This window comes from Streptomyces sp. B21-105 (assembly GCF_036898465.1).
Classification (GTDB): Bacteria; Actinomycetota; Actinomycetes; order Streptomycetales; family Streptomycetaceae; genus Streptomyces.
Genome location: NZ_JARUMJ010000001.1, coordinates 6,531,278 through 6,645,428 on the forward strand (window position 1 = coordinate 6,531,278; position 114,151 = coordinate 6,645,428).

The 114,151-nt window shown below is 71.3% G+C and carries 104 protein-coding genes and 5 pseudogenes (2 of these 109 cut by a window edge); 74 read left to right on the forward strand and 35 right to left on the reverse strand.

The window, feature by feature from the left end; genetic code table 11:
• Both rnc and mutM read left to right on the forward strand, forming a co-directional pair.
• A protein-coding gene (gene rnc, locus QA802_RS29565) for a ribonuclease III (RefSeq protein ID WP_416070940.1) crosses the window boundary here: on the forward strand, window positions 1–705 show its 3' portion. 117 nt of this gene lie to the left of the window's left edge; the window shows 705 of its 822 coding nt (coding positions 118–822); its start codon lies off the left edge, out of view; it ends in the stop codon at window positions 703–705.
• Window positions 706–785: 80 nt separating this feature from the next.
• Window positions 786–1,646: a bifunctional DNA-formamidopyrimidine glycosylase/DNA-(apurinic or apyrimidinic site) lyase gene (gene mutM, locus QA802_RS29570; RefSeq protein WP_334528806.1), complete on the forward strand. Its 861-nt coding sequence runs from the start codon at window positions 786–788 to the stop codon at window positions 1,644–1,646.
• On the opposite strand, the gene QA802_RS29575 is transcribed toward mutM, so the two are convergent.
• The gene (locus tag QA802_RS29575; protein WP_319170254.1) at window positions 1,619–2,020 is read right to left on the reverse strand and encodes a winged helix-turn-helix transcriptional regulator; all 402 of its coding nucleotides are present in this window, start codon (window positions 2,018–2,020) and stop codon (window positions 1,619–1,621) included. The genes mutM and QA802_RS29575 overlap by 28 nt on opposite strands.
• A 106-nt stretch (window positions 2,021–2,126) precedes the next feature.
• On the opposite strand from QA802_RS29575, the gene QA802_RS29580 reads away from it, so the two are divergent.
• Complete coding sequence (locus QA802_RS29580) at window positions 2,127–2,714, forward strand: flavodoxin family protein (RefSeq protein ID WP_334528809.1); 588 nt, start codon at window positions 2,127–2,129, stop codon at window positions 2,712–2,714.
• A gap of 27 nt (window positions 2,715–2,741) precedes the next feature.
• Here the strand turns inward: QA802_RS29580 and QA802_RS29585 are convergent, their stop codons facing one another.
• Window positions 2,742–3,923, reverse strand: a complete 1,182-nt coding sequence (locus tag QA802_RS29585; protein ID WP_334528812.1) for a CAP domain-containing protein — start codon at window positions 3,921–3,923, stop codon at window positions 2,742–2,744.
• Window positions 3,924–4,122: 199 nt separating this feature from the next.
• Here QA802_RS29585 and QA802_RS29590 point away from each other — a divergent pair, with 199 nt between their 5' ends.
• The 4 genes from QA802_RS29590 (at window position 4,123) to QA802_RS29605 (ending at window position 10,858) form a co-directional block, all read left to right on the forward strand.
• Window positions 4,123–4,404 (forward strand): acylphosphatase, encoded by a 282-nt coding sequence (locus QA802_RS29590; RefSeq protein ID WP_319170251.1) that lies wholly within the window; start codon window positions 4,123–4,125, stop codon window positions 4,402–4,404.
• A gap of 379 nt (window positions 4,405–4,783) precedes the next feature.
• Complete coding sequence (locus QA802_RS29595) at window positions 4,784–4,987, forward strand: hypothetical protein (RefSeq protein ID WP_109002141.1); 204 nt, start codon at window positions 4,784–4,786, stop codon at window positions 4,985–4,987.
• A 276-nt stretch (window positions 4,988–5,263) separates the two neighbouring features.
• On the forward strand, window positions 5,264–9,208 hold the full coding sequence (locus QA802_RS29600; protein WP_334528817.1) for an SMC hinge domain-related protein: 3,945 nt from the start codon (window positions 5,264–5,266) through the stop codon (window positions 9,206–9,208).
• A 231-nt stretch (window positions 9,209–9,439) separates the two neighbouring features.
• Window positions 9,440–10,858 (forward strand): sugar porter family MFS transporter, encoded by a 1,419-nt coding sequence (locus QA802_RS29605; protein WP_334528820.1) that lies wholly within the window; start codon window positions 9,440–9,442, stop codon window positions 10,856–10,858.
• A 105-nt stretch (window positions 10,859–10,963) separates the two neighbouring features.
• On the opposite strand, the gene QA802_RS29610 is transcribed toward QA802_RS29605, so the two are convergent.
• A complete protein-coding gene (locus QA802_RS29610) occupies window positions 10,964–11,935 on the reverse strand; it encodes an LLM class flavin-dependent oxidoreductase (protein ID WP_334528823.1) in 972 nt (323 codons plus the stop codon).
• 337 nt (window positions 11,936–12,272) lie between these two features.
• Here QA802_RS29610 and ftsY point away from each other — a divergent pair, with 337 nt between their 5' ends.
• Window positions 12,273–13,487: a signal recognition particle-docking protein FtsY gene (gene ftsY / locus QA802_RS29615; protein WP_319170289.1), complete on the forward strand. Its 1,215-nt coding sequence runs from the start codon at window positions 12,273–12,275 to the stop codon at window positions 13,485–13,487.
• A 229-nt stretch (window positions 13,488–13,716) separates the two neighbouring features.
• On the opposite strand, the gene QA802_RS29620 is transcribed toward ftsY, so the two are convergent.
• Window positions 13,717–14,406 (reverse strand): bifunctional DNA primase/polymerase, encoded by a 690-nt coding sequence (locus tag QA802_RS29620; RefSeq protein WP_334528826.1) that lies wholly within the window; start codon window positions 14,404–14,406, stop codon window positions 13,717–13,719.
• Between the two features lie 447 nt (window positions 14,407–14,853).
• On the opposite strand from QA802_RS29620, the gene nsdA reads away from it, so the two are divergent.
• The 6 genes from nsdA to ftsH all read left to right on the forward strand — a co-directional run bounded on the left by nsdA (window position 14,854) and on the right by ftsH (window position 24,596).
• Window positions 14,854–16,338 carry a transcriptional repressor NsdA gene (nsdA, locus tag QA802_RS29625; protein ID WP_334528829.1) on the forward strand — a complete coding sequence of 495 codons (1,485 nt, stop codon included), beginning with the start codon at window positions 14,854–14,856 and terminating at the stop codon, window positions 16,336–16,338.
• A gap of 360 nt (window positions 16,339–16,698) precedes the next feature.
• A complete protein-coding gene (locus QA802_RS29630) occupies window positions 16,699–18,039 on the forward strand; it encodes an ammonium transporter (RefSeq protein WP_334528832.1) in 1,341 nt (446 codons plus the stop codon).
• Window positions 18,036–18,374: a P-II family nitrogen regulator gene (locus tag QA802_RS29635; RefSeq protein WP_003997576.1), complete on the forward strand. Its 339-nt coding sequence runs from the start codon at window positions 18,036–18,038 to the stop codon at window positions 18,372–18,374. The genes QA802_RS29630 and QA802_RS29635 overlap by 4 nt, the downstream gene beginning before the upstream one ends.
• Before the next feature lie 26 nt (window positions 18,375–18,400).
• A complete protein-coding gene (locus tag QA802_RS29640; protein WP_334528834.1) occupies window positions 18,401–20,857 on the forward strand; it encodes a [protein-PII] uridylyltransferase in 2,457 nt (818 codons plus the stop codon).
• A gap of 135 nt (window positions 20,858–20,992) precedes the next feature.
• Window positions 20,993–22,543, forward strand: a complete 1,551-nt coding sequence (gene ffh / locus QA802_RS29645; RefSeq protein ID WP_334528837.1) for a signal recognition particle protein — start codon at window positions 20,993–20,995, stop codon at window positions 22,541–22,543.
• A 115-nt stretch (window positions 22,544–22,658) separates the two neighbouring features.
• Window positions 22,659–24,596 (forward strand): ATP-dependent zinc metalloprotease FtsH, encoded by a 1,938-nt coding sequence (ftsH, locus tag QA802_RS29650; RefSeq protein WP_334528840.1) that lies wholly within the window; start codon window positions 22,659–22,661, stop codon window positions 24,594–24,596.
• Between the two features lie 44 nt (window positions 24,597–24,640).
• Here the strand turns inward: ftsH and QA802_RS29655 are convergent, their stop codons facing one another.
• On the reverse strand, window positions 24,641–25,516 hold the full coding sequence (locus QA802_RS29655) for an SAM-dependent methyltransferase (protein ID WP_334528843.1): 876 nt from the start codon (window positions 25,514–25,516) through the stop codon (window positions 24,641–24,643).
• Window positions 25,517–25,717: 201 nt separating this feature from the next.
• Between QA802_RS29655 and proS the strand changes: the two are divergent.
• The 25 genes and pseudogenes from proS (at window position 25,718) to QA802_RS29780 (ending at window position 46,661) form a co-directional block, all read left to right on the forward strand.
• Window positions 25,718–27,137, forward strand: a pseudogene (gene proS, locus QA802_RS29660) (proline--tRNA ligase).
• A 261-nt stretch (window positions 27,138–27,398) separates the two neighbouring features.
• On the forward strand, window positions 27,399–27,995 hold the full coding sequence (locus tag QA802_RS29665) for a hypothetical protein (RefSeq protein WP_057580519.1): 597 nt from the start codon (window positions 27,399–27,401) through the stop codon (window positions 27,993–27,995).
• A 407-nt stretch (window positions 27,996–28,402) separates the two neighbouring features.
• The gene (gene rpsP / locus QA802_RS29670; RefSeq protein ID WP_057580520.1) at window positions 28,403–28,825 is read left to right on the forward strand and encodes a 30S ribosomal protein S16; all 423 of its coding nucleotides are present in this window, start codon (window positions 28,403–28,405) and stop codon (window positions 28,823–28,825) included.
• A gap of 5 nt (window positions 28,826–28,830) precedes the next feature.
• Window positions 28,831–29,070, forward strand: a complete 240-nt coding sequence (locus QA802_RS29675) for an RNA-binding protein (protein WP_003973401.1) — start codon at window positions 28,831–28,833, stop codon at window positions 29,068–29,070.
• Between the two features lie 130 nt (window positions 29,071–29,200).
• Complete coding sequence (rimM, locus tag QA802_RS29680; protein ID WP_334528846.1) at window positions 29,201–29,755, forward strand: ribosome maturation factor RimM; 555 nt, start codon at window positions 29,201–29,203, stop codon at window positions 29,753–29,755.
• Window positions 29,755–30,588, forward strand: a complete 834-nt coding sequence (trmD, locus tag QA802_RS29685; RefSeq protein ID WP_334528848.1) for a tRNA (guanosine(37)-N1)-methyltransferase TrmD — start codon at window positions 29,755–29,757, stop codon at window positions 30,586–30,588. The genes rimM and trmD overlap by 1 nt, the downstream gene beginning before the upstream one ends.
• A gap of 137 nt (window positions 30,589–30,725) precedes the next feature.
• Entirely contained in the window at window positions 30,726–31,076 is a 351-nt protein-coding gene (gene rplS, locus QA802_RS29690; RefSeq protein WP_020128707.1) for a 50S ribosomal protein L19, read from the forward strand.
• A 45-nt stretch (window positions 31,077–31,121) separates the two neighbouring features.
• Complete coding sequence (gene lepB / locus QA802_RS29695) at window positions 31,122–31,853, forward strand: signal peptidase I (RefSeq protein ID WP_334528851.1); 732 nt, start codon at window positions 31,122–31,124, stop codon at window positions 31,851–31,853.
• Entirely contained in the window at window positions 31,846–32,943 is a 1,098-nt protein-coding gene (gene lepB, locus QA802_RS29700; protein WP_334528854.1) for a signal peptidase I, read from the forward strand. The genes lepB (QA802_RS29695) and lepB (QA802_RS29700) overlap by 8 nt, the downstream gene beginning before the upstream one ends.
• Window positions 32,831–33,811: a signal peptidase I gene (gene lepB, locus QA802_RS29705; protein ID WP_334528857.1), complete on the forward strand. Its 981-nt coding sequence runs from the start codon at window positions 32,831–32,833 to the stop codon at window positions 33,809–33,811. Before lepB (QA802_RS29700) ends, lepB (QA802_RS29705) begins: the two co-directional genes overlap by 113 nt.
• Window positions 33,812–33,976: 165 nt before the next feature.
• Window positions 33,977–34,753 (forward strand): signal peptidase I, encoded by a 777-nt coding sequence (gene lepB, locus QA802_RS29710; protein ID WP_334528860.1) that lies wholly within the window; start codon window positions 33,977–33,979, stop codon window positions 34,751–34,753.
• Between the two features lie 34 nt (window positions 34,754–34,787).
• Window positions 34,788–34,985, forward strand: a pseudogene (locus tag QA802_RS29715) (DNA mismatch repair protein MutT); the annotation flags it as partial.
• Window positions 34,986–35,128: 143 nt separating this feature from the next.
• A complete protein-coding gene (locus tag QA802_RS29720) occupies window positions 35,129–36,316 on the forward strand; it encodes a tyrosine-type recombinase/integrase (RefSeq protein ID WP_334518195.1) in 1,188 nt (395 codons plus the stop codon).
• Window positions 36,313–36,648 (forward strand): helix-turn-helix domain-containing protein, encoded by a 336-nt coding sequence (locus QA802_RS29725; RefSeq protein WP_334518197.1) that lies wholly within the window; start codon window positions 36,313–36,315, stop codon window positions 36,646–36,648. Before QA802_RS29720 ends, QA802_RS29725 begins: the two co-directional genes overlap by 4 nt.
• A 205-nt stretch (window positions 36,649–36,853) precedes the next feature.
• Entirely contained in the window at window positions 36,854–38,944 is a 2,091-nt protein-coding gene (locus QA802_RS29730; protein WP_334518199.1) for a site-specific integrase, read from the forward strand.
• Window positions 38,945–39,232: 288 nt separating this feature from the next.
• Window positions 39,233–39,721 carry a hypothetical protein gene (locus tag QA802_RS29735; protein WP_319666234.1) on the forward strand — a complete coding sequence of 163 codons (489 nt, stop codon included), beginning with the start codon at window positions 39,233–39,235 and terminating at the stop codon, window positions 39,719–39,721.
• Window positions 39,722–39,747: 26 nt separating this feature from the next.
• A complete protein-coding gene (locus tag QA802_RS29740) occupies window positions 39,748–40,167 on the forward strand; it encodes a hypothetical protein (RefSeq protein ID WP_331733233.1) in 420 nt (139 codons plus the stop codon).
• A gap of 31 nt (window positions 40,168–40,198) precedes the next feature.
• Window positions 40,199–40,462, forward strand: a complete 264-nt coding sequence (locus QA802_RS29745) for a hypothetical protein (RefSeq protein WP_331733230.1) — start codon at window positions 40,199–40,201, stop codon at window positions 40,460–40,462.
• Window positions 40,463–40,721: 259 nt separating this feature from the next.
• Window positions 40,722–41,213: an NUDIX domain-containing protein gene (locus QA802_RS29750; RefSeq protein ID WP_443042300.1), complete on the forward strand. Its 492-nt coding sequence runs from the start codon at window positions 40,722–40,724 to the stop codon at window positions 41,211–41,213.
• A gap of 55 nt (window positions 41,214–41,268) precedes the next feature.
• On the forward strand, window positions 41,269–41,577 hold the full coding sequence (locus tag QA802_RS29755; RefSeq protein ID WP_005311352.1) for a DUF2469 domain-containing protein: 309 nt from the start codon (window positions 41,269–41,271) through the stop codon (window positions 41,575–41,577).
• Between the two features lie 143 nt (window positions 41,578–41,720).
• A complete protein-coding gene (locus tag QA802_RS29760; protein WP_334528863.1) occupies window positions 41,721–42,122 on the forward strand; it encodes a YraN family protein in 402 nt (133 codons plus the stop codon).
• A gap of 1 nt (window position 42,123) precedes the next feature.
• Complete coding sequence (locus QA802_RS29765) at window positions 42,124–43,740, forward strand: YifB family Mg chelatase-like AAA ATPase (protein WP_334528865.1); 1,617 nt, start codon at window positions 42,124–42,126, stop codon at window positions 43,738–43,740.
• Complete coding sequence (dprA, locus tag QA802_RS29770) at window positions 43,737–44,894, forward strand: DNA-processing protein DprA (RefSeq protein WP_334528868.1); 1,158 nt, start codon at window positions 43,737–43,739, stop codon at window positions 44,892–44,894. Before QA802_RS29765 ends, dprA begins: the two co-directional genes overlap by 4 nt.
• A gap of 273 nt (window positions 44,895–45,167) precedes the next feature.
• A complete protein-coding gene (gene whiG / locus QA802_RS29775) occupies window positions 45,168–46,010 on the forward strand; it encodes an RNA polymerase sigma factor WhiG (protein ID WP_306949076.1) in 843 nt (280 codons plus the stop codon).
• Window positions 46,011–46,103: 93 nt separating this feature from the next.
• The gene (locus tag QA802_RS29780) at window positions 46,104–46,661 is read left to right on the forward strand and encodes a TetR/AcrR family transcriptional regulator (protein ID WP_334534978.1); all 558 of its coding nucleotides are present in this window, start codon (window positions 46,104–46,106) and stop codon (window positions 46,659–46,661) included.
• A 182-nt stretch (window positions 46,662–46,843) separates the two neighbouring features.
• On the opposite strand, the gene QA802_RS29785 is transcribed toward QA802_RS29780, so the two are convergent.
• Entirely contained in the window at window positions 46,844–47,506 is a 663-nt protein-coding gene (locus QA802_RS29785) for a murein hydrolase activator EnvC family protein (RefSeq protein WP_443042301.1), read from the reverse strand.
• Window positions 47,507–47,998: 492 nt separating this feature from the next.
• Between QA802_RS29785 and rpsB the strand changes: the two genes are divergently transcribed.
• From rpsB to QA802_RS29810, 5 genes are all read left to right on the forward strand, one after another.
• On the forward strand, window positions 47,999–48,958 hold the full coding sequence (rpsB, locus tag QA802_RS29790; RefSeq protein WP_334528875.1) for a 30S ribosomal protein S2: 960 nt from the start codon (window positions 47,999–48,001) through the stop codon (window positions 48,956–48,958).
• A gap of 155 nt (window positions 48,959–49,113) precedes the next feature.
• Complete coding sequence (gene tsf / locus QA802_RS29795) at window positions 49,114–49,950, forward strand: translation elongation factor Ts (RefSeq protein WP_319170226.1); 837 nt, start codon at window positions 49,114–49,116, stop codon at window positions 49,948–49,950.
• A gap of 189 nt (window positions 49,951–50,139) precedes the next feature.
• The gene (gene pyrH / locus QA802_RS29800; protein ID WP_057580534.1) at window positions 50,140–50,898 is read left to right on the forward strand and encodes a UMP kinase; all 759 of its coding nucleotides are present in this window, start codon (window positions 50,140–50,142) and stop codon (window positions 50,896–50,898) included.
• A gap of 173 nt (window positions 50,899–51,071) precedes the next feature.
• Complete coding sequence (gene frr / locus QA802_RS29805; protein ID WP_107448712.1) at window positions 51,072–51,629, forward strand: ribosome recycling factor; 558 nt, start codon at window positions 51,072–51,074, stop codon at window positions 51,627–51,629.
• On the forward strand, window positions 51,629–52,846 hold the full coding sequence (locus tag QA802_RS29810) for a phosphatidate cytidylyltransferase (protein ID WP_334528881.1): 1,218 nt from the start codon (window positions 51,629–51,631) through the stop codon (window positions 52,844–52,846). Before frr ends, QA802_RS29810 begins: the two co-directional genes overlap by 1 nt.
• Before the next feature lie 98 nt (window positions 52,847–52,944).
• Here QA802_RS29810 and QA802_RS29815 read toward each other — a convergent pair whose 3' ends face one another.
• The 13 genes from QA802_RS29815 to QA802_RS29875 all read right to left on the reverse strand — a co-directional run bounded on the left by QA802_RS29815 (window position 52,945) and on the right by QA802_RS29875 (window position 60,986).
• Window positions 52,945–53,688, reverse strand: coding sequence for a hypothetical protein (locus QA802_RS29815; protein WP_334528884.1), 744 nt, complete (start codon window positions 53,686–53,688; stop codon window positions 52,945–52,947).
• Between the two features lie 233 nt (window positions 53,689–53,921).
• A complete protein-coding gene (locus QA802_RS29820) occupies window positions 53,922–55,160 on the reverse strand; it encodes a tyrosine-type recombinase/integrase (RefSeq protein WP_334528887.1) in 1,239 nt (412 codons plus the stop codon).
• A complete protein-coding gene (locus QA802_RS29825) occupies window positions 55,160–55,357 on the reverse strand; it encodes a helix-turn-helix transcriptional regulator (protein ID WP_334528890.1) in 198 nt (65 codons plus the stop codon). The genes QA802_RS29820 and QA802_RS29825 overlap by 1 nt, the downstream gene beginning before the upstream one ends.
• Window positions 55,354–56,733: a replication initiator protein RepSA gene (gene repSA, locus QA802_RS29830; RefSeq protein WP_334528893.1), complete on the reverse strand. Its 1,380-nt coding sequence runs from the start codon at window positions 56,731–56,733 to the stop codon at window positions 55,354–55,356. The genes QA802_RS29825 and repSA overlap by 4 nt, the downstream gene beginning before the upstream one ends.
• Entirely contained in the window at window positions 56,726–56,911 is a 186-nt protein-coding gene (locus QA802_RS29835) for a hypothetical protein (protein ID WP_334528896.1), read from the reverse strand. The genes repSA and QA802_RS29835 overlap by 8 nt, the downstream gene beginning before the upstream one ends.
• Window positions 56,912–56,996: 85 nt before the next feature.
• Window positions 56,997–57,548: a GGDEF domain-containing protein gene (locus tag QA802_RS29840; RefSeq protein WP_334528899.1), complete on the reverse strand. Its 552-nt coding sequence runs from the start codon at window positions 57,546–57,548 to the stop codon at window positions 56,997–56,999.
• Between the two features lie 93 nt (window positions 57,549–57,641).
• Entirely contained in the window at window positions 57,642–57,962 is a 321-nt protein-coding gene (locus QA802_RS29845; RefSeq protein WP_334528902.1) for a SpdD-like protein, read from the reverse strand.
• An 11-nt stretch (window positions 57,963–57,973) separates the two neighbouring features.
• Window positions 57,974–58,132: a hypothetical protein gene (locus QA802_RS29850; RefSeq protein WP_266717816.1), complete on the reverse strand. Its 159-nt coding sequence runs from the start codon at window positions 58,130–58,132 to the stop codon at window positions 57,974–57,976.
• 11 nt (window positions 58,133–58,143) lie between these two features.
• A complete protein-coding gene (locus QA802_RS29855) occupies window positions 58,144–58,335 on the reverse strand; it encodes a mobile element transfer protein (RefSeq protein ID WP_031169598.1) in 192 nt (63 codons plus the stop codon).
• 21 nt (window positions 58,336–58,356) lie between these two features.
• A complete protein-coding gene (locus QA802_RS29860; protein ID WP_334528909.1) occupies window positions 58,357–59,028 on the reverse strand; it encodes a DUF2637 domain-containing protein in 672 nt (223 codons plus the stop codon).
• Window positions 59,028–59,192 carry a hypothetical protein gene (locus QA802_RS29865; protein ID WP_334528912.1) on the reverse strand — a complete coding sequence of 55 codons (165 nt, stop codon included), beginning with the start codon at window positions 59,190–59,192 and terminating at the stop codon, window positions 59,028–59,030. Before QA802_RS29865 ends, QA802_RS29860 begins: the two co-directional genes overlap by 1 nt.
• 82 nt (window positions 59,193–59,274) lie before the next feature.
• Window positions 59,275–60,627, reverse strand: coding sequence for an FtsK/SpoIIIE domain-containing protein (locus QA802_RS29870; RefSeq protein ID WP_334528915.1), 1,353 nt, complete (start codon window positions 60,625–60,627; stop codon window positions 59,275–59,277).
• A gap of 2 nt (window positions 60,628–60,629) precedes the next feature.
• Window positions 60,630–60,986 carry an SCO3933 family regulatory protein gene (locus QA802_RS29875; RefSeq protein ID WP_200735154.1) on the reverse strand — a complete coding sequence of 119 codons (357 nt, stop codon included), beginning with the start codon at window positions 60,984–60,986 and terminating at the stop codon, window positions 60,630–60,632.
• Window positions 60,987–61,142: 156 nt separating this feature from the next.
• Here QA802_RS29875 and QA802_RS29880 point away from each other — a divergent pair, with 156 nt between their 5' ends.
• Together QA802_RS29880 and QA802_RS29885 are read left to right on the forward strand one after the other, a co-directional pair.
• Window positions 61,143–61,874 carry an XRE family transcriptional regulator gene (locus QA802_RS29880; RefSeq protein ID WP_334528925.1) on the forward strand — a complete coding sequence of 244 codons (732 nt, stop codon included), beginning with the start codon at window positions 61,143–61,145 and terminating at the stop codon, window positions 61,872–61,874.
• 34 nt (window positions 61,875–61,908) lie between these two features.
• Window positions 61,909–62,379, forward strand: a complete 471-nt coding sequence (locus tag QA802_RS29885; RefSeq protein ID WP_334528928.1) for an NUDIX hydrolase — start codon at window positions 61,909–61,911, stop codon at window positions 62,377–62,379.
• Here QA802_RS29885 and QA802_RS29890 read toward each other — a convergent pair.
• The 3 genes from QA802_RS29890 to QA802_RS29900 form a co-directional block, all read right to left on the reverse strand.
• Window positions 62,367–62,927, reverse strand: a complete 561-nt coding sequence (locus tag QA802_RS29890) for an HD domain-containing protein (protein ID WP_334528930.1) — start codon at window positions 62,925–62,927, stop codon at window positions 62,367–62,369. The genes QA802_RS29885 and QA802_RS29890 overlap by 13 nt on opposite strands.
• 486 nt (window positions 62,928–63,413) lie before the next feature.
• The gene (locus tag QA802_RS29895; protein WP_319195466.1) at window positions 63,414–63,803 is read right to left on the reverse strand and encodes a hypothetical protein; all 390 of its coding nucleotides are present in this window, start codon (window positions 63,801–63,803) and stop codon (window positions 63,414–63,416) included.
• 264 nt (window positions 63,804–64,067) lie between these two features.
• Window positions 64,068–65,021 carry a DUF6414 family protein gene (locus QA802_RS29900; protein ID WP_334528944.1) on the reverse strand — a complete coding sequence of 318 codons (954 nt, stop codon included), beginning with the start codon at window positions 65,019–65,021 and terminating at the stop codon, window positions 64,068–64,070.
• Window positions 65,022–65,403: 382 nt separating this feature from the next.
• On the opposite strand from QA802_RS29900, the gene rlmN reads away from it, so the two are divergent.
• The 5 genes from rlmN (at window position 65,404) to QA802_RS29925 (ending at window position 71,403) form a co-directional block, all read left to right on the forward strand.
• Window positions 65,404–66,510 (forward strand): dual-specificity RNA methyltransferase RlmN, encoded by a 1,107-nt coding sequence (gene rlmN / locus QA802_RS29905; protein WP_334528947.1) that lies wholly within the window; start codon window positions 65,404–65,406, stop codon window positions 66,508–66,510.
• A gap of 224 nt (window positions 66,511–66,734) precedes the next feature.
• Window positions 66,735–67,814: a thiamine ABC transporter substrate-binding protein gene (locus QA802_RS29910; protein WP_334528950.1), complete on the forward strand. Its 1,080-nt coding sequence runs from the start codon at window positions 66,735–66,737 to the stop codon at window positions 67,812–67,814.
• Window positions 67,815–67,960: 146 nt separating this feature from the next.
• Window positions 67,961–69,562, forward strand: coding sequence for an ABC transporter permease (locus tag QA802_RS29915; RefSeq protein WP_334534982.1), 1,602 nt, complete (start codon window positions 67,961–67,963; stop codon window positions 69,560–69,562).
• Window positions 69,562–70,581 carry an ABC transporter ATP-binding protein gene (locus QA802_RS29920; protein WP_334528953.1) on the forward strand — a complete coding sequence of 340 codons (1,020 nt, stop codon included), beginning with the start codon at window positions 69,562–69,564 and terminating at the stop codon, window positions 70,579–70,581. Before QA802_RS29915 ends, QA802_RS29920 begins: the two co-directional genes overlap by 1 nt.
• A 24-nt stretch (window positions 70,582–70,605) precedes the next feature.
• A complete protein-coding gene (locus QA802_RS29925; RefSeq protein WP_334528956.1) occupies window positions 70,606–71,403 on the forward strand; it encodes a maleylpyruvate isomerase family mycothiol-dependent enzyme in 798 nt (265 codons plus the stop codon).
• 132 nt (window positions 71,404–71,535) lie between these two features.
• On the opposite strand, the gene QA802_RS29930 is transcribed toward QA802_RS29925, so the two are convergent.
• The 7 genes and pseudogenes from QA802_RS29930 to QA802_RS29955 form a co-directional block, all read right to left on the reverse strand.
• The gene (locus tag QA802_RS29930) at window positions 71,536–72,264 is read right to left on the reverse strand and encodes an LAETG motif-containing sortase-dependent surface protein (protein WP_334528959.1); all 729 of its coding nucleotides are present in this window, start codon (window positions 72,262–72,264) and stop codon (window positions 71,536–71,538) included.
• A gap of 278 nt (window positions 72,265–72,542) precedes the next feature.
• Window positions 72,543–72,962: a VOC family protein gene (locus QA802_RS29935; RefSeq protein WP_334528962.1), complete on the reverse strand. Its 420-nt coding sequence runs from the start codon at window positions 72,960–72,962 to the stop codon at window positions 72,543–72,545.
• A gap of 108 nt (window positions 72,963–73,070) precedes the next feature.
• Window positions 73,071–73,694, reverse strand: a pseudogene (locus QA802_RS41685) (hypothetical protein); the annotation flags it as partial.
• A 315-nt stretch (window positions 73,695–74,009) separates the two neighbouring features.
• Window positions 74,010–74,915: pseudogene (locus QA802_RS41690) on the reverse strand (hypothetical protein); the annotation flags it as partial.
• Window positions 74,897–75,658, reverse strand: coding sequence for an ABC transporter ATP-binding protein (locus tag QA802_RS29945; protein WP_319170284.1), 762 nt, complete (start codon window positions 75,656–75,658; stop codon window positions 74,897–74,899). The gene QA802_RS29945 and the pseudogene QA802_RS41690, both read right to left, overlap by 19 nt.
• Window positions 75,659–76,025: 367 nt before the next feature.
• Window positions 76,026–77,390: an aspartate aminotransferase family protein gene (locus QA802_RS29950; protein WP_334528968.1), complete on the reverse strand. Its 1,365-nt coding sequence runs from the start codon at window positions 77,388–77,390 to the stop codon at window positions 76,026–76,028.
• Between the two features lie 19 nt (window positions 77,391–77,409).
• Entirely contained in the window at window positions 77,410–77,931 is a 522-nt protein-coding gene (locus QA802_RS29955; protein WP_334528970.1) for an Lrp/AsnC family transcriptional regulator, read from the reverse strand.
• Between the two features lie 196 nt (window positions 77,932–78,127).
• Between QA802_RS29955 and QA802_RS29960 the strand changes: the two genes are divergently transcribed.
• The 7 genes from QA802_RS29960 to QA802_RS29990 all read left to right on the forward strand — a co-directional run bounded on the left by QA802_RS29960 (window position 78,128) and on the right by QA802_RS29990 (window position 84,384).
• Window positions 78,128–79,576, forward strand: coding sequence for a gamma-aminobutyraldehyde dehydrogenase (locus tag QA802_RS29960; protein ID WP_334528973.1), 1,449 nt, complete (start codon window positions 78,128–78,130; stop codon window positions 79,574–79,576).
• Window positions 79,577–79,843: 267 nt separating this feature from the next.
• Window positions 79,844–80,212: a sortase-dependent protein gene (locus tag QA802_RS29965; RefSeq protein WP_443042192.1), complete on the forward strand. Its 369-nt coding sequence runs from the start codon at window positions 79,844–79,846 to the stop codon at window positions 80,210–80,212.
• The gene (locus tag QA802_RS29970) at window positions 80,209–80,865 is read left to right on the forward strand and encodes a class F sortase (protein ID WP_334528975.1); all 657 of its coding nucleotides are present in this window, start codon (window positions 80,209–80,211) and stop codon (window positions 80,863–80,865) included. Before QA802_RS29965 ends, QA802_RS29970 begins: the two co-directional genes overlap by 4 nt.
• Window positions 80,862–81,359, forward strand: coding sequence for an RNA polymerase sigma factor (locus QA802_RS29975; RefSeq protein WP_319170213.1), 498 nt, complete (start codon window positions 80,862–80,864; stop codon window positions 81,357–81,359). The genes QA802_RS29970 and QA802_RS29975 overlap by 4 nt, the downstream gene beginning before the upstream one ends.
• The gene (locus QA802_RS29980) at window positions 81,343–81,906 is read left to right on the forward strand and encodes a hypothetical protein (protein WP_334528985.1); all 564 of its coding nucleotides are present in this window, start codon (window positions 81,343–81,345) and stop codon (window positions 81,904–81,906) included. The genes QA802_RS29975 and QA802_RS29980 overlap by 17 nt, the downstream gene beginning before the upstream one ends.
• A 97-nt stretch (window positions 81,907–82,003) precedes the next feature.
• Window positions 82,004–82,528: a hypothetical protein gene (locus QA802_RS29985; protein WP_334528987.1), complete on the forward strand. Its 525-nt coding sequence runs from the start codon at window positions 82,004–82,006 to the stop codon at window positions 82,526–82,528.
• A gap of 149 nt (window positions 82,529–82,677) precedes the next feature.
• Window positions 82,678–84,384 carry an RNA polymerase sigma factor gene (locus QA802_RS29990; RefSeq protein WP_334528989.1) on the forward strand — a complete coding sequence of 569 codons (1,707 nt, stop codon included), beginning with the start codon at window positions 82,678–82,680 and terminating at the stop codon, window positions 84,382–84,384.
• A gap of 12 nt (window positions 84,385–84,396) precedes the next feature.
• On the opposite strand, the gene QA802_RS29995 is transcribed toward QA802_RS29990, so the two are convergent.
• Together QA802_RS29995 and QA802_RS30000 are read right to left on the reverse strand one after the other, a co-directional pair.
• Window positions 84,397–85,083 (reverse strand): glycerophosphodiester phosphodiesterase, encoded by a 687-nt coding sequence (locus QA802_RS29995; protein WP_334528991.1) that lies wholly within the window; start codon window positions 85,081–85,083, stop codon window positions 84,397–84,399.
• 94 nt (window positions 85,084–85,177) lie between these two features.
• The gene (locus QA802_RS30000) at window positions 85,178–86,296 is read right to left on the reverse strand and encodes an adenosine deaminase (RefSeq protein ID WP_334528994.1); all 1,119 of its coding nucleotides are present in this window, start codon (window positions 86,294–86,296) and stop codon (window positions 85,178–85,180) included.
• A gap of 446 nt (window positions 86,297–86,742) precedes the next feature.
• Here QA802_RS30000 and QA802_RS30005 point away from each other — a divergent pair, with 446 nt between their 5' ends.
• Window positions 86,743–87,588, forward strand: a complete 846-nt coding sequence (locus QA802_RS30005; protein ID WP_334528997.1) for a DUF4190 domain-containing protein — start codon at window positions 86,743–86,745, stop codon at window positions 87,586–87,588.
• Window positions 87,589–87,644: 56 nt separating this feature from the next.
• On the opposite strand, the gene ybiA is transcribed toward QA802_RS30005, so the two are convergent.
• Entirely contained in the window at window positions 87,645–88,205 is a 561-nt protein-coding gene (gene ybiA, locus QA802_RS30010; RefSeq protein WP_334529000.1) for a riboflavin biosynthesis intermediates N-glycosidase, read from the reverse strand.
• 221 nt (window positions 88,206–88,426) lie between these two features.
• Here ybiA and QA802_RS30015 point away from each other — a divergent pair, with 221 nt between their 5' ends.
• From QA802_RS30015 to QA802_RS30045, 7 genes are all read left to right on the forward strand, one after another.
• Complete coding sequence (locus QA802_RS30015) at window positions 88,427–89,941, forward strand: gamma-aminobutyraldehyde dehydrogenase (RefSeq protein ID WP_334529002.1); 1,515 nt, start codon at window positions 88,427–88,429, stop codon at window positions 89,939–89,941.
• 55 nt (window positions 89,942–89,996) lie between these two features.
• Window positions 89,997–91,244 carry an ABC transporter substrate-binding protein gene (locus QA802_RS30020; RefSeq protein WP_334529005.1) on the forward strand — a complete coding sequence of 416 codons (1,248 nt, stop codon included), beginning with the start codon at window positions 89,997–89,999 and terminating at the stop codon, window positions 91,242–91,244.
• A gap of 5 nt (window positions 91,245–91,249) precedes the next feature.
• Entirely contained in the window at window positions 91,250–92,434 is a 1,185-nt protein-coding gene (locus tag QA802_RS30025) for an ABC transporter ATP-binding protein (RefSeq protein WP_334529008.1), read from the forward strand.
• Window position 92,435: 1 nt separating this feature from the next.
• On the forward strand, window positions 92,436–93,365 hold the full coding sequence (locus QA802_RS30030) for an ABC transporter permease (protein ID WP_334529011.1): 930 nt from the start codon (window positions 92,436–92,438) through the stop codon (window positions 93,363–93,365).
• On the forward strand, window positions 93,365–94,165 hold the full coding sequence (locus tag QA802_RS30035) for an ABC transporter permease (RefSeq protein WP_334529014.1): 801 nt from the start codon (window positions 93,365–93,367) through the stop codon (window positions 94,163–94,165). Before QA802_RS30030 ends, QA802_RS30035 begins: the two co-directional genes overlap by 1 nt.
• A 37-nt stretch (window positions 94,166–94,202) precedes the next feature.
• Window positions 94,203–95,621, forward strand: a complete 1,419-nt coding sequence (locus tag QA802_RS30040) for an NAD(P)/FAD-dependent oxidoreductase (RefSeq protein ID WP_334529017.1) — start codon at window positions 94,203–94,205, stop codon at window positions 95,619–95,621.
• Between the two features lie 196 nt (window positions 95,622–95,817).
• Window positions 95,818–96,270: a hypothetical protein gene (locus QA802_RS30045; protein WP_334529020.1), complete on the forward strand. Its 453-nt coding sequence runs from the start codon at window positions 95,818–95,820 to the stop codon at window positions 96,268–96,270.
• Between the two features lie 242 nt (window positions 96,271–96,512).
• On the opposite strand, the gene QA802_RS30050 is transcribed toward QA802_RS30045, so the two are convergent.
• Entirely contained in the window at window positions 96,513–98,294 is a 1,782-nt protein-coding gene (locus tag QA802_RS30050) for a PucR family transcriptional regulator (protein ID WP_334529023.1), read from the reverse strand.
• 156 nt (window positions 98,295–98,450) lie between these two features.
• Window positions 98,451–100,874: an ATP/GTP-binding protein gene (locus QA802_RS30055; RefSeq protein ID WP_334529026.1), complete on the reverse strand. Its 2,424-nt coding sequence runs from the start codon at window positions 100,872–100,874 to the stop codon at window positions 98,451–98,453.
• A gap of 237 nt (window positions 100,875–101,111) precedes the next feature.
• Between QA802_RS30055 and gabT the strand changes: the two genes are divergently transcribed.
• The 4 genes and pseudogenes from gabT to QA802_RS30075 all read left to right on the forward strand — a co-directional run bounded on the left by gabT (window position 101,112) and on the right by QA802_RS30075 (window position 105,271).
• Window positions 101,112–102,446 carry a 4-aminobutyrate--2-oxoglutarate transaminase gene (gene gabT / locus QA802_RS30060; RefSeq protein ID WP_334529029.1) on the forward strand — a complete coding sequence of 445 codons (1,335 nt, stop codon included), beginning with the start codon at window positions 101,112–101,114 and terminating at the stop codon, window positions 102,444–102,446.
• Between the two features lie 121 nt (window positions 102,447–102,567).
• Window positions 102,568–102,785, forward strand: a pseudogene (locus QA802_RS30065) (phosphatase PAP2 family protein); the annotation flags it as partial.
• Between the two features lie 103 nt (window positions 102,786–102,888).
• The gene (locus tag QA802_RS30070; RefSeq protein WP_443042302.1) at window positions 102,889–103,785 is read left to right on the forward strand and encodes a phosphatase PAP2 family protein; all 897 of its coding nucleotides are present in this window, start codon (window positions 102,889–102,891) and stop codon (window positions 103,783–103,785) included.
• Between the two features lie 40 nt (window positions 103,786–103,825).
• Window positions 103,826–105,271: an aldehyde dehydrogenase family protein gene (locus tag QA802_RS30075; RefSeq protein ID WP_334534987.1), complete on the forward strand. Its 1,446-nt coding sequence runs from the start codon at window positions 103,826–103,828 to the stop codon at window positions 105,269–105,271.
• A gap of 128 nt (window positions 105,272–105,399) precedes the next feature.
• Here the strand turns inward: QA802_RS30075 and QA802_RS30080 are convergent, their stop codons facing one another.
• Complete coding sequence (locus QA802_RS30080; RefSeq protein ID WP_334529035.1) at window positions 105,400–108,291, reverse strand: glycoside hydrolase family 3 C-terminal domain-containing protein; 2,892 nt, start codon at window positions 108,289–108,291, stop codon at window positions 105,400–105,402.
• A 327-nt stretch (window positions 108,292–108,618) separates the two neighbouring features.
• On the opposite strand from QA802_RS30080, the gene QA802_RS30085 reads away from it, so the two are divergent.
• From QA802_RS30085 to QA802_RS30100, 4 genes are all read left to right on the forward strand, one after another.
• Window positions 108,619–110,313, forward strand: coding sequence for an extracellular solute-binding protein (locus tag QA802_RS30085; RefSeq protein WP_334529038.1), 1,695 nt, complete (start codon window positions 108,619–108,621; stop codon window positions 110,311–110,313).
• A gap of 26 nt (window positions 110,314–110,339) precedes the next feature.
• Window positions 110,340–111,374 (forward strand): ABC transporter permease, encoded by a 1,035-nt coding sequence (locus QA802_RS30090; protein ID WP_334529041.1) that lies wholly within the window; start codon window positions 110,340–110,342, stop codon window positions 111,372–111,374.
• Window positions 111,371–112,306: a carbohydrate ABC transporter permease gene (locus tag QA802_RS30095; protein ID WP_334529044.1), complete on the forward strand. Its 936-nt coding sequence runs from the start codon at window positions 111,371–111,373 to the stop codon at window positions 112,304–112,306. The genes QA802_RS30090 and QA802_RS30095 overlap by 4 nt, the downstream gene beginning before the upstream one ends.
• A gap of 425 nt (window positions 112,307–112,731) precedes the next feature.
• Window positions 112,732–114,151, forward strand: partial view of a 1,4-beta-glucanase gene (locus tag QA802_RS30100; protein ID WP_334529047.1) — the 5' portion only. Its footprint extends 794 nt past the window's final position; the window shows 1,420 of its 2,214 coding nt (coding positions 1–1,420); it begins with the start codon at window positions 112,732–112,734; its stop codon lies beyond the right edge, outside the window.

Sequence of the window (114,151 nt, forward strand, 5' to 3'; positions counted from 1 at the left end):
CTGGTGCGTGCGCTGACCCACCGTTCCTTCGCGTACGAGAACGGCGGTCTGCCGACGAACGAGCGCCTGGAGTTCCTCGGGGACTCCGTGCTCGGCCTCGTCGTCACGGACACGCTGTACCGCACCCACCCCGACCTGCCCGAAGGCCAACTGGCCAAGTTGCGGGCCGCGGTGGTCAACTCGCGTGCGCTGGCGGAGGTCGGTCGTGGCCTCGACCTGGGCTCCTTCATCCGGCTCGGCCGGGGTGAAGAGGGCACGGGCGGCCGGGACAAGGCGTCCATCCTCGCCGACACCCTCGAAGCGGTGATCGGCGCGGTCTATCTCGATCAGGGCCTCGACGCGGCCTCCGAACTGGTGCACCGCCTGTTCGACCCGCTGATCGAGAAGTCCTCGAACCTCGGTGCCGGCCTGGACTGGAAGACCAGTCTCCAGGAGCTCACCGCGACCGAAGGCCTCGGCGTCCCCGAGTACCTGGTCACGGAGACCGGTCCCGACCACGAGAAGACCTTCACTGCTGCCGCCCGCGTCGGAGGCGTCTCGTACGGCACCGGCACCGGCCGCAGCAAGAAGGAGGCGGAGCAACAGGCCGCCGAGTCCGCATGGCGGTCCATCCGGGCCGCGGCGGACGAGCGCGCCAAGGAGGCGACGGCCGAAGCTGCCGCCGCCGCCGACGGCAGCGTGGACCAGGAGTCCGCCTCCGCCTGAGCAGCACCACGCGACGAGCGCCCGCCCCCCGTCGGGGGTGGGCGCTCGGTCCGTGCAGAACCGACGTAACGGGGGATGCCATGCCCGAGTTGCCCGAGGTAGAGGTCGTCCGGCGCGGTCTGGAGCGGTGGGTCGCACATCGCATGGTCGCCGACGCCGAAGTCCTGCACCCGCGTGCCGTGCGCCGCCACCTGGCCGGCGCCGACGACTTCGCGCATCGCCTCGAAGGCCACCGCATCGGCGCCCCGAGCCGCCGCGGCAAGTACCTCTGGCTGCCGCTGGAGGACACCGACCAGGCGATCCTGGCCCACCTCGGCATGAGCGGCCAGCTCCTGGTCCAGCCGCAGAGCGCCCCCGACGAGAAGCATCTGCGCATCCGGGTGCGCTTCGCGGACGACACGGACACCGAGCTCCGCTTCGTCGACCAGCGCACCTTCGGCGGCCTGTCGCTGCATCCGACCGGCCCGGACGGGCTCCCGGACGTCATCGCGCACATCGCCCGCGACCCCCTCGACCCGCTGTTCGACGACGAGGCGTTCCATCAGGCGCTGCGCAGGCGGCGCACCACCGTCAAGCGGGCGCTGCTCGACCAGTCGCTGATCAGCGGCGTCGGCAACATCTACGCGGACGAGGCGCTCTGGCGCTCACGACTGCACTATGACCGTCCGACGGCCGCCTTCACCCGGCCCCGCACGTTCGAACTCCTCGGCCATGTCCGGGACGTGATGAACGCGGCCCTCGCCGTCGGCGGCACCAGCTTCGACAGTCTGTACGTCAACGTCAACGGGGAGTCGGGCTACTTCGACCGGTCCCTGGACGCCTACGGGCGTGAGGGTCTGCCCTGCAAGAGGTGCGCCACGCCGATGCGCCGCCGTCCCTGGATGAACCGGTCCAGCTACTTCTGCCCGAAGTGTCAGAGGGCGCCGCGCGTCCCGTCGTAGCGCTCGCGCGCGGCCAGGACGTCGGTCATCCGGCCCTCGACCAGGTGGATGAGGCCCAGCAGGCGCTCGGCCACCTCCCGCCCGAGCGGGGTCAGTTCGTAGTCCACGCGGGGCGGGTTGGTCGGCTGCGCCTCCCGGTGCACCAGCCCGTCGCGCTCCAGCGCGTGCAGTGTCTGCGAGAGCATCTTCTCGCTCACGCCGTCGACCCGGCGGCGCAGCTCGTTGAAGCGCAACGAGCCCTCGTACAGCGCTCCGAGGGTCAGTCCGCCCCAGCGGCCGGTGATGTGCTCCAGTGTGCCGCGCGAGGGACAGGCCTTGGCGAACACGTCGAACGGAAGGTCCTGGTCCTCCGCTCTCTCCCGGGTGATGTCCATGGGGCAAGCCTACTCGAAGGTAGCGCTAACCGACAGGTTGCACTAACCAAAAGTTAGTGCTTTCCTGTGGTCATTGTTCCCGAGCTGCACATTTCCAGGAGTATGCATGTCCACCGCTGTCGTCTCCGTCGCCTACCACTCCGGCTACGGCCACACCGCCGTCCTCGCCGAGGCCGTCCGTGCCGGTGCCGCCGACTCCGGCGCCGAGGTGCACCTCGTCAAGGTCGACGAGATCACCGAGGAGGAATGGACGCTGCTCGACCGGTCGGACGCCGTCGTGTTCGGATCGCCCACCTACATGGGCACCGCGTCCGCCGCTTTCCACGCCTTCGCCGAGGCGACCTCCGCGCGCTGGCCCGACCAGGTGTGGAAGGACAAGCTGGCCGCCGGATTCACCAACTCGGGCTCCAAGAGCGGCGACAAGCTGCACACGCTGCAGTTCTTCCAGATCCTGGCCGCGCAGCTCGGCATGCACTGGGTCAGCCTGGGGCTGCTGCCCGGCTGGAACAACTCGGCCGGCTCCGAGCACGACCTCAACCGACTGGGCGTCTTCCTGGGCGCCGCCGCGCAGACCAACGTCGACGAGGGGCCCGACGCCGTCCACAAGGCCGACCTGGCGACGGCCGAACACCTGGGCCGCCGGGTCGGCGAGACCGCGCGGATCTTCCTGGCCGGCCGTGCCCGGGCTGCCTGACCGCGAGGGGTTTGAGCTGCGGCTTTCTCAGTAGCCGAAGTCCTGTGTCCACCAAGGGCCGCCGGAGCCGAAGTGGACGCCGACACCCAGGGTCTTGAAGTCGCAGTTCAGGATGTTCGCCTTGTGGCCCGGGCTGTTCATCCAGGCCTCCATGACGGCAGCCGCGTCGGCCTGGCCGCGGGCTATGTTCTCGCCGCCGAGGCCCGATATGCCGGCCTTGGCCGCCCGGTCCCACGGGGTCGCCCCGTCGGGGTCGGTGTGGTCGAAGAACCCGCGCGCGGCCATGTCGTCGCTGAACTTCTCGGCGAGGTCCGACAGGGCGCTGTTCGCGGAGACGGCGCTGCAGCCGACCTTGGCCCGCTCCTCGTTGACCAGCTTCAGCACCTCGGCCGCGGCCTGCGCCTCGGCCGAGACCGTCACGGGGGCTTCGGGCTTCGCCGGCGCCTTCGTGGCGGCGCGCGACTTGGACGGTGTGGTCTCCGGCGTCTCGGAAGGCGTCTCGGAAGGCGTCTTGGACGGCGTCTTGGAAGGCGTTTTGGACGGCGTGGACTCGGGCTTCTCGGGTGCCGTCTTGGTCGGCGCCGACGAGGAGGGGGAGGCAGAGGGGGAGGGCGCGGTCGGAGCGGCGGGCGAGACCGACCGGCCGGCGTCGCGGCTGGTCGGGGCGGAGCCGCGGTCGTCGTCGGCCGAGCCGGACGTGCCGCCCTGCTCGGAGGCCGAGTTGGTCGGCGAACCGGCAGCGGCCTGGACCCTGTCGCCGGAGCCGCCGCTACCGCCTCCGAGGCGGTAGCCGTCGATGCCGGGCACCACACCCGTGGCCACGGCGACCGTGCCGATCGCCACCGCCGCGGAGACGCCGAGCAGACCGGACTTCACCGGCGTGGCGACGCGCTTGCGGCGGCGGCCCGCTCCCGCCCGGTTCGCCCCCGGCCGGTGGGCGCCGCCGTCGGGGGTGAAGCCGTCGGCCGCGAACACCGCGGTGTCGCCGTGGGCGTGGCCGCCCTCCGCGTACAGGTACTCCTGGCTCCTCGCGACGGAGTCCGCGTAGGCCTCCGGGTTCAGATACGGCGCGATGCCGATCGTGGGGAGGGTTTCGGTGTGCGCGTCCTGCGCTGTGTGGCTGTCCGCATACGAGCCGTGCGTCTGTGTGACCCCCGTGGCGCGGCTCGTGGCGGCGCGGCCGGCGGCGGAGCGTCGGTGGCGTCCCATGTCCTTGCCTTCCTCGTCCGAGCGGTGTTCTCAGGTGGTCGGCCGAAGCTCTGGGGCGACACGCGCCTCATGCTCCCTCTGGTCGACCTGACTCACCCGATCGAGTGAGTTTCATATGAGAATCATTGGGTGGGGACGGTACCCCATGGCGCTGGGGGAGGAAGTGCCCCGAGAGACTTTGCCCGGTTAGGTTGCACCCATGAGCGAGGATGTACGACTGGTCGCCTGGGTGCGTGGACACGTGCAGGGCGTGGGATTCCGCTGGTTCACGCGGGCCAAGGCGCTGGAGATCGGCGGCCTGAGTGGTTTTGCTCTCAATGTGGCCGACGGCCGGGTTCAGGTGGTCGCCGAAGGGGCCAAAGAGGGGTGCGAGGAACTGCTCGGCTGGCTTCTGGGTGGCGACACGCCCGGACGCGTTGACGGAGTCACCGAGATATGGGACACACCGCGCGGCGGTTACGACGGCTTCGCGATCCGCTGAGAACCTCCGCCGAGCACGCTCGGGGAAAGCGCGGGGGAATGCCACGGGCACGTGCCCCAGCAGAAAGGGGCAGGTGATTGCCAAGAATCGCTTGCCGTGGCAGGCTCCTGCACTGCAGGATGATCGCCACGCATCGAGGCCCCGCAGGAGTCGCAGCGCCGCCGTTCCGGCCGCGCGCCACCGGGTCGCCCGCCAATGCGGGGCGTGATCGTGTTGACCGTCAAACTTTTTGGTGAGACGCTGAAAGCACCCCGCGCACCCCAGCTGTTCGGCATGGATGAACGGCAGCACGAACAAGATCCTGCCAAGCACCGCGGGTGCTCATCCCTCACGACCCACACCGCTTCGGTCGGTCACTCATTGTGGAGGACCATCCATCATGGCAAAGGCGCTTCTCGGTTACGTCGGCGGCTCCGACCCGCGACTCCTCGCCGAGATGCGACGGCTCCAGCAGCGTGTACAGGACCTGGAATCCGAGCTCGGACGGATCCAGGCCGAGAACGACGCGCTGACGGCTGCCGCTTCTCACGAATCGCTTATGGAGAGCATCGACGCACGCCAGGCGGAGCCTGCGCTCACCTGATCGCTGCACGCCGCACAACGGCACGCACGGTCGGGCGGCTCACTCTCACCGCGTCGGACCGCTAAGTTGTCAGAGTTTGCAAGGGACGCTTCGGCGTCCCTTCTTTCTTGTCCCGCCCGGCATTTCGCGCCCCCGTACTTCCCCGATGCCTGCGCCCCGCCCTTGATTCCCCCGCGCACCCTTTCAGTCTCTTAACGTTTGGTGTGCCCTGCGCGTTCATGGGTGAAACCGCGGGTTCATGGAGTGAGACACCCCCGGGAGGTAGAGTCCAGCGCCGTGCACCTCAAGGCCCTGACCCTGCGGGGGTTCAAGTCGTTCGCCTCCGCGACCACGCTCCGGTTCGAACCGGGGATCACGTGCGTCGTAGGACCCAACGGCTCGGGCAAGTCCAACGTCGTCGACGCGCTCAGCTGGGTCATGGGCGAGCAGGGCGCCAAGTCGCTGCGCGGCGGCAAGATGGAGGACGTGATCTTCGCCGGCACCACCGGCCGTCCCCCGCTGGGCCGCGCCGAGGTGTCCCTGACCATCGACAACTCCGACGGGGCGCTGCCCATCGAGTACGCCGAGGTCACCATCACGCGGATCATGTTCCGCAACGGCGGCAGCGAATACCAGATCAACGGCGACACCTGCCGGCTGCTCGACATCCAGGACCTGCTCTCCGACTCCGGCATCGGCCGTGAGATGCACGTGATCGTCGGCCAGGGCCAGCTCGACTCCGTCCTGCACGCCGACCCCATGGGCCGCCGGGCGTTCATCGAGGAGGCGGCGGGCGTCCTCAAGCACCGCAAGCGCAAGGAGAAGGCGCTCCGCAAGCTGGACGCGATGCAGGCCAACCTCGCGCGCGTGCAGGACCTCACCGACGAACTCCGGCGTCAGCTCAAGCCGCTCGGCCGCCAGGCCGCCGTGGCCCGCCGCGCCGCCGTCATCCAGGCCGATCTGCGTGACGCCAGGCTGCGCCTGCTCGCCGACGATCTCGTCACGCTGCGGGAGGCCCTGCGGACGGAGGTCGCCGACGAGGCCGCGCTCAAGGAACGCAAGGACGCGGCCGAGCAGGAGCTGAAAAAGGCTCTCCAGCGCGAGGCCCTCCTGGAGGACGAGGTCCGGCAGCTCACCCCGCGTCTCCAGCGGGCCCAGCAGACCTGGTACGAGCTGTCCCAGCTCGCCGAGCGCGTCCGGGGCACCGTCTCGCTCGCCGACGCCCGGGTGAAGAGCGCCACTTCCGCACCCCCCGAGGAGCGGCGCGGCCGCGACCCCGAGGACATGGAGCGTGAGGCGGCCCGGATCCGCGAGCAGGAGGCCGAACTGGAGGCTGCTCTCGAAGCGGCCCAGCACGCGCTCGACGACACCGTCGCCCACCGCGCGGACCTGGAACGGGAACTCTCCGTCGAGGAACGGCGGCTGAAGGACGTCGCCCGGGCCATCGCCGACCGCCGCGAGGGCCTGGCCCGGCTGAACGGCCAGGTCAACGCGGCCCGTTCGCGCGCCGCCTCGGCGCAGGCCGAGATCGACCGCCTCGCCGCGGCCCGCGACGAGGCGCAGGAACGGGCGGTCACCGCACAGGAGGAGTACGAGGCGCTCAAGGCGGAGGTCGACGGCCTCGACGCGGACGACCACGAGCTCGCCGAGCGGCACGAGAGCGCCAAGCGGCAGCTCGCCGAAGCGGAGACCGCGCTCACCGACGCCCGCGAGGCGGCCACGGCCGCCGAACGCAGCCGCGCCGCGACCCGCGCCCGCCGCGACGCCCTCGCCCTGGGCCTGCGCCGCAAGGACGGCACGGGCGCGCTGCTCGCCGCACGCGACCGCCTGAACGGCCTGCTGGGTCCGGCGGCCGGACTGCTGACGGTGACGTCGGGCCACGAGGTCGCGCTGGCGGCGGCCTTCGGCGCCGCCGCCGACGCGATCGCGGTGACGACGCCCGCCGCGGCGGCCGAAGCCATCCGTCTGCTGCGCAAGCAGGACGCGGGTCGCGCCGCGCTGCTGCTCAGCGGCGCCGTCGACGACCCGCCCGAGGAACAGCGCACCGCCTGCCGGCCCACGGACGGTCAGCCCCTCGACGTACAACACGCCGCCGGCCGGCTCGCGGCCGGGCAGCCCGCCGCCGGGCAGCGCACCGACCACCGGCTGACGGACGGGGGCGGCATTGGCGGGCCGTCCACCGAGGGTCAGCCCACCGCCCGCCAGCCCTCGGACGGGCAACAGGCCGTCGGCCAGCCCGCGGTCGGCCGGCCCACCGAACGGCGACACGCCGTCGGCGAGCCCACGGACAGCCGGCCCTCTGACGCGCAGTCCGCCGACCGGCAGCGCATCGACCATCACCCCGCCGACCATCAGTCGGGCGACCGGCAGCCCACCGATCATCACCCCGCCGACCGGCAACGCGCCCAGTGGCAGTCCGCCGACCGGCAGTGTGCCGTCGCGCTGCCGTACGCCGCTGATCTCGTGCGGGGTCCCGCCGAGCTCATGCCCGCCGTGCGCCGGCTGCTGCGGGGGATCGTGGTCGTGGGCACGCTGGAGGACGCCGAGGAATTGGTCTACGCCCGCCCGGACCTCACCGCGGTCACCGCCGAGGGCGATCTGCTGGGCGCGCATTTCGCGCACGGCGGGTCCGCCGGGGCGCCCAGCCTGCTGGAGGTGCAGGCATCCGTCGACGAGGCGGCCGCCGAGCTCGACGAGCTGGCAGTGCGCTGCGCTGAGCTCGCGGAGGCGCAGCGCACGGCCGGCGAGCGTCGCCAGGTGTGTGCCGCGCTCGTCGAGGAGATGGGGGAGCGGCGGCGGGCCGCCGACCGGGAGAAGTCGGCCGTGGCGCAGCAGCTCGGGCGGCTCGCGGGGCAGGCCCGGGGCGCGGCCGGCGAGGCCGAGCGGTCCGCGGCGGCCGCGGCGCGGGCGCAGGAAGCGCTCGACCGGGCGGTGGAGGAGGCCGAGGAACTGTCGGCCCGGCTGGCCGTCGCCGAGGAGGCGCCGGCCGACGAGGAGCCCGACTCCTCCGTGCGGGACCGGCTCGCCGCCGACGGGGCCAACGCGCGGCAGACCGAGATGGAGGCCCGGCTTCAGGTCCGTACCCACGAGGAGCGGGTCAAGGGGCTGGCCGGGCGGGCCGACTCGCTGGACCGGGCCGCGCGGGCGGAACGCGAGGCACGCGCGCGTGCCGAGCAGCGGCGGGCGCGGCTGCGCCAGGAGGCGGCCGTCGCGGAGGCCGTGGCCTCAGGCGCGCGGCAACTGCTCGCCCACGTCGAGGTGTCCGTGGGCCGGGCCGAGGCGGAGCGGGTCGCCGCCGACGCGGCCAAGGCACGGCGCGAGCAGGAACTGACCGCCGCCCGCACCGCCGGGCGTGATCTGAAGGGTGAGCTGGACAAGCTGACGGACTCGGTGCACCGCGGCGAGGTGCTCGGCGCCGAGAAGCGGATGCGGATCGAGCAACTGGAGACCAAGGCTCTGGAGGAGCTCGGCGTGGAGCCCGCGGGGCTCGTCTCCGAGTACGGGCCGCATCAGCTCGTGCCGCCGTCGCCGCCCGCCGAGGGCGAGGTGCTGCCCGAGGACCCGGAGGACCCGCGCAACCAGCCGAGGCCGTTCCGGCGCGTCGAGCAGGAGAAGCGCCTGCGGTCGGCCGAGCGCGCCTACCAGCAGCTCGGCAAGGTGAACCCGCTGGCGCTGGAGGAGTTCTCCGCGCTGGAGGAGCGGCACAAGTTCCTCAGCGAGCAGCTGGAGGACCTCAAGAAGACCCGGACCGACCTCCTTCAGGTCGTGAAGGAGGTCGACGAGCGCGTCGAGCAGGTTTTCACCGAGGCCTTCCGGGATACCGCACGTCAGTTCGAGGGAGTGTTCGGCCGGCTGTTCCCGGGTGGCGAGGGGCGGTTGATCCTGACCGACCCCGACAACATGCTCACCACGGGCGTGGACGTAGAGGCCCGGCCCCCGGGCAAGAAGGTCAAACGGCTCAGTCTGCTCTCCGGCGGCGAGCGGTCGCTGACCGCGGTCGCCATGCTGGTGTCGATCTTCAAGGCACGGCCCAGCCCGTTCTACGTCATGGACGAGGTCGAGGCCGCCCTCGACGACACCAACCTGCAGCGACTCATCCGCATCATGCAGGAGCTGCAGGAGTCCTCGCAGCTGATCGTGATCACGCACCAGAAGCGCACGATGGAGGTCGCCGATGCGCTGTACGGCGTGTCCATGCAGGGCGACGGTGTGTCGAAGGTCATCAGCCAGCGCCTGCGTTGAGCGGCCGGAGCGGGTAACCCGCAATCCGGCTCCCACTCTGCTGCACACCCAGTCAAGCTTCAGAAGTCGAACACACTCCCGTCACGTGGGCGCTGAAAAGTCACAACCGAGCCCTATTGACTTCAGAACTTGAAGGCATAGTCTCGGCACCGTTGATTTTACCTTCAGATGCCACCTATCTGGAGGTGCTGACCCCGTCGGCAGCGCTGCCGACGGCCCGAGGAGTTGAACGTGACCAGCACAGAGCAGGCGCACAAGTCAGGAGCCGGGACGGCTCACCCCGAACATCTCGGGCACGTCGTCTTCATCGCGGCGGCGGCCGCGATGGGCGGATTCCTCTTCGGCTACGACAGCTCCGTGATCAACGGCGCGGTCGAGGCCATCCGGGACCGCTACGACGTCGGCTCCGCGGCCCTGGCGCAGGTCATCGCCATCGCCCTGATCGGCTGCGCCGTCGGCGCAGCGACCGCCGGCCGCATCGCGGACCGCATCGGCCGCATCCGGGTCATGCAGATCGCCGCCGTGCTGTTCACGGTCAGCGCCGTCGGCTCGGCGCTGCCCTTCGCGCTCTGGGACTTCGCCGCCTGGCGGGTCGTCGGCGGCTTCGCCATCGGCATGGCCTCCGTCATCGGCCCCGCCTACATCGCGGAGGTCGCCCCGCCCGCCTACCGCGGCCGGCTCGGCTCCTTCCAGCAGGCCGCGATCGTCATCGGCATCGCGATCTCCCAGCTGGTCAACTGGGGACTGCTCAACTCCGCCGAGGGCGACCAGCGCGGTGAGCTCATGGGCCTGGAGGCCTGGCAGGTCATGCTCGGCGTCATGGTGGTCCCGGCCGTCCTGTACGGCCTGCTCTCCTTCGCCATCCCCGAGTCCCCCCGCTTCCTGATCTCCGTCGGCAAGCGCGAGCGGGCCCGCGAGATCCTCGAAGAGGTCGAAGGCGGCAGCGTCGACCTGGACGCCCGCGTCGCCGAGATCGAGCACGCGATGAAGAGCGAGCACAAGTCGACGTTCAAGGACCTGCTCGGCGGTTCCTTCTTCTTCAAGCCGATCGTCTGGATCGGCATCGGCCTGTCGGTCTTCCAGCAGTTCGTCGGCATCAACGTCGCGTTCTACTACTCCTCGACGCTGTGGCAGTCGGTCGGCGTCGACCCGACGGACTCGTTCTTCTACTCGTTCACGACGTCGATCATCAACATCCTCGGCACCGTCATCGCGATGATCTTCGTGGACCGCATCGGCCGCAGGCCGCTGGCCCTGATCGGCTCCGTCGGCATGGTCGTCGGCCTCGCGCTGGAGGCCTGGGCGTTCTCCTTCGACCTCGTCGACGGCAAGCTGCCGGCCACCCAGGGCTGGGTCGCCCTGATCGCCGCCCACGTGTTCGTCCTCTTCTTCGCCCTGTCCTGGGGTGTCGTCGTCTGGGTCTTCCTCGGCGAGATGTTCCCCAACCGCATCCGCGCCGCGGCGCTCGGCGTGGCCGCCTCCGCGCAGTGGATCGCCAACTGGGCCATCACGGCGAGCTTCCCGTCGCTGGCCGACTGGAACCTCTCCGCCACCTACGTGATCTACACGGCCTTCGCAGCGCTCTCCATCCCGTTCGTCCTGAGGTACGTCAAGGAGACGAAGGGCAAGGCGCTGGAGGAGATGGGCTGACGCTTCCCGACAGACGGCCGCTGCCCGAGTGGCCCCCGATCTCGAGGAGCCGGGCCGAGTCCCCGCTGCCGGCTCCTCGACACCCGTAGGACGTGCTGCCCCGGCTCACCCCCCGAGCCGGGGCAGCACGCCTTCGCAGAACAGCCGCAGACTGCGCCACCCCTCCTCCACCGGCATCCCGCCCGCCAGCGGATGCAGGACGAGGTTGTCGAGCCCCTGTGCCACGCACGCGTCCGGCGTGAGGATCCGGTAGACGCCCTCCTCCCGCAGCTCCGCCACCGTCGTCGCCCCCGACTTCACCGCGGAACTGATCTCGCCCGACTGCCAGGAGGCGTAGGTCCGCGCCTCGTGCAGGAACCGCTCGCCGTACTCGGCCCACGCCCGGTCCGGATCCTCGGCGATGTGCAGCAGGGGCGTCTCGGCGCCCGGCATCATCGTCCAGCCTTCGGTCCCGTACTCGGTCAGCCGCTCCTTGTAGTACGCCTCCAGATCCGGCAGATGGGCGCTGGGGAAGAAGGGCAGCCCGAGCCGCGCGGCCCGGCGGGCGGCGGCCTTCGAGGACCCGCCCACCAGCAGCAGGGGGTGCGGATCGGTCGCCGGGCGGGGGGTGACCCGTACCGTGCGGCCCCGGTAGGTGAACTCCTCGCCGGTCCAGGCCTTCAGCACGGTCTCCAGCAGCTCGTCCTGGAGCCGACCCCGCCGCTTCCAGTCCACCCCGGCCCGGGCGTACTCCTCCGGCCGGTAGCCGATTCCGGCGACCGTGACCAGCCGCCCGCCGCTCAGCAGATCCAGCACCGCGATGTCCTCGGCCAGCCGCAGCGGGTCGTGCAGCGGCCCGATGACGGCCGAGACGGTCACCGCCAGTCGCCGCGTCGCCCCCAGCACCGCGCCCGCGAAGACGAAGGGCGACGGCAGCCAGTTGTTCTCGACGCCGTGATGCTCCTCGGTCTGCACGAGGGTCACCCCGTGCCGGTCCGCGTACGCGGCCATCTCCAGCGCGGCCCGGTAGCGGACGCCCAGCTCGGCGGGGGTCGCACCGGGGGCGACGAGGTTGAATCGGACGACGGTGACGGGCATGGGCCCCCTTCGGGTGTGGAGGGGGACGATAGCTGACGTTCCGTCAGGTGGCCAGGGGTGTGGTGTGTCCTCGTTCGGCACGCCCGGGCGAGGGTCCCGTTACATGCCGGAAGGGTGTGTCGCGACCCACCGTATGGGTCACGACACACCCTGGGTGTGCCTCTGCGCGCACCCGACAGCTCCCTCGCTCGCGCGTACTGGAGCCGTTGTGACTCCGCCCCTGAGGGGCTTCCCGGCCGACGCGAAGTGGGACGGGCGGGCCAGCCCGGCCCGGGGCCGGTGGCCTCGCGTGGACAACGAACGGTCGAGCGGGGAGGTCACGCATACTGGCATGGTTATGGAAACCGTCATCCTTGCTGTAGTCATCGCCGTGGTCGTGCTCGCGGTGCTCGGCGGGCTGGTCGTCGGCAGCCGGCGGAAGAAGCCGCTGCCCCCGCCGCCCCCCGCAGCGCCCGACATCACCGCCCCTCCGGCCGAACCGCACGTCGGCGACGAGGCCGAGACGCCGCGCGACGAACCGCGCCGCACGATCGAGGAGGTGGATCTTCCCGACGGCGGCTCGACCGGCACCGCCGTCGAGGAACCCCCCGTAGTCCCCCCTCTCGAGGTTCCCGAGCTCGAGATCCCGGAGCCCACCGAGGGGCGGCTGGTGCGCCTGCGCGCCCGGCTGTCCCGCTCGCAGAACGCCCTGGGCAAGGGGCTGCTCACGCTGCTCTCGCGCGAGCACCTCGACGAGGACACCTGGGAGGAGATCGAGGACACGCTGCTCACCGCCGACGTCGGCGTGGCCCCCACCCAGGAGCTGGTCGAGCGGCTGCGCGAGCGCGTGAAGGTGCTCGGCACCCGCACGCCCGAGGAGCTGCGCGCGCTGCTGCGCGAGGAACTGCTCAAGCTGGTCGGCGCCGACGTCGACCGCACGGTGAAGACCGAGCCCGAGGACCGCAAGCCGGGCATCGTGATGGTCGTCGGCGTCAACGGCACCGGCAAGACCACCACCACCGGCAAGCTCGCGCGCGTGCTCGTGGCCGACGGGCGCACCGTCGTCCTGGGCGCCGCCGACACCTTCCGCGCGGCCGCCGCCGACCAGCTCCAGACCTGGGGCGAGCGGGTCGGCGCGCACACCGTGCGCGGTCCCGAGGCCGGCGACCCCGCCTCCGTCGCGTTCGACGCGGTGAAGGAGGGCAAGGAGATGGGGGTGGACGTCGTCCTCATCGACACCGCCGGCCGGCTGCACACCAAGACCGGTCTGATGGACGAGCTCGGCAAGGTCAAGCGGGTCGTCGAGAAGCACGCCCCGCTGGACGAGGTGCTGCTCGTGCTCGACGCCACCACCGGGCAGAACGGGCTCGTCCAGGCCCGGGTCTTCGCCGAGGTCGTCGACATCACCGGCATCGTGCTGACCAAGCTGGACGGCACGGCGAAGGGCGGCATCGTGGTCGCGGTCCAGCGCGAGTTGGGCGTCCCGGTCAAGCTGGTCGGACTGGGCGAGGGGGCTGACGACCTCGCGCCGTTCGAGCCGGAGGCCTTCGTTGACGCACTTATCGGGGACTGACCGGCGGGGACCGACCGGCCGCGCATCGCAGGCCGCGTACCCGCCCGCCACGTCCGCGTCGTCCGTCAGGTGTGCCGAGCGGCACGCCGGGGGCACGGAAGAAGCGCCCGCTCCGAGATGCAGTCGGAGCGGGCGCTTCGCTGTGTACGTCGCCGGGCCCGTGCGGGGGAGGGCCGCTGCCGTGGCGTCATGCGGTCCCGCGGGGTGCTGGGCGTCCCGGCGGCAGACGTCAGGCGGTGCGGCCGAGGGTCTCCGGCGGGCCCTGGGCGCGTGACCGGTGGGCCAGGTACGCCAGCGTCCCCAGCAGCAGCCGGGCCTCCGGCGGGCGGGTCGCCGAGTCCAGCGCGGGCGGGCGCAGCCAACGCACCGGGCCGAGACCGCCGCGGTCGGAGGGCGGGGCCGTGACGAAGGCGCCGGGGCCGAGGCCGCGCAGGTCGAGGGCGGCCGGATCGTCCCACCCCATCCGGTAGAGCAGGTCCGTCAGCTCGGCGGCGGCGCCGGGGGCGACGAAGAACTGGGTGCGGCCCTCGGGCGTGGCGATGACCGGGCCGAGCGGCAGGCCCATGCGCTCGAGGCGGACCAGGGCGCGCCGCCCGGCGGACTCGGCGACGTCGAGCACGTCGAACATCCGCCCGACGGGCAGCATCACGGCGGCGCCCGGGAATCCGCCCCAGGTCCTGCCGACGTCGTCGAGGGTGGCGCCGGCCGGGACGCGCGGGGCGAACTCCAGGGGGTGCGCACCCGGTTCGCGGCACTCGGGGCGTCCGCAGGAGCAGACGCCGCCCGCGGCCCGTGCGCCGGGCACCGCGTCCCAGCCCCACAGTCCCGTGAACTCGGCGACGGCGGTGCACTCGGACGAGCGACCGCGCCTGCGCGCGCCGGAGCGGATCTGGCGAATGCCGCCGATCGTGAAGCCCATGCCCCCTCCAACGGGTCCTGCGCGCCGCTGGTTACGCAGCGGTCGAGTACCGTGGCTCTGCGTGCTTCCGCTTCCCCGGGGTCGCTCGATCCAGGCAGCGCCCTGGAGTGCCGCGGGTGGTGAGCTGGGCTCCGCGCGCCCCTGAGTGCTTCGCTCCGCTCATCCCTGGCCGTTCTCTGTCAAGTGAATCGCGTACGGGCCGTGGGGAGTTCATTCGAAGGGGTGGCGAATGGTGGCGATTCAGGGATCGGCGTGGCTGGGACCGTGATCGTAGGATTACTTTGAGTAGGCGGGTCCTGGGGGCGCATGTGCTCGTGGGTATGCCGGAGGCAAGTCGGGTTTCCGTTCGAAGGGTGACAAGTGCCGTACGGCGGGACCTATTTACCGGCATTCTGATAAGGCTTGGCGCACTCAGTGACAAGTGGTCTCAGGGATGGGGGCGTTCCAGTGAGCGGCAACGGCGGAAGCGGGAACAACGCTGCGGGCGCGGACAGGCGCCCGAACGAGCTGCTCACCTCGTGGTTCGTGCGGAGCGGCTGGTCGAAGGGCGAACTCGCACGTCAAGTCAACCGTCGCGCACGCCAGTTGGGCGCCAACCACATCTCCACCGACACCTCGCGCGTACGCCGCTGGCTGGACGGCGAGAATCCCCGCGAGCCCATCCCCAGAATCCTCTCCGAGCTGTTCTCCGAGCGGTTCGGCTGCGTCGTCTCGGTCGAGGACCTCGGACTGCGCGCGGCCCGGCAGGTGCCCTCCGCGACCGGCGTCGACCTGCCGTGGACGGCCCCGCAGACGGTGGCCCAGCTCAGCGAGTTCTCGCGCAGCGACCTGATGCTGGCGCGCCGCGGCTTCCTCGGCACGTCGCTGGCCCTCTGCGCGGGGCCGTCCCTGATCGAGCCGATGCAGCGCTGGCTGGTCCCCTCGCCGGCCGCTCCGCTCGAGGAGCCGGAGTCGGTGCCGACCAGCCGGGCCCGCGGCCGGCTCTCCCGGCCCGAGCTGGACCTGCTGGAGTCCACCACCGTGATGTTCCGGCAGTGGGACGCACAGTGCGGCGGCGGTCTGCGCCGCAAGGCCGTCGTGGGCCAGCTGCACGAGGTGACCGACCTGCTTCAGGAGCCCCAGCCCGAGTCCACCTCGCGCAGGCTCTTCAAGGTCGCCGCCGAGCTGGCCGAACTCGCCGGCTGGATGAGCTACGACGTGGGGCTCCAGCCGACCGCGCAGAAGTACTTCGTGCTGGCCCTGCACGCGGCGAAGGAGGCCGGCGACCGGCCGCTCGGCAGCTACGTGCTGTCGAGCATGAGCCGCCAGATGATCCACCTCGGCCGGCCCGAGGACGCGCTGGAGCTGATCCACCTCGCCCAGTACGGCAGCAGGGACTGCGCCGGCCCGCGCACCCAGTCGATGCTGTATGCGATGGAGGCCCGCGCCTACGCCAACATGGGCCAGCCCGGCCGGTGCAAGCGAGCCGTCCGGATGGCCGAGGACACCTTCGCCGAGACTGACGAGTGGGACGAGCCCGAGCCCGCCTGGATCCGCTTCTTCTCCGAGGCCGAGCTGTACGGCGAGAACAGCCACTCCTTCCGCGACCTCGCCTACGTCGCCGGCCGCAGCCCCGCCTACGCCTCGCTGGCCGAGCCCCTGATGCGGCGGGCCGTCGAACTGTTCGCCGGTGACGGCGACCATCAGCGCTCCTACGTGCTGAACCTGATCGGCATGGCCACCGTCCACCTGCTGCAGCGCGAGCCCGAGCAGAGCACGGTTCTCGCCACGCAGGCCATGAAAGAGGGCAAGAAAGTGCGCTCCGAGCGCGTCAACACTCGTATCCGCAAGACCGTCGACAGCGCCGTACGCGATTTCGGGGACCTCTCCGCGGTCGTGGACCTGACCGAGCGGCTCACGGCCGAGCTGCCGGAGACGGCCGAAGCGGTCTGATTCCACCGCGCCCGGCCGGCCGCGGACAGCGGTCCACCGGGCGAAACCCCCAGAACCCGGCCGCGGCCGGTCCTCCCGAACTGCCCGACTCGGCTCCCCCATGCCAGGTCATCGGAAGGCCGGCCGCGGCCGGTTTCCCTCCCTCGGTGAAGGTTGCGCCACGATAACGATCCGCTCGGCGAACATCAGCCAGTTCACCGAGGCGTAACGCACACGGCGCCTTCGTCACGGCGGCGAAACAACGAGGGGCCTCCACCGAAACGGTGCTGCGCGAATCTCATGGCGCATAACCGGCCCACCCCTCACGAACCCGATCCGGTTTCGCCCGCACGGGGCCGTACCTACGACGAGGAGACGCCGATGGCAGCAGCCATCACGCTTGCCGCGGAGGCACCCAAGCTGTCCTCCGCGAACACAGGCTTCATGCTCATCTGTTCCGCCCTGGTGCTGATCATGACCCCGGGCCTCGCCTTCTTCTACGGAGGCATGGTCCGGGTCAAAAGCACGCTGAACATGCTGATGATGAGCTTCATCAGCATCGGGATCGTCACCATCCTGTGGGTGTTGTACGGCTTCTCGCTCGCCTTCGGGACCGACTCCGGCGGCCTCATCGGCTGGAACTCCGACTGGGTCGGCCTCAGCGACATCGGCCTGACACAGCTGTGGGACGGCTACACGATCCCGATCTTCGTGTTCCTGGTCTTCCAGATGATGTTCGCGATCATCACGCCCGCCCTGATCAGCGGTGCGCTCGCCGACCGCGTCAAGTTCACCGCCTGGGCGCTGTTCGTCGCCCTGTGGGCCACCGTCGTCTACTTCCCGGTCGCGCACTGGGTCTGGGGCGCCGGCGGCTGGGCCTTCGAGCTGGGCGTCATCGACTTCGCCGGCGGTACGGCGGTCCACATCAACGCCGGCGCCGCGGCCCTCGGCGTGATCCTCGTCATCGGCAAGCGCGTCGGGTTCAAGAAGGACCCGATGCGCCCGCACAGCCTGCCGCTGGTCATGCTCGGCGCCGGTCTGCTGTGGTTCGGCTGGTTCGGCTTCAACGCCGGCTCGTGGCTCGGCAACGACGACGGCGTCGGCGCGCTGATGTTCGTCAACACGCAGGTCGCCACCGCCGCCGCCATGCTGGCCTGGCTCATCTACGAGAAGATCCGCCACGGCGCGTTCACCACGTTGGGCGCCGCCTCCGGCGCGGTCGCCGGTCTGGTCGCCATCACCCCCTCGGGCGGTGCGGTCTCCCCGCTCGGCGCGATCGCCGTCGGCGCCATCGCCGGTGTGCTCTGCGCCATGGCCGTCGGCCTGAAGTACAAGTTCGGTTACGACGACTCGCTCGACGTCGTCGGCGTCCACATGGTCGGCGGAATCGTCGGCTCCCTGCTGATCGGCTTCTTCGCCACCGGCAAGGGCCAGTCCGACGTCGAGGGCCTCTTCTACGGCGGCGGCCTCGACCAGTTCTGGAAGCAGTGCGCCGGAGTCTTCGCGGTCCTCGGCTACTCGCTGGTGGTCTCCGCGATCCTCGCCTTCCTCCTCGACAAGACCATCGGCATGCGGGTCTCCGAGGACGACGAGATCGCCGGCATCGACCAGGCCGAGCACGCCGAGACCGCATACGACTTCAGCGGTGCCGGTGGCGGCGCCGCCCGTACGACCGCCCTGCCGACCGCGGTCGCCGGCGCGAGCAAGAAGGTGGACGCATGAAGCTCATCACCGCCGTCGTCAAGCCCCACCGGCTCGACGAGATCAAGGAAGCCCTGCAGGCGTTCGGCGTGCACGGACTGACGGTCACCGAGGCCAGCGGCTACGGTCGTCAGCGGGGACACACCGAGGTCTACCGCGGCGCCGAGTACACGGTCGACCTGGTCCCCAAGATCCGCATCGAGGTGCTGGCCGAGGACGACGACGCCGAGCAGCTGATCGACGTCATCGTCAAGGCGGCCCGCACCGGCAAGATCGGTGACGGCAAGGTCTGGTCCCTCCCGGTCGAGACCGCCGTACGGGTCCGCACCGGCGAGCGCGGCCCGGACGCGCTCTGACGGCAGAACAGAACAGGAGTCGCTGGGTGACGAGTACGGACGTGCGCAAGGATGCAGAGGACTCGGGACCCAGCGGCTACGCGGCGGCCCGGCTGCGCCTCCTCACCGAGGAGGCGCGGTCCGGGCCGCCGCGCCGTGCGGCCCTCGCCGAACTGACCGACGACTGGCTGACCGGGCTCTTCACGGCCGGCGCCGAGGAACTCAAGGGCGTCTCCCTGGTCGCCGTCGGCGGCTACGGCCGGGGCGAGCTCTCCCCGCGCAGCGACCTCGACCTCCTGCTGCTGCACGACGGCGCCGACAGCAAGACCGTCGCCGCCCTCGCCGACCGCCTCTGGTACCCCGTCTGGGACCTCGGCCTCGCCCTCGACCACTCCGTCCGCACGCCCGCCGAGGCCCGCAAGACCGCCGGCGAGGACCTCAAGGTCCAGCTCGGCCTGCTGGACGCCCGCCACCTCGCCGGCGACCTCGGCCTCACCGCCGGGCTGCGGACGTCCGTCCTCGCCGACTGGCGCAACCAGGCGCCCAGACGCCTGCCCGAACTCCAGGAACTGTGCGCCGAGCGCGCCGAGCGCCAGGGCGAACTGCAGTACCTGCTGGAACCGGACCTGAAAGAGGCGCGCGGCGGACTGCGCGACGCCACCGCGCTGCGCGCCGTCGCCGCCTCCTGGCTCGCGGACGCCCCCCGCGAAGGCCTCGCCGACGCCCGCCGCCGGCTCCTCGACGTACGCGACGCCCTCCACCTGGCCACCGGCCGGGCCACCGACCGCCTCGCGCTCCAGGAGCAGGACCAGGTGGCCGCCGAGCTGGACCTGCTGGACGCCGACACCCTGCTGCGGCAGGTGTACGAGGCGGCACGCGTCATCTCGTACGCGAGTGACGTCACCTGGCGCGAGGTGGGACGCGTACTGCGCTCACGCGCCGTGCGGCCCCGACTGCGCGCCATGCTGGGGGGCGGCAAGCCCGCGCCCGAGCGGTCTCCGCTGGCCGAAGGGGTCGTCGAACAGGACGGCGAAGTGGTGCTCGCCCGCGCCGCCCGCCCCGAACGCGACCCCGTGCTCCCGCTGCGCGCCGCGGCCGCCGCCGCGCAGGCCGGCCTGCCGCTGTCCCTGCACGCCGTCCGGCGCCTCGCCGCCACCGTGCGCCCGCTGCCCACGCCGTGGCCCGCCGAGGCCCGTGAGCAGCTGGTGACCCTGCTCGGCTCCGGTCAGCCCACCATCGAGGTGTGGGAGGCGCTGGAGGCCGAAGGGCTGATCACGCAGCTGCTGCCCGACTGGGAGCGGGTGCGCTGCCGGCCGCAGCGCAACGCCGTGCACATCTGGACCGTCGACCGGCACCTCATCGAGACCGCCGTGCGCGCCTCCGAGTTCACCCGCCGCGTCCACCGGCCCGACCTCCTGCTGGTCGCCGCGCTGCTGCACGACATCGGCAAGGGCTGGCCCGGCGACCACTCGGTGGCCGGCGAGATCATCGCCAAGGACGTCGCCGCCCGCATCGGCTTCGACCGCGCCGACGTCGCCGTCCTCTCCGCGCTCGTACGGCACCACCTGCTGCTCGTCGACACCGCCACCCGGCGCGACCTGGAGGACCCGGCCACCGTGCGCGCGGTCGCCGACGCGGTCGGCTCGCAGGGCACGCTCGAGCTGCTGCACGCCCTCACCGAGGCCGACGCGCTGGCCACCGGGCCCGCCGCCTGGTCGTCCTGGCGGGGTTCGCTCGTGGCGGACCTCGTCAAACGGGTCGCGGCGGTCCTCGCCGGCGACGAACCGGAGGAGCCGGACGACACCGCGCCCACCGCCGAGCAGGAGCGGCTGGCCATCGAGGCGATCGCCACGGGCAGCCCGGTGCTCTCCCTGCGGGCCCAGACCGAGACGCCCGCCGAGACGACGGGGGAGCAGCCGGCCGGCGACCCCGAGCCGCTCGGCGTGGAGCTGCTCATCGCCGTACCGGACCAGGCGGGCGTGCTGCCCGCGGTGGCCGGCGTCCTCGCCGTGCACCGCCTGACCGTACGCACCGCCGAACTGCGCGCCCAGGACCTCCCGGACGGCGTCGACGGCTCGGTCCTGCTGCTGAACTGGCGGGTCGCCGCCGAGTACGGCTCGCTGCCCCAGGCGGCCCGGCTGCGCGCCGACCTCGTACGCGCCCTGGACGGCTCGCTGGACATCGCCGGCCGGCTCGCCGAGCGGGACGCCGCCTACCCCCGCCGCCGGGGCTGGGTCGCGCCGCCGCCCCGCGTCACGGTCGCCTCCGCGGCCTCCCGGCACGCCACCGTCATCGAGGTACGCGCCCAGGACGCGCCGGGGCTGCTGTTCCGCATCGGACAGGCGCTGGAGGACGAGGGCCTGCGGGTGCGGAGCATGCATGTCTCGACGCTGGGCGCGAACGCCGTGGACGCTTTCTACGTCACCGGAGCGGACGGCGCGCCCCTGCTGGGCGACGACGCCGTCGCCGTCGCCCAGAAGCTGGAGGAGACGCTGCGGGCGTGAGCGCACGGCGTGCACCCCGCCCCCGCGCGGCCCGTCCCCGTCCGCTGAATACAGCAGGCGGGGACGAAGGTCTTGCGCGGCCGGATACCCTGGAAGACGCTCAGACCGCCCCCGACACCGAGGACCGACGCCGCCGTGTTCGATACTCTCTCCGATCGCCTCTCAGCGACCTTCAAGAACTTGCGCGGCAAGGGGCGCCTGAGCGAAGCGGACATCGACGCCACGGCGCGCGAGATCCGCATCGCCCTCCTCGAAGCCGACGTGGCCCTGCCGGTCGTCCGCACGTTCATCAAGAACGTCAAGGAGCGCGCCCTCGGCGCCGAGGTCTCCAAGGCGCTGAACCCCGCCCAGCAGGTCCTGAAGATCGTCAACGAGGAACTCGTCACGATCCTCGGCGGGGAGACCCGCCGCCTTCGCTTCGCCAAGCAGCCGCCCACGGTGATCATGCTGGCCGGCCTCCAGGGCGCCGGTAAGACCACCCTCGCAGGCAAGCTCGGCCGCTGGCTGAAGGAGCAGGGCCACTCGCCGCTGCTCGTCGCCTGCGACCTCCAGCGACCCAACGCCGTCAACCAGCTCAGCGTCGTCGCCGAGCGGGCCGGCGTGGCCGTCTACGCCCCGCAGCCCGGCAACGGGGTGGGCGACCCGGTCCAGGTCGCCAAGGACTCCATCGAGTTCGCGAAGGCCAAGGTCCACGACATCGTGGTCGTCGACACGGCCGGCCGTCTCGGTATCGATGCCGAGCTGATGCAGCAGGCCGCCGACATCCGCGACGCCGTCTCGCCCGACGAGATCCTCTTCGTCGTCGACGCGATGATCGGCCAGGACGCCGTCAACACCGCCGAGGCCTTCCGCGACGGCGTCGGCTTCGACGGCGTCGTGCTGTCCAAGCTCGACGGCGACGCCCGCGGCGGCGCGGCCCTGTCGATCGCCTCGGTGACCGGCAAGCCGATCATGTTCGCCTCGAACGGCGAGAAGCTCGACGAGTTCGACGCCTTCCACCCCGACCGGATGGCCTCCCGCATCCTCGACATGGGCGACCTGCTCACCCTGATCGAGCAGGCGGAGAAGACGTTCAGTCAGGAAGAGGCCGAGAAAATGGCCTCCAAGCTGGCGTCCAAGAAGGGCCAGGACTTCACCCTGGACGACTTCCTGGCCCAGATGGAGCAGGTCAGGAAGATGGGCAGCATCTCCAAGCTGCTCGGCATGCTGCCCGGCATGGGCCAGATCAAGGACCAGATCGCCAACCTCGACGAGCGGGACGTCGACCGCACCGCCGCGATCATCAAGTCGATGACCCCGGCCGAGCGCCAGGAGCCGACGATCATCAACGGCTCGCGCCGCGCCCGTATCGCCAAGGGTTCCGGCGTCGAGGTCAGCGCCGTGAAGGGGCTGGTCGAGCGGTTCTTCGAGGCCCGCAAGATGATGTCCCGGATGGCCCAGGGCGGCGGCATGCCCGGGATGCCGGGGATGCCGGGCATGGGCGGCGGCGCCGGCCGGCAGCGGAAGCAGCCCAAGCAGGCCAAGGGCAAGCAGCGCTCCGGCAACCCGATGAAGCGCAAGCAGCAGGAGCTGGAGGCGGCCCAGCGCCGCGAGGCGCAGGCCCAGGGCGGCAACGCGCTCGGGCTGCCGCAGCAGGGCGCCCAGGACTTCGAGCTGCCGGACGAGTTCAAGAAGTTCATGGGCTGAGTCCCTAGTACGTCAGCCGCGAAGGGCGTCCTCCCGTGCCGGAGGGCGCCCTTCGCGCGTCCCCGCGCACCGCTCAGCGCATGCCGTGCCCGGCGCTCTGTCGTAGCGTCCAGATATGAGCAATGCCGCTCCGGAGCGCAAGGCCCCCGACCAGCCCTGGCGCACCGAGGGGACCCCGGACGACGAGGGACCACGCCCCCCGGACGGCAGGAAGGCGCGCGGCCGCTGGTGGGGACTGGCAGTCACCGCGGTGATCGTCTTCCTGCTGGTGTACGTAGGACTGAACTACCTCGGCGGGGGCGACGAGCCGACGATCTCCTACACGGAGTTCAGCAGACAGGTCGACGCGGGCAACGTCGACAAGATCTACTCCAAGGGCGACGCCATCCAGGGCCAGCTCAAGAAGGCCCGCGACGACCCCGACGGCGGCGGCCAGTACACCAAGTTCACCACCCAGCGCCCGGCCTTCGCGGACGACGACCTCTGGCAGAGCCTGGACCGCCAGGACGTCACGGTGACCGCGCGGCCGGTCGTGCAGCAGCGCAGTCTGCTGGCCAACCTGCTGCTCTCGCTGGTGCCGATCGTGTTCCTGGTCGCCGTGTGGATCTTCTTCGCCCGGCGCTTCGGCGGCGGTCCGGGCGGCGCGGGCGGCATCCTCGGGCGCAAGACACCGCCCAAACCGGTGGGCCTGCGGCCCGACGGCCGGCGCACCACGTTCGCCGACGTGGCCGGCATCGACGAGGTCAAGGGCGAGCTGGACGACGTCGTCGACTTCCTCGAACACCCCGAGGTCTACCGCCGGATGGGCGCGAAGATGCCCCGCGGTGTGCTGCTCGCAGGGTCGCCGGGCACCGGCAAGACCCTGCTGGCGCGCGCGGTTGCGGGCGAGGCCGGCGTGCCGTTCTTCTCCGCCTCGGCCTCCGAGTTCATCGAGATGATCGTGGGCGTCGGCGCGTCCCGCGTGCGTGAACTGTTCGCCGAGGCCCGCAAGGTGGCCCCGTCGATCATCTTCATCGACGAGATCGACACCATCGGGCGCATCCGCAGCGGCGGCGCCTCGGTGGGCGGGCACGACGAGCGCGAGCAGACGCTGAACCAGATCCTCACCGAGATGGACGGCTTCTCGGGCGCCGAGGGCGTCATCGTCATCGCGGCGACCAACCGCGCCGACATCCTGGACCCGGCGCTCACCCGGCCCGGCCGCTTCGACCGGGTGGTCAGCGTCTCTCCGCCGGACCGTGCCGGACGCGAGGCGATCCTCGCCATCCACACCCGCGACATCCCGCTGGCGGCGGACGTGGACCTGGCCCGGGTGGCGCGCACGACCCCGGGCATGACGGGAGCGGATCTGGCCAACCTCGCCAACGAGGCCGCGCTGCTCGCCGTGAAGCGCGAACAGGAACAGGTGACGCAGTCCGACCTGTCCGAGGCGCTGGAGAAGGTGCAGCTCGGGGCCGAGCGCACGCTGATCATGCCCGAGGAGGATCGCCGGCGCACTGCCTTCCACGAGAGCGGCCACGCCCTCCTCGGCATGCTGCAGCCCGGCGCCGACCCGGTCCGCAAGGTCACCATCGTGCCGCGCGGCCGTGCCCTCGGGGTGACCCTGTCGACGCCCGAGGTGGAGCGGTACGCGCTCTCCGAGGAGTATCTGCGCGGCCGGATCATCGGCGCCCTCGGCGGCATGGCGGCCGAACATATCGTCTACGGCGTCGTCACGACCGGCGCCGAGAACGACCTGGAGCAGGTCACCAACATCGCGCGCGGGATGGTCGCGCGGTGGGGCATGAGCGAACGGGTGGGCCGCCTCTCCGCCCTCCCCGACGACGCCCAGCAGGCCTACGGCCTCGCCGCCGCCCCGGCGACCCTCGACGTCATCGACCACGAGATGCGCCGCATCGTCGACGAGTGCTACGAGGAGGCCTGCGGCAAACTCCGCGACCACCGGGAGCAGCTGGACGCCCTCGCCCTGGCGTTGCTGGAGCACGAGACCCTGGAGGAGGCGGACGCGTACCGCATCGCCGGCATCACCCGGCTGACCAAGAAGGACGCGTAGACCCCGACCGGAACCTGTGCGGCGTGCGGCCGGAGGTCATGCGCTCACGGGGTCCGGGCGATCAGGTAGCGGAAGACGTTCGGCATCCAGACCGTGCCGTCCGGTCGCCGGTACGGGTGGAGCGCCTCCGCCGTCTCCTTCTCGACCTGCGCCTGGTCCGTCGCCGCGACCGCCGCGTCGAACAGGCCCGTGGAGAGCAGCCCCTGGAGAGCGCTGTCCACGTCGGCGTACCCGAACGGACAGGCCACCCGGCCCGATCCGTCCGGCCGCAGCCCGGCCCGCCGGGCGACGTCCTCGAGGTCGTCGCGGAGCGCGGGGCGCAGCCGGACCGTGCCGCGGTCCTGGTCCGCCGCCCTGGCCGCGATCCTGAGCACCGCCGTGGTGGCGCAGCGCTCGGGCGGACCCCAGCCGACGAGCACCACGGGGGTGCCGCGCCGGGCGAGCGGCGTGGCGGCCGCCAGCAGCCCGGCCAGTTCCTCCGTGTCGCCCGCCACGCGGCCGATCGGCTCGAAGGCCGTCACCAGGGTGTACGCGGGCGTCCGCGCCTCCGGCCGGTCCGTGGGCAGCCGGTCCGTGGGCAGCCGGTCGGTGAGCCGGATGTCCGCACGCGCGTGTGCCCCCCAGCTCTCCCGCACGAGCAGCCGCTCGCGCGCGAGTGCCAGCCGTGCCGGGGAGGAAGGCTCGACGCCGGTGAGGGCCGCGCCTCTGGAGGCCGCCATCACCAGGGCGAGCCCGGAGCCGCAGCCGAGGGAGAGGAGCCGGGTGTCCGGCCCCACGTCCAGCCGCTCGTGGACGGCCTCGTAGAGCGGAACCAGCATCCGTTCCTGGATCTCGGACCAGTCACGCGCGCGTGCACCCAGATCCGCGCGGGGCGCCGGCCCCGTGTGAGGCAGGTGCTGTCGCACGAGCACAGGTGTCATGGATAAGCGCCCCAATCCGCCGAGAGTCTGCCGCTGTACCCGATCAGGTGGGCCCCCGTGCAGTGCTCCGGCACCGCCCCCGTATGCCAGGTAACTCCCCGTGCGCGGTCGCGTCCAGGGGTTGCGGAGCCTCGCTTGAGGACGGCATGTGCCGGTGGCGAGAATTCACGTTCCGGCAATGTGGGCCCGTACCCTCTCGTCATGGCAAAGGCACCCGTCCTCACCCCGCGGGCCCAGGACTTCCCCCGCTGGTACCAGGACCTGATCGGCAAGGCGGAACTGGCCGACAACGGTCCGGTGCGCGGCACGATGGTGATCCGACCGTACGGGTACGGGCTGTGGGAGCGGATGCAGGCGGAGATGGACGTCCGGATCAAGCGGACGGGCGCCGAGAACGCGTACTTCCCGCTGCTGATCCCGCAGTCCTACCTCACGCGTGAGGCGGACCATGTCGAGGGCTTCGCACCCGAGTTGGCGGTGGTCACGCACGGCGGCGGCAAGGAGCTCGAGGAGCCGGCGGTCGTGCGGCCCACCTCCGAGACCATCGTCAACGAGTACTTCGCCAAGTGGGTGGGTGCAGAGCTACCGCGACCTCCCCCTGCTGATCAACCAGTGGGCCAACGTGGTCCGTTGGGAGCTGCGGCCGCGCCTGTTCCTGCGGACGTCCGAGTTCCTCTGGCAGGAGGGCCACACCGCGCACGCCACCTACGAGGAGGCCCGGGACTTCGCCGCGCTCATCCACCGCGAGGTCTACGGCGACTTCCTGGAGAACGTCCTCGCGATCGACTTCGTCGCCGGCCGCAAGACGGTCCGGGAGCGGTTCGCGGGCGCCGTCAACACGCTCACCCTCGAGAGCATGATGGGCGACGGCAAGGCGCTGCAGATGGTCACCAGCCATGAGCTGGGCCAGAACTTCGCCAAGGCCTTCGACACCCGGTACCTGTCCAAGGACGGCACCCGGGAACTCGTCTGGCAGACCTCCTGGGGTTCGACCACCCGCATGATCGGCGCGTTGGTGATGACCCACGGCGACGACGACGGGCTGCGGGTGCCGCCGCGGCTGGCGCAGATCCAGGTCGTCGTCCTGGCGGTCAAGGACGACGAGGCGGTTCTGGCCAAGGTCCGCGAGATCGGCGCCCGGCTGACGGCGGCGGGCCTGCGCGTCCGGGTCGACGACCGCACCGACGTGCCGTTCGGCAGGCGCGCGGTCGACTGGGAGCTCAAGGGCGTGCCCGTGCGCGTCGAGATCGGGCTCCGTGACCTGGCCGGCGGCACGGCGATGCTGGTCCGCCGCATCCCGGGAGGCAAGGAGCCGGTGGCGGTCGACGCGCTCGCGGATCTGCTGCCCGCCGTCCTCGAGGAGGACCAGGCGCTGCTGCTCCGGCAGTCGCGCGAGCGCCGCGAGTCCCGGACCGTGGACGTGCCGACGGTCGAGGAAGCCGTCGAGGCGGCCGGCGCCGGCGGCTGGGCGCGCGTCCCGTGGGCGGCACTCGGCGAAGAAGGCGAGGCCAGGCTGGCCGAGCAGGCGCTGAGCGTACGGTGTCTCGTCGCCGAGGACGGGTCGGTGCCGGACGACGGGGACGCCCCCGGTAACGTCGCGGTCGTCGCGCGCGCTTATTGAAGCAGCGCACTTTGCGTGCTGGAGCGACCGAAACGCCTCTTGCGCCCCCGGGGGACCCCCGCACCCCGGCGCGCGGACAGGGCCTACGCGCCGGGTCGTACCGGGGACTACGCACCAGCTTGTGACGAGCTGTGAGGCTTCTCCGCAGATCAGCGCACCCGCCCTCGTCCGGACGCATGAGTACCGACTGACGGGTACGTGCAAATTATTTGAGATGCCCCGGAATAGGAACACTGGGGCACCCCCGCTCGTTGTCATTACGTGAGCACGACACAGACACCACCAGTTCTCGCCGCAGAGCTGGCAGAGGCGTGGGCCGACATTCAGCGGTACCACCCCGAGCTGCCGGATCTCGCCGCGCCAGAGTCCCTGATCGGGGAGTCGTCGTCCGCCTGCGGTCACGAGCTCTCCTTCGAGCGACTGCTTCACGAGGCAGTCCATGGCATCGCCGCCGCCCGCGGCGTCCGCGACACCTCCCGCGCCGGCCGCTACCACAACCGCAGATTCCTCGCGATCGCCGAGGAGATGGGGCTGGACCACCCGGAGGAACCGCACCCCAGCAGCGGCTTCTCCCTGGTCACGCTCAACCCCGAGGCCAAGCGCCGCTACCGTCCGACGATCGAGCGGCTGCAGCGGGCCCTCAAGGCCCACACCGCGGCCACCTCCGCCGACACCGCCCGCACCTTCCGGGGCCCGGCCGCCCGGCACGGCTCCTCCGGCGGAGGCGTCCGCGTCAAGGCCGTCTGCGACTGCGGACGCAACGTCCGGGTCGTGCCGTCGGTTCTGGCCCAGGCGCCGATCGTGTGCGGGGGCTGCGGCAAGCCGTTCCGCATCCCGGAGATCGTCGGCGCGGCCTAGCCGGGACCCGTCGGGCCTGGAGCGGTCCGGTACCGGCATCTCGTGGCTGCCGGTCCACGACGCGAGGGCGGGGTGCCCGTCCGCCGCGGACAGTCGCGCCTCCCCGGCGCCCAGAAGCCCGGGGGACTTCAGGGGCACCGCTGGACGCGGCCGGCACCCCGCGGCGCCGGACCGCGCACCCGGCGCGCCGTCACGTGCGCCCGGGCGCCCCTCAGGCGTGCCCGGGAGCCGCCGCCCCCTCGGCCGAGGCGACCCACCGGGTATGGCACAATGGTCAGCTGTACTCGACAGTCGCACAGGACCCCTCTCTCCTCCGGCTGACGCGTCCATCGGGCACTCGGGTACCGCAACCCCACGCGGCCATCTCGCCGTGCCCAACCACGTCAAGACCAGGAGACACCACTTCCGTGGCAGTCAAGATCAAGCTGAAGCGTCTGGGCAAGATCCGTTCGCCTCACTACCGCATCGTCGTCGCCGACTCCCGCACCCGTCGTGACGGCCGTGCGATCGAGGAGATCGGCAAGTACCAGCCGACGTACCACCCGTCCGTCATGGAGGTGGACGCCGACCGCGTCGCCTACTGGCTGGGTGTCGGCGCGCAGCCGACCGAGCCCGTCCTCGCCATCCTGAAGAAGACCGGCGACTGGCAGAAGTTCAAGGGCGAGCCCGCCCCGGCGCCGCTGCTCGTCGCCGAGCCGAAGAAGGCTCGCCCGTCGTTCGAGGCCCTCGGCGGCGACGACTCGGGCAAGGGTGAGGCCATCACCCAGAAGAAGAAGGCCGAGAAGAAGGATGAGGCTGCCGCCGAGTCCTCTGAGTCGACCGAGGCCTGAGCAGCATGCTCGAAGAGGCGCTTGAGCACCTCGTGAAGGGCATCGTCGACAACCCCGACGATGTGCAGGTCGCCTCGCGCAACCTGCGCCGCGGGCGAGTGCTCGAGGTCCGTGTCCACCCGGACGACCTCGGCAAGGTGATCGGTCGCAACGGCCGCACCGCACGCGCTCTGCGCACCGTCGTGGGCGCCATCGGCGGCCGGGGCGTCCGCGTCGACCTCGTCGACGTGGATCACGTCCGCTGACGCGTTTTCTCGCACCACCGGCTCGGGCCGGGGAAGGCCACTGGGCCGTCCCCGGCCCGTAGTCGTTACGGCACTCGTCACGGCACGTGTGACGACAGGCACCGACAGGCACGACAGGAGATCTTCAGAAGTGCAGCTCGTAGTCGCGCGGATCGGCCGCGCCCACGGCATCAAGGGCGAGGTCACCGTCGAGGTACGCACCGACGAGCCGGAGCTGCGGCTCGCACCCGGCGCCGTCCTGTTCACGGACCCGGCCCCGACCGGACCGCTGACCATCGAGACCGGCCGCGTCCACAGCGGCCGCCTCCTCCTGCGCTTCGAGGGCGTGCGCGACCGCAACGCCGCCGAGGCCCTGCGCAACACCCTCCTGATCGCCGAGGTCGATCCCGAGGAGCTGCCCGAGGAGGAGGGCGAGTACTACGACCACCAGCTCATGGACCTGGACGTGGTCACCGTGGACGGCGCCGAGGTCGGCCGGATCACCGAGATCTCGCATCTGCCCTCCCAGGACCTCTTCATCGTCGAGCGGCCCGACGGCAGCGAGGTGATGATCCCGTTCGTCGAGTCGATCGTCGCCGAGATCGACCTCGAGGAGCAGAGGGCGGTCATCGACCCGCCGCCCGGTCTCATCGACGACCGAGCCGAGGTCGCCGGCACCCGGGACCCGGCCGGGGAAGAGTCCTGATGCGCCTCGACGTCGTCACGATCTTCCCGGAGTACCTGGAGCCGCTGAACGTCTCCCTCGTCGGCAAAGCCCGCGCGCGCGGGCAGCTCGACGTGCGGGTGCACGACCTGCGGGAGTGGACGTACGACCGGCACAACACGGTCGACGACACCCCCTACGGCGGCGGACCCGGCATGGTCATGAAGACCGACCCCTGGGGCGACGCCCTCGACGCCGTCCTCGCCGACGGCTACGAGAGGGGCTCGCACGCCCCCGCGATCGTCGTCCCGACCCCCAGCGGCCGGCCCTTCACCCAGGAACTGGCGGTCGAGCTCTCCGAGCGGCCCTGGCTGATCTTCACGCCGGCCCGCTACGAGGGCATCGACCGGCGGGTCATCGACGAGTACGCCACTCGGATCCCCGTCTACGAGGTCTCCATCGGCGACTACGTGCTGGCCGGCGGGGAGGCGGCCGTCCTCGTCGTCACCGAGGCCGTGGCGCGACTGCTGCCCGGCGTGCTCGGCAACGCCGAGTCACACCGCGACGACTCCTTCGCCCCCGGCGCCATGGCCAACCTCCTCGAAGGCCCCGTCTACACCAAGCCGCCCGCCTGGCGCGGCCGGGAGATCCCCGAGGTGCTGCTCAGCGGCCACCACCAGAAGATCGCCCGCTGGCGCCGTGACGAGGCCCTGCGACGCACGACGGCCCACCGGCCCGACCTGATCGAACGCTGCGCGCCCGCGGCCTTCGACAAGAAGGACCGCGAGATGCTCTCCATCCTCGGCTGGACGCCCGACCCGGAGGGTGCGCCGTACGGCCGATTTTGGCGCAGGACCGACGGCGTGGAAGAATAGGTCGCTGTTGTGCGCCGTCCGGTGTGCGCCCCTGCCGCAGGGGGACACGACGCCCGCCTCGACGGGCACACGGCACTCAATCCTCGAACATCTAGTTCCGTTGATGACCTGTGGCATCAGCGAAGAAAGCAGACGAAATGTCTCACCTGCTCGACTCCGTCGACGCCGCGTCGCTGCGCAGCGACGTTCCGGCCTTCCGCCCGGGCGACACCGTCAACGTCCACGTGCGCGTCATCGAGGGCAACCGCTCCCGTGTGCAGCAGTTCAAGGGCGTGGTCATCCGCCGCCAGGGCGCCGGCGTCCGTGAGACCTTCACGGTCCGCAAGGTCTCCTTCTCCGTCGGCGTCGAGCGCACCTTCCCGGTGCACACCCCGATCGTCGAGAAGATCGAGCTCGTCACCCGCGGTGACGTGCGTCGCGCCAAGCTGTACTACCTCCGTGAGCTGCGCGGCAAGGCCGCGAAGATCAAGGAGAAGCGCGACAACTGAGCGCCTCCCGGAGTTCATGGAGGGGCCGGATAACATCTGGCCCCGATGGACACCGAAGCTCAGCCGACGCCGGAGCGCGATCGCTCCCCCCGCCCTTCCGTTGCCGCGCACGTCTCCCAGGAGACCGCGGACCCGGAGGGACCGGAGGGGCGGTCGCGTTTTGCGTGGGCGGGGCGGATCGTGTCGTGGGTGCCCGGCGGCCGCTACAGCCTGACCGTGCTGGTCTGCCTGCTGTTTTTGCTGGTCCTCAACGCTTTCGTGGTGCAACCGTTCCAGATTCCCAGCGGATCCATGGAAAACACGTTGAGGATCGGTGACCGTGTTCTCGTAAATAAGGTGGCGTACCGTTTCGGTGCCGAGCCGCGGCGGGGCGACGTCATCGTGTTCGACGGCACGGGGTACTTCGGGAACTCCGACTACATCAAGCGCGTCGTGGGTGTAGGGGGAGATCACGTGGTCTGCTGCGACAAGGAGGGGAGGATCCGGGTGAACGGCCGGTCGGTCGACGAGTCGACATTCCTGTATCCCGGCGACAGCCCGTCCACGGCCGCCTTCGACGTGGTCGTGCCCGACGACGCCCTGTTCGTCCTGGGCGACCACCGCAGCCGCTCCAGCGACTCCCGGGACCACCTGGGCTCACCCGGCGGCGGCATGATCCCCGTCGACGACGTGATCGGCCGTGCCGACTGGATCGTCTGGCCCTTCGCCCACCTCACCCGTCTGTCGCGTCCGAGCGTCTACGCGCGCGTGCCCGGCTCGGAGGGCGCCCGTGGGTAACCGCGGCAAGCCGCGCGGCGTCTCGGACAGCGCCGCGGACAACCTCCTGCCCACCGGCGTCCGGCGCACCGCCGGCCCCGGCCCCGGCCGCTCCCGCGCGGAGCGGCGCAAGCTGCAGCGCAAGGTCAAGCGCAAGCGCAGGCGCTCGGCCGTGCGGGAGATACCGCTCCTGGTCGGCGTCGCCGTCCTGATAGCCCTGGTCCTGAAGACCTTCCTGGTGCAGGCCTTCGTGATCCCGTCCGGCTCCATGGAGCAGACGATCCAGATCGGCGACCGCGTCCTGGTCGACAAGTTCACCCCGTGGTTCGGCTCCAAGCCCGAGCGCGGGGACGTCGTCGTCTTCAAGGACCCCGGCGGCTGGCTCGACGACGAGCAGACCACCGGGAAGAAGGAGGATCCGGTCGTCGTCAAGCAGGTCAAGGAAGGGCTCACCTTCATCGGCCTGCTGCCGTCCGACAACGAGAAGGACCTCATCAAGCGGGTCGTCGGGGTGGGCGGCGACCACGTCAAGTGCTGTGACACGCAGGGGCGGGTCACCGTCAACGGCGTCCCCCTGGAGGAGGGAAGCTATCTCTATCCCGGCAACACCCCCTCGGACGACCCGTTCGACATCACCGTCCCCCAGGGGCGGCTGTGGGTGATGGGCGACCACCGGGCCAACTCCGCCGATTCCAGGGCGCATCGCAACACCGACTACGGCGGCACCGTCTCGGAGGACGAGGTGGTCGGCAGGGCCATGGTGATCGCCTGGCCGCTCGGGCACTGGATCCGTCTCAAGGAACCGCAAACTTTCTCCTCGGTGACCGGCTCGGCCGTCGCGGCGACCGCCGCCGCCCACCCGTCGCATAGGGTTGTTCCCGACGGTCCGAACGGATCGATCGGAAGACTCCCGACCCCTGCGGAACTCCCGCTCGTTATGGGAGTGGTGGGCCTGCGTCGTACGTGGGGCAGGCAGCGGCACAGAGTGAGGAGTTGGCGTGGGGGATGTGGCGGTTGGCGCACGGTCCGGGCACGACGGCGAGGAGCACCGCGGGCACCCCGTGGGAGCTGCCGACCCGGTCACGGACGGCGCCGTGACCCCCGGGAGTGACCTCGAGAGGGGCGGCGACGGTCCGCCGGCGGACGAACCGCCCCGCACCGGCGGCGACGGTTCGGACGGTGCGGCGCCGAAGGCGAAGAAGCCCCGCTCCTTCTGGAAGGAGCTGCCGATCCTGATCGGCATCGCGCTGGTTCTCGCGCTGCTGATCAAGACGTTCCTGGTGCAGGCCTTCTCCATCCCGTCGGCCTCGATGGAGAACACCCTCAGGATCGGCGACCGGGTTCTCGTCGACAAACTGACCCCCTGGTTCGGCTCCGAGCCGGAGCGCGGCGAGGTCATCGTCTTCCACGACCCGGACAACTGGCTCGCGGGTGAGAACACCGTCGAGCCGAACGCCTTCCAGACTCTCCTCAGCTGGATCGGCCTGATGCCGTCGGCTGAGGAGAAGGACCTGATCAAGCGTGTCATCGGCGTCGGCGGCGACACCGTCGCCTGCAAGGGCACCGGCCCGCTCACGGTCAACGGCAAGGCGCTGAACGAGCCGTACGTGTACCCCGGCAACACCCCGTGCAGCCAGGACGACCAGGGCGGCCAGTTCTCGGTGAAGGTCCCCAAGGGCTCCGTCTGGGTCATGGGCGACCACCGCCAGAACTCGCGCGACTCGCGGTACAACCAGTCGGACAAGAACCACGGCATGGTGCCCGTCGACCAGGTCGTCGGCCGTGCCATCGTCAAGGCCTGGCCGCTCACCCACTGGGGCACGCTGCCGGTGCCGGACACCTTCGAGCAGACCGGTCTGAACGAGCAGTCCGCGGCGTCCGCGGCCCTCACCGTCGCGCCGCAGGGCCTCGCCCTCGCCGGAGTCGTACCGGTGGTCCTGCGGCGGCGTCGGCGGACCAAGGACTCCGACCCCCGCTGAGCGGGGCCCGCTGACCCCCGGCCCCGCGACCTGGCCCGCCCGGCCCTCGTTCGGCAAACCCTTTCCCAAGGGTGCGGCCTCCGCCTGCGGAGACCGGCGCGAACCGGGCGAGGCCGGGAAAGAGGGGCTGACCAGGTTCGGTACCGCCGGGTAGGGTGCGGGTCCATGGGTGGCGAGAGCACTACACGAACGGCCCCGCGCAGCGGCGGTGGCACCAGCAGCGGCCCGGTGGGCAGCCGGACCGGACAGCGACTGTCCGGACTGGCCGTCGCGCTGGGCCTCGTGCTGTTCCTCGGCGGGTTCGCCTGGGGAGCCCTGCTCTACCGGCCCTACACCGTGCCCACGAGTTCCATGAGCCCGACGATCGCCGCCGGCGACCGTGTGCTCGCCGAGCGCATCGACGGCGGCGAGGTGCGCCGCGGGGACGTGGTCGTCTTCACCGACAAGACCTGGGCGAGCAACGCGCCCGTGGTCAAGCGCGTGGTCGCGGTCGGCGGCGACACGGTCTCCTGCTGCACCGACGGCAAGCTGACCGTCAACGGCAAGCAGATCGAGGAACCGTATCTGCCGCCCGGCACGCTGGCCGAGATCAAGAACTTCCCGACCGTGAAGGTCCCCGACGGCAGGCTCTTCCTCCTCGGCGACGAGCGGCAGGGCTCCCTGGACTCCACCGCCCACCTCACCGACGCGGCGCAGGGCACGGTGGCGCGCAGCGCCGTCAAGGCCCGCGTCGACGCCGTCGTCTGGCCCATGAACGGCATGCTGAAGCGGCCCACGGGCTTTGTGGCCCTCGGCGCCCTCTCCGAGCCGGGGCCGCTGGGCACGATCGGCTGGCTGATCGTCGCCGGCGCCGTACTGGTGCTCGGTGGCGGCGCCTACGGCCCGATCGCCAAGCGGACGGGTCGCCGCCGCACCCGGCCGGAGCCCGCCGGTGCCCGCTGAGCCGCTGCCCGCGAGCCCTGTGCCCGCTGGCCCTGTGCCCGCCGGCCCGGTGTCCGCTGATTCGGCGCCCGCGGAGCCGGCGGGCGGGCCGACCGGAGGGGGCGCCGACGCGTACGAGGGCGGGCTGCGCAAGGTGGCGCGGGTCGTTCTGCTCGACCCGCAGGACCGCATTCTGCTGCTGCACGGCCATGAGCCGGACGACCCCGCCGACCACTGGTGGTTCACAACTGGAGTACGGGCGGGTTCCCTGAGGGGCTGATCGACGCGTCGTTCCATTTCAGCTGGCAGGAGGCTCGATGGGCTCCTGCATCAGCCTCTCAGGATGTTGGGCCGTTCTCCTGAATTTCAGGACTCTCTGCTGTAATTTCAACGTCCATGGCAGATCCCGGGACTCGCGTGCTCTCCCTCGTACCGCCTCCCAGCGAACCATCGCCCGCAGAGGCGGGGTTGCTGGGAGGCGAGCCGGGGCTGAGCGACGTGCTGTTGCTGCAGCGCCGGTACGCAGGCGGGGCGAACGAGGAAGACGAGCAGTTGTTCTTCATGGACGCTCTGGTCGAGTACCAGTGGGCGCGAGATGTGGCGGGCCTGGCGTCCTCCACCCTGGACGGGCTGACGAAGCCAGTGATCGAGGTGTGCGACCACTACGGTGTCGTGCCATGGCGGCTGACGCCCCGGCACGTCGACGGGTACTTCGCCGGAGTCGGCAAACGCCAGGCACCGACCGTGCGATCGAAGCTGAACCGGATCGACCACTTCTTCGCATTCCTGGAGCAACGCTACGCGCACGAGATCTTCCAGCGTTTCGGGGCAGCGGTCGAGTCGCCGATCGATCCATTCAACCGACACGCACACCGCGGTGACTTCGGCCTTCGGGTGCCACCGTCGGCCCGGGCGGTCAACGAGTTCTTCGCCGGTTGGCGGCGGGAGCTGGCGCACGCCCGCAAGGAGGCGGTGGCGTGTAGGGACTATGTGATGGCGAAGTTGATCTACATCTCCGGGGTGCGGGCTTCGGAGCTGTGTCAGATGCGCATGAAGGACCTGCACTGGGAGTCCGGCGACTTCGGGAGGTTTCTCGTTCAGGGCAAGGGCGCCCGAGGGTCGGGGCCGCGACAGCGAGAGGCGTTTCTGTTCGCCGAGGGACGTGAGTTGCTGTGGTGGTACGTGGAGGAAGTCCGCGGGTTGTTCTCAGACGACCCGGAGCACCCTGAGTCGCCGGTCTGGCCCTCGGAGCGCTTGGCGCGGGATCTTGGCGGCATGCCGAACCCTGTCGGCCCGGCGGTGACAACGTCGACGCTACGGAAAGCCCTGGCGAGAGCCTCGGAGGCCCACCTGGCAGGTCCGGTCGAGCGGATCTTTCCTCATCTGCTTCGGCATGCTTGTGCCACACACCGTTACGAGGCGGGGATGTCCCTGTGGGAGGTGCAGAAGTTGCTCGGCCATGACTGGACGACGACCACGGTTCGGTACATTTTGTCCGCTCAGGGCGATCCAGAGATGGCCAGCCGACGTTCGTCGGCTCGGGCCGCACAGCGACTACGCGTGGACACGGGGGGTCTGTCGTGAAGTGGAACCTGCGGTGGGCGGCGGCCAGCCGAGGCATCTGGCGGCCCAGTGACCTGATGCCCGTGTTCAAAGAAGTCGGCTTCACTCCGTCGATGTCGAAGGTCTCCGCGCTCTGGTCGGGCACACCGGTAACGGTGCGGTTGGACGACCTGGACCTGATCTGTGCTGCTCTTCAGTGCACGGTCGCGGACCTGCTCGTCGCCGAACCTGTAGCCGGGAAGACGCCGCTGGCCCAGGACGAGGGGCTCGCGACGGCTGCGGGCGAGTCGCCCAGGCCGGTTCCGCGCCGGTCCACCGGGGCGGGGCGGCCCCGGTCGCTCCCACCGAACTGAGGTGGCCCCAAGACGAAAGCGCCCCAAACGTCTGCCCTCGCTGGGGCAGTGCGCCGGCTGCCTCGGCTGGGGGCTGCGGGTCCAGTCACCGTTCTGCTCCCCCTGCCACCAGTGGCGCTCCAAACGGAACCGCCCGGAGGGCGAGTGCAGACGGTGCAAGCGGCTGTGGCGCATCAATGATGAAGGTTTCTGCCGGGCGTGTGTCGTGGCTGTCACCGAGTACGACGCGGCCTGGTACTTCGACCCCGCACAGGCCGCAGAGCAGCCGGCATGGACCCAGCTCGCGTTCTGTCTGCCCGCTTCCGTCCGTCGACCTGCCCTGCCCACCGGTATCTACCGCCTGCAGACTGACGGCCGCTACCACGCACCTGGCTGGGCACGCGCTCAGCGCCCCGCCCTCGTCGTGGACGACGAGCGGATCTGTCCGCCGGCAGTGCGGGGACAGGTGGCCCTGTTCCCTGCGCCGTACCGGCTGCTGGAGCGCCATGCCGTCGCGATTCGCAGCCGATTCCAAGACGATCTGATCCAACTCAAACCGCTGGTCGGTCAGGTGCAGTCCGAGCACTGCCTCGGGCGTGCCTGGCGCGTCAGTGCCATGAACATGTTGGCCCTTGCGCTGGCGGCGCGCGACGCGGCCGGCCAGGACGTGGTCGACGCCGCGATCCTTGACGCCCTGCCTCACCGGCCCGTCGGAGTCACCCGGGTCCTGAACAAGGCTGGCTGGCTCGCCCCTGACCTGGACCGCGAGGTCGTCCTGCTGCCGCACGCCCAACGGGCCCGCCCCCAATCTCAACCACGAAGTTGTGATCACTGCCTTTCGTGGGGCCGAAACCAAGTGTGCGACGCCTGTAGAGGCTGGCGTCGTGTCTACGCTGACCAGCGAGGATGCTGTGGTCGGTGTGGCGCCGGGCCGCTTCCTCTTCGGAACGGTCGATGCCGCGACTGCACTCGACAGCGCCTTCGACTGGGTCCTGACACCGACGCCTCTACCTGGCGACAACTACGATTCGCCGGACCGTCCTTGGCGAACGGCAGCGCGGCCCGTCGCGAGCTCCGCGCGAATCGCCCAGAGCTCAGTCCGCCAGCCGTACTTGTAGGTCAGGCGACGATCTTCGAGATCGAGCGGGACTGGCGCCCGCTGGCCGGAGCCCTGCTGCCGGCCCCGCTACCGCCGGTGAAGGCCCTGCTGGCGGACTTCGCCCAATACACCTCCGAGAACCACTGGCACCAGAAAGTCCACGAGCCGATGGCTCGGGTCCTACGAGTGGCCGCCACCTGGTTGGGCGCCGACACCGTCTTCCGCGAGGATGAGCTCCGGGCAATGCACCGCGTGTTCGGTGGCACGGGGCGCATTCGCGGGCTTCTCGCCTTCCTGGACCAACGCGAACAGCTCGTCACCTCGCCGCCGCGGCGCAACCGCCACGAGGCTTTCGTCCAGCGCACCATCGCCGCCTTCCCTCCACGAATCAGCGACGAACTCGGCACGTGGGTCGGGGTCTTGCGTGGCACCAGCAGGCCCCACCACCGCGTCACCGACTACGCCACTATGCGCCGCTACCTCATCTACCTGGCCGCGCCACTCGCTGACTGGACCACCCGCTACACCACCTTGCGCCAGGTGACGGAGGCTGACGTCACAGCCGCTGTCACCGCGGTCAAAGGCCCACGCGCCCACGAGCGCGCTGTGGCGATCCGGTCGCTCTTTCGAGCCCTGAAACACACCAAGCTCGTCTTCGCCGACCCCACCCGCGGCGTTCGCATAACCCGTCAGGAACTGTTGCCCACAACTCTGGCCCCTGACCGGCTGGCCGGGCTCTTGGAGACCAGCTCCAACCCGGCTACCCGTCTGGTTCTCGCCTTGGTCGCCCTCCACGCAACCAGCGGCACCGACCTGCGCAACCTCGTCCTCTCCGACGTGCTGCTCACCCGCCGGCAACTTCTGATCCGCCGCCCCCACGGCCGTCACGTCGTCCACCTCGACAACACCACAGCTGACCTACTGCACGCTTGGCTCCGCTACCGCCATCAGCGCTGGCCACGCACCGTCAACGCGCACCTTCTGGTCACTCAACAGACCGCCAACGCGACCGATCCTGTCTCCGCGGACTACGTCTACAGGCGCTTCGATCCCGCCGGTCTGACTCTGCGCGCAGTTCGCGCCGACAGAATCCTTGATGAGGCCCGCGAGACCGAAGATCCCGTCCATCTCGTCCGTGTCTTCGGAATCTCCATCACCACCGCCATGAAGTACATCCACGCTGCCCACCCCCACCGCGCCGGCCCTGTTCCTCACTGAGCCCCAGTGGGGCCAGATCAAACCGCCCTGCGGGACCACCACAACGCCCGGCTGGATAGCACGGTCGGTCTCCCCCGCCCACACCCCCGAAATCAAACAAATATCCCAGTCGGGCGTGGGCATGACATAGGGTCAGACGCGTGTGCGGGCCTGCACTAGCGGCCCGCACTAGCCGTGCACGAACTAGAGAAAAGGATCCATGTGAAATCCACCCGACACCCCGCGCCGCGGGCAAGACGCCGATTAACCCGGCCGCTCGGCGCCCTGCTCGCCTTCGGCGCATCCCTGATGCTGGTGTTCACCACCGCCACCGCCGCCCAGGCGCACTACGTGTACCAGTCCGACGAGGTCTGGTCCAACAGCGACTCCTCCAAGTGCGAGTACACCTACTCGGAGGTCTCCCACGGCAGCGGAGGCGGCTACGCCAGGGCCTACGGGCTGGCCTCCTCCGGCATTCCCTTCTCCCAGGCGTGCATCCTGGTCTGGAACCGGCCCCCGGGCAACCTTAAGGCCGCTTTTCAGTACTTCTACTGGGACGGCACCCAGTGGGGCGTGTGCCGGCAGCTCATGGGCACCCAGAACCCCGATGGCACCTGGAGCGGCTACGCCAACACCACCGAGACCTCCAGGATGGAACTCAACTACGACTTCGGGGTCGTGTCGCCCTGCGGTTGGGGCTACTACGCGACCAAGGCCGGGAGCAACGTCTACTACGGCGGCACCTGGTACGGGGGCAACGTCCCCATCTGGTCCGGACAGCACATCATCGAGAACTAACCTGCAAGAAGCTGGAGACACCGCACATGAAGAAGACCCGTGTATCCCTCGCTGTGACAGCGGCGGCCGGCGTGCTGCTGCTGGGCACCCTGGCAGTGAACGCCTCCGCCGACGAGTCGCCCCGCTCCGCCGACAGCGGGCAGAGCGAGAAGGCCGCGGTGCCGCCGGCTCCGCCGACCCCGGAGTGGGTCAACCCTGACGGCACGGTGGACGAGTCCAAGATGCCCGAAGAGATGCCGCTGATGGGGCCGGACGGCAAGGTCGTCAAGGACGAAAACGGCAACCCCCTCATGGTCGAGACGCGCGTCAAGTTAGCGGAGCCCGGAGCGCCCCAGGCGCCCCTGGCTGGCCCCCGGGCCGGGGAGAAGCGGTCCACGAGCACGGACGCAGAAGGCCGCAAGACGGAGACCATCGAGGTCGAGCCGTCCGTTCCGCCCGCGCAGTGACCTGAGGGACATTCCGGAGAAGAAGGGCCGCATGAGCAGGCTGCTGGAAGCGGTGTGTGCGCTGACCGTGGGCGTCCTCGTTGCGCTCCTTGTATGGGGCGCTGACCCGGACGCCGTGCGGGTGGCGTGGAGGGAGGGCGAGCTGAGCGGTGTCACGGTCGTGTTCGTAGCGGCGTGTGCGCTGTGGCTGGTGCTATGGCGCAGGCGTACCGGGCGCGGCCGACTGGCATGGCCGCTTGCGGTGCTGCTGTGCGGTGCGGCTATTGCGCTGGTCATGGCGGCCATGGCCGGTTGACCGGCGCAGACAGGTGGGGCTCCCCGTTCTTGTGGGCGGGGAGCCCCACTGGCGTTTCGGGGTGGAGCGGCTGTTAAGGATCTTGACAGGAGGGGCAAGATATCTCTGAGTCACGGCTGCTGTGTCAGCGACCTGGTCCGATTCCGGGACATCACGCCTGCGATTACAAGCCCGCCGGATCGGCCCCTGACGCGAGGCCAGAAGCTCCCCAACACGGCACTGGCGGCCGTCCGCGATCTGACGTCCCGATCGCCGGTCGATTCAGACACATCGCAGCAACGGCCGAAAACCCGCCGTACTCATAGCTGTCGGTGAACCACTCACGCGTCGGTTCCTGCGACTCACCGGCCAGAAATCAACGAACCCGCCTGCTTCGCCCGGCGGCGGCGTCGAGGGCGACGAGACCCGTGAAGAGGCCGCTCTGCGGGAACTCGTCGAGGAGACCGGCATCACCGAGGTCGACCTCGGTCCGGTGCTGTGGCGGCGGATGTGCTCCTTCCCCTTCGCGGGCCGCCGCTGGGACCAGGACGAGTGGTACTACCTCGCCCGGACGACGGTCACGGCGACCCGGGCGACGGCCCTGACCGAGCTGGAACGGCGCAGTGTCGCCGGAGCTCGATGGTGGACGTGTCAGGAACTGGCCCAGGCACATGAGACGGTGTATCCGACCAGACTCGCCGAGCTGCTGCGCAGGCTGCTCGACGACGGTCCTCCGGCCGGACCGGTGACCCTTGACGCGGAAATCGTCTAGGGCGCTCGGGACTGGCGCACAATGGGGGGATCGCACGGCTGAAGGGGAACATGCCATGAGCGCCGAGGACCTCGAGAAGTACGAGACCGAGATGGAGCTGAAGCTCTACCGGGAGTACCGCGATGTCGTCGGTCTGTTCAAATACGTGATCGAGACCGAGCGTCGTTTCTATCTGACCAACGATTACGAGATGCAGGTGCACTCGGTCCAGGGTGAGGTGTTCTTCGAGGTGTCGATGGCCGACGCCTGGGTGTGGGACATGTACCGGCCGGCTCGCTTCGTGAAGCAGGTGCGGGTCCTCACGTTCAAGGACGTGAACATCGAGGAGCTGAACAAGAGCGACCTCGAGCTTCCGGGCAGCTGAGCCTCGCCGACCGCGAGCTGACCGCGAGTCGACCCGCCGGGTTCCCCGGTCGGGCCGGCTGGGCTGCATTCCCTCGCACGGGTGACGGAGTTCTCCACAAAGGCCGGCATGTCCACCAAGATCCACTCGGTGGGGGCGGATGCGTGAGTGTGGGTGCCGGAGGTGGTGCCGACATGAACGCACAACTGGCACGTGGTGCACTCGGCAGGTACGGCGAGGAGCTCGCCGCCCGGCGGCTGGCCGAGACCGGGATGACGGTCCTGCAGCGCAACTGGCGCTGCGGCAGGACCGGTGAGATCGACATCGTCGCGAGGGACGGCGACGTCCTGGTGGTATGCGAGGTGAAGACCCGCAGGAACGGCGGCTTCCAGGACCCTATGGCGGCGGTGACGCCGCAGAAGGCGGAGCGCCTGCGAGGGCTCGCCGAGCGATGGATCCAGGCGCACGGCGGAGCCCCGCCGGGCGGCGTCCGGATCGACCTGGTCGGCGTGGTCCTGCCGCGCCGCGGAGCCGCCGTCGTGCAGCACGTGCGCGGGGTGGCCTGAGATGGGCTTCGCGCGTACGTGTGCGGTGGCTCTGGTGGGTGTCGAGGGAGTCGTCGTCGAGGTCCAGGCCGACCTCGAACCCGGAGTGGCGGCGTTCACCCTGGTGGGGCTGCCGGACAAGAGCCTGAGCGAGAGCCGGGACCGGGTGCGGGCGGCGGTGGTGAACTCGGGCGCCGAGTGGCCGCAGAAGAAGCTCACGGTGGGCCTCAGTCCCGCCTCCGTGCCCAAGGGAGGCTCGGGCTTCGATCTCGCAGTCGCCAGCGCGGTGCTCGGCGCGGCCGAACGGATCGACCCGCGGGTGCTCGCCGACATCGTGATGATCGGCGAGCTGGGTCTGGACGGACGCGTGCGCCCGGTGCGGGGCATCCTCCCCGCGGTGCTGGCCGCCGCGACCGCCGGATACGAGCAGGTCGTCGTGCCCGAGAGCGCCGCCGCCGAGGCCGCGTTGGTGCCCGGCGTCTCCGTGCTCGGCGTGCGCAGCCTGCGGCAGCTGATCGCCGTCCTCGCGGACGAGCCCGTGCCCGAAGAGGATCCGGACGAGTCGGGCCGCCCGGATCCGCTCCTGGCCGGCCTGCGGATGCCCGGCACGGGCGAGGCCACCGGCATGGCCGCCGCCCACTCGGACCAGGAGCACGACCTGGCGGACGTGGTCGGCCAGCGTTCGGCGCGGACCGCGGTGGAGGTGGCCGCGGCGGGCGGACACCATCTCTTCCTGGAGGGCCCGCCCGGCGCCGGCAAGACGATGCTCGCGGAGCGTCTGCCGGCGGTACTGCCCCGGCTGTGCAGGCAGGAGTCGCTGGAGGTCACGGCGGTGCACTCGGTGGCCGGTCTGCTGCCGCCCGGCAAGCCCCTGATCGACGTGCCCCCGTACTGCGCCCCGCACCACTCGGCCACGATGCAGTCGCTGGTCGGCGGCGGCCCCGGCGTCGCCCGCCCCGGTGCGGTCTCACTGGCCCACCGGGGCGTGCTCTTCCTCGACGAGACCCCCGAGTTCGGCAGCCGGGTCCTCGACGCCCTGCGGCAGCCGCTCGAGGCGGGGCACGTGGTGATCGCGCGCAGCGCCGGCGTCGTGCGGTTCCCGGCCCGTTTCCTCATGGTGCTCGCGGCCAACCCGTGCCCGTGCGGGCGGTTCTCGCTGCGCGACGCCCTGTGCGACTGTTCGCCCGCCGCCGTGCGCCGCTACCAGGCGCGGCTCTCCGGGCCGCTGCTCGACCGCGTCGACCTGCGGGTGGAGGTCGAACCGGTCAGCCGGGCCGAGCTCGCGTACCGCGGGCCCGGAGGCGAGTCCACGACCACCGTCGCCGGCCGGGTGCGGGCCGCCCGGGAGCGCGCGGCGGCCCGGCTGGCGGGCACCCCGTGGCGGACCAACTCCGAAGTGCCGGGGCGTGAGCTGCGCCATCGCTGGCATGCGGCGGTCGGCGCGATGGACGAGGCGGAGCGGAGCCTGGAGCGCGGGACGCTGACCGCCCGCGGGCTCGACCGGGTGCTGCGGGTCGCCTGGACCGTCGCCGACCTGGTCGGCCACGATCGGCCGGACGCGACGGACGTGGCCCTGGCCCTACAGCTGCGCACGGGGGTGCCCCGCGGAGTGCCGATGGCTCTCGGGGCCCTCACGTGAACGGCGGCGCCGACACCGACGACCGGCTCGCCCGGGTCTTCCTCGGCCGGGTCGTCGAGCCCGGCGACGAGGTCGGGGGTCAGTGGGTCCGCGAGCGGGGCGCGCGGGAGGTGGTGCGGCGGCTGTGCGCGGACGAGGAGCCGCTGCCCGGAGTGACCGCGCGACGGTGGGCCGGGCTGCGGGCACGGGCCGAGCGGGCCGACCCGGAGGGGGACCTGGCCGTCGCGGAGGAGGCCGGGGTGCGGTTCGTGTGCCCGGGCGACGCCGAGTGGCCCGGCACGCTGGAGGAGCTCGGGGACGCCCGGCCGCTGGGCCTCTGGGTGCGCGGGCGGCCCAGCCTGCGGATGTGGGCGCTGCGCTCGGTGGCCGTCGTCGGCGCCCGCGCCTGCACCGAGTACGGCGCCCACATGGCCGCCTCTCTCGCCTGTGGCCTCGCCGAACGGGGGTGGGTGGTCGTGTCCGGCGGCGCCTACGGGGTCGACGGCGCCGCCCACCGGGGCGCCCTCGCAGCGGGCGGCGCCACGGTCGCCGTCCTGGCCTGCGGGGTCGACCGGCCGTATCCGCGGGGTCATACGCAGCTGATCAGCAGGATCGCCGAACAGGGGCTGGTGATCGGGGAGTTGCCGCCCGGCGACCACCCGACGCCGAGCCGCTTCATCCTGCGCAACCGGGTGATCGCCGCGCTCACCCGGGGCACGGTCGTCGTGGAGGCCGCGTACCGCAGCGGCTCGCTGGTCACCGCCCGGGCGGCGCAACGGCTGGGGCGACACACGATAGGAGTGCCCGGCCCGGCCACCAGCGGCCTCTCCGCAGGGGTGCACGAACTGCTTCGGGAGGAGGCCGTGCTGGTCACCGATGCCGCGGAAGTCGTCGAGCTGGTCGGTGACATGGGTGAGCTGGCGCCCGACCGGCGCGGGCCGGCGCTGCCGCGCGACCTCCTCGAGCCGGACGCCCGGCGCGTGCTGGCCGCGCTCCCGGCGCGCCGGACCGCGGCGGTGGACGAGATCGCCCGCGAAGCCCGGACGACGGCGGACGACGCGATCGCGAGGCTGTACGAGCTCAGAGCGCTCGGCTACGTCGAACGACACGGCGACGGCTGGAAGTTGACACGCCAGGCGATGGTCTCCGTTCGAGGGGATCGGCCTCCGTGTTGACCCGGGGGGTTCGGCCGTCCGGGGGAACGCCGAAAGCCTTGCGGAATCCGGCAGTTGACGCGGCCACGTGATCACGACCCCGATCGACCAGCCCCGGAAGGACGCCCAGCGGAACGTATCTGCGTACCGGTCCGGCCACGCTCTTCGCACACCGCGACACCGCAGTCACGCTACGCTCACGAGGATTCCGTCACAGAACGGCACCACTGCACCACTCGATACCACCTTCACCCACCCCGACGCACTTCACGGCAGAACGGCACAAGGCGACGAATGCCTCAGCACACCTCCGGGTCCGACCGGGCGGCGATCCCCCCAGCCGCCCGTGACGGTGGCAGCGTGCGGCCGCCCGCTCCCTCGACGCTCGACGAGCTGTGGCGCTCGTACAAGGCGACGGGCGACGAGCGGCTGCGGGAGCAGTTGATCCTGCACTACTCGCCGCTGGTGAAGTACGTGGCGGGAAGGGTGAGCGTCGGCCTGCCGCCCAATGTGGAGCAGGCCGACTTCGTGTCCTCCGGGGTCTTCGGGCTGATCGACGCGATCGAGAAGTTCGACGTCGACCGGGAGATCAAGTTCGAGACGTACGCGATCACCCGGATCCGGGGCGCGATGATCGACGAGCTGCGGGCGCTGGACTGGATCCCGAGGTCGGTCCGGCAGAAGGCGCGCAACGTGGAGCGGGCCTACGCCACGCTGGAGGCACGGCTGCGGCGGACTCCCTCGGAGTGCGAGGTCGCGGCCGAGCTGGGCATCGCCGTCGAGGAACTGCACGCAGTATTCAGTCAGTTGTCGCTGGCGAACGTGGTGGCGCTGGAGGAGCTGCTGCACGTCGGCGGCGAGGGCGGCGACCGGCTGAGCCTGATGGACACGCTCGAGGACACGGCCGCCGACAACCCGGTGGAGGTGGCCGAGGACCGGGAGCTCAGACGGTTCCTCGCCCGGGCGATCAACACGCTGCCCGACCGGGAGAAGACGGTCGTCACCCTGTACTACTACGAGGGGCTGACGCTCGCCGAGATCGGGAACGTGCTGGGGGTGACCGAGAGCAGGGTCAGTCAGATCCACACCAAGTCGGTGCTCCAGCTGCGGGCGAAACTGGCGAGCTTCGGGCGCTGACCTGCCCGTCGCCGGCGCTGCGGGCGCAGTCACTCCCGCCGTGCGTGGCGCGTCCGTACAGTGGACGACGTGCCAAGGATTCGAGCGGCCTCCGTGGCCGAGCACCGGTCGATGCAGCGTGCCGCCCTGCTGGACGCGGCACGTTCCCTGTTGTCCGAGGGCGGGACGGAAGCGCTGACGTTCCCGGCCCTGGCCGAGCGGACGGGTCTCGCCCGCTCGTCCGTGTACGAGTACTTCCGGTCGCGGGCCGCCGTGGTCGAGGAGCTGTGCGAGGTCGACTTCCCCGTGTGGACGGCGGAGGTCGAGGCGGCGATGACCGCGGCCGACGGCGCGGAGGCCAAGGTCGAGGCATATGTGCGGCGGCAGCTCGCGCTGGTCGGGGACCGGCGGCACCGGGCCGTCGTGGCGATCTCGGCCAGCGAGCTGGACGCCGGGGCCCGGGAGAAGATCCGGGCGGCGCACGGCGCCCTCGTGGCGATGATCGGCGATGCGCTGGCCGAGCTGGGCCATGCGGAGCCCCGGCTGGCGGCGATGCTGCTGCAGGGCGTCGTCGACGCGGCAGTACGCCGGATCGAGCTGGGCGCCGCGGAGGAGCCGTCCGCGATCACGGAGGCCGCGGTCGGCATGGCCCTGCGCGGAGTCCGCGGCTGACACTGCCCTGCTGCCCTGCTGCCCTGCTGCCCTGCTGCCCTGCTGCCCTGCTGCCCTCCTGTCCTCCTGTCCCACTGCCGTCCTGTCCTTCTGTCCCACTGCCGTCCTGTTGCTCCGGGGCCCGAAGGGCGGCGCCGACCGCGGCGCGGCGGGGGTGGCGAGGGCGGGGAGTCCCGGCCGGGTCACGGCAGGGGGACGCCCAGTACCGGCAGGAGTCTGGCGGCGGCCGTCCGTCGCAGCCACGGCGGCAGCAGCGAGAGCGGGTCCAGATAGGTCTCGCCGCGCCGCAGCCCCCAGTGCACGCAGGTCCGCGCGCAGTGCGAGCCCGTCGGCTCCACCGTCCCGACGGCCTGGCCCGGGCCCACCCGGTCACCCTCCCGCACCGACGCCAGCACCGGCTCGTACGTCGTGCGCAGCGGCGGCAGGCCCGTGGCCGTCAGCTCCACCGAGACGACGCCCCTGCCCGCGACCCGGCCGGCGAAGGACACGCGTCCGGCCGCCACCGCCCGTACCGGCGCGCCCGGCGGGGCCGCCAGGTCGACGCCTCGATGGCCGCGGGCGTACGGCGTCGCCGGGGACTCCCAGCCGCGTACCACCGGCGGACGCGTGCCAACCGGCCACGTCCGGCCGATCGCCGGGACGGGAAGCACCTCACCGTCGGCCTCGGCCTCATAGTCGGGCTTGCCCTCGTCACCGGGCTCGGCCTCGGCCTTGGCCTCGGTCTCGGGGTCGGCCGGGTCGGGGCCAGGGGGTGGGGAGGCCGACGGCGGGGTCGCTGAGGCAGGCGGGGCCGTGGGCGTCGTCGGCGTCGTTGACGGGCTCGGTGCGCCCGGTGCGCTCGGCAGGGTCGGCAGGGCGGACGGGGCAGACGCGCCCGGCGAGGCCGGCGGGTCTGGTGAGGTGGACGGGTCAGGGGCGGACGGGTGCGGTAGGGCGGACTGGCGCCGTGGGTCGGACGAGCCGGGTGGGGCGGGTGGGCCGGCCCACGCCGTGGACGTCAGGGTCATGATCGACAGAAGCAGCGCCAGGCCGCCGAGGCATCGTTTCGCGTACATGGCCGAACCCTCCGGCATCCCGCCGATCACGGCTGCGGCCTGTGGACGGTCCGCCGCTTGTGGAGAGCGGCGTCACCCGGCCCCCCTCGGGTCCCGTACACTTCTTCTGGCGATCCGGGTCACCGGGTCGACTTCGCACGCCCCAATATCGGGGGCCCGGCCACGGTCGGTCCACCGGTATCCGCACCCCTCGGTCCTTCGTGGCTCCGGTGCATCGCGGGCGTCAGGCGCGGGAGCCGTCCGGTCCCCGCGGCACAACCGAGAAAAACAAGGAGAACGGCCATGGCCGTCGTCACGATGCGGGAGCTGCTGGAAAGCGGCGTCCACTTCGGTCACCAGACCCGTCGCTGGAACCCGAAGATGAAGCGCTTCATCTTCACCGAGCGCAACGGCATCTACATCATCGACCTGCTCCAGTCGCTGTCGTACATCGACCGCGCCTACGAGTTCGTCAAGGAGACCGTCGCCCACGGCGGCACGGTCATGTTCGTCGGCACGAAGAAGCAGGCGCAGGAGGCCATCGCGGAGCAGGCCACCCGCGTCGGCATGCCCTACGTCAACCAGCGCTGGCTGGGCGGCATGCTCACCAACTTCTCGACCGTCTACAAGCGCCTGCAGCGCCTCAAGGAGCTCGAGCTCATCGACTTCGAGGACGTCGCCGCCTCGGGTCTGACGAAGAAGGAGCTCCTGGTCCTCTCGCGCGAGAAGGCCAAGCTCGAGAAGACCCTCGGTGGTATCCGCGAGATGTCCAAGGTCCCCAGCGCCGTCTGGATCGTGGACACCAAGAAGGAGCACATCGCGGTCGGTGAGGCCCGGAAGCTCAACATCCCGGTCGTCGCCATCCTCGACACCAACTGCGACCCCGACGAGGTCGACTACAAGATCCCGGGCAACGACGACGCGATCCGCTCCGTCACCCTGCTCACCCGCGTGATCGCCGACGCCGTCGCCGAGGGCCTCATCTCCCGTTCCGGCGTCGCCACCGGCGACAAGGGCGACAAGGCCGCCGGCGAGCCGCTGGCCGCGTGGGAGCGCGACCTGCTCGAGGGTGAGAAGAAGGCCGACGAGGCTGCCGAGAAGCCGGCCGAGGCCGCTGCCGAGGCCCCCGCCGCCGAAGCCGAGGCTGCTGCCGAGGCTCCCGCGGCCGAGGCTGCTGCTGAGGCCCCCGCCGCCGAAGCCGAGGCTGCTGCCGAGGCTCCCGCTGCCGAGGCCGCTCCGGCCGCCGAGGGCGAGCAGGCCTGATCCAGGCCGTGAGCCGTACGGTCGCCACGCGGTCCGTACGGCTGTAGGGCGAAGTGACGGCGGGGGGCACCGAGCGTGCCGCCCGCCGTCCACCCACAGCCCGCAGATCTTCGTAGATCTTCGAGACTTCGAACTCCGAGAGAGATTCACAGATCATGGCGAACTACACCGCCGCCGACGTCAAGAAGCTCCGTGAGCTCACCGGCGCCGGCATGATGGACTGCAAGAAGGCGCTGGACGAGGCCGAGGGCAACGTCGACAAGGCCGTCGAGGCGCTCCGGATCAAGGGTCAGAAGGGCGTCGCCAAGCGCGAGGGCCGCTCCGCCGAGAACGGCGCCGTGGTCTCGGTCATCGCCGACGACAACTCCTCCGGCGTCCTCGTCGAGCTGAAGTGCGAGACGGACTTCGTCGCCAAGGGCGACAAGTTCCAGGCCGTCGCGGGCGCGATCGCCGAGCACGTCGCGAAGACCGCCCCGGCCGACATCGAGGCGCTGCTCGGCTCCGAGATCGAGCCCGGCAAGACCGTCCAGGCGTTCGTGGACGAGGCCAACGCCAACCTCGGCGAGAAGATCGTGCTGGACCGCTTCGCGCAGTTCACCGACGGCTACGTCACCGCGTACATGCACCGCACGATGCCCGACCTGCCCCCGCAGATCGGTGTCCTCGTCGAGCTGGACAAGCCGAACGCCGAGATCGCCAAGGGCGTCGCGCAGCACATCGCCGCCTTCGCGCCGAAGTACCTCTCCAAGGAGGACGTGCCGGCCGAGGTCGTCGAGTCCGAGCGCCGCGTCGCCGAGGAGACCACCCGCGCCGAGGGCAAGCCCGAGGCCGCCCTGCCGAAGATCGTCGAGGGTCGGGTCAACGGCTTCTTCAAGGACGCCACGCTGCTCGGCCAGCCGTACGCGCTGGACAACAAGAAGTCGGTCCAGAAGGTTCTGGACGAGGCCGGTGTCACCCTGAAGCGCTTCACGCGCATCAAGGTCGGCATCTGAGTCCGTACCGCGACCGACGCGTCGGCCCGATAGGGTCGGACGCAGTCGTCCGGTACGCCGTCACGCGCACGTGTGGCGGACGACAGCAGATCTGACGAGGAGGCCATTGCCGCGCATGGGATGCGAACGACACCCCACCGGCAGTGGCCTTCTTCGTTTGTGCACCACGCGAAAGAGGCGGGAACTCCCATGACCACCAAGGCCCAGAAGAGCGACGACGGCAAGGTACACGGCCGGTTCCTGCTGAAGCTTTCCGGAGAGGCGTTCTCCGGAGGCGGGGGCCTGGGCGTGGACCCCGACGTGGTGCACAAGATCGCCCGCGAGATCGCCGCGGTCGTGCGCGACGGCGCCGAGATCGCGGTCGTCATCGGCGGCGGCAACTTCTTCCGCGGCGCCGAACTCCAGCAGCGCGGCATGGACCGCGCCCGCTCGGACTACATGGGCATGCTCGGCACCGTCATGAACTGCCTCGCCCTCCAGGACTTCCTGGAGAAGGAGGGCATCGACAGCCGCGTGCAGACCGCCATCACCATGGGTCAGGTCGCCGAGCCGTACATCCCGCTGCGCGCCGTGCGGCACCTGGAGAAGGGCCGTGTGGTGATCTTCGGCGCCGGTATGGGCATGCCGTACTTCTCCACCGACACCACCGCCGCGCAGCGCGCCCTGGAGATCGACGCCGAGGCGCTGCTCATGGGCAAGAACGGCGTGGACGGCGTCTACGACTCCGACCCCAAGACCAACCCGGCGGCCGTCAAGTACGACGCTCTCGGCTACGGCGAGGTCATCACGCGCGAGCTGAAGGTCGCCGACGCCACCGCGGTCACCCTGTGCCGCGACAACAAACTCCCGATCCTCGTCTTCGAGCTTCTCGCGGAGGGCAATATCGCTCGCGCCGTCAAGGGTGAGAAGATCGGCACGCTGGTGGACGAGCAAGGCGGCCGAGCCTGACCGGTGGAATCCCGGTTACGTACGACAACACCTGACCGGGGGGCGGACCCTGGTCGGGGGATGGACAATGTCCTGCCGGTCGGGAACCGTGCAGGAAGAAGACGCGACGCAGCCGGCCGCCGCCCCCGCAAGGATCCGCAGCCGGGCCTACTCAAGACACGCAGGAGCAAGTGGTGATCGAAGAGACCCTCCTCGAGGCCGAGGAGAAGATGGAGAAGGCCGTCGTCGTCGCCAAGGAGGACTTCGCCGCGATCCGCACCGGCCGTGCGCACCCGGCGATGTTCAACAAGATCGTCGCCGACTACTACGGCGCGCCGACGCCGATCAACCAGCTGGCGTCGTTCTCCGTGCCGGAGCCGCGCATGGCGGTCGTGACGCCGTTCGACAAGACCGCGCTGCGCAACATCGAGCAGGCGATCCGGGACTCCGACCTGGGCGTCAACCCGAGCAACGACGGCAACATCATCCGCGTGGTGTTCCCCGAGCTGACCGAGGAGCGCCGCCGCGACTACATCAAGGTCGCCAAGGGCAAGGGCGAGGACGCCAAGGTGTCCATCCGCGCGGTCCGCCGCAAGGCCAAGGACGCGATCGACAAGCTGGTCAAGGACGGCGAGGTCGGCGAGGACGAGGGCCGCCGTGCGGAGAAGGAGCTCGACGACACCACCGCGAAGTACGTCGCCCAGGTGGACGAGCTCCTGAAGCACAAGGAATCAGAGCTGCTCGAGGTCTGATGAACGACTCTTCCTGGGGCTCACCGCCGCACGCCGGACCGAGGGCCGGGTACGGGGGGCCCGTCGACCGGGGGCAGGGACCTGTCCAGGGGGCTGCCCCGGCGGGTCCCGCGTACGATGCGCCTGAGGCGCAGCACACTCGCCCCATGCCCATCGTCCCCGACGTACCCGCACACGGCGGTCACCAGGATGACGACAGGGGGGCCGCTCGGCCGGGCGGCCCCTTGTTCCGAGACGAGAACCACGGCGGCGCGCCCTACGGCACCCAGCCCTACGGCACCCAGCCCTACGGCGCCGCCGCCCACGGCAACGACACCCCGTCGGCACGGCCCCCTGCGGCAGTGCCGCAGAATCCGGAGCCCATGCCCGACGCCCCTCAGCCGGCGCCCGCACCGCAGAAGAAGAGCGCGGGCCGAGACCTGGGCGCGGCCATAGGGGTCGGCGTCGGGCTCGGCGCCGTGATCGTCGCCTCGCTGTTCGTCGTCAAGGCCGTCTTCGTCGGGGTGATAGTGGTCGCCGTCGTCGTGGGCCTGTGGGAGCTCACCAGCAGGCTGCAGGAGCGCAAGGGCATCAAGGCGCCGCTCGTGCCGCTCGCGGTCGGCGGGGCTGCGATGATCGTCGCCGGATACGTCCGGGGACCCGAGGGCGCCTGGGTCGCCATGGCCCTCACCGCGCTGGCGGTGCTGGTCTGGCGCATGACCGAACCGCCCGAGGGCTACCTGAAGGACGTCACCGCCGGGGTCTTCGCGGCCTTCTACGTCCCGTTCCTGGCCACGTTCGTCGCCCTGATGCTCACCGCCGACGACGGCGCCTTCCGCGTTCTGATCTTCCTGCTCCTGACGGTCGTCAGCGACACGGGTGCCTACGCCGTCGGCTGGCGCTTCGGCAAGACCAAGCTCGCCCCGCGCATCAGCCCCGGCAAGACCCGCGAGGGCCTGCTGGGCGCGGTGGCGTTCGCAATGGTCGCCGGTGCGCTGTGCGTGCAGTTCCTGATCGACGGCGGCACCTGGTGGCAGGGTCTGCTGCTCGGCCTCGCCGTCGCGGTCAGCGCCACGCTCGGCGACCTGGGCGAGTCCATGATCAAGCGGGACCTGGGCATCAAGGACATGGGCACCCTGCTTCCGGGCCACGGCGGGATCATGGACCGTCTGGACAGTCTGCTGCCGACGGCTCCGGTGGTCTGGGCCCTGTTCGTCCTGTTCGCGGGCTCGGGCTGACGGGTACGCACGCGCGCGCGGGCCTCGTCCTCGACCGGGACGGGGCCCTCTGCCGTGTCACGACCGGTGAGGAAGGCCGGTCCGTCCGACGCGTCCCCTCATCGGCCGATGCCGTTCATGTCCACCACGTCGGCCTGGGCCGGGGGCCGTACGTTCAGGGGCTCGTCGAAGGCGCTGAACGTGGTGGTGGAGTGATGGTCGGCGCCCTTGTAGATGACCCTGAGGATGTACGGCTTGCCCTCGGTGGCGACGTAGAAGGTGTAGGTGCCCCCCGTGCCTTGCTTGCCCCCCGCGCCTTCCTTGCCGGCCTTCCCCGCTGTGCCGGCGGTGTCGGTCACTGTCAAGGAGAACGCCCGGCGGCCGTCGACCTTGGTCGACGCGCCCTTCACCGCCACGCCGAAGGAGGTGAACTGCCACGTGCATGTGGCGAGCCCGCCCCCTGGATGCGCAGCGCTGACCGGAGTTTTGATCCAGCGGTTCTGTTCTTTCACGCCGGTCATGGTCCGGCCCGACTCCTCGAGGTACGCGCGATCGGGGCGGACGTAGTCCGTCTCGCCGATCCGGATCTGCTCGAGGCGCGCACCGGTGACCGAGGTCGTCCTGAACGAACAGTTGCTCTTGAGGTCGGTCGTCAGCCGGCTGGAGTAGTCATCACCGGAGGGCATGGTGGTGACCGAGTCGATGGTCACCGACTTGAGCGCGCGCATGGCGTCATTCGCGTCGTCGAGCATCTGCTCGGCGGAGCCTCTCTCGGCGGCGTCGTCGAGTGTGCAGCCGGCCACGACGGCCCCCAGCACCAGGCATGCCAGGGCCGCCGTGACGGCGGTCGATGTTCTTCGCACAAGCCCCCCGGATTTGATTCGGATCAGGCTACTGGGCCGCTCCGACGGCCGGCGCCCGCGGGTGACCGCCCCCACCCCGCTCCGGCCCGGGGGGCCGGATTTGATCTGCGACACTGGAGGGGTTATGCCGAAGCCCGGAGAACAGATCTTCCGCGGGCATGAAGAAGCCCCCTACCAGCGGTTATGTCGCCAGTAGGGGGCCGTCTTGTGCCCGGTGGGCCGTGTCTGGGCCGTCAGGGCTCCTGGGCCGTGCCGAAGACGTCGTCCAGGGCCCGGCGGGCGCGCTCGCTGCTGCTGGGCATCAGGTGGGCGTACACCCGCAGCGTCATCGCCGGGTCGGAGTGCCCGAGATACTCGCTCACTGCCTTGATGCTCTCGCCCGCATCCAGGAGGACCGAGGCGTAGAAGTGCCGAAGGGCGTGCATTCCATGGTGCCGGGCGGACGCGTGCCGCTGCCCAGGTTCGGGAGTCGGGATAAGGCCGGCCGCGGCAAGAGCGCGCTTCCACTCGTAGACATTGAAATTGCTCCGCCAGACGAGGCCGCCGACAGTGTTCGTAAAGATCAGACGGCGCTCGGTGAGCGGACCGTCCGGCCTGCCCCACGGAAGCTTGAAGCCCACGGGCGGGTGACTCTTCATGTGCTGCCGCAGGGCCGAGGCGACCGAGGAGGGCAGCGGTACGTCCCGTTCCTTGTTGCCCTTGGGCGGAGCGAAGACCGCGACACCTCGTATCAGCTTGACCTGCGTGGTGACCCGCAGCGTGTCGCCGTCGAGCTGCACGGCGTCCTCCGACAGCCCGATGATCTCGCCCTGACGGAGACCGCAGCCGCTGCCCACGGAGACCATGGCTCGGTACCGCTCGGGCAGAGCGTCGCGGACCGCACGCACTTGGGACGGGAGCCACGGCGTGACCCGGGCAGTCGACACTGCCGGCGGGCGGACGGATGCGGCCGAGCAAGGATTCCGGGCGAGGTGGCCGTCATCCACGGCGGCCGACAGCACCGCGCGGACGTTGGCGTAGATGTTGCGGGCGTAGCTACCGCCTATCGCGGAGTCATTCTCCAGGTCGCGTACGAACTCGCGGATGTGGACCGGCCGAAACGACCCGAGCGGTCGCGTTCCGAGGCGAGGGAAGGCGTGCAGGCGTAGCCGGGTCTCCACTCCGATGCGAGTGTTCAGGTCGGTGGTCTGCCCCGTGATCCAGCGTTCCGCGTACTGCTGGAAAGTGGTGCGCGCGGCTTTGGGGTCGACGTACTGGCCACGGGCCATGTCGGCAGCCGTCTCGGCCAGCCACTCTTCCGCCTTGCGCTTCTGCCGGTCGGGGAAGGACCTGCTTTTCTCGGTGCCGTCCGGACCGACGTATCGCGCCCGGTAGCGCAGGCCGCTGCCGTAGCGGTCGGTCTTCACCTTCACCGGCTTGTCGTTCGGACCCGACTCGGTCTTGTACCAGCGGTCTTGGACATGACCAGGCATCAGGCGGCCACCTCGGTCAGGCCGTCGACCCACTGGTGAAGCCGGACGGGGTCGTAGCGAAGGTGTCGGCCGACGCGGAAGGCCGGAGGACCTGTGCGCTTCCGCCGCCACTGGTACAGGGTCTCGACCGGAACGCCGAGCAGCTCGGCGACGTCGGCCGGCGTCAGGTAGCGCTCGGGAAGCGTGGTGACGGTCATGCGGCGGCTCCTTCCAGGGCGAGCTGGTCGCGTAGGGCTTCTCGGGCGGTTTCGCGGTTGTGCTGGAGGTTGCGGGCGATGGTGGCGGCGAGGGCGGATTCGCCGGGGGTGTGGCCGTGTCCGGCGTACTGCCAGTCGGCCAGGACGAGGACGGTGTCAGGCTCGACGTCGTCCAGGCTGAGGGCGGCGTGTTCCTGGGCGGCGCGGTAGTCGGCGCGGGTCTGGCGGAGTTCGCCGAGGGTGGTGGAGTAGCGGCGGGACTTGGAGGAGAAGTGGCCGCGGAAGCCGAGCATGTGTGCCCAGGCCCACAGGCGGCGGTCGGGGTAGAGGGGGTCGAGTTCCTTGCACGCGGTGATGAGGCGGCGGGCGTGGTCGGGGACGCCGTGGCGGTCGAGTTCGGTGAGTTCGCCGATGCGGCGGTCCAGGGTGCCGGTGTTCTCGGCGGCCTTGGTGGCGTACTTGGCGACGTAGGAGGCGACGGCCTGTTCGGTGATGTCGGAGCCGTCGCCGAAGGCCTTGATCGGGCGGACGTCGAGCTGGGTGCCCCAGCGGAAGGTACGGGCGGGCTGGTCCCCGGCGGCGGGCACCGAGACCGAGGTGTAGCAGTGGACGGCGGCGGCCTGGATGGCGTCGGCAAGGAGGTCGACGGTCGCCCAGGCCGGGGGCGGGGTGCACGGTCCGTCGGGACCGTCGATGCGGACGACGGCATGGAAGTGCAGGGCACCGCGCTTTTGGAACTCGGCGACCTTGCCGTACGAGACCCGGGCGGCTTCCTTCAGCGCCCGTTGGGAGAGGCTGGCGCGGGCGGCGATCTCGCGGCGGAGCCGGTTGGTGAAGCGCTGCCAGAGCTGCCCGGCGTGGTTGTTGAACAGCACGGCCGCCGCGTAGTCGTAGGTGGTCGGGTCGAGGGCGGTACCGAGAGCGGGATCGTCGGCGGCATGGCGAGTGCCGCAGCGGCAGACGCCGTGATCGGTGCGGTTGTGGACACGGCCGAACGAGGGGGCGGTGAGGGTGGCGAACACGCGCGGGTGATCGCGGACCGTTGCGGGTACGTCCCGGCGGTCGTCTCCTGCCAGCCCGGCGCGGATCAGGTGGTAGGTGTCGCCCGCGTAGGTCCAGGCGCAGGACGGGCAGCGGGAGGCGCGGCGGTTGCCGCAGGCGAGGCGCAGGCGTCCGCCGGGTTCGTTCTCGGTGGAGTAGTGGTGCAGGGTCTCGCCGGTGCTCTTGTCCTTGGTGAGGGTCCAGCCGGTGAGGTGGATGGGGTCGGCGCAGCCGCCGGTGCGGCGGACCTGGTCTTCCCAACGGTCGTAGTCGGACGCCGAAGCCACCCGCAGCAGGTCGCCGAGGGTGGTCGGGTCGAGCAGGGTGTCAGGCACAGGCGCCCTCGCGGTCGCGGCGGATGGGGGCGGTGCCGGTGCCCTGGCAGGCCGGGCAGTGCGCGGTGATGGTGCGCAGGTGGCCACGGCGGTCGCGGCCGCCGAGGGTGACGGCGGCGGAGGCGAAGCCGTCGCAGGCCGGGCAGATCCTCGGCGAGCGGGGAGCGTGGTGGGCCATGATGGTGGTTCCTTTCGATTGCGGTTGGAAGGAACGGCCCCGGGTGGCGGCGTGCTTGGCGGCTTGTGCGCCACCCGGTGGCCTCTCAGCGAGTGGTGCTGGAGCTCCGGCGGCCGCGGCCCTTGGCGGCGTACATGGCCGCATCAGCGGCGGCGAGCGCGTTAGTGAGGGTGGGCACCGGAAGCTCGGCGAGGGTGCAGGCCCCGACCGAGGCGGCCAGCGGCAACGACATTCCGTCGTAGGGCAGCGGTCCGTGAAGTGCGGCGATCAGCGCGTTGAGATCGGCGGTGGTCAAGTCCCGTACGACGGCGACGAATTCGTCCCCTCCCAGGCGGCCGGCGGTGCCGTTGTGTCCGCACCAGGTGCGGAGCCGGTCGGCGGTGGCTGCGAGGGCGGCGTCCCCGGCGGCGTGGCCGTGGGTGTCGTTGAGGGTCTTGAAGTGGTCGAGGTCGACCAGGAGGACGGAGGCGGTGGGGTGCCGGCGGATGAGGTGTTCGGCGCGGGCGGTCCATCCGGTGCGTGTGTGCAGGCCGGTGAGCGGGTCGCGGCGGGCGGAGGCGAGGCGGCGGACGAGGATGCCGCTGTGCACGGCCCAGCCGAGTAAGGGCAGGATGCTCGCGGCTATGTGCGCTTCCATGGCGTTCTCCCTTGGCGATGCGGTTGGCGTACCGGAAACGCGGTCCCGGAGGCGGCGGCGTGCTTGGCGGCTTGTGCGTCGCCCCGGGGCCGTTTAGCGGCGGTGCTGGGAGGAGATCAGCGAGCGGATGACCAGGGCGCAGACGGCGACCGAGGCGGCGGTGATGGCGACCGCCAGGAGCATCGAGACGAGAACCGTGCCGACGACCAGGACCACGGCGGTGCCGCCGCCGACCAGGGCGAGGACGGAGCCTGGGGTGAGCTGCACCGTGGGCCGGGACGTCGAGGCCGGCGCGACCGGGGCCGGGGCGGGCGTGGTGGGGGTGTGCTGGATGACGGCGGTCGGCTCGACGACGACGGGCCGGGAGACGAGCCCGGTCGGGGTGGGCATGGTCGGGATCTTCGGACGGAGCACGGCGGGTCTCCCTACTTGGTGATGGCGGTGTCGATGACGGGGGCGAGCAGGCTGTCGGCGATGAGGTAGCCGCCGAGGAGCAGCACCAGGACCAGCCAGAGCGGCGGGCGGAAGAGCTTGCAGCCGAGGTAGCCGACGACGGCGAGTGCGAACCAGAGCGGGACCTGCATGGCGGTGTCTCCTAGCGGACGCGGCAGCGGTGGGTGCGGGCGGCGAGCTGGGCGGCGCTCTGGCTGGAGTAGTCGGCGGACCAGCCGCAGCGGTCGGCGGTGCAGACGGCGGCGTGCTTGGTGTGGCCGTTGCGGTCGCGGTGGGTGCCGATCTGCACAGGGCCGATCCGCATGACGGAGTGGAAGTTGTCGCGAGCAGGCATGGCGGTGGTTGTCCCTTCGGGTCAGGCGAGTTGGGCGGCGATGGCGTCGGCGAGGTGGGGCGGGACGCCGAGGCGGGCGCGCAGGGTGTCGGTGTCGATCGGGCCGCCGGTACGGGCGCGGTAGTCGTCGGCGACCTTGCGGGCGTGGTCGACGAGGACGGCGGGAACCGCGGGTGCCGGGTCGGCGGCCGGGAGGGCCGGGGGCTCTTCCACCGGGGTGGGCGAGGACTCGGGCTCCAGTACGGGCGCGGGCTCGGGGAGCGGCTCGGGGTCGGTGGCGGAGTCGAGTTCCGGGGCCGGGGCGGGTGTCGGCGGAGTGGGTGTGTGGTTGGCGGAGTGGGCGAGGAGGGTGCCGCCGAGGAAGGCGAGGGCGGGCCATCCGGCGATGCCCAGGCGCAGCAGGGCGGGCGGGTCGGCCAGGTCGAGGAACCCGGCGGTGGCGACGTTTGCGCCGAGGGAGGCGAACAGGGCGATGAGGAACCAGCACCAGGCAAGCCGGGACGGGCCCTCGGAGCGCAGTCGTCGCCAGGCGGCGACCAGGAGCAGGTCCACGCTGATCGGGTAGGCCCAGGCCTTCCAGCCGTCCTGCCCGGCAGCGGCAGCGAGGTCGTGCAGGTGGGCGAAGGACAGCGCTCCGGCGATGACGGCCTGGACCAGGACGGCGTCAACACGCAGGCCGTGACGGGCGGCCATCAGGACCCCTCACCGGGCATGGCGGGCGGCTGGGGGAGCGAGGCGGCCAGGGCGGGGCTGACGGCGTCGACGAAGTCGAGGTCCGCGCCGGTGGTGTCGGCGTACAGGGCGAGCTGGCCGAGGAGTAGGACGGTGCGGGCGAAGTCCTCACAGTCGGGGCACATGACGGGGGTTCTCCCTTCATTAGGCATGGCAGGGGTAGGGACCGGGCGCGAAGCGGTCGCGCCGACCGTGGAGCGGGGTGGGTCAGGCTGTGGCGGGAGCGGTCTCGGTCAGCTGCTCGACTGCCGGGGCGGTGCCGGTCAGCTCGGGCCGGAAGGGTGCGAGTTCGGGCAGGTCCGGGGTGCGGTTGGCGTGCCGGTTGCAGGTGTTGACGGCCTGGCGCAGGGAGGTGTGCGGGGCGCGGATGCGGTGCCAGCCTCCGGTGGAGTCCCCGGCGATGGCGACCCCGCGCAGTTCGGCGGGGATCTGGATGGCGGCCAGGACGGCGTCGGGGGAGATGTCGCCGAAGGCCATTTTGGCGCTCGTTTCGTCGTTGACGCGGTGGGCGGTGCGGCCGGTGAGCTGGGCGCGGAGCATGGTGATGCCGTCGCCGAGTTCGGAGCCGAAGCGCTGCCCGCAGATCTCGAGGTAGATGCCGGCCGCGCGGCCGAGCTGGGCGAGGCGGACCAGGGCCTTGATGATCCGGTCGCGGCGCGGGTCGCTCTTCTTCGTGGCGAGCGCGAGTTCGGCGACCTCGTCGACCAGGACCACGACCGGCACGGGCCGCAGGTGTTCGGGCAGGTCCCAGATGTCGGCGGCTATCTCCGCGTCCGCGATGGCGGATGTGATGCGCTGTTCGGCGCGGATGACCTGGTAGACGCCTTCCATGCGGGACACGAGGGCGTTGAGCAGCTCGGCGGCGGTTTCGGGGTTGTCGGCGAGGGCGGAGAAGCGGCGGGCGAGAGGGAACAGCTCCACGCCCTGTTTGCAGTCGATGCCGACCAGGGCGACGTCCATCGGCGCGAGTTCGGCGACCAGGTTGCGCAGGTAGACCGACTTCCCGGACTCCGTAGCGCCGAGGGTGAGGGCGTGCGGGACGGCCCGGTAGTCGCGGTAGTGGACCGAGCCGTCTTCGCGCAGGGCGACGGGGACGAGCATCGGGCGGGTGTCGGCGGTGGCGGGCATCTGCACCCGCTTGAGGACGTCATAGCCGGTCATCCGCACTTCGACGACCCCGGAGCGCAGCTCACGCGAGGTGACCCCGTACATCGAGAACGAGTGCCGAAGCCGGTCTGAGGAGGCGGCGACGTCGAAGGCGTCCTGTCCGGGCCGTAGCCCCAGCCGCAGGACCAGGCCGGTCCGGGTCGGCCGGACGCGCAGGATGCGCGGCGGGCGGCACGGGGGGACCTCTCGGTTGGCGATGCGGGCCAGGGCGAGCCGCCAGCGCGAGGGCGGGACAGTCAGCCCGCAGGCGTCCATGACGGAGGCGTAGCGGACCAGGACCCGCAGCGTGGCGAGGGTGACGCCGAAGGTCATCCAGTACCAGGCGGGATGCCGCCACCGCAGGAGACCCGCGGCGGCGACGACCAGCACCAGCGCGACCGTGAAGACGGTCATGATCAGGCCGCCTTCGAGGACGCGGCAGCGGCGACCAGCGACGTGACGGCCACCGCGCGGAAGGCGATGCCGTGCCGCTTCTGACCGTTGAAGTCGTTCTCCCACGGCCGGGCGACTAGGCCCGTGAGAGCGACCGGCGTACCCATGGCCAGCTCACCGGAGATACCCGGCTCCGGGACCGCGATGGACAGGATCTCGACCTCGTCGTTCGCCGCGAACATCACGTCTACGGTCATCATCTTCGCGCCGGTCTCCATGTCGGTGGCGATCTCACCGGTACGGCGGTCCTTCACCTTGGGCTGCGGGGTCTTGGCGACCATCACGGTCGCGGCAGAGGTGTCCACGGGGATCTGACGCATCGTCTTGTCTCCTGCTGTAGCGGGTTCTTGACCGACTCCCGTCGGTGAGAACAGGAGACCGCGAGAGGGGGTGGACGCATCACGGCCCGTATGGACGTTTGGGGACGTCTGAGCTATCGTCAAAACGTCCCCGAGGTGTCCCAGGAAGGGCAAGCCATGGCGAACGAGCGTCTGCGCGCGGCGATTTCAGCGAAGGGCGAGACCATCCAGTCCGTGGCTCAGCACGTCGGAGTCGACCCCAAGAGCGTGGAGCGCTGGATCACGACCGACCGCACGCCGCATCGAGGGCACCGCTGGAAGGCCGCGAGCTACCTCGGCGTCGACGAGGTCTACCTGTGGCCGGCCGTCGAGAAGCAGGCCGAGACGGCGAGCACGTCCGAGCTCATCACGTACTACCCGCACCGGGGCGCGGTGCCGGCCGCTCTGTGGTCATCGCTCATCGAGAAGGCGGCGGACCAGGTGGACATCCTCGTGTACGCGGGGCTGTTCCTCTTCGACAACCACCCTGACCTGCCGTACGAGTTGGCCGACAAGGCCAAGTCCGGGGCTCAGGTGCGCGTCCTCCTCGGCGACCCGGAGTCGGAGATGGTCCGCCAGCGCGGCGAAGAGGAAGGCATAGGGGACGACCTGGCCGCGCGCGCCCGGATCACCCGGCGCTACCTCGAACCCGCGATGAAGACGCCAGGTGTGGAGATCCGGCTGCACGACACGATCCTCTACAACTCGATCTACCGCTTCGACGACGACGTGCTCGTGAACCCGCACGTGCTCGGCGCTCCCGCCGGACAGAACCCGGTCCTGCACTTCCGCTACATCCCTGGCGCCCGCACGTTCCGGCACTACATGCGGAGCTTCGACTACACATGGGAGCGGGGGCGGCCCGCCTAGCTCAACTGCGGGCCCGTCGTGCGAGGCTGGAAACATGGCCCGCGTCGACTACATCAACGATCCGAACGCCCCGAAGGCGAACAGCATCGTCCCCTCGGTCACCGCCGTTGCGTGCAACGAGGCTGGAGAGGTCCTGCTCATCCACAAGACCGACAACAACCTATGGGCCCTGCCGGGTGGCGGCGTCGACGTCGGCGAGTCGGTCGCGGACGCCGCGGTGCGCGAGACCAAGGAAGAGACCGGCTTCGACGTCGAGGTGACAGGCCTGGTCGGTCTCTACACCGACCCCGGCCACGTCATGGCCTACGACGACGGCGAAGTACGTCAACAGTTCTCGATCTGCTTCACGGCCCGCATCACCGGGGGCGAGCTGCGCACCAGCAGCGAGAGCAAGGAAGTAGCGTTCGTCGACCCGAGCAGGCTGGATGACCTGAACATCCACCCGTCCATGCGTATGCGGATCGACCACGGGTTGGCCGGCCGGGCAGAGCCCTACATCGGCTGATGAACCATGCGGGCACGCGTCCGCTCGACAGCGCCCTTGAGGTACGGCCGCGCGTTGCTGATCGCGTTGTGCACTTCGCTGCCCGGCTCGTAGCGGACGAGGATCTCGTCAATGCGGGTGTCGAAGTCGAAGGACTGCCCCGCGGGGCCCGTCGTCATGTCGGCCATGATCAGAGCGTCCAGGACCGGCGAGTCTTCCCGCTCGTAGACGGCCAGCTCCGCAGTGAGACCGCGCTGCTCTGCCTCATAAACGGCACCGGAGTGATGGGCGACCAGTCGTACGAGACGCGCCGGCGCACCCAGCGTTTCCAGATGACGCGCGCCATCGATGGGGTGGAAGCCGGTGTCACGCAACTCGGGGGCGTAGCCGATGTCGTGCAGCCATGCGGCGGCGACGAGGAGATCACGGTCAGCCTCAGACACAGCCCCGGCGATCTCTTGCGCCCGAGCGGCCACGGCCTGAGTGTGCAGCCAGCGGTTCCCGAGCGGAGGCAGCAGGGACTCGGCGAGGTCCGCCGCCCCTTGGGGTGTGTCCAGTGCAGAAGGCATGGATGGAACGGTAGCCGAGGCGAGCACGGAGCCGACAGGCCACGATCCAGCGGTTCGTGATCACGAGCGCGGTACGACTTTCCCTACATCATCAAGAGCCCGCGCACGGCGCGGGCGCGCGCCGCCTCTGCGGCGCGGCCTGCCTCCTGTCTGCGCCCCGGCTGGCCGCGCCCGGCGGCGCGCTACGTGCTGCGGGCGGAAGCGAGGAAGTCACCCGCAGGTCAAGGACATGCCTCCGGCGGGGGCGCTCAGGCTCCAGGATGGCAGGGGCACCGTTCGCGAGTGCCGGCCGTGAGTGGCTGATGCGGGAGCTCTCATCCCGTCTGCCGTCGACCCAGGCAGAGCCGAGCAGTCGCGGCCCAGGGCGTCAAGGTCGTTCGTACAGTGGCGCGCTCCACCTTGACGCCCTGAACCACGCCCGCTCCACGGTGTGTGGGTCGACGGCAGACGGGATGAGAGCAGGTTGCGGTTGGTTGGAGTAGGCCGTCAACCACCTGTCACAACGGGAACGATCACCGCTGCAACGGCAGACAGCAGGCCTCCAACAGCCAGAACACCATTGAACTTCTCTTTGGCCGTGGGGAACACGGAACGGCTCACGTCTCCGACCTTGCTGCGCAGGACAATCAGCTTGAGTTTCTGCCACCTGTGTTGGCGGTTGCGACACCCCATCAATACCCCGTAGGCGTTGTTGCGGCAGTAGGTCCGCCCGTCCCTGTTGACTGCTCCGCACCAGACTGGCACTTGGAACGAGGCATAGGCCGACACCGCGACCGACAGAGCCACAATGACTGGTAGCGACCATTGTTGGCTCCAGGCAACGATCAACGCCGCAACCGCTATGTATCCCCAGTACAGACGCACCGCTTTCCCCATGGGTACGCAGAGTAGCGGCACATGCGCGGAACGAACAGAGATGATCCAGACAGGACTGTGCGCGCCTCATCCATGCCCGTCGCGTCCGGAGGTGACGGGCGTAGGCGAGTATGCGCGACAACCCCTGGGCCGAATCACCTGGTCAGGAGTCGTTTATGTGTGGTGGGTGTGGAGTTTGGCTCATGGTGACATCGATGCCACGAGCGGTTTCAAGATCACTTCGGTCTTGACTCGCCTATGAATCGCACCGTCCTAGGTGGATTTTTAGACGAAGATGGCCATGGGCAAAATTTGTACCGCCGGATGGTTAACGACCGGGTCGTTGGATTGCGTGGCAAACCCGGGAATGCTCGTCACTGAGCTCGCGAAATTATCCTCGCCCATTTTGCCCATTACGGTTCGGCGGGTCAGGTTGATGGATTCGCCCTCACGAAGCACGCGGGTGACCTTGCCGAGGACGATGAAGTCGCCCGAGCTAAGCTTTTCTGCGACAGTGCTGTTGTAGTACTCGGAAGCGACTGTCAGGACACCTTTAATGCCTGCTGAGGTTTCAAGTACGACATCGTGAATCGGAGAAGATTCCAACTCTTCTTTCATCTTCTTGAGAATTCTGAATTCGATGCTTTGATCAATCTCGTTAAATTGCTCAACGATCTCGGCAAGTGGGTTCGGTTCCGGCTGTGCAGCCTGCTCGCGGGTCTGCGGGTTGCCTGAGCGGCGGTTCGCTGAGCGTTGGGTTCGAGCCCCAGTGACGCCTTGGGACATCTCCTCCATGTAAGCCATGATTTGGCTCATCATTGCCAGGGTTTCCTCAAGTGGATTCCCGGTGTAACGGCCCGACAGTTTGACGAAGTCTCCGGGCTTTACACTTGCTAGCTCCTCGCGGGTTTCCAGAACCTTTATCGCGCCGTCCTCTTGTAGGAATCCGTACAAACCATTAAATAGGCTCGCGGCGGTGTGATGTCGTGCGACCCGAGTCTCTGCGGTTTCTCCGGTGTGTCCCCCGGTTTCGGCGTTCAATGACGCTTCAAGCCCAAGTAGGGCCCCCAGTGAGGGCAGTTTCATCTTTCCCGAGCCGCCGACTTTATTGTCTCTGCTCTTCTCTCGTTGGAGAGTCTCTTCGCTGGTGACGTAGACGCCGCCCTCCAAGTAGGCGAGAAAGCTGACCATCATCTGGACATCAAGGTAGAGAGGGTGCGCTAGCTGGTAGTCGGCCATACCGTAGAGGTAGCACGCGCCAGGTGATCGAGGAATGATTTCCCGGAAATGGATAGACACGGCCTGGGGATCTGATAAAGGCATGGCAGGGGGCGGGCAGGCTTGCGCGACGACATGGCACAGGGATGACTTTGGTGGTGAGGCGCCCCCGTGGCCGTTGAGGGGGCATACCTGACTGGCCACCGTTGCCTTGTGAACCCGCCTGTTCTCACGGTCCACCACGCCCGCTATCGCGCGCCACCGATTCGCAGCCCCCGAGCCCCCTGGGCCGTCCCTGGGCCGTCCGAAGCCGACCAACGCTGACAGTCAGCACCCGCGGGTGACCACCCCCACCCCGCTCTGGCCTGGGCCCCCGCAGATGATCTGCCACACTGGACGTGTTATGCCTGCACCCGGAGAACTTACATTCGTCGCCCCCCGCGGAGCTCAGAAGCCGCCGCGGCACCTCGCTGATCTCTCGCCCGCCGAGCGGAAGGAGGTCGTGGCGGAGGTCGGGGAGAAGCCGTTTCGCGCCAAGCAGCTCTCGCAGCACTACTTCGCGCGCTACGCGCACGACCCGGCGGAGTGGACCGACATTCCCGCCGGTTCCCGCGAGAAGCTGCGCGATGCGCTGCTGCCGGACCTGATGTCGGTCGTGCGGCATCTGTCGACGGACCAGGGGACCACACGCAAGACGCTGTGGCGGCTGTTCGACGGCACGCTCGTGGAGTCGGTGCTGATGCGGTACCCGGACCGGGTGACCATGTGCATCAGCTCGCAGGCGGGGTGCGGGATGAACTGCCCGTTCTGCGCCACCGGGCAGGCGGGCCTCGACCGGAACCTGTCCACCGCCGAGATCGTGCACCAGATCGTCGACGGCATGCGGGCCCTGCGGGACGGGGAGGTCCCCGGCGGGCCGGCGCGGCTGTCGAACATCGTGTTCATGGGGATGGGCGAGCCGCTCGCCAACTACAAGCGGGTCGTGGGAGCCGTGCGTGCCCTCACCGACCCGGCGCCGGACGGGCTCGGGCTGTCCCAGCGGGGCATCACCGTGTCGACGGTAGGGCTGGTGCCGGCCATCCACCGGTTCGCCGACGAGGGCTTCAAGTGCCGGCTCGCGATCTCCCTGCACGCCCCCGACGACGAGCTGCGCGACACGCTCGTCCCCGTGAACACGCGGTGGAAGGTGCGCGAGGTGCTGGACGCCGGGTTCGCGTACACCGAGCGCTCCGGCCGCCGGCTGTCCATCGAGTACGCGCTGATCCGCGACATCAACGACCAGGCGTGGCGTGGTGACCGGCTCGGCCGGCTGCTGCGCGGCAAGCCCGTGCACGTCAACCTGATCCCGCTGAACCCGACCCCGGGCTCGAAGTGGACGGCGTCCCGGCCCGAGGACGAGAAGGCGTTCGTCGAGGCGATCGCCGCGCACGGGGTGCCGGTCACCGTCCGGGACACCCGTGGCCAGGAGATCGACGGTGCCTGTGGTCAGCTCGCGGCCACGGAGAGGTAATCTGGCCACATCACATCGTCAGATTCGGACATCTTCATATTCCGACAGGGGAGCGCCACAGCGCTGAGAGTGCGGCAACCGGGCCGCAGACCCTCTGAACCTCGCCCAGGTCATTCTGGGTAGGAAGTTCGGTCATCACTCGAGCTGTTGCGCCCTGCCCGGTGTCCCGCGCGGACACCGGGCAGGGCCGCGTCTCTTCCTGGTCCACCCCAGGAGGAAAACCAGTGCAGAACAAGACCTTCGTCGCCGCGGCCGTCGGGCTCGGCCTGGTCGCGCTCTCCGCGTGCGGGTCGTCGGCGGACGAGAAGGGCACGACGGCGGAATCCAAGACCGTCACCCTCGTCAGCCACGACTCGTGGGCCGTCTCCAAGAGCGTGCTCGCGGACTTCGAGAAGCAGTCCGGCTACCGGGTGAAGGTCCTCAAGGACGGCGACGCCGGCCAGGCCGTCAACAAGGCGATCCTCACCAAGGACCACCCGCAGGGCGACGTCTTCTTCGGCGTCGACAACACCCTCCTCTCCCGCGCCCTCGACAACGGGCTGTTCCAGCCGTACGAGGCGAAGGGGCTGGACCAGGTCGACGCCCGGTACCAGCTGGACGCCGGCAAGCACCGGGTCACGCCCGTCGACTTCGGCGACATCTGCGTCAACTACGACAAGGCGTACTTCACCGAGCACAAGCTGGCCCCGCCGGCCACCTTCGACGACCTGGTGAAGCCCGCCTACAAGGACCTCCTCGTCACCGAGAACGCCGCCACCTCCTCGCCCGGCCTCGGCTTCGTGCTCGGCACCGCCGCGAAGTACGGCGACGCCGGCTGGGAGGGCTACTGGAAGAAGCTCAAGGCGAACGGGGTCAAGGTGGTCGACGGCTGGGACCAGGCCTACAACGAGGAGTTCTCCGGGTCGGCGGGCGGCAAGAAGGCGAAGGCCGACCGTCCGCTCGTCGTCTCCTACGCCTCCTCGCCGCCCGCCGAGGTGGTCTTCGGCGATCCCAAGCCGGCCACCGCGCCCACCGGTGTCGCGACCGGCACCTGCTTCCGGCAGGTCGAGTTCGCAGGGCTGCTGAGCAACGCGGCGAACGCCGAGGGCGGCAAGGCCCTGATCGACTTCCTGATCAGCGGGAAGTTCCAGCAGGACATGCCGCTCAACATGTTCGTCTACCCGGTGGTGAAGGGCGTCGCCGTGCCCGCCGAGTTCACGCGGTACGGGCCCGCCGCCGAACACCCCGAGACCATGGATCCGGCGAAGATCGCCGACCGTCGCGACCAGTGGGTCAAGTCGTGGACCTCGCTCGTACTGAAGTAACCCCGGCCAAGGGGCCCGGGGGCCCCGGGGGACCCGAGGGCGCCAAGGGACCCGAGGGCGCCAAGGGACCCGAGGGCGCCGGGAGTGCCAAGGGCTCCGAGGGCGCCGGGGGCGAGCGGGGGAGCGCGGCGGGGCGGCTCGGTCTCATGGCCGTGCCCGTCGCGTTCTTCGGGCTCTTCTTCGCCTACCCGGTCGCCGCGATCGTCGCCCGCGGCCTGGACGTCGACGGCTCCTGGCGGTTCGGGCGGCTCTGGGACGTCCTCGCGCAGTCCGACATCCGGCACGTCCTGTGGTTCACCCTCTGGCAGGCGCTGGCCTCAACCGCGCTCACCCTGCTGGTCGCGCTGCCCGCCGCGTATGTCTTCGCGCGCCTCGACTTCCCCGGCAAGCAGGTGCTGCGGGCCGTCGTCACCGTGCCGTTCGTGCTGCCGACGGTCGTCGTCGGCACGGCGTTCCTGGCGCTCGTCGGCCGGGGCGGGCTGCTCGACGAGTTGTGGGGCGTACGGCTGGACACCACGGTGTGGGCGATCCTGCTGGCGCACGTGTTCTTCAACTACGCGGTCGTCGTACGGACCGTGGGCGGGCTGTGGGCGCAGCTGGACCCCCGCCAGGAGGAGGCGGCGCGGATGCTGGGCGCGTCCAGGCTGCGGGCCTGGCGCACGGTCACCCTGCCCGCGCTCGGCCCCGCCGTCGCGGCCGCCGCGCTGATGGTGTTCCTCTTCACCTTCACCTCGTTCGGTGTGGTGCAGATCCTCGGCGGCCCCACCTTCTCCACCCTCGAGGTGGAGATCTACCGTCAGACCTCCGAGGTCTTCGACCTGTCGACGGCCGCCGTCCTCACCGTCGTCCAGTTCGGCGCCGTCGGCGCGATCCTCGCCGTGCACGCCTGGACGGTGCGCAGGCGGGAGTCCGCGCTGCGGCTGGTCGACGCGGCCGGCACGGCACGCCGGCCGCGCGGGGCGGGGCAGTGGACCCTGCTGGCCGGGGTGCTCGCCACGATCGCCGTGCTGCTGGTGCTGCCGCTCGCGGTGCTGGTGCAACGCTCCTTCGACGTACCCGACTTCGCCTACTACCGGGCGCTGACCAGCGACGAGGGCAACGTCTTCCTCGTCCCGCCGATCGACGCGATCGGCAACTCGCTGGAGTACGCCGCCGTCGCGACCGTGATCGCCGTGTTGGTGGGCGGGCTCGCCGCGGCGGCGCTCACCCGACGGGACGCCGGACGGCTGGTCCGCGGCTTCGACGCGCTGCTGATGCTCCCGCTGGGCGTCTCCGCGGTGACCGTCGGCTTCGGCTTCCTGATCGCGCTGGACGAGCCTCCGCTGGACCTGCGCGCCACCTGGATCCTCGTCCCCCTCGCGCAGGCGCTGGTCGGCGTCCCCTTCGTGGTGCGGACCATGCTGCCGGTGCTGCGGGCGGTGGATCAGCGGCTGCGCGAGGCCGCCGCCGTGCTGGGCGCGTCCCCGTGGCGGGTCTGGCGGGAGGTGGACCTGCCGTTGGTGCGGCGGGCGCTGCTCGTCGCGGCCGGGTTCGCCTTCGCGGTGTCGCTGGGGGAGTTCGGGGCGACCGTGTTCATCGCACGCCCCGACAACCCGACCCTGCCGGTCGCCGTGGCGCGACTGCTCGGCCGGGCCGGGGAGCTCAACTATGGCCAGGCGATGGCCCTTTCGACGATTCTGATGGTGGTGTGCGCGGTGGCGCTGCTGGTGCTGGAGCGACTGCGGACCGACCGGACGGGGGAGTTCTGATGCTGCTGGAGCTGGAACGCGCGACCGTGCGGTTCGGCGGGCGAGCCGTCCTCGACGAGGTCGATCTCGCCGTGGCCGAGCACGAGGTGGTGTGCGTGCTCGGGCCCAGCGGCAGCGGCAAGTCGACACTGCTGCGGGCGGTGGCCGGGCTCCAGCCGCTCGACCGTGGACGGGTGTCGCTGGACGGACGCGACCAGGCGGGGGTGCCCGCGCACCGCAGGGAGCTCGGGCTGATGTTCCAGGACCACCAGCTGTTCCCGCAGCGGGACGTCGGCGGCAACGTGGCCTTCGGGCTGCGGATGCGCTCCATGCCGAAGGGCCGACGGGGCGAGCGGGTGCGGGAGTTGCTCGAGCTGGTCGGGCTGCCGGGGGCGGCGAACCGGGCCGTGGCCGCGCTCTCCGGCGGTGAGCAGCAGCGGGTGGCGCTGGCCCGGGCGCTCGCCCCGCGGCCTCGGCTGCTGATGCTCGACGAGCCGCTCGGGCAGCTCGACCGGTCGCTGCGCGAACGCCTCGTCGTGGAACTGCGGGAGCTGTTCGGCCGGTTGGGCACGACCGTGCTCGCGGTCACGCACGACCAGGGCGAGGCGTTCGCGCTCGCCGACCGGGTCGTGGTGATGCGGGACGGCCGGATCGCCCAGTCCGGTACGCCCCTCGAGGTGTGGCAGCGTCCCACGGACGCGTTCGTGGCCCGCTTCCTCGGCTTCGACAACGTGGTGGCGGCGACCGTCACGGGCGAGGCGGCGGTGACGCCGTGGGGGAAGGTGCCGGTGCCGGCCGGGTCCGGTCAGGGGGCGCGCACGCTGCTCGTACGGCCCGGCGGCGTCCGCCTGGCCGGCGCGGCCGAGGGGCTGCGCTGCATGGTCGCCGCGCGCACCTTTCGCGGCACCCATGTCACCGTGCGCCTGCAGCCGCAGGACGCGCCGGCGCTCGAGGCGGCGTGCGCGCTGCGGGACGCGCCCGAGGTCGGCGACACCGTGGGAGTCTCCTTCGACTCGGCCGAAATCGTGGTGCTGGACTGATCCGCCCCGCCTACGGTGAGCCGCATGACCCTTCTTGCACATGACCGGTACTGCGACGAAATAGCCCTCCAGATCGACCAGTTGAGGGCGGTGGTGACCTCGGGGGCGGATCTGTCGGCGACCGTGCCGACCTGCCCCGACTGGTCGCTTGAGCGCCTCGTGCGGCACACGGGCGGCGCTCTGCGCTGGGTGGACGCGCTGGTGCGCGCGCGGGCCCAGGAGGAGATCCCCCGGCAGGACGTCCCGCTGATCGGCGGGCCGGTGGCCGAGGGTGATCCGGCCGCGCTGGACGCCTGGCTGGCCGAGACCGGGCGACTGGTCGTCGGCGCGCTGCGGGAGGCCGGACCGGACACCAAGGTGTGGAGCTGGGCCGGGGTGCTCGACAGCGGCTTCTGGGCGCGCCGGATGACCCACGAGATCACCGTGCACCGCGCCGACGCCGCGCTCACCGCGGGGTTGCCCTACGAGGTCGCGCCCGACGTGGCCGCCGACGCCCTCGACGAGTGGCTGCAGTTGGTGGAATGGGTGCAGCAGAGCGGGAAGCGCCCGGCGGCCGAGCGCCTGCGCGTCACGGACCGCAGCATCCACCTGCACGCCACCGACGCGCCCGCAGGCATCGACGCCGAGTGGCTGATCGAGCTCACCGAACGGGGGATCGTCTGGCGCCGGGGGCACGAGAAGGCGACGGTCGCGCTGCGCGGCCCGCTCACCTCTGTCCTGCTCGCCTTCTACCGCCGACTGCCCTTGGAAAGCCCCGGGTTGGAGGTGCTCGGCGAGCGCGAGGTGCTGGAGTTCTGGCTGGAGAACACCACGTTCGGCTGACGAAAGGCGCGTTGCGTGCCGCCGCGGAACACGGGTGGCCCGCCGCGGAAACACGGGCGGACCTGCGGAACACACGGGCGGCCCGCCCCCGGTGGAGGGGACGGGCCGCGCGTACGTGTGTCCGTCGTGGGGTCAGCGGTGGCTGGACCCGCGGCGACGCATCCCGAAGAACACCGCGCCACCGCCGACGACGACCAGGGCGGCCGCGACGCCGACGATCAGGCCGGTGTTGGAACCGGCGCCGGTCTCGGCGAGGTTGGACTCCTGGACGGCGGCCGAGGGCGCGTTGCTCGCGGAGGGGGCGCCCGGCGCGGAGCCGTCGTTCCTCGAGTCGGACGGCGAGGGCAGGGCGGTGGCCGTCTCGACCGGCGGGGCGGTGTCGTCCGACGGAGTCGAGGAAGGCGTGCCGGACGGCGTGCCGCTCGGCGTGGCGGTGTCGGCCGCGCACGCCTTGGCCGGGGTGGTCAGGTTCTCGCCGGGGTTGATGTCGGCGTCGACCAGGACCTTCTTACCCTTGACGGCCAAGACGTGGATCCGGTAGATCGCGCCTGGCTCCCAGTCCTCGGCGAAGGAGACGGTGACGCCCTTCTTCGAGCCCTCGACGGTCTGTTCCGTGCCGACCTGGCGCAGGTCGGCGCCGTTGTTCTCGAGGAAGACCGTGATGACGGCCGGGACGCCGGAGGGGTCCTTGTCGGTGATGGTGATGACGCCCTTGGCGCCGTCGCAGGCGGCGGTGGCGGAGAAGTCGCCTATCTCGCAGGCCAGCGCGGTGCCCGAGGCGCTGAACGCGAGGGCGGAGGCGGCGGCGGTGACACCGAGCATGCGCACCGAACGGGCGACGATACGGCGGGAAAGGGACACGTTTGTCCTTTACGGGAAGCGCAACTGCGGGGGGTGGAGGGGGAGATGGCGCCCCCGGTGAGCCGAGTGCGTCACCATCCCCAGCAGACCCACAGGTCTATAAGCGTTTCATAAGAAGTGTCAATCCGGGGAGTCCTCCGTGCGGTTGACTTTGCCCTCTCATTAACCGCTGAGACGTTTCAGCGCTTCTGAGACCTCCTCGATCCGGTCAACCGGGCCTCGATCCGGCCAACGGGGGTGATACGGCGATTCGTCGGGCAACTGCTCCGCGGGGGTGGTCAGCCCTGGACGGCCGACGGGTCCATCCAGACGACCTCCCAGGTGTGGCCGTCGAGGTCGTCGAAGGAACGGCCGTACATGAAGCCCATGTCCTGGGTCTCGCCGCTGGGGGAGCCGCCGAGGGCGAGCGCGCGGTCCACCAGTTCGTCGACCTTCGCGCGGCTCTCGGCGCTCAGCGCGATGAGGACCTCGCTGGTCCTGGAGGCGTCCGCGATCTCCTTCTTGGTGAACGTCGAGTAGAACGGCTTGGTGAGCAGCATCGCGACGATCGTGTCGCTGATCACCACGGAGGCCGCGTTGTCGTCGCTGAACTGCGGGTTGATCCCGTAGCCGAGCTCCGTGAAGAACTTCTTCGACGCGTCGAGGTCGTTCACTGGCAGGTTCACGAAGATCATCTGCTGGTAGGCCGGGGTGGTCATCGCGCTCTCCCAAGGGGTTCGTGTCGTTCAGATGTGCTGTTCGATGGGGTAGACGGGGGGGTCGCAGAAAACTCATCGCAGGTGCGGAAAGTTTTTTCGGACGGCGTCTCAGCCGGCCAGCGGGAGCGCCGCCAGCTCGGCCACGACCAGGGTGAGCGGGACGAAGAGCGCCAGCAGGGCGGCGGCGCGCAGGGCGGCGGCGCTGCGCAGGGTCTTGGTCGGGGCGCCGAGGCGCAGCAGGGCGGCGGTGGTGTCGGCGCGGGCCTGCCTCGCCTCCACGGCCGACGTCAGGAGCGTCGCGACGGTGCAGCCCGCCACGACCAGGGCGCCGAGTGTGGACAGCGGGCCGAAGGACGGGTCGGCCGGGTCGTACAGCGAGGCCATCGTGTACGCGCCCGAGGCCACCGCGCAGACCACCCCGAGCGGTCGGCCGATCCTGGACGCCTCCTGCATCAGTCCGCGGCCCGCGAGGAGTCGCAGGGCGCCGGGACGGGCCGACTGCAGCAGCCGGCCGCAGAGGTGGGTGAGACCTGGGCCGGCGAGGGCGAGGCCCACGACCGTGAGGGTCCAGCCGAGGAACACGGCGGCCGGGCCCTCGGGCAGACCGCCGGGCAGGGGGAACCCGCCGCCGTCGGCGGTCCGGCTCGCGTACCCCTCCACCGCCAGCCCGGTGGCGAGGAGCGCGGCGCCCCAAGGGAGGGCGGTGGGGTCGGGGGCCGGGGGGCTGTGCGGGGCGTGGAACAGGAGGGCGTCCGGGTCCGGGCTGTCCGGGTCCGGGTTGTGCGGGTCCCGGCCGTCCGGGTTCCCCGCGTGGCCGCCGTGCTCCGGCGCGCGGCCGTCGGTGGGCTGCGCGTCCGGGTCGTGTGCGGGGTGGGCGTCCGGGCTGTCGGGACGGGCGAGGCGTTCGGTCACGGTCCGGGCGGTCCGGCCGACGGCGGACGGGACGGTACGGCGGAGCGTGTCCCGGGCGCCGCCGCCGTCGGACTGCCGGGAGCCTCGGGGGTCTGCGGCCTCGGCGCCCGGGCCCTCGGCGCCCGGGCCGGAAACGGGCCGGTCGTCGTGGCCGCCGGGTTCGGCGCGGCCGTCGCGTGTCGGGTGCGCCGGGCCGTCTTCGGCCTGGCCGGTACGGTCCTCTGTGGTCGCCGTCCCGTGCGCGCGAGGGTCCGGATGGCCGTTCGTCGCCGTCGTTCGGGTGCCTTCGCGGCCCTGGGCCGGGGCGTCCTGGCCGTCCGCGGTCCGGGCGTCGGCGCGGGCCTTGCCCCCGAGGGACGGACGGGATGCGCGAGCGGGACGGGTCGAGCGGGACGCGGCTGCGCGAGCGGTGCCATATCTGCCGTACGCGCCGAACGTCTCCCCGAGGCCCTTGGCACCGGTTGTGCGGGGTGCGCCGAAGCGGCCGAGCGGTCTCGGGGTCGCCCCCGCCGCCCCCGTCGCCACGCGCGCGTCCCTCGGGCGCAGCATCAGCGCCACCGCCACGGAGGAGGCCACGGGGACCAGGGCGAGAAGGGTCAGCGCGGCCGGCAGGGGCAGGGGCCGGCTCGCCGCGAGGAAGTCGCTCGCCGCCCCGTCGAACGGCATGCCCGTGAGGTCACCGCGGAGATGGAGGAAGACGAGCAGGGCCAGCATCGAGCCGAGCAGCGTCGACAGGGCCGTCGTCGTCGCCGAGACGACCATCAGGCGGGTCGGTCCCAGACCGATCGCCGCCAGGCCGGGGCGCGGGCGGGTCCCGGGGTCGGTGCGGGCGACCGCCCGGGCGAAGTAGACGGTCGCGGCCAGGGGCGCCACGCACCAGGCGAGGCGGAGCGCGGCGGACGCCGGCGCCTCGGGGTGGGTGAGAGCGTGGCCGAGGGTGCTCAGCAGGAGGAAGCCGGTGCCCGCCGAGGCCGCCGCCACCAGGAGGCGGCGGAGCTGGACGGCGGGGTGGGCACTGCGGGTCAGGCGGAGAGCGAGCACGCGGCTTCCCGGCCTTCCGGCTCCGTGACCGGCGGCAGATGGACGGTGTTCACCCGGCGCCCGTCCAGCAGGGGGACCGTGCGGTCGGCGAGGGCCGCGGTCTGCGGGTCGTGGGTGGCCAGCACCACGGTGATGCCGTGCGAGCGGGCCGCCGTGGTCAGGGTGCGCAGGACGTGGGCGCGGTCCGCCCGGTGGAGCGGCGCGGTGGGCTCGTCCGCGAAGAGGACCGAGGGGGCCGGGGCCAGGGCCCGGGTGATGCACACCCGCTGCCGCTCGGCCTGGGTGAGTTCGTGCGGGCGCAGCCGGCCGCGGTCGCCGATGTCCAGGCGCTCCAGCCATTCCAGCGCGGCGGCCTTGGCCCGCCGGCGGCTGGTCCCGCGCAGCATGAGGGGCAGGGCCGCGTTCTCCCAGACGTTCAGCTCGGGGACGAGGAGGGGGACCGGGTCGATCCAGCCGAAGCGGTCCCGGCGCAGCCGTTCGCGGGCCGAGGGGCCCATCGTGTGCACGGGGACGCTGTTGAACCACACCTCGCCGCTGCGGGCGGAGGCGAGGCCGGACAGGCAGCGCAGCAGCGTCGTCTTGCCGCTGCCGCGGGGCCCGCTGACGGCGAGGATCTCGCCCTCCCGCACGCCCATCGAGACCCCGGCCAGCCCGGGGGAGCCGTCGGGGTGCGTGAAGTGCAGGGAGCGTGCCCAGAGCACGTCGTTGTCCGGCGGGGCCTCCTGATTTCCGGAGCCGCGCAGCGGCGTAGTACGCTGCGTTTTTGCTTCGGCAGCGGTCAAGGCTTGGCCGTCACGAGACCCGTTGCGGTCGAGTGAGAAGCCCCCTCGGTCACGTGGGGGAGGAGTCACGGGCGTACACCTCGGTTCAGATCCGTAAGTTCCTTGCCAATCCCCCATCCTGGGGAACGAACGGGAAACGAAGGCAGGGCCGGTCGGTCACGAGCACGCTAAGGATGTCGCGGCGGGCATCCACACAGCACACGGCCCCGGACCGCCGTTTCTCACTCGAACGGCGGACACCGGGGCCGGTGTTGATCAGCTGATCAGGCTGACGTGACGGGGTATCACGGACGTCACGGGTTCACGGACGTCACGGACATCTTGGACGTCACAACTTCGTCCACGCCTCCGTCAGTGTGGCGCGCAGGATCTGCTCGATCTCGTCGAACGTCTCCTGGTCGGAGATCAGCGGCGGGGCGAGCTGGACGACCGGGTCGCCGCGGTCGTCCGCACGGCAGTACAGGCCGTTCTCGAACAGGGCCTTCGAGAGGAAGCCGTAGAGGACGCGCTCGGTCTCCTCCTCGTTGAACGATTCCTTCGTGGCCTTGTCCTTCACGAGCTCGATGCCGTAGAAGAAGCCGTTGCCGCGGACGTCGCCGACGATCGGCAGGTCGTGCAGCTTCTGCAGCGTGGACAGGAACGCGCCCTCGTTGTCGAGGACGTGCTGGTTCAGGCCCTCGCGCTCGAACAGGTCCAGGTTGGCGAGGCCCACCGCGGCCGAGACCGGGTGGCCGCCGAAGGTGTAGCCGTGCAGGAAGGTGTTGTCGCCCTGGTAGAACGGCTCGGCCAGCCGGTCGCTGACGATGCAGGCGCCGATCGGGGAGTAGCCGGACGTCATGCCCTTGGCGCAAGTGATCATGTCCGGGACGTAGCCGAACTTGTCGCAGGCGAACATCGTGCCGAGGCGGCCGAAGGCGCAGATGACCTCGTCCGAGACGAGCAGCACGTCGTACTGGTCGCAGATCTCGCGCACCCGCCGGAAGTAGCCGGGCGGCGGCGGGAAGCAGCCGCCGGCGTTCTGGACCGGCTCGAGGAAGACCGCGGCGACCGTGTCCGGGCCCTCGAAGAGGATCTGCTGCTCGATCTGGTCGGCGGCCCAGCGCCCGAACGCCTCCGGGTCGTCGCCGTGGATCGGGGCGCGGTAGATGTTGGTGTTCGGCACCTTGTGCGCGCCCGGGACGAGCGGCTCGAAGGGGGCCTTGAGGGCCGGCAGGCCGGTGATGGACAGAGCGCCCTGCGGGGTGCCGTGGTAGGCGACCGCGCGCGAGATGACCTTGTACTTGGTCGGCTTGCCGGTCAGCTTGAAGTACTGCTTGGCGAGCTTCCAGGCGGTCTCCACGGCCTCGCCGCCGCCGGTGGTGAAGAAGACCTTGTTGAGGTCGCCCGGCGCGTGGCCGGCCAGACGCTCCGCGAGTTCCACGGCCTTCGGGTGGGCGTAGGACCACACCGGGAAGAACGCCAGCTCCTGGGCCTGCTTGAAGGCCGCCTCGGCGAGTTCCACGCGCCCGTGGCCCGCCTGCACCACGAACAGGCCGGCGAGGCCGTCGAGGTAGCGCTTGCCCTTGTCGTCGTAGATGTAGGTGCCCTCGCCCCGGACGATCGTCGGGACCGGCGAGTTCTCGTACGAGGACATGCGGGTGAAGTGCATCCACAGGTGGTCGTACGCGGTGCGGCTGAGGTCCTTGGTGCTCACGGTTATCGGGTCCTCACGGTTATCGGGTTCCCCACATGTAGGTCTGCTTCTTCAGCTTCAGATAGACGAAGCTCTCGGTGGAGCGCACGCCGGGCAGGGCCCGGATGCGTTTGTTGATGACGTCCAGCAGGTGGTCGTCGTCCTCGCAGACGATCTCGGCGAGGACGTCGAACGAGCCCGCGGTCATCACCACGTACTCGACCTCGGACATGTCGGTGAGCGCTTCCGCGACGGACTCCACGTCGCCCTCGACGTTGATCCCGACCATCGCCTGCCGCCGGAAGCCCACGGTGAGCGGGTCGGTGACGGCGACGATCTGCATCACGCCCTGGTCGAGCAGCTTCTGGACGCGCTGGCGCACGGCCGCCTCCGACAGGCCGACGGCCTTGCCGATCGCGGCGTACGGCCGGCGGCCGTCCTCCTGGAGCTGCTCGATGATGGCGAGGCTGACGGCATCCGGGTGAGGGGTGCTGCTGCCGCTCCTGGACTCGCGGGAGTCCCTGTGCTCTGCGCTTCGACTGGCCACGACGTCACTGTGCACGACAGCTCGACAGTTCCGCAAGGTTGAGGCGATGAAATTCGTTGTTTACATGAGTGAGATCTGCGGATTCCGCAGCCATGGCTCGATCGGGGGTGTTGAAAACGTGGGCGGGCGGATTAGGGTGGGTGTCTCAGTACATGGACACTGCGTACATGGACACCCCCTAGTAGTCAGAAACCGATCAGGAGGCCCGGCAGTGAGCACCGAGCTGCGTCCGATGCGCAAACTACGGAATTACATCGCCGGTGAGTTCCGGGACGCCGCCGACGGACGGACCACCGACGTGGTCAACCCGGCGACGGGCGAGGCGTACGCGACCGCGCCGCTGTCCGGCCGGGCGGACGTCGACGCCGCGATGGCAGCCGCCGCCGAGGCGTTCCCGGGCTGGCGCGACACGACACCCGCCGAGCGTCAGAAGGCCCTGCTGAAGATCGCGGACGCCTTCGAGGAGCGCGCCGAGGAGCTCATCGCGGCCGAGGTGGAGAACACGGGCAAGCCCGTCGGGCTGACCCGCTCCGAGGAGATCCCGCCCATGGTCGACCAGATCCGCTTCTTCGCGGGCGCGGCCCGGATGCTGGAGGGGCGCTCGGCCGGCGAGTACATGGAGGGTCTGACCTCGATCGTCCGCCGCGAGCCGGTCGGCGTCTGCGCGCAGGTAGCGCCGTGGAACTACCCGATGATGATGGCCGTGTGGAAGTTCGCGCCGGCGATCGCGGCGGGCAACACGGTCGTCCTCAAGCCCTCGGACACCACCCCGGCGTCCACCGTCCTGATCGCCGACATCGTCGGCTCGATCCTGCCCAAGGGCGTCTTCAACGTCGTCACCGGCGACCGGGACACCGGCCGGCTGATGGTGGAGCACCCCACCCCTGCGATGGCCTCCATCACCGGCTCGGTGCGCGCGGGCATGTCGGTCGCCGAGTCGGCGTCCAGGGACCTCAAGCGCGTCCACCTGGAACTGGGCGGCAAGGCGCCGGTCGTGGTCTTCGAGGACACCGACATCGCCAAGGCCGTCGAGGACATCTCCGTGGCGGGCTACTTCAACGCCGGCCAGGACTGCACGGCCGCCACGCGCGTCCTCGTCCAGGAGTCCATCCACGACGAGTTCGTGGCCGCCCTCGCGAAGGCGGCGTCCGAGACGAAGACCGGGCAGCCGGACGACGAGGACGTGCTGTACGGCCCGCTGAACAACCCCAACCAGCTGAAGCAGGTGTCCGGCTTCATCGAGCGGCTGCCCGCGCACGCCAAGGTCGAGGCGGGCGGCAAGCAGGTCGGCGACAAGGGCTACTTCTACGCCGCGACCGTGGTGTCCGGGCTGAAGCAGGACGACGAGATCATCCAGAACGAGGTCTTCGGACCGGTCATCACCGTCCAGTCCTTCACCGACGAGGAGCAGGCGGTGGAGTGGGCCAACGGCGTCGACTACGCCCTCGCCTCCTCGGTGTGGACCAAGGACCACGGCCGCGCCATGCGGATGTCCAAGAAGCTCGACTTCGGCTGCGTGTGGATCAACACCCACATCCCGCTGGTCGCCGAGATGCCGCACGGCGGCTTCAAGAAGTCCGGCTACGGCAAGGACCTTTCGGGCTACGGCTTCGACGACTACACCCGCATCAAGCACGTCATGACGTCCCTGGACGCGTAGCGCTCCGCGGGCCGGCCGGGATCTCGCGGGCGGCCGTTCGTGGTGGGGGTGCGGGTGAGTCGTCGTGCTGGTCGCGCGATTCCCCGCGCCCCTTGGGGAGTTCGGCCCTCGGTTGCTTGAACCGGGGGCCGTCTGCTGTGCCCCTGACGGGGCGATGGTGGTCGGCAGGGCGTCGGTTTTCGGCTTTGCCATCTCTTTACAACCTGGGTGCGGGCTGTCTCGTCTCTTCGTCCGATCCGTCAACGGACCGATGAAAGAGAGCGATCCATGCGACTCATGTCCCGAACCGGCCTGGCCGGCCTGGCAGTTGTGGGCGCCGCCCTGCTGGCGGGTGCAACGCCCGCACTCGCCGACTCGGGGACGCCGGCCCCGGCGCCCACCACCCCCGGGCGGGCCGCCACCCCGGCCCCCTCCGACGCCTCCGCCATGCCGACCACCGCTCCCGCCGAGTCCGGCAGGACGCCGACGGCCGTGCCGAGCCAGGTCGGCGTGGTGCCCAGGGGAGGCGCCGGGACCGGTGTCGCCGAGCCCTCGTCCGAGGGCCACGGCGCACTGATCGGCGGCGCGGTCGCGGCGTCCGCGGCGGCCGGCGTGGTCTTCCACGTCGTACGCCGCCGGAGGGCGTCCGGCGCATGAGCCCGCTCTCCGGGCGCGCCTCGGCACCGACGGCGCTGACGGCACTGACGGCCGTTGCGATGCTGCTGCTCACGGGTTGCGGCGGGGGTTCGACGGCCGCGCACGCGCCGGGCGCCTCGACGGCCGTCGCGGGCCCCGCCGCGAGCCCAGCCTCCTCGGCTCCCTCCGTGTCCGCCGGGCGGGCGGCGCGTCCGCTCGCCCGGTCGGCGCCGGTCGGGCTGCGAATCGCGGCCATCGGGGTCGACACCCCGGTCATGCGGCTGGGGCTGGCCGCCGACGGCAGCGTCCAGGTGCCTCCGGTCGAGAAGCACGACCGGGCGGGGTGGTACGAGCACTCGCCGACGCCGGGGCAGACCGGGCCGTCGGTGATCCTCGGTCACGTCACGGTCGGCCGCTACGGCGACGGTGTTTTCCGCCGCCTGGGCCGGCTGCGTGCCGGCGACCGGATCGCGGCGCGTCTGGAGAACGGCACGACGGCCGAGTTCGCCGTCACCGGCGTGCGCACCGTCGACAAGGCACGCTTTCCGACGGAGGACGTCTACGGGAACGTGGACCGCCCCGAACTGCGTCTCATCACGTGCGGCGGCCCGCGCAGCGGCGACGGATACCGTGACAACGTGATCGTCTTCGCCGTCCTGAGCGGCGCACGTTGAAACGGTCACGCGCGCGCGAGAGGGCGGCGTCCGAACTGTTCGCCGCCCTCTATCCACGCCTGGCCGGCTGGTGCCGCCGTCTTGTCGACGACGACGAGACGGCGCACGAGATCGCGTCGGAGGCGTTCACCCGGCTGTGGGCCCGCTGGACGTCGGTGGCGGAACCCCAGGGCTTCCTCTTCGTCACCGCCGCCAACCTCGTCCGCGACCACTGGCGCAGGCTCGAGCGGGAACGCCGGGCCGTGCGCCGCGCCACCGTCGAGGCCGCGATCGCCCCGCCCGCCGAACCGGCCGACCCCTCGGTGCGGATGCTCGTGCAGTCCCTGCCCGACCGGCTGCGCGTCCCGATCCTGCTGCACTACTACGCTGACATGCCGATCCGGGAGGTGTCCGCGCTGACCGGGCGCAAGGAAGGGACCGTCAAGGCCGATCTGCACGCGGCCCGTGAACTGCTCCGCGCCCACCTGAGGAGAAGCCTTGATCACGCCCGTTGACGACTTCGACGACGGCCGCCCGGACCTCGCTCCCGACGACCCCCTCGCCGTCGTCCTGCGGCCCGCGTCCGGTCGTCTCGCGCCGCCGCCCGGCAGCTACGAGAGGATCCGCCGCGGTGCGCGCCGCCGCCGGACCCTGCGTGCCGCGGCCGCGGCCGGCGCCACCTGCGCCGTCGCCGCGCTCGCCGTCCTGCTGCCGCTGCGCGCGACCACGTCCGGGACGCCGCCGCCCGCAATCCCGCTCGCTCCACCGCCGGTGAGCGGCCCGGCGACCGTGCCCACCCCGACGACCGTGCCCACCCCGGCGGCCTCGCCGAGCCCGGTCGCCGGGGACCCTACCGAGGGGGCGGCAGCGAGTCGAGCGCCGGTCGACCGGCCCTCGACTGCTCCCACCGACACCGCTGCCTCCACCGGCGGCCGCACCCCTGACCGGTCGTCGGAGCCGCCGTCGCCGTCGGCGTCCGAGTCGCGGGCGGGGACCCGTTCCGCCCCGGCGGAGACGAGTGCGCGGACCGGCGCGCCGTCCGCGGCGGCCACGCGCCGTTGACGCGCTCACCGTTGGCGCGTTCACCGTTGGAACCTGCCCCGTGCCGTGCCATCGAGATAGGTTTTGAACGTGTTCAGTTCCGGCGTGGGCTGCCGTCATGAGCGACAGAGCCGCCCTGGCGAAGGGCATACGTGTGTGGCTGGCCCTCTTCGTCGTCTGTCTGGTGCTCAGCGGCGTCACGGCCTTCCCCCTCGTCCATGAACTGCGCTGGACGGAGGAGTTGCTGCGCGCGCTGTCCGTGCCGGAGCGGCTGCCCGGCGCGATGGAGTGGATCGAGCGCGTCCGGCGCGGCGTCGACACCGCCGACGCCGACTGCCCGTTCCTCCTCTACGGCACGGACTGGCTTGCCTTCGCCCACCTGGTGATCGCCGTCGCCTTCTACGGCCCCTACCGCGACCCCGTCCGCAACGTCTGGGTGGTGGAGTTCGCGATGATCGCCTGCGCCGGGATCGTCCCGCTCGCGCTGATCTGCGGGCCGATCCGGGGCGTCCCCGTCTGGTGGAGCGTGATCGACATCTCCTTCGTCGTCTTCGGGGTCGTCCCGCTGTACGTCGTGCGCAGGAAGATCCTGCGGCTGGCGGCGATCGGCCCGAATCCCTGGACGGCGGCGGCCGCGGTGTGAGCGCCCGGGCTCGGAGGCGAGGGGACAGAAGGAACGGGGGAGGAGTCCGGGGAGGGGGAAAAGTGTTATCCCCGGGCTGCGGGGTCCGTCCCCTCAAGTGTGATCTCCGACATTGCCAATCACGGGGGCCCGGCTGAGAGGGTGCGGGCATGAGGACGTACGTCGACGCCGAGGCCGGGCGGCACTGGCGCGCCACCATCGCGGCGGCGCAGGCCGGAGACCGGCACGCGCTGGACGAGCTGGTGGCGGGCTGGCTGCCGCTCGTCTACAACGTGGTCGGCCGGGCACTCAACGGCCACGCCGACGTGGACGACGTCGTCCAGGAGACCATGCTGCGGGCCGTCGGCAACCTCGGCTCGCTGCGCGACCCCGACAGCTTCCGCTCCTGGCTGTTGGCCATCGCCATGCGGCAGGTGCGTGACCGGGCCCGCCGCAGGACCGCCGCCCGCCTCGACGAGAACACGGCCCTCGACGGAACCCCGGACTTCGCCGAACTCACCGTGCTGCGGCTGCAGTTGGAAGGGCAGCGGCGGGAGGTCGCGGAGGCGGTGCGCTGGCTGGACGACGAGGACCGGCAGCTGCTGTCCCTGTGGTGGATGGAGGTCGCGGGCGAGCTCACCCGGGGCGAACTGGCCGCGGCCGTCGGCATCAGCCGGCCGCACGCCGCCGTGCGCGTCCAGCGGGTCAAGGAGCGGCTGGAGGTCTCCCGGGGCATCGTGCGCGCCCTCGACGGCGCCTGCCCCGGCCTGCGCGACCTCACCGCCCGCTGGACCGGCCGCCCCGACTCCGTCTGGCGCAAGCGGCTGGCCCGGCACATCCGCGGCTGCGGCTACTGCGGCGGCGCCTCCGAGTCCGTAGTGCCGGCGGAACGGCTGCTCGCGGGGATCGCCCTGGTGCCCGTACCGGTCGGATTCGCGATCTCCCTGGCCTTCGGCGGCAAGACGGCCGCCGCGGCCGCCGGCACCGCCTCCGTCGGCTGGTCCGCGAAGGTGCTGACCGCGCTCACCAAGCCGGCCGTCGCGGTCACGGCCGGCGCGACGCTCGCCGCGGGCGGCGCGTACGTCGCCGTACAGACCCCCGACGACCCGCCCGGACGCGCGGCCGTCGCGCCGACGGCGGCCGCGGCCCCCGCCTCGCCGGCCGCCCCCGCGTCGGGCGCGGCGTCCCCCTCCCCCTCGCCGTCACCGTCCCCCTCGCCGTCGAAGAGCGTGAAGAAGGCGGCCCGGTACGGCAGCGTCGTCGACGCCGTCGACCGTGCGCCCGCCCCGGACGCCCCGCCGGCCGCCCTGCCGCAGCGGCCAGCGTCCGGCGTCACCAGCAGCGGCGGCGCCCACGCCACCATGAACCACCGCGGGGACAGCGTCACGCTCAGCGGGCAGGGCTATGTCCTCGTGCGCTGGCAGATATCGCCCCGGTACCGGTCCGGCGCCCTGGTCATGCCGAGCTGGACCGGCCTCAGGGGCAGGCTCTTCCACGTGGCCTCCGGCGGCGGACGCCGGATGGACGACCCCGTCGGCACGGACGGCACGGACGGCACGGTCACCGGCATGGGCAGCGCGGCCACCGGCTACACCGTCCTGCCGTCCGGCGCCCAGCAGATGTGGCAGAACGAGTACTTCTACCTCACCGGCACCGTCACGCTCACCGTGAACGAGCGGGGCGCCGACTACGGCCTCAGCGTCTTCCCGACGACCTGGGACGCCGTGGAGAAGGACGTCACGAGTGGCCCCGGCCAGGGCGCGCGGCGCTACGGGCTGGTCCGCGACACCGGCAGGGACGACACACCGGTCCCGCAGTACGTGACCCGGGAGACCCCGGCCGACCCGGCGACCGTGCCGCAGCGCTCCCGCGTGTGACGCCGGGGCGGCTCAGCCCTGCTTGCGCAGCGCGGTCAGGAGGTCGATGCGGTTCGTGGTGATCGAGTCGACGCCCAGACCGATGAGCCGGCGCAGGGAACGGCGGGTGTCGGGCGTCCAGACGGAGAGCAGGTGGCCGTCCCGGTGGACGCGCGCGGTGAGATCCCGGTCCACCAGGGAGAAGCGGTAGTTGAGCCAGCGGGGCTTCAGTGCCGCGAGCAGCGCCGGGCGCGGGGGCGCCAGGCTCGTGCAGGTGAGCGCGATCTCGGCGGCCGGGTCGGCGCTGCGCACGGCGAGCATCGCGGCGGCGCCCGCGCAGTAGTACACCCGGTCCGCCGCCCCCGCCTCGCGCACGGCGTCGACGATCCGCCGTGCCGTGCGCACCTCCCGGGTCCCCGGCAGGTCGAGCATCACCCGGCTTCCCTCGGTCGCCGCGAGCGCCTCCGCGAGCGTCGGCACCGCGCCGGCCGTCAGCCCGCGCACCTCGGCCGCGGACAGCGAGGCCAGTGGACGGTCCTGCCCCCACAGCCGCTTCAGCGTCGCGTCGTGCAGCAGCACGGGCACGCCGTCCCTGGTGAGCCGCACGTCGCACTCCACGGCGTCCGCGCCCAGGTCGAGCGCGGAACGCAGCGAAGCGATCGTGTTCTCACGGAGGCGGTAGGGGTCTCCGCGATGGGCCACGGCGGTCAGGTTCTGCATGAGCCCATTGTGGCCGGACCCGGACCCGGACCCGGACCCGGACCCGGACCCGGTACATGGGGGCGGGCACGGGCAGGGGACGGGAGCAGCCCGGTCAGAGGGCGGGCCACCCGGTGGCGTACGCGTCGATCTCGGTCCGCAGCCGCGCCTTGCCGGCCTCGTCCAGGAAGGCCGCGTCGACCGCGTTCCTGGCGAGGTCGGCGACGCCCCGCTCGTCGAGGTCGAGGAGCCGGGCGGCGACGACGTACTCGTTGTTCAGGTCGGTACCGAACATGGGCGGGTCGTCGGAGTTGACCGTGACCAGGACGCCGGCCTTCACGAACTCCCTGATCGGGTGCTCGTCGAGCGTGCGGACCGCGCGTGTGGCGATGTTCGAGGTCGGGCACACCTCCAGCGCGATGCGGTGCTCGGCGAGGTGCGCGAGCAGCTTCTCGTCCTGGGCGGAGCTGGTGCCGTGTCCGATGCGCTCGGCGCGCAGATGCGTCAGCGCGTCCCACACCGTCTGCGGGCCGGTGGTCTCGCCGGCGTGCGGCGCCGACCGCAGTCCCGCGGCGATCGCCCGGTCGAAGTACGGCTTGAACTGCGGGCGTTCCACGCCGACCTCGGGCCCGCCGAGCCCGAAGGAGACCAGCCCCTCCGGGCGGATCCGGTCGTCGGTGGCGAGCCGCGTCGTCTCCTCGGCGGCGTCGAGGCCCGCCTCGCCGGGGATGTCGAAGCACCAGCGCAACACGGTCCCGAACTCCGTCTCGGCCGCCTTGCGGGCGTCCTCGATGGCGTCCATGAAGGCGCGTTCGTCGATGCCGCGCCGGGTCGAGGAGAAGGGGGTGACGGTCAGCTCGGCGTAACGCACCTGCTGACGGGCCAGGTCCCGGGCGACCTCGTAGGTGAGCAGCCGGACGTCCTCGGGGGTGCGGATGAGGTCGACGACGGAGAGGTAGACCTCGATGAAGTGGGCGAAGTCCGTGAACGTGAAGTAGTCGGCCAGGGCCTCGGGGTCGGTGGGCACCCTGGAGTCGGGATGCCGGGCGGCCAGCTCGGAGACGATGCGGGGGGACGCGGAGCCGACGTGGTGGACGTGCAGCTCGGCCTTGGGCAGCCCGGCGACGAAGGCGTGCAGCTCGCGGGCGCCGGCCGCCGCCCCGGCGGTGGGGCCGGCGGGCACGCCGGAGCTGGGGGCGGCGGCTGCCGAGGATGCGTCGAGGCGGTCGGTCATGGGGTCCTCCCCGGGACGGCGCCCCGGGCCCTGCGGGCCGGACGGGACGCGGGTGATCGGCTGATCGATGAGTCCCGATCATCGTAGGCGGAGGCGCGGACGACGCTGGCGGCGCGGAGGGAGGTGGCGGCGTGGAGGCCGCGGGGGGTGGTGGGCGGAGGCCGCGGAGGTGGCGGTGCCGAGGCCGGGGAAGCCCGGGGGTGCGGGTGCGGTGGCGGCAGAGGTGCGGTGGCGGCGTGGTGGTCGGCGAGGCGTGGAGGTGATGGCGCAGGTAGTGGCGGCGCGAGGTGGCCGGGGTGGTCGTCGGCCTGCTCGCTGTGCGGCCCGCTGACGGTCTCGGCGGTCACGGGCCGTAGCATGACGGAACGTACGCGGGGCGGAACGGCGTACGGATGACGGAACGCAGAGCGACCGCCCGGTCGAGGGGCGGCAGAGGGGATCCACGCATGTCCGACGACGCGCCGACTCCGGCCGGTGACGCCGCCCGCGACCCGTGGGCCGCTCCCGCCTCCGGCGTGACGGACGGACCGCGGGACGCGGTGCCCGGCGTGCCGTTGGACAAGGCGGCCCCGGCCGACAGCGCCCCGGACGGGGCCTCCCCAGCCGCGCCGAACCCGTGGGCGGCTCCCGGTGACGCGGCCCAGAGCGGCCCCGGCCACACCGTCGCCGCGAACGAACCGCCGGCCCCCGCCCCCGGCTCCGGCGCCGCGGCGCAGAACCAGGTGACGCCCTCCGTCCACGACCAGCGGACGATGACCTCGCTGCCCGCTGTGACGCCGCAACCCTGGGCCAGTCCCTTCGGGAACCCGCAGCCGAACGGCATGCTCAGCGGCTTCCCACCGCCCGACCCCGCCACGGCCGTCGGCGGTCCGCCCCCCGGCCACTTCGCCCCTCCGACCCACGGCGGCGGCCCGGTGCCGCCGCCGCCCATCGCCCCCGACGGACCGGGGCAGGTCCCGTACGGCTACCCCGGCGGCCTCGGCTACCCGTCGCACCCGCACTACGGCGGCGCGCCCGGCCTCTACGGCTGGACCGGCGGCGGGGTCGGGGACAACAACGGCATGGGCGTGGCCGGACTGGTGCTCGGGATCCTCGCCGCGGTCGTCTTCTGTCTGTGGCCGCTGGCCATCGTCTTCGGCATCCTGGGTGTGGTGTTCGGCGCGGTCGGGCGCGGAAAGGCCCGCCGCGGCGAGGCCTCGAACCCCGGTCAGGCGCTGGCCGGGATCATCTGCGGCGCCGTGGGCATGGTGCTGGCGATCACTCTGGGCGTCCTGACGTTCGTGGCCCCGTAAGGCAGGCACGCGCCCCGCGTGTGCCCCGCCCCCGCGCCGGCGCGCACCCCCGCCCCTCAGGACCGGGCCAGCAGCCGCTCTCTGGCCTGCATCAGGGCGAAGCCCAGCAGGTTCAGGCCGCGCCACCGCTCGGGGTTCATCGCCGCCTCGTCGTCCGCCGCCAGGCCGATGCCCCACACGCGGTCCATCGGGCTCGCCTCGACCAGCACTCTCGTGTGGGTGCCCAGCAGGAACGAGCTCAGCGCCGGGTCCGAGGCGAACTTGTGGACGCTGCCTTCGACGACGATCCGGAACCGCTCCCGCTGCCAGATCGTGTCGTCGAAACCGCGTACCAGCCGCCCCTCCTTCTTCGCCTGGGCGGGCGACCCGGCGGCCAGCGCCCGCTGCTCCGCCTCCCGGTCGTCGAAAAGCCGCGCTTTCGCGGCCATCATCCAGTGCTCCGCCGTCGCGTAGGCGACGTCGTCGACCACGAACGGTGACGGCCACCACTGGCTGAGGCAGCTCGCACCGAGCTGCCCGTCCGGCCGCGGCCGGTGGCCCCAGAAGTGCAGGTACTTGATGCGCTCCCCCGACCGGATCGCCCTGACCAGGGACTCCCGGCTGTCGATCATCTCCATGCAGCAGAGGATGGCACGCACCACTGACAGAGCGTCCCGCCTTTTCCGCCACGACTCGACACCTGGTCGACCCTCGCCGACAGATTCCGTCGCGTAACCAAATGGCAACAACGGAATCACTTGTTGGAGTGCCCCCACTCTGTCAGGATCGGCAATCAAATCAGGCTGGAGCTACGCCACCCGCCCCCGCGCAGAGCGGGGCGAAGGCGGAGGAGAGCGACATGCAGGACCGGTTCCCCGCACAGCAGCTGCTCGCGGAGGGCGCCCAGTACATCGACGGCCGCCCCGCCCGTGGCGAGTCGGGGCGCGCCCACGCCGTGATCGACCCCGCCACCGGTGCGCGGGTCTGCGCCTACGACCTGGCCGGCACGGACACCGTCGACGCGGCCGTCGCCGCGGCCCGTGCCGCCTTTCCCGGCTGGGCGGGAGCCACGCCGGGCGAGCGTTCCGACGCCCTGCACCGTTTCGCCGCCGTCCTCGCCGACCGCGCCGACGACTTCGCCCGCGCCGAGTCCCTGCAGTGCGGCAAGCCGCTGAAGCTGACCCGGGAGTTCGACGTCCCGGGGACGATCGACAACACCGCGTTCTTCGCCGGCGCCGCCCGGCACCTCGCGGGCCGGTCCGCGGGCGAGTACTCCGGCGACCACACCTCGTACGTGCGCCGGGAACCCATCGGCGTCGTCGGCTCCGTCGCACCCTGGAACTACCCCCTCCAGATGGCGGCCTGGAAGATCCTCCCGGCGATCGCCGCGGGCAACACGATCGTGCTCAAGCCCGCCGAGCTGACCCCGCTCACCTCGCTGCTCTTCGCCCGGGCGGCGTCGCACGCCGGAATCCCGGACGGTGTGATCAACATCGTCAACGGGACCGGACGGGAGGCGGGCGAGCACCTCGTCGGCCACCCCGACGTCGTCATGACCTCCTTCACCGGCTCCACCGCCGTCGGCAGGCGGGTCGCCGAGATCGCCACCGCGACCGTCAAGCGGCTCCACCTGGAGCTCGGCGGCAAGGCGCCCTTCGTCGTCTTCGAGGACGCCGACCTGGAGGCCGCCGTCCACGGCGCGGTCGCCGGCGCGCTCATCAACACCGGGCAGGACTGCACGGCCGCCACGCGCGCGTACGTGCAACGGCCGCTCTACGAGGCCTTCGTCGAGCGGACGGCAGCCCTGATGGAGACCGTGCGGGTCGGGGACCCGTTCGCCGCCGGCACCGACCTCGGCCCACTCGTGTCGCACGCGCAGCGCGACCGGGTCGCCGCCTTCGTCGACCGGGCGCGCGGCTACGCGCGCGTGGTGACGGGCGGCGAGGCGCCCGGGGGCGACCTCGAGAACGGCGCCTACTATCTGCCCACCCTGATCACGGACGCGGCCCAGGACAGCGAGGCAGTCCAGTCGGAGATCTTCGGGCCGGTGCTGGTCGTCCTGCCGTTCGACACCGACGACGAGGGCATCCGGCTCGCCAACGACACCCCCTACGGGCTCGCGGCCTCCGCTTGGACCCGGGACGTCTTCCGGGCGAACCGGGCGACACGCGACATCAAGGCCGGGTGCGTGTGGATCAACGATCACATCCCGATCATCAGCGAGATGCCGCACGGCGGTTACAAGGCATCCGGCTTCGGCAAGGACATGTCGATGTACTCGTTCGAGGAGTACACGCAGGTAAAGCACATTATGTTCGATAACACGGCGGTGGCCCGCAAGCCCTGGCACCGCACGGTCTTCGGGGACTCATAAGCGACGACGAACGGCCGCAGACCACGGCCGGACCTCCCGAAAGGGCACCACGCGCATGGAGAGTTACGAGCCCGACCGCCTGAGCCCGGCCGAACCGGCCGCCGTACGGCGCAGTTTCCGCGACGGCAGGGCGGCCATGACCCGCCGGTCGCTGTTGCGCGCCTCCGCCGGCGGCGCGCTCACCCTGGGCGGTCTCGGCACGCTGGCCGGCTGCGGGATCCCCGCCGCCGGCAAATCGCAGGGCGGCGTCTCCGCCGACGACCACTCGGCGAAGGAGAAGGTCGTCAACTTCTCCAACTGGCCCGAGTACATCGACGTGGACGACAGCGGCAAGCACCACCCCACGCTGGACGCGTTCCGCAAGGGGACCGGCATCACGGTCAAGTACACCGAGGACATCAACGACAACGACGAGTTCTTCGGCAAGATCCAGCCGCAGCTCGCCGCCGGCCAGGACACCGGCCGCGACCTCATCGTCCTCACCGACTGGCTGGCCGCCCGCATGATCAGGCTCGGCTACGTCCAGAAGCTGGACGCGTCGAACCTGCCGCACGCCTTCGCCAACCTGTCGGACCAGTTCCGCAGCCCCGACTGGGACCCGGGCCGTGCCTACTCGTACCCCTGGCAGGGCATTTCGACGGTCATCGCCTTCAACAAGAAGGCGCTCGACGGCGTCGAGGTGACGTCGGTCTCCGACCTGCTCGACACCCCGGCGCTCAAGGGCCGGGTCGGCCTCCTGACCGAGATGCGCGACACCGTCGGCATGACCATGCTCGACATGGGCAAGGACCCGGCGAAGTTCACCGGCGACGACTACGACGCGGTCCTCGCCCGCCTCCAGAAGGCGGTCGACAAGGGCCAGATCCGCCGCTTCACCGGCAACGACTACACGTCCGACCTCAGCAAGGGCGACCTGGCGGCCTGCGTCGCCTGGGCCGGCGACATCGTGCAGCTCCAGGCCGACAACCCGGACGTCGGTTACGTCATCCCGGACAGCGGCTACATGACGTCGACCGACAACCTGCTGATCCCCAACAAGGCGCGCCACAAGACGAACGCCGAGCGGCTGATCGACTACTACTACGAGCCCGAGCCGGCCGCCGAACTCGCCGCGTACATCAACTACGTGAGTCCCGTCGCGGACGTGAAACCGTACCTCGCCAAGATCGACAAGTCGGCGGCGGACAACCCGCTGATCCTTCCCGACCGGGCCATGCAGGCCAAGTCCCACGCCTTCCGCTCCCTGAGCTCGAAGGAAGAGACCGCCTTCCAGGCCAAGTTCGCAAAGCTCACTGGGGCGTGACGAGGATGAACGTGACGACGATGAAGACGACCGACAGCGGCAGCGGCGACGTCCGCCTCACCGGCATCAGCAAGACCTACGGCTCCTTCACCGCTGTGCACCCGCTGGACCTGACCGTCCCGCAGGGCTCCTTCTTCGCTCTCCTCGGCGCCTCCGGCTGCGGCAAGACCACCACCCTGCGCATGATCGCCGGCCTGGAGGAACCCTCCTCCGGGACCGTCCACCTCGGCGACCACGACGTGACGGCGCTGCCGCCCTACAAGCGGCCGGTGAACACCGTCTTCCAGTCCTACGCCCTCTTCCCGCACCTCGACATCTTCGAGAACGTCGCCTTCGGCCTGCGCCGGCGCGGCATCAAGAGCGTGAAGAAGCAGGTCGAGGACATGCTGGAGCTCGTCCAGCTCGGGGAACAGGCCCGCAAGAAACCCCACCAGCTCTCCGGCGGCCAGCAGCAGCGCGTCGCCGTGGCCCGCGCCCTGATCAACCACCCCAAGGTGCTGCTGCTCGACGAGCCGCTCGGCGCCCTCGACCTCAAACTGCGCCGCCAGATGCAGCTGGAGCTCAAGCGCATCCAGACCGAGGTCGGCATCACCTTCGTCCACGTCACGCACGACCAGGAGGAGGCCATGACGATGGCCGACACGGTCGCCGTGATGAACGGGGGCCGCGTCGAACAGCTCGGCTCCCCGGCCGACCTCTACGAGAACCCGCACACCACGTTCGTCGCCAACTTCCTCGGCACCTCCAACCTGATCGAGGCCGAGGTCGACTCCAGGGCCGGCGGCGACATCGTGCTCAAGGCGGGCGACGGCAAGCTCGTGCTGCCCGTGGCGCGCTGCTCCGCGCCCACCGCGAACGGCGGCCGGGTGCTGGTCGGCGTACGCCCCGAGAAGATCTCCCTGACCCACGCCGACGACGCCGGCGAGATCCCCGAGGGCCGCAACCGGATCACCGGGAAGATCGCCGACTCCTCGTTCATCGGCGTCTCCACCCAGTACGTGATCGACAGCTCGGTCTGCCCGGAGTTCGAGGTCTACGTCCAGAACGTCGACCGCGACACCAGGCTCGTCCCCGGCGCCGACGTCGTCCTGCACTGGAGCCCGGCCCACACCTTCGGCCTCGACGCCGCCCAGTCGCTGCTCGCCGGGACGACGGGCGACGCGGGCATCCAGGAAGAGACGGCGGTCTGAGATGGCGACGCTCACCGAGGCGCCCCCGCCTCTCTCCCCGACGGCGCCGACGAAGAAGCCGCCCCGCAAGCGCGGCCGGCTGACGCCGTACTGGCTGCTGCTGCCCGGCCTGCTCTGGCTCGTCGTGTTCTTCGCGCTGCCGATGATCTACCAGGCCTCCACGTCCGTGCAGACGGGCTCCCTGGAGGAGGGCTACAAGGTCACCTGGCACTTCGCGACCTACTGGAACGCCCTCAGCGCGTACTGGCCGCAGTTCCTGCGTTCGGTCCTCTACGCGGGCGCAGCCACGATCCTGTGCCTGGCGCTCGGCTACCCGCTGGCCTACCTGATCGCCTTCCGGGCCGGCCGCTGGCGCAACCTGATCATGATCCTGGTGATCGCGCCGTTCTTCACCAGCTTCCTGATCCGCACCCTCGCCTGGAAGACGATCCTCGCGGACGGCGGCCCCGTCGTCGGCGCCCTGAACACCCTGCACGTCCTCGACGTCACCAGCTGGCTCGGCTGGACCGCGGGCGACCGCGTCCTCGCCACGCCGCTCGCGGTGGTCTGCGGTCTGACGTACAACTTCCTGCCGTTCATGATCCTTCCGCTGTACTCCTCGCTGGAGCGCATCGACGGACGGCTGCACGAGGCGGCCGGCGACCTGTACGCCCGGCCCGCCACCGTCTTCCGCAAGGTCACCTTCCCGCTGTCGATGCCGGGCGTGGTCTCCGGCACGCTGCTGACGTTCATCCCCGCGTCCGGCGACTACGTCAACGCGGAACTCCTCGGCTCGACCGACACCCGCATGATCGGAAACGTCATCCAGACGCAGTTCCTGCGCGTGCTGGACTATCCGACGGCGGCCGCCCTCTCCTTCATCCTCATGGCGGCGATCCTCCTCATGGTCACCTTCTACATCCGCAGGTCGGGGACGGAGGATCTGGTCTGATGCCCCTCGTCAACCGGCTCAAGCGCCATTTCGTGGTCATCGCGGGACTTCTCACGCTCGGCTATCTCCTCCTGCCGAACGTCGTCGTCACCGTGTTCTCCTTCAACAAGCCCAAAGGCCGCTTCAACTACGAGTGGCAGCAGTTCTCCACCGACGCCTGGCAGGACCCGTGCGGGGTCTCCGGCCTCTGCGGCTCGCTGTCGCTCAGCCTCCAGATCGCCGTCTGGGCGACCCTCGGCGCCACGCTCCTCGGCACGATGATCGCCTTCGCGCTGGTCCGCTACCGCTTCCGCGCGCGGGGCGCCGTGAACTCGCTGATCTTCCTGCCGATGGCGATGCCCGAGGTCGTCATGGCCGCCTCGCTGCTCACCCTCTTCCTCAACCTGGGCGCACAGCTGGGGTTCTGGACGATCCTCATCGCGCACATCATGTTCTGCCTGAGCTTCGTCGTGACGGCGGTCAAGGCACGCGTGATGTCGATGGACCCGCGACTGGAGCAGGCCGCCCAGGACCTCTACGCCGGGCCGGCGCAGACGTTCCTGCGCGTCACCCTGCCCATCGCGGCCCCCGGAATCGCCGCGGGTGCGCTGCTCGCCTTCGCGCTGTCCTTCGACGATTTCATCATCACCAATTTCAACGCGGGCTCGACCGTCACCTTCCCCATGTTCGTGTGGGGCTCGGCGCAACGCGGAACGCCCGTCCAGATCAACGTCATCGGCACGGCCATGTTCCTGGTCGCCGTCCTGCTGGTGCTGACCTCGATGGCCGTCGGCAACCGCCGCAACAAGCAGAAGGCATAGAGCTCGAAGCCGAGAGGCCCCGTAGGGAGTTGACATCATGGCCCCAGGCGCCATGAACCGGTGGACCACTTCTCTTTCCGACGCACAGCCGGTCCCGTATTGGCTGGAGGACCCGGGCAGGCCCCGCCCCGAGCCCGCGCTCACCGGCCCCGAGACCTGCGACCTGCTGGTCGTCGGTGGCGGCTACAGCGGACTGTGGACCGCGCTCGTCGCCAAGGAGCGCGACCCGGGGCGGGACGTGCTGCTGCTGGAGGGCCGCGAGGTGGGCTGGGCCGCCTCGGGCCGCAACGGAGGCTTTTGCGCGGCCTCCCTCACGCACGGGCTCGCCAACGGGCTGGCCCGCTGGCCGGACGAGATCCACCGGCTCGAGGAGCTGGGGGCGCGCAACCTCGACGCGATCGAGGCGGCGATCGCCCGGCACGGCATCGACTGCGACTTCGAGCGCACCGGCGAGATCGACGTCGCCACCGAGGAGTACCAGGCACGGGAACTGCGCGACTGGTACGAGGAGCTCGAGAGCAGGGGCCTCGCCGACGGCATCGAGTTCCTCGACGCGGACGCGGTGCGCGAGCAGGTCGCCTCGCCCACCTTCCGGGCGGGCCTGCACGACCGCCGGGGCGTGGCCATGCTCCACCCCGCCAAGCTCGTCTGGGGCCTGAAGCGGGCGTGCGTCCGCCTCGGGGTGCGGGTGTACGAGCACACGCCCGCGCTGGACCTGAAGCCGTACGGCGCGGGGACGGCCGTCCGCACGCCGTACGGCCAGGTCCGCGCCCGGCAGGTGGCCCTGGGCACGAACATCTTCCCGAACCTGGTCAAGCGCGTGCGGGCGTACACCGTCCCGGTCTACGACTACGCGCTGATGACCGAACCGCTGACCGGCGCACAGCTCGACTCGATCGGCTGGAAGAACCGGCAGGGACTCGGGGACAGCGCCAACCAGTTCCACTACTTCCGGCTGTCCGCCGACAACCGGATCCTGTGGGGCGGCTACGACGCCGTCTACCCCTACGGGGGCCGGGTGCGCGCCGAGTACGACGACCGGCCGGAGACCTACGCGAAGCTCGCCGGACACTTCTTCACCTGCTTCCCGCAGCTGGAGGGCGTCCGCTTCACGCACGCGTGGGGCGGGGCCATCGACACCTGCTCGCGCTTCTCGGCGTTCTTCGGCACCGCGCACCAGGGGAAGGTCGCCTACGCGGCCGGGTACACCGGCCTGGGCGTCGGGGCGACCCGCTTCGGCGCCGAGGTGATGCTCGACCTGCTGGCGGGAGAGAGCACCGAGCGGACGCGGCTGGAGATGGTCCGCAGAAAGCCGCTGCCCTTCCCGCCCGAGCCCTTCGCCTGGACCGGCATCGCCCTCACCAAATGGTCGCTGGCCCGCGCGGACGCGCACGGCGGCCGGCGCAACCTGTGGCTGAAGACCATGGACCGGCTGGGGCTGGGCTTCGACAGCTGAGCCGGCCGGGCGCGGCTCGCGGGACACGGCTCGCGGGGCGCGGCTTGGGGGCGAGGGGCCTGGGCCGCGAAGGGCGATCCGCGGAGTGTGACCCGGTTCACCCGTTTGGGTGGCCTGAACCCGCGTAATGCCCGCCGTCGACCTCCCTCTCCCTCATGGACGCGACCGCGTTCACGAGTGAAAGGGAGGTCCGCACATGGCTGGGGCGAAGACGGCGGTCGACTGGCTGGCATCCGTCGCACCGGATCCCGAGGCGTGCCGCTGGGAGTGGGAGCGCAACCCGCTCGGGGTGGCGCTGCTGCCCGCGGGCCGGGCCTGGGACGTGCTCATCCTGCCGGGCACGCTCGGCTATCCCACCCTCGACGTGCTCACCCGGATCCTCGACCGGCCGGGCCCGGTGCTCGTCGACTTCGGCGACGACCGCATGGGCTTCTTCGTGGCGCCGGGGACGGCGGCGCGCTGGCTCGGCACCGGCATCCGCACCGCGGGGGCCGGCGCCTGGATCGGCGTGCCCCATCCGGGCCGTTCGGCCAGGGGGGTCCGCTGGCTGGTGACGCCGGACGGCTCCGGCACGCTGACCGACGCGGCGCTCCTCGAACTGGCGATGCACGAGGCGGCGGCTGGGCTGGCCGTCGGAGAGGACGGCTGACCGACCGGACACGCCCCCAAGCCGCCCCCGCCGGGCCTCCGGGCCCCGGGCCGCCGAGCCTCCGCGTCCCCGGCCCGGAGGCGCGTCGACCGCCTGGGGGGCCGAGCCTTCGCGTGCCTGGGTCTGAGGCGCGTCGACCGTTTCCCACCCCGGCCGCCCGCGCGGCCGGCACGGCCGCATGCTCCGGGGACCTGGTCTCCACAGGGCCGAGGGTGGTGGCGTGCGCGGGGCGGGCGCGGCCTTCAGTCCGCCGACGTGGCCTTCAGGGCCAGCCACAGCTCCATGCGGACGTCCGGGTCGTCCAGGGAGCGGCCCAGGATCTCCTCCACCCGGCGCATGCGGTAGCGCAAGGTGTGGCGGTGGACGCCCAGGTCGGCCGCCGCCGCGTCCCACTGGCCGTGGCGGGAGAGCCAGGCCCGCAGGGAGGCCACCAGGTCGCCGCGGCCGGTCGCGTCGTGCTCGTGCAGGGCGCGCAGCAGACTGTCCGCGAACGCCTTCACCGCGTCGTCCGCCAGCAGCGGCAGCACCGAGCCCGCCGCCATCCGCTCGTGCTCCACGAACACCCGGCCCCGGCGCCGCGCCACGGACAACGCCTGCTCCGACTGCTTGTAGGCGGCCGCCGCCGCGATCGGCCCGGCCGGCGCGGACAGGCCCACCACGAGCTCGTCCTCCGGGCCTGCGCCGGCCCCGCCGCCCCCGTTCGCCCGGGAGGCCTCCAGCGCCGTCGCGTAGCGCGCGCACGCCGACACCGCCGCGCCGCCGTCCGTGGCCAGCGCCACCAGCCGTTCGCCCTCGGGCACCACCAGCACCGCCTCCCCGGCCCGGGCGGCCGCCGACTCGAGGGCCTCGACGAGGCCGCCGAAGGGGTCCTCGGCCGTGCCGGACGCGGCCGGCGACCGGGCGGTGAGCGGCTCGTGCCCCTGCCCCTCCGGGCGAGCCCGCGCGCCCGCGACCGGCACCGACTCCGCGACGATCACCCGGAAGGGGACGTCGAGCAGATCGCCGTACAGGTGCCCGGCGACGGCCCGCGCGTGGTCAGGTTCGCCCGCCAGCAGCATCCGCAGCACCGCCGCGCCGATCCGCTGCTGCGCCGCGTACAGCGAGCGCGAGCGTTCCGTGGTGAGGGTGAGCAGCGCGATGGCCGAGTGGACGGCGTACCGCTCGGCGGTGCCCGGAGCCGCGGCGGTGCCGACGGCGAGCGCCGCGCGAGGACGCCGCCCGGTGCCCAGCGAGTGCAGTTCGATCCGGTCGCCGCTCCGGTCGCCGCTCCGGTCGCCGCTCCGGTCGTCGCTCCGGTCGTTGATCGGATCGCCGTCGCGGGCGTCGTGGCGGTCGCCGTCGTCGTGGTGGTCGTCGTGGCGGTGCTCGGACACGGTGTGTTCCGGCTCGCCCCCGACCACCGCCGAGGCCGGGGCCGGCCGCTCCCGCAGCCGCTCCACCTCCGCCGTGAGCCGGGCCGCCCGCCGGCCCGCCCACTCGGGGGCGGCCGCCACCACGGCGCCCGACGCGTCGTACAGCGCCGCCCACCCGTCGACCTGCGCGGCGAGCGCGCGCAGCAGGCCCTCGGCCCCGTCGGTCAGGGCATGTTTCGTCAACTCGCGCTGAGCCGCGAACCCGGCTGTCACCGCCCGGTACTGGTCGGCCGCGATCGCCGCCGACACCGCCTTGCTGATCGCGAGGAACGGCGTGCGGCGCGGCACCTCCAGCAGGGGCAGGTTCTCCGCCGTCGCCGCGTCCACCAGCGCCTGCGGGATCTCGTCGTAGTTGACGCCGACGGCGAAGCCGAGCCCGACCACGCCCGCCTTCGACAGCCGCCGCACATAGCGCCGCATCGACTCCGGGTCGTCCGCGGCCAGCTTGAGCGCGGTGATCAGCAGCAGCTCCCCGCCCTCCATGTACGGCACGGGGTCCGCGAGCTCGCTGGCGTGCGCCCAGCGCACCGGCACGTCCAGCCGGTCCCCGCCGGCCCGCACGGTGAGCTTCAGCGCGGAATGGTGGACGAGCGACGCGAGCGTGGGAGGCATGGGGCCTTCAGATCGGGGGAGGGAGCGGTGCGGACATGCGGAGCGCGCTCTGGTGACGCGTGCTCCTCTGGCGCGTTGTGACGCATGATCCTTTGGCCGCTTCGTATGAACGGCCTGTGTCGATTCTGCCTCACCGTACGGTCCCGGGCCGTCGCTTCAGTCCCGCAGGTCCACCAGCAGCGGCGGGGCGTGCTCGCCGTCCGTGCTGGTCAGGGACAGCACCGCGTGGCCGGGCGGGATCTCGTGCGCCAGCTGGGAAGCCGACCACCGCTCCCGCTCCACCTGCCGCACGGTCACCGCGTCGGTGGTCACCGCCTTGCCGGTCACCAGCTTGCGCAGCGCGTGGATGGCGCGGGTCATCGGCTGGTCGGCGAACACGGTGTGCTTGGCGACCTCCGTGGTCTCCACCCACTCGGTGCCCCAGGTCTGCGCGAACCGGCTGCCGTCCCAGGTGGTGATGCCCGAGAACGCCATCCGGCAGCCGACCGCGCCGTACAGCGGCCCGTGCAGCGCCTCGGGGACGTCGCCGACGCTGCGCAGGGCGAGCACCACGCCCGCGTGCTGCGACCGCAGCCGTTGCAGCCGGCGCACCGACCCCTCGGTGACGGTCCCCGTGGCGTCGTCGAGGACCAGGCACGCGAAGTGGTCGCGCCGCTCCCGCACGACCGTCTGGAACTGGGCGAGGACCAGCCGGGTGATCAGCCGGCCCGCCTCCTCGTGTCCCCGCTCGGGCAGGTCGACGCGGACACGCAGCGGATGATGGGCGACGGCGCGCAGCGAGAACGCCCGGTGCGCGTCGCTCCCGCCGCCGAAGAACTCCGCGAACACCGGACGGTTCAGCAGCGCCAGCCGGTCGGCGAGGGCACGGCCCGCGTCGCCCGGGCCCCCCGCCTGACGGAGGCGGGCCTCCAGCTCACGGCGCATCACCTCGTCGCCGGCCACCGCCTCGCGCAGCGCGGACACCGCGCCCGGCTCGCCCTCGAGCAGTTCGAGCAGTTCGGGGAGGGTGGGGAAACACCCGTGCGCGGCCCGGTAGGGGCCGAGCAGCTGGGCCAGGGCCGTCGTCGCGCTCTGGCCGCTCACCGCGTCGAGGTCGCCGGCCAGTGCCTCGGCGAGGATCGCGGCCGCCTCGTCCGGGTCGTCGGAGCCCGCGTAGGGGTCCAGGTCGTGCACGGACGACGGGTCGCCGATCCGGACGATCACGTCGAACGCGGCGTCCTGGCCGAGCGGTCTGCTGCCCGGCGACGACACGGCGACCACCGCGCACGCCCCGGTGAGCGCCTGGAGGGCCAGCGCCTCGGTCAGCGGCTCCAGCAGGGTCCGGGTCTTGCCCGACCCGGACGGCCCGACGGCGAGCAGCGAGGTGCCCAGCACGTCCGGGCCGAGCGCGGCGCCCGCCTCCCGGTAGCCGACGGGGGTGCGCTCGTCGCCCGCCCAGCGGCCGATGCGTACCTGACCGGCGAGCAGGTCGTGGCGCGCGGTGCGCCGGGGGAGGTCGCGGGCGCCGGAGGGGTGGGTCCAGGCGGACCCGCCCTGCCGCAGAACGGTCTCTGGGAAGTCGCCGAGTCCGGCGGTCCACGCCCGCCGCACGCGCACGCAGTCCACGTCGTTCATGCGGTCCGCGGCGACCTCGCCGGTCAGCAGGTCGGCCGCCTCGTGCTGTCCGGCGTCCCGCAGTTCGGGCCACTGGGAGCGGGGCCGCTCGGCCGCGGGCAGGGCCTGGCCGGGCCCTGCCCGACGGGCGGCGAGCAGTTCCTTCGCGTACGGCCACCAGCCGCCGACCCGGGCGAACGGCCACGCCACCAGCAGCGTGATGGCGGCGTACAGCGCGTTCGTGAACAGGGGGGAGGCGAACAGCTCGTAACTGCCGGAGATCAGCACGATGAGCGAGAACAGCGGGTCGACGACCGGCAGCGCGTCCCAGCCGACGCCGAAGGCGCCGGGGAAGACGAAGCTCAGCGCGGCGAGCGCGCCGAGCAGGGCGATCAGGGCCCGCGCGGGCTGCGGCCGGCGGCCGACGAAGTGCCGCACCGCGTGCGGCCAGCTGCCCAGCCGTCCCATGGCGTAGACGAGGACGGCGAAGAAGACGCCGTCGTAGACGACACGCGCCTCGGCGCCCTCCGTGGTCTTCGGGGAGGCGATCGTGCCGCCCCACCACCAGTCGTCCGGGGTGAACAGCCGCAGCAGGGTGAACTGGTAGGGCATGGCGCCCCGCCGCCACAGCGACCACAGGACCAGCGCGATCACCAGCGGCACCAGCATGCCGACGACGGTCACCGGCGCGAGCCGCTCCGACGGACGCGCCGCCTTCGGCAGCCGGTAGCCGTGCCGCCAGACGCCCGGCCGGGTCGTGGGACGCGCCTCGTCGAGCCAGTCGGCCACGGCGGACGCGGCCCGTGGGGGGTGCTCGAAGGCGGGCGGGACGCCCGGCGCCCGGTCCGCCTGCGCCGGCGGGACGGGCGGTCGCGGGGGCGTGGCGGGCGGCTGTGGCGGGGTGGCGGGCGGCCGTGGCGGCCCCGCCGGGCGCGGTACAGGATCCGCCTGCGCACGCCGCGCGTCCTGCGTCCCGTCGCTGTCCATCGCCCCTGCCCCCTGACCAGCCGTTCCGTCTGCCATCAGCGAGTCAATCTAACGCGCCCGCAAGGGGAGTTCACCGCTTACGCGGCCGGGCCCGCGCCAATCGCCGCCCGTCCGCAATGTCCACGACGGACAAGCCGCCCCGCCGACACCGCCCCCGTGGAGCATGCCGACCCCCTGCTCCCCGTCCTAGCCTGCGAGAAAAGAACGAAAGCGTCCGCTGACCCCCAGGAGCCCCTCATGACCGCCCTTCCGCAGGAGCGCCGCGTCGTCACCGCGATTCCCGGCCCCAAGTCGCAGGAACTCCAGGCCCGCCGGACCGCCGCGGTCGCGGCCGGCGTGGGCTCGGTGCTGCCCGTGTTCACCGCGCGCGCGGGCGGCGGCATCATCGAGGACGTCGACGGCAACCGTCTGATCGACTTCGGCTCCGGCATCGCGGTCACCTCCGTGGGCGCGTCCGCCGAGGCCGTGGTGCGCCGGGCCGCCGCCCAGCTCGCCGACTTCACCCACACCTGTTTCATGGTCACGCCCTACGAGGGCTACGTGGCGGTCGCCGAGGCGCTCGCCGAGCTGACCCCGGGCGACCACGCCAAAAAGTCCGCGCTGTTCAACAGCGGCGCCGAGGCCGTCGAGAACGCCGTGAAGATCGCGCGGGCGTACACCAAGCGGCAGGCCGTCGTCGTCTTCGACCACGGCTACCACGGCCGGACGAACCTCACCATGGCGCTCACCGCGAAGAACATGCCGTACAAGCACGGCTTCGGCCCGTTCGCGCCCGAGGTCTACCGGGTGCCGGTCGCCTACGGCTACCGCTGGCCGACCGGCGCCGAGAACGCCGGCCCCGAGGCCGCCGCGCAGGCCATCGACCAGATCAGCAAGCAGGTCGGCGCCGACAACGTCGCCGCGATCATCATCGAGCCGGTGCTCGGCGAGGGCGGCTTCATCGAGCCCGCCCAGGGCTTCCTGCCGGCCATCAGCAGGTTCGCGTCCGACAACGGCATCGTCTTCGTCGCCGACGAGATCCAGTCCGGCTTCTGCCGCACCGGCCAGTGGTTCGCCTGCGAGGACGAGGGGATCGTCCCCGACCTGATCACCACCGCCAAGGGCATCGCCGGCGGTCTGCCGCTGGCCGCCGTCACCGGCCGCGCCGAGATCATGGACGCGGCGCACGCGGGCGGCCTGGGCGGCACCTACGGCGGCAACCCGGTCGCCTGCGCGGGCGCGCTCGGCTCCATCGAGACGATGAAGGAGCTGGACCTCAACGCCCGGGCGAAGAACATCGAGGCGGTCATGAAGGGCCGTCTCACCGCCATGGCCGAGAAGTTCGACGTCATCGGCGACATCCGCGGCCGCGGTGCGATGATCGCCATCGAGCTGGTCAAGGACCGCACGACGAAGGAGCCGAACCCCGAGGCGACCGCCGCGCTCGCCAAGGCCTGCCACCAGGAGGGCCTGCTGGTGCTCACCTGCGGCACCTACGGCAACGTGCTGCGCTTCCTGCCCCCGCTGGTCATCGGCGAGGACCTGCTCGACGAGGGCCTGGACATCATCGAGCAGGCCTTCGCGCGCATCTGAAGCGGTCGCCGCACAGCTGATCCTGCTCGGCCGCACAGCGTGTGAAGAAGGTGTGCGAGGAGGATGGCGGGACGGGATACGGCCTGTCGAACCGACTTCCGCTGCCGTAGGTTCTAACCGGATGAGAGATCAACCCCGCCCGCGGGAGACCGTGGGCGGACTCCAGGCCGGGGCCTCCCCAGCTTCGACCTGGTCGTGCCCTCGCGCACACAACCGGAGCCTTGGCTTCGGATCTCCACCGATCGGACGGTCGCCCGCCCCAAACCCCCCGGGGCGGCCGGCGTTTCCGGTCCGGACGGCCACCCCGGAACAATCCCCCCTGTTCCGGGGCGGCCGACCTCCTTCACCGGACGACGACCACGCGGAAAGACCCCGGAGCCGATCCGGGGTCTTTTTTGCGCGCGCTCTCTCTGCAGTACGGCCGGTCCGACAAGCTGACAAGCTGGGGTCCATGTCGTCCCGTCCGAGCCGCCCGCACCCCGGCCCCGGCCCCGGCCCCGACCCCGGTCCCGACCTGGGCCCCCGCCTGGGCCCCCGCCTGGGCCCCCACGGCGGTGGCGCCGCGACGGAGGCGGTCGACCGCGCGGCCGCCGGTCCCCCGCGGATTCTCGGCCCCCGCCTCGGTCCGCTCCTCGGCCTTCTCTGCGGCCTGCCCGCGGTCCTCTTCGCGGTGATCACCTGGCAGGTCGCCGTCGGCGGGCCGCTGCTGCGCGTGGACGAGCGCCTCAGCCGCGCCCTCGTCCACCCCGACCGGGTCTCCGAGCTGCTGGCCGACCTCGGCGAGGTGCCGATCGCGGTGCCCGTGCTGGTGCTGGCCGCCGGGTACGTCGCCTGGCGGGGGAGAGCGGCGGGCGGGGCGCGGTGGTGGGCGCCGCCGGTCGCGGCGCTCGGCCTGCTGTTGCTGGTGCCGCTGATCGTCGTCCCCCTCAAGGAGTGGACCGACCGGCCCGGCACGCCCGCCGTGCCGCCCGCCACCGGCTACTACCCCTCCGGGCACACGGCGACGGCGGCCGTCGCCTACGGCTCCGCGGTGTTGGTCCTGCTGCCCTGGCTGCGGACCGCGCTCGCCCGTCGGACGGCCGTGGCCACCGGCGTGCTCCTCGTCCTCGCCGTCTCCTTCGCGCTGGTCCGGCACGGCTATCACTGGCCGCTGGACGTGGTGGCCAGCTGGTGCCTGTGCGCGGTGCTGCTCGGGGCGCTGTGGCACCTCCTGGCACGGGAACGCCGCCGACCACGCCAAACCGTCGCACCCGAGCCGCCCACCCGTACGACTCGGACAAGCGACCCCTCGGGCTCTCGCCCCTACCGTGGACCACGAAAGCCACAGGACACCCCCTAAGCGGAAGGGCCGGGACTCGACCATGCCCCAGGAAACGAACGTGGGGGCCACCCACGCCTTCTGGCTCGCCGGACGCCAGGTCACCGGCGAGGGCGGCTTCGACGTCGCCTCCCCGTGGGACGGCCGGCTCGTCGGCAGGGTCAGTGTGCCGACGGACGCGCAGGTCGAGGAGGCCGTCGCCGCCGCGTACGCCGTACGGGACGAGTTCGCCGGCACCCCGGCCCATGTGCGCGCCGCCGCCCTCGACCACGTCAGCAAGCGGCTGGCCGAGCGCACCGAGGAGATCGCGCGGCTGATCTCCGCCGAGAACGGCAAGCCGATCAAGTGGGCGCGCGGCGAGGTCGGCCGGGCCGTGTCCGTGTTCCGCTTCGCGGCCGAGGAGGCCCGGCGGTTCAACGGCGGCGAGGCCCAGCGCCTCGACACCGACGCCGGCGGCCAGGGGCGGCTCGCCCTCACCCGGCGCTTCCCGAAGGGCGTGGTGCTCGGCATCGCGCCGTTCAACTTCCCGCTGAACCTGTGCGCGCACAAGGTCGCCCCGGCGATCGCGGCCGGCGCGCCGATCATCCTGAAGCCCGCCCCGGCGACCCCGCTGTCCGCTCTGGTCATGGGCGAGCTGCTCGCCGAGACCGAGCTGCCCGCCGGCTCCTGGTCGATCCTGCCGGTCCCCAACGACCGCATGCCGGCCCTCGTCCGGGACGAGCGGCTGCCCGTGATCTCCTTCACCGGCTCCGAGAAGGTCGGCTACGCGATCATGGACTCGGTGCCGCGCAAGCACTGCACCCTGGAGCTGGGCGGCAACGGCGCGGCCGTCGTCCTCGGCGACTGGGCGTCCGACGCGGACCTCGACCGGGCCGCCGGCCGCATCGCGACCTTCTCCAACTACCAGGGCGGTCAGTCCTGCATCTCCGTGCAGCGGGTCATCGCGGACGCCTCCGTGTACGACCGGTTGCTGCCGCGCATCGTCGCCGCCGTCGAGGCGCAGGTCACCGGCGACCCGTCGGACGCCGCGACCGACGTCGGCCCGCTGGTCAGCGAGGAAGCGGCCCGGCGGGTGGAGACGTGGGTGGACGAGGCGGTCGCGGCCGGGGCGAAGCTCCTGACCGGCGGCGAGCGCGACGGCGCCGGCTACGCCCCGACCGTGCTGGTCGACGTGCCGGCCGACGCCAAGGTCGCCTGCGAGGAGGTCTTCGGACCGGTCCTCACCGTGCAGCGCGTCGACGGCGAGGCCGAGGCCTTCGCGGCCGTCAACTCCTCCAAGTACGGCCTCCAGGCGGGCGTGTTCACCCACGACGTCCAGGCGGCGTTCCGGGCCCACCGCGCGCTCGAGGTCGGCGGCGTCGTCATCGGCGACGTGCCCTCCTACCGCGCCGACCAGATGCCGTACGGCGGCGCCAAGCAGTCCGGCGTGGGCCGCGAGGGCGTCCGGTTCGCGATGGAGGACTACACCTACGAGCGGGTGCTGGTGCTCACGGGACTCGCCCTCTAGCCCTCTAGGTAATGGGAACCATTTTCAGATAGTCTTCGGGTCGGCGCTCACACGCCGTCCCCGAAGGGGCCCGGCGCCGATGCCTTCCGGCGCCGGGCCCCTTCTTCGTGCCGGCCTCGTCCGGACCCTCAACCGGAGAAGCCGACGTGCGCGAGCCGCAGCGGGCCGCGCAGTCCGAGGCGCAGGTCGTGGACGCCGTCGGCGACGAAGGGCGCGTCCAGCGTGACGTAGTCGTACGGGCCCGGCGTGGGCGCCCGGAGCGTCACCGTGGCCAGCACCGGACCGCCGTCCAGGGAGAGCTCCACGGTGCCCTCGCCGGACACCGTCACCGTCACGCCCGTCACCCCAGGTGCACCCGTGCCCGCGCCGGCGCCCCCCGCTCCCGTGCCGAAGTCGCAGGCGCGGTAGAGCAGTTCGCCCGTCCCGCGGCCGGCCGGCGTCACCGCGTCGCCCGACTCCTTCGTGCGGTCGACGATCTCGGTCCCGCTCTGCTCGTCGAAGTCGGCCGCCGCGAGTCCGTCCGCGCGCACCGCCCGCGGCGCCGACGGCTCACCGTCGAGAACGGCGGTCGTGCGCAGCCGGACGTCCTCGCTGGACGCGCCGACCAGGAGCTCGTACGGGCCCGCCTCCAGGCGCAGACTGCCCCGCGCCACGTCCCAGAAGGCGAAGGCGGACAGCGGCACGTCGAAGGCGACCGGCGTACGCGCGCCGGGGGCCAGGGTGATCCGGCGGCAGTCGAGCAGCTCACGGCGCGGGCGGACGGCCGACGGGTCTACGGCGCGGGTGTAGAGCTGGACGACCTCGTCGGCCGTCAGGTCGCCGGTGTTGGTCACCGTGCAGGCGACATGCGCCCGCCCGTCCGCCACGCGCACCGTGAGATCGGCGTACGAGAACGACGCGTACGACAGGCCGTGCCCGAACGGGAACAGCGGGACGCCCTCGAAGTAGAGGTAGGTCTGCCGGGCGCCGATCACGTCGTAGTCCAGCAGGTCGGGCAGGTCCGTGTCGTCGGCGTACCAGGTCTGCGGGAGGCGGCCGGCCGGGGAGACGTCGCCCGCCAGGACGCGCGCCAGGGCGGTGCCCGCGGCCTGGCCGCCGTGCGCCGTCCACAGCGCCGCGGCCAGCGGTCCCGGCTCGAACGCGTACGGGTACGCCGACACCAGCACCAGCACCGTGCGCGCGTTCGCCGCCCGGGCCGCCGCCAGCAGCCGCTCCTGGTGGGGCGGCAGGCGCAGGGTGGTGCGGTCCTCGGTCTCCCGGCCGTTGATGTGCGGGTCGTTGCCGGCCACCACCACGACCACGTCGGCCCCGGCCGTGACCCGGGTCACTGCGCTTTCGCCGGATTCGACGACGATGAGCTCGAAGACCTCGGGATCCGCCCCGGTCTCCCCGTCCGGTCCGGCAACCCGCACACCGTCGGCGGCGACACACACGTGACGACCCGTGCCCAGGTGCAGCAGGAGGTGACCGTTTCCGTGAGGCTCCAGGCGGAACGTCTCCTGCACGACCCAGCCGCCGGGCTGGTCGGCGGAGGCGCGCAGCAGGCCGTCCTCGGCGACCGAGAGGTAGCGGCCGTCGGGGGCGCGCAGCGTGAGCACGCCCTCGCCCCAGTCCACCAGCGCCAGCTCGGTGCCGGCGGCGTCCGCGGTCAGCGGCGGCAGGTCGGTGCGGCCGGCCAGCAGCGCCGGGTCGAGGGCGCCCTCGGCGCCGCGCACCTCGTCGGAGGCCTCGGGCGCGGCGGGGACCTTCAGGAACGTGCCGGCCGAGGTCTTCAGCAGGACCCGGTCCACCCCCTCGGCGAACTCGACCCGCTCGGCGCCGAACCGCTCGTACAGCCCCTCCAGCGGGGTGGAGCGGTGGATCGGGGTGCCGCTGTACCAGTCGACCTTGCACTCGTCGGCGAGCAGTCCGACCACCGCGATCCGGGTGTCGGCGGCCAGCGGCAGCACGCCGTCGTTGCGCAGCAGCACGACCGCCTGCTCGGCGGCCTCGCCGGCGAGCGCGCGGTGCGCCGGGGTGTCGAACGCGCCGGTCCCCGCGTGCGGGTCGTCCTGCGGGTCGAACTCGCCGAGCCGGAAGCGGACCGACAGCTGACGGCGGACCGCCCCGTCGACGTCGGCCTCCGTCAGCAGGCCCTGCTCCAGAGCGCCCCTGACCCGGGCGACGATCTTCGAGCCGTCGGTGCCGTGGTCGGTGAAGCTGTCCACGCCGGCCAGCAGCGAGGCCGCCGTCGCCTCCTCGTGGGTGTCGAAGTAGTGCTCGCAGTCGACCAGGTTGGACGGCGCGCCCGCGTCCGAGCAGACCAGCAGCTCCTCGTCGGTCCAGGCCCGCAGCTGCTCGCGCAGATACGGCGAGACGTGGTTGGGGCGGCCGTTGACCAGGTTGTACGCGGGCATCACACCCGCCACCGCGCCCGCCTCGACGGTGTCGCGGAAGGCGCGCAGATCGTACTCGTGCAGCACCCGGGGGCGCACCGAGGACGAGGTGACGGCCCGGTCCGTCTCGTTGTTGTGCGCCAGCCAGTGCTTGAGGACGGGAGCCGTGCGCCAGTACGTCGGATGGTCTCCGCGCAGGCCGTGGGTGTACGCCGTGGCGATGGCCGAGGTCAGCTTCGGGTCCTCCGAGTAGCCCTCCTCGTTGCGGCCCCACAGCGGGTGGCGCAGCAGGTTCACGGTGGGGGCCCAGACGTTGAGACCGACGCGCTCGTCGAGGGCGCGCATGGCCCGGACCTCCCTGGACACGGCCTCGCCGACCCGGCGCACCAGCTCGGTGTTCCAGGTCGCGCCCAACCCCACGGCCTGCGGGAACACCGTCGCCGGGCCCATCCACGCGACGCCGTGCAGCGCCTCCTGGCCGGTGCGGAACGCGGCCACGCCGAGCCGCTCGACGGCCGGGGCGAACTGGTGCAGGAAGGAGACCTTCTCGTCCAGGGTCAGCCGGGACAGCAGGTCGTCGATGCGCTTCGCGAACGGCAGCCGCGGATCGCGGAAAGGCGGCGTGTGCGGCGGGTGTGCGGTCACGTGGGGTTCCCTTTGCGATGGAGCGAGCTGGCTCTTTCGAAGCGCTTCGATGCTCATTCGCCATACCGGTGGGTGTCAAGGGGACCTCACGCTTATTTCAAGCGGTGCATACGAACAGGTCACCCCCGATACCTCGGAGGAAACTTGGGGACGACCCTTGTGCACCCTGCAGTGTTCACTTAACCTCGCAGCAACATCGAAGCGCTTCGACTGGAAAGCCCCAGCACAGGGGGCCGCAGGAACCGCTTCGGCTCCCCAGTTCCACTCGAGACACCGCAGCCGACGGCCACCGCCGGGTGTCCTGGTGCGCCATGAAGGGTTGACGCAATGACGCCGAACGCCGCTTCCGCCTCCTCCGGACCGAGCCGGAGAAGCTTCCTCGCCTCCACGGCGGTCGCCACCGCAGCGGTGGCCGGCGGGATGCCGCTGCTCGCCGCCTGCGGCGGGTCGGACGGCGACTCACGCGAGGGGACCACGTCGGGCAAGGCCGCGAAGAAGATCCTGCCCGCCTTCGTGGCCGCCGGCGTGGTCACGCCGGACATCCCGTCCAAGAACGGTTCCGCGGTCGGCTTCACCAGCAAGCTCGACCTCGCGACCCTGAAGACCTCCGTGCCGAAGACGCTCGGCAAGGGCGGCAAGGTCACGGTCATGTCGCCGTTCTGGGGCTCGCCGCCGAAGGGCGACAACCCCTACTACACGGCGATGAACAGCCTCACCGGCGTCGACGTCGTCTGGCAGAACCAGGACGGCAACACCTACGACCAGAAGCTCGGCGCGGTCCTCGCCTCCAGCAACGTGCCGGACGTGGTGGTCGTCCCCGGCTGGAACATGGGCGGCAAGATACCCAGCGCCATCCTCAGCAAGTTCGCCGACCTTGGCCCCTACCTGTCCGGGGACAAGGTCAAGGAGTACCCGAACCTCGCGGCGATCCCGACGGACGCCTGGCAGCGCGCGATCTTCGGCGGCAAGCTGCGCGGTCTGCCGATGCCGTCCTCGTACGTGCCGAACATCGTCCCCTTCTACCGCAAGGACCTCTTCGAGAAGCACGGCTACGAGGTCCCGAAGACGACGGACGAGTTCACCGCGCTGGCCAAGGAGATCACCAACGCCAAGGCCAAGGTCTGGGCCTGCGGCGACATGAAGTGGACCGCGTGGAACAGCTTCGGGGTGCCGTCCGGCCAGGAGAAGCCGCTCGGCTGGATCCTCCAGGACGACAAGCTGGTCTACCGCGTCGAGCTGGACGCCTACCTCGAAGCGCTGGAGTGGGCCCGCAAGCTGTTCGCCGCCGGCTACGTGCACCCCGACTTCAAGCTGGGCAAGAGCCAGGCCGTCGACCCGAGCACCAAGTTCGCGGCCGGCGAGTTCCTGATCTACAACAACGACATCTCCAGCTGGTACGGGCAGCAGGCCTCGCAGGCCACGCAGAACCCCGACTTCCAGATCTGGGGCATGGACATCTTCGGTCACGGCGGCGCCGACCCGGCGATCTACGCCACCCAGCCGGCCAACATCTTCGCCTTCGTCAACAAGAAGGCCTCCGAGTCGGTCATCCGTGACGTGCTGGCCGTCGCCAACGTCACCGCCGCCCCGTACGGCACCAAGGAGTACATGCTCACCAACTACGGGGTCGAGGGCACGCACTACACCGTCAAGGACGGGGTGCCCGTCAAGAACGACAAGGGCAACCAGGAGGTCGCCAACGCCTTCATAATGATCGCGAGCCCGGCCGCGACCATCGCGCACCCCGACTTCCCGGACATCGCCAAGGGCCAGGTCGAGTGGCAGCAGCGGATGGGCGCCTTCACCAAGAAGTCGGCCTTCTACGGCATGCAGATCACCGAGCCCACCCGCTGGACCAACCTCTCCAACGACTTCGAGCAGCTGGAGGACGACATCGTCCGCGGCCGCAAGAAGATCAGCGACATGCAGCAGGCGGTCGCCGACTGGAAGAAGAAGGGCGGCGACCAGCTGCGCGACTGGTACCGCAAGGTGCTCGACGACAACGGCTCGGCGGCGAGCTGACCAGGACCGGGGCAAGGAGAACGGCCGTGTCGAACAGCACGGTGCCTCGGAGCAGGGCCGAGGCCGACGAGGAGCGGAAGACTCCGGCGGCGTCCGGTGACGCCGCCGGACCGGGGAAGGCGCGGACCTCCGGCAAGCTGAGTCTGCGGATCAGATTCCGGCGCGACCGCGTCCTGCTTCTGATGACCCTGCCCGCGGTGCTGCTGGTCCTGCTCTTCAACTACGTGCCGATCCTCGGCAACGTGGTCGCCTTCCAGGACTACGACCCCTACGTCAGCGACAACGGCGTCGTCTCCATCCTGCACAGTCCCTGGGTGGGCCTGGAGAACTTCCAGCGGCTCTTCGAGGACTCCGCGTTCTGGAGCGCCGTCCAGAACACACTGTTGCTGTTCTTCCTCCAGCTCGTCCTGTACTTCCCCATCCCGATCCTGCTCGCGCTGCTCATCAACAGCGTGGTCCGGCCCCGGGTGCGGGCGGTGTCGCAGGCGATCCTCTACCTGCCGCACTTCTTCTCGTGGGTGCTGGTCATCGCCGTCTTCCAGCAGCTGTTCGGCGGCGCGGGAATCCTCTCGCAGCTGCTGCGGATGCACGGGTACGACGGCATCGACATCATGACCGACCCGGACACCTTCAAGTTCCTGATCACCGCGCAGAGCGTCTGGAAGGACGCCGGCTGGGGCATCATCGTCTTCCTCGCCGCGCTGGCCTCCGTCAACCCGGACCTCTACGAGGCCGCCGCGATGGACGGCGCCAACCGCTGGCGCCGCATGTGGCACGTGACGCTGCCCGCCCTGCGGCCGGTGATCGCGCTGCTCCTGGTGCTGCGGGTGGGCGACGCGCTGACGGTCGGCTTCGAACAGATCCTCTTGCAGCGCGACGCGGTGGGACCAGGGGCGTCGGAAGTGCTCGACACCTTCGTGTGGTGGAACGGCGTCCGCAACCAGGACTTCGGCTATGCGGCCGCCGCCGGACTGATCAAGGGCGTCATCAGCCTCGGCCTGGTGCTCGTCGCGAACAAGGTGGCCCACCTGATGGGCGAGCAGGGGGTGTACAAGAAATGACCGCCGTCATCGACAAGCCGGCGCGCACGCCCGGCCGGTGGGCCGCGCCCCCGCGGCCCGTATGGGAGGAGCAGCCCAGCAGGGCCGGTCTCGCCGGCAAGGGCATCGCCCTGTCCTTCGCCTGCCTGGCGATCCTCTTCCCGTTGTGGATCGTCCTCGTCACCAGCCTCTCCTCCCGCAAGACCATCGACGAGGCGGGCGGCCTGGTGATGGTGCCCAAGGGCATCACCCTCATCGCCTACCGGGAGCTGCTCAGCGGTGGCCAGGTCACCCGGGCCGCGGTCGTCAGCGTCCTGATCACCCTCGTCGGCACGCTCTTCTCGATGAGCGTGTCCGTGCTGTGCGCCTACGGGCTCTCCCGCTCGGGCTCGCTCGGACACCGATGGATCCTGATGATCCTGCTGGCGACGATGTTCTTCAGCGCCGGCCTGATCCCGACCTACCTGCTGGTGCAGTCCCTGGGCCTGACGGACACCTACCTCGCGCTGATCCTGCCGAGCGCGATCAGCGTGTTCAACATCCTGGTCCTGCGCGGGTTCTTCACGGGCATCTCGCCGGAGCTCATCGACAGCGCCCGCATCGACGGCGCCGGCGAGTTCCGCATCCTGTGGCAGATCGTCATGCCGCTCTCGCGGGCGGTGCTGGCCGTCATCACGCTCTTCTACGCCGTCGGCTACTGGAGCGCCTGGTTCAACGCGTCGCTGTACCTGAACGACCAGGACATGATGCCGCTGCAGAACGTCATGATCCAGCTGGTGCAGAAGCAGGAAGCGCCGGTCGGGATGGGGCAGGCCATCAAGACGGGGCAACTGTCGGCCCTGGCCGTGCAGATGGCCGTCATGGTGATGGCGTTGCTGCCGGTGGCCGTGCTCTCCCCGTTCGTCCAGAAACACTTCAAGAAGGGCATGCTCACCGGCGCGGTGAAGGGCTAGCGCCGTGCCGGGGTCGCGAGCGGGTGCACCTTTCCGGTCGCGACGCCGGCGGCTCCACCCCGTCCGGCCGGGGCGGTTGCCGTCACACAGCCCGAGCGACCGGCCCGTGTGCCGGCGGCGCCAATCCGGGGCCGGCCGCGCCCACACGGCGGAGCCGCACACCGCCACAGTCCCCGCCCGGGGGCGCCTCTCCTCACCGAGGGCCCTCCGATCCGGGACCCCCCACACGTCCCGTGGGTCTGGAGCCGCACACCGCCACAGCCCCGCGCGCCCGGCGGCGCCCCCCACACCCCGTGAGCCCGAAACCGCACGCCGCCGCAGCTCCGCGCCCGACACCCTTCCCACGGGGCCGGTCCCCCCGGCATCCCCCGAACCGAGCCCCCGGCAGCCCCCCGAACCGAGACACCCACCCTGCGAGGTACCCCATGTCCGTCTCCCCGCTCAGCCGCCGCACCGTCCTCGCCGGCACCGCTGCCGCCGCCGCGCTCACCGCACTCCCGGCGGTGCAGGGGCGCGCAGAAGCGGCCGAAGGCGCCGCCGCCCCCGCCTACCGCTGGCGCAACGCCGTCATCGGCGGCACCGGATTCGTCACCGGCGTCCTCTTCCACCCCGCCGTGCGCGGACTCGCCTACGCCCGCACGGACATCGGCGGCGCCTACCGCTGGGACGACCGGACCGCCCGCTGGACCCCCCTCACCGACCACCTCGGCTGGGACGACTGGAACCTGCTCGGCGTGGAGGCCATCGCCGTCGACCCCGCGCACCCCGACCGTCTCTACCTCGCCCTCGGCACCTACGCCCAGTCCTGGGCCGGCAACGGCGCGGTCCTGCGCTCCGAGGACCGCGGCGCCACCTGGGCCCGCACCGACCTGACCGTGAAGCTCGGCGGCAACGAGGACGGCCGGGGCACGGGCGAGCGGCTGCTGGTCGACCCCTGCGACAGCGACACCCTGTGGCTGGGCACCCGCCACGACGGCCTGCTGAAGTCGACCGACCGGGGCGCGACCTGGGCGGCCGCGTCCGGGTTCCCCGCGACGCCGTCCGCCACCGGGCAGGGCGTCACGCTCCTCGTCGCCGCCGGTCGCGCCCTCTACGCGGGCTGGGGCGACTCCGACGGCCGGGCGGCCAACCTGTACCGCACGACCGACGGCAGCACCTGGCAGGCCGTCCCCGGGCAGCCTGCCGGCACGAACGCCAAGGTGCCGATCCGGGCCGCGTACGACTGCCATACCCGTGAGCTGTACGTGACGTACGCCGACGCGCCCGGCCCCAACGGGCAGTCCGACGGCAGCGTGCACAAGCTGGCCACGGCCACCGGCAGATGGACCGACGTCACCCCCGTCGTGCCGGGCGGCACGACGAGCGACGGAGGACGGGACTCGTTCGCCTACGGCGGCGCCGCCGTCGACGCCCGGCGCCCCGGCACCGTCGTCGTCTCCACGAACAACCGCTGGTCGGCCGTCGACACCCTGTTCCGGACCACGAACGGCGGTCGCACCTGGAAATCCCTCAAGGACTCCGCGGTCCTCGACGTGTCCGAGACGCCGTTTCTCACCTTCGGCGCCGACGAGCCCAAGTTCGGCTGGTGGATCCAGGCCCTCGCCGTCGACCCGTACGACTCGAAGCACGTCGTGTACGGCACCGGCGCCACCCTCTACGGCACCCGGGACCTGAAGCACTGGGCCCCGCAGATCCGCGGCCTGGAGGAGACCTCCGTACGCCAGCTGATCTCGCCCCCGACCGGGACCGCGCACCTGATCAGCGGCCTCGGGGACGTCGGCGTGATGTACCACGACCGGCTCACGGCCTCCCCCTCCCGCGGCATGGCGGCCAACCCCGTGTTCG

Excerpts from the sequence above, each read along its gene's own strand:
- mutM (WP_334528806.1), top strand. The coding sequence starts at position 786 with ATGCCCGAGTTGCCCGAGGTAGAGGTCGTCCGGCGCGGTCTGGAGCGG.
- QA802_RS29575 (WP_319170254.1), bottom strand. The coding sequence starts at position 2,020 with ATGGACATCACCCGGGAGAGAGCGGAGGACCAGGACCTTCCGTTCGAC.
- QA802_RS29580 (WP_334528809.1), top strand. The coding sequence starts at position 2,127 with ATGTCCACCGCTGTCGTCTCCGTCGCCTACCACTCCGGCTACGGCCAC.
- QA802_RS29585 (WP_334528812.1), bottom strand. The coding sequence starts at position 3,923 with ATGGGACGCCACCGACGCTCCGCCGCCGGCCGCGCCGCCACGAGCCGC.
- QA802_RS29590 (WP_319170251.1), top strand. The coding sequence starts at position 4,123 with ATGAGCGAGGATGTACGACTGGTCGCCTGGGTGCGTGGACACGTGCAG.
- QA802_RS29595 (WP_109002141.1), top strand. The coding sequence starts at position 4,784 with ATGGCAAAGGCGCTTCTCGGTTACGTCGGCGGCTCCGACCCGCGACTC.
- QA802_RS29610 (WP_334528823.1), bottom strand. The coding sequence starts at position 11,935 with ATGCCCGTCACCGTCGTCCGATTCAACCTCGTCGCCCCCGGTGCGACC.
- ftsY (WP_319170289.1), top strand. The coding sequence starts at position 12,273 with ATGGAAACCGTCATCCTTGCTGTAGTCATCGCCGTGGTCGTGCTCGCG.
- QA802_RS29620 (WP_334528826.1), bottom strand. The coding sequence starts at position 14,406 with ATGGGCTTCACGATCGGCGGCATTCGCCAGATCCGCTCCGGCGCGCGC.
- QA802_RS29630 (WP_334528832.1), top strand. The coding sequence starts at position 16,699 with ATGGCAGCAGCCATCACGCTTGCCGCGGAGGCACCCAAGCTGTCCTCC.
- QA802_RS29635 (WP_003997576.1), top strand. The coding sequence starts at position 18,036 with ATGAAGCTCATCACCGCCGTCGTCAAGCCCCACCGGCTCGACGAGATC.
- ftsH (WP_334528840.1), top strand. The coding sequence starts at position 22,659 with ATGAGCAATGCCGCTCCGGAGCGCAAGGCCCCCGACCAGCCCTGGCGC.
- QA802_RS29655 (WP_334528843.1), bottom strand. The coding sequence starts at position 25,516 with ATGACACCTGTGCTCGTGCGACAGCACCTGCCTCACACGGGGCCGGCG.
- QA802_RS29675 (WP_003973401.1), top strand. The coding sequence starts at position 28,831 with ATGCTCGAAGAGGCGCTTGAGCACCTCGTGAAGGGCATCGTCGACAAC.
- trmD (WP_334528848.1), top strand. The coding sequence starts at position 29,755 with ATGCGCCTCGACGTCGTCACGATCTTCCCGGAGTACCTGGAGCCGCTG.
- rplS (WP_020128707.1), top strand. The coding sequence starts at position 30,726 with ATGTCTCACCTGCTCGACTCCGTCGACGCCGCGTCGCTGCGCAGCGAC.
- lepB (WP_334528851.1), top strand. The coding sequence starts at position 31,122 with ATGGACACCGAAGCTCAGCCGACGCCGGAGCGCGATCGCTCCCCCCGC.
- lepB (WP_334528860.1), top strand. The coding sequence starts at position 33,977 with ATGGGTGGCGAGAGCACTACACGAACGGCCCCGCGCAGCGGCGGTGGC.
- QA802_RS29720 (WP_334518195.1), top strand. The coding sequence starts at position 35,129 with ATGGCAGATCCCGGGACTCGCGTGCTCTCCCTCGTACCGCCTCCCAGC.
- QA802_RS29735 (WP_319666234.1), top strand. The coding sequence starts at position 39,233 with ATGCTGGTGTTCACCACCGCCACCGCCGCCCAGGCGCACTACGTGTAC.
- QA802_RS29740 (WP_331733233.1), top strand. The coding sequence starts at position 39,748 with ATGAAGAAGACCCGTGTATCCCTCGCTGTGACAGCGGCGGCCGGCGTG.
- QA802_RS29745 (WP_331733230.1), top strand. The coding sequence starts at position 40,199 with ATGAGCAGGCTGCTGGAAGCGGTGTGTGCGCTGACCGTGGGCGTCCTC.
- QA802_RS29755 (WP_005311352.1), top strand. The coding sequence starts at position 41,269 with ATGAGCGCCGAGGACCTCGAGAAGTACGAGACCGAGATGGAGCTGAAG.
- QA802_RS29765 (WP_334528865.1), top strand. The coding sequence starts at position 42,124 with ATGGGCTTCGCGCGTACGTGTGCGGTGGCTCTGGTGGGTGTCGAGGGA.
- whiG (WP_306949076.1), top strand. The coding sequence starts at position 45,168 with ATGCCTCAGCACACCTCCGGGTCCGACCGGGCGGCGATCCCCCCAGCC.
- rpsB (WP_334528875.1), top strand. The coding sequence starts at position 47,999 with ATGGCCGTCGTCACGATGCGGGAGCTGCTGGAAAGCGGCGTCCACTTC.
- tsf (WP_319170226.1), top strand. The coding sequence starts at position 49,114 with ATGGCGAACTACACCGCCGCCGACGTCAAGAAGCTCCGTGAGCTCACC.
- pyrH (WP_057580534.1), top strand. The coding sequence starts at position 50,140 with ATGACCACCAAGGCCCAGAAGAGCGACGACGGCAAGGTACACGGCCGG.
- QA802_RS29810 (WP_334528881.1), top strand. The coding sequence starts at position 51,629 with ATGAACGACTCTTCCTGGGGCTCACCGCCGCACGCCGGACCGAGGGCC.
- QA802_RS29820 (WP_334528887.1), bottom strand. The coding sequence starts at position 55,160 with ATGCCTGGTCATGTCCAAGACCGCTGGTACAAGACCGAGTCGGGTCCG.
- QA802_RS29825 (WP_334528890.1), bottom strand. The coding sequence starts at position 55,357 with ATGACCGTCACCACGCTTCCCGAGCGCTACCTGACGCCGGCCGACGTC.
- QA802_RS29835 (WP_334528896.1), bottom strand. The coding sequence starts at position 56,911 with ATGGCCCACCACGCTCCCCGCTCGCCGAGGATCTGCCCGGCCTGCGAC.
- QA802_RS29840 (WP_334528899.1), bottom strand. The coding sequence starts at position 57,548 with ATGGAAGCGCACATAGCCGCGAGCATCCTGCCCTTACTCGGCTGGGCC.
- QA802_RS29850 (WP_266717816.1), bottom strand. The coding sequence starts at position 58,132 with ATGCAGGTCCCGCTCTGGTTCGCACTCGCCGTCGTCGGCTACCTCGGC.
- QA802_RS29855 (WP_031169598.1), bottom strand. The coding sequence starts at position 58,335 with ATGCCTGCTCGCGACAACTTCCACTCCGTCATGCGGATCGGCCCTGTG.
- QA802_RS29860 (WP_334528909.1), bottom strand. The coding sequence starts at position 59,028 with ATGGCCGCCCGTCACGGCCTGCGTGTTGACGCCGTCCTGGTCCAGGCC.
- QA802_RS29865 (WP_334528912.1), bottom strand. The coding sequence starts at position 59,192 with ATGTGCCCCGACTGTGAGGACTTCGCCCGCACCGTCCTACTCCTCGGC.
- QA802_RS29870 (WP_334528915.1), bottom strand. The coding sequence starts at position 60,627 with ATGACCGTCTTCACGGTCGCGCTGGTGCTGGTCGTCGCCGCCGCGGGT.
- QA802_RS29875 (WP_200735154.1), bottom strand. The coding sequence starts at position 60,986 with ATGCGTCAGATCCCCGTGGACACCTCTGCCGCGACCGTGATGGTCGCC.
- QA802_RS29880 (WP_334528925.1), top strand. The coding sequence starts at position 61,143 with ATGGCGAACGAGCGTCTGCGCGCGGCGATTTCAGCGAAGGGCGAGACC.
- QA802_RS29885 (WP_334528928.1), top strand. The coding sequence starts at position 61,909 with ATGGCCCGCGTCGACTACATCAACGATCCGAACGCCCCGAAGGCGAAC.
- QA802_RS29890 (WP_334528930.1), bottom strand. The coding sequence starts at position 62,927 with ATGCCTTCTGCACTGGACACACCCCAAGGGGCGGCGGACCTCGCCGAG.
- QA802_RS29895 (WP_319195466.1), bottom strand. The coding sequence starts at position 63,803 with ATGGGGAAAGCGGTGCGTCTGTACTGGGGATACATAGCGGTTGCGGCG.
- QA802_RS29900 (WP_334528944.1), bottom strand. The coding sequence starts at position 65,021 with ATGGCCGACTACCAGCTAGCGCACCCTCTCTACCTTGATGTCCAGATG.
- rlmN (WP_334528947.1), top strand. The coding sequence starts at position 65,404 with ATGCCTGCACCCGGAGAACTTACATTCGTCGCCCCCCGCGGAGCTCAG.
- QA802_RS29915 (WP_334534982.1), top strand. The coding sequence starts at position 67,961 with ATGGCCGTGCCCGTCGCGTTCTTCGGGCTCTTCTTCGCCTACCCGGTC.
- QA802_RS29920 (WP_334528953.1), top strand. The coding sequence starts at position 69,562 with ATGCTGCTGGAGCTGGAACGCGCGACCGTGCGGTTCGGCGGGCGAGCC.
- QA802_RS29925 (WP_334528956.1), top strand. The coding sequence starts at position 70,606 with ATGACCCTTCTTGCACATGACCGGTACTGCGACGAAATAGCCCTCCAG.
- QA802_RS29935 (WP_334528962.1), bottom strand. The coding sequence starts at position 72,962 with ATGACCACCCCGGCCTACCAGCAGATGATCTTCGTGAACCTGCCAGTG.
- QA802_RS29965 (WP_443042192.1), top strand. The coding sequence starts at position 79,844 with ATGCGACTCATGTCCCGAACCGGCCTGGCCGGCCTGGCAGTTGTGGGC.
- QA802_RS29970 (WP_334528975.1), top strand. The coding sequence starts at position 80,209 with ATGAGCCCGCTCTCCGGGCGCGCCTCGGCACCGACGGCGCTGACGGCA.
- QA802_RS29985 (WP_334528987.1), top strand. The coding sequence starts at position 82,004 with ATGAGCGACAGAGCCGCCCTGGCGAAGGGCATACGTGTGTGGCTGGCC.
- QA802_RS29990 (WP_334528989.1), top strand. The coding sequence starts at position 82,678 with ATGAGGACGTACGTCGACGCCGAGGCCGGGCGGCACTGGCGCGCCACC.
- QA802_RS29995 (WP_334528991.1), bottom strand. The coding sequence starts at position 85,083 with ATGCAGAACCTGACCGCCGTGGCCCATCGCGGAGACCCCTACCGCCTC.
- QA802_RS30000 (WP_334528994.1), bottom strand. The coding sequence starts at position 86,296 with ATGACCGACCGCCTCGACGCATCCTCGGCAGCCGCCGCCCCCAGCTCC.
- QA802_RS30005 (WP_334528997.1), top strand. The coding sequence starts at position 86,743 with ATGTCCGACGACGCGCCGACTCCGGCCGGTGACGCCGCCCGCGACCCG.
- ybiA (WP_334529000.1), bottom strand. The coding sequence starts at position 88,205 with ATGGAGATGATCGACAGCCGGGAGTCCCTGGTCAGGGCGATCCGGTCG.
- QA802_RS30015 (WP_334529002.1), top strand. The coding sequence starts at position 88,427 with ATGCAGGACCGGTTCCCCGCACAGCAGCTGCTCGCGGAGGGCGCCCAG.
- QA802_RS30020 (WP_334529005.1), top strand. The coding sequence starts at position 89,997 with ATGGAGAGTTACGAGCCCGACCGCCTGAGCCCGGCCGAACCGGCCGCC.
- QA802_RS30025 (WP_334529008.1), top strand. The coding sequence starts at position 91,250 with ATGAACGTGACGACGATGAAGACGACCGACAGCGGCAGCGGCGACGTC.
- QA802_RS30030 (WP_334529011.1), top strand. The coding sequence starts at position 92,436 with ATGGCGACGCTCACCGAGGCGCCCCCGCCTCTCTCCCCGACGGCGCCG.
- QA802_RS30035 (WP_334529014.1), top strand. The coding sequence starts at position 93,365 with ATGCCCCTCGTCAACCGGCTCAAGCGCCATTTCGTGGTCATCGCGGGA.
- QA802_RS30040 (WP_334529017.1), top strand. The coding sequence starts at position 94,203 with ATGGCCCCAGGCGCCATGAACCGGTGGACCACTTCTCTTTCCGACGCA.
- QA802_RS30045 (WP_334529020.1), top strand. The coding sequence starts at position 95,818 with ATGGCTGGGGCGAAGACGGCGGTCGACTGGCTGGCATCCGTCGCACCG.
- QA802_RS30050 (WP_334529023.1), bottom strand. The coding sequence starts at position 98,294 with ATGCCTCCCACGCTCGCGTCGCTCGTCCACCATTCCGCGCTGAAGCTC.
- QA802_RS30055 (WP_334529026.1), bottom strand. The coding sequence starts at position 100,874 with ATGGACAGCGACGGGACGCAGGACGCGCGGCGTGCGCAGGCGGATCCT.
- gabT (WP_334529029.1), top strand. The coding sequence starts at position 101,112 with ATGACCGCCCTTCCGCAGGAGCGCCGCGTCGTCACCGCGATTCCCGGC.
- QA802_RS30085 (WP_334529038.1), top strand. The coding sequence starts at position 108,619 with ATGACGCCGAACGCCGCTTCCGCCTCCTCCGGACCGAGCCGGAGAAGC.
- QA802_RS30095 (WP_334529044.1), top strand. The coding sequence starts at position 111,371 with ATGACCGCCGTCATCGACAAGCCGGCGCGCACGCCCGGCCGGTGGGCC.